General features: G+C 52.8%; 102 protein-coding genes (2 of these 102 cut by a window edge). 51 read left to right on the top strand and 51 right to left on the bottom strand.

Features of this window, described 5'->3' with window-relative positions; translation table 11 throughout:
* The 5 genes from galK to modE all read right to left on the bottom strand — a co-directional run.
* Positions 1 to 84, bottom strand: partial view of a galactokinase gene (gene galK / locus I2123_RS17270; protein ID WP_213051109.1) — the 5' end (the start) only. Its footprint begins 1,065 nt before the window's first position; 84 of the gene's 1,149 nt are visible here — the first part of the coding sequence; its start codon is at positions 82 to 84; its stop codon lies beyond the left edge, outside the window.
* A complete protein-coding gene (gene galT, locus I2123_RS17265; protein ID WP_213051108.1) occupies positions 84 to 1,133 on the bottom strand; it encodes a galactose-1-phosphate uridylyltransferase in 1,050 nt (349 codons plus the stop codon). Before galT ends, galK begins: the two co-directional genes overlap by 1 nt.
* 18 nt (positions 1,134 to 1,151) lie before the next feature.
* Entirely contained in the window at positions 1,152 to 2,168 is a 1,017-nt protein-coding gene (gene galE, locus I2123_RS17260; protein WP_213051107.1) for a UDP-glucose 4-epimerase GalE, read from the bottom strand.
* A gap of 318 nt (positions 2,169 to 2,486) precedes the next feature.
* Positions 2,487 to 3,953, bottom strand: coding sequence for a molybdate ABC transporter ATP-binding protein ModF (modF, locus tag I2123_RS17255; RefSeq protein WP_213051106.1), 1,467 nt, complete (start codon positions 3,951 to 3,953; stop codon positions 2,487 to 2,489).
* Between the two features lie 122 nt (positions 3,954 to 4,075).
* Positions 4,076 to 4,858 carry a molybdenum-dependent transcriptional regulator gene (modE, locus tag I2123_RS17250; RefSeq protein WP_213051105.1) on the bottom strand — a complete coding sequence of 261 codons (783 nt, stop codon included), beginning with the start codon at positions 4,856 to 4,858 and terminating at the stop codon, positions 4,076 to 4,078.
* A 173-nt stretch (positions 4,859 to 5,031) separates the two neighbouring features.
* Between modE and I2123_RS17245 the strand changes: the two genes are divergently transcribed.
* From I2123_RS17245 to modC, 4 genes are all read left to right on the top strand, one after another.
* Positions 5,032 to 5,187 carry an AcrZ family multidrug efflux pump-associated protein gene (locus tag I2123_RS17245; RefSeq protein ID WP_112166616.1) on the top strand — a complete coding sequence of 52 codons (156 nt, stop codon included), beginning with the start codon at positions 5,032 to 5,034 and terminating at the stop codon, positions 5,185 to 5,187.
* 234 nt (positions 5,188 to 5,421) lie between these two features.
* A complete protein-coding gene (modA, locus tag I2123_RS17240) occupies positions 5,422 to 6,192 on the top strand; it encodes a molybdate ABC transporter substrate-binding protein (RefSeq protein ID WP_112166614.1) in 771 nt (256 codons plus the stop codon).
* Positions 6,192 to 6,881: a molybdate ABC transporter permease subunit gene (modB, locus tag I2123_RS17235; protein WP_213051104.1), complete on the top strand. Its 690-nt coding sequence runs from the start codon at positions 6,192 to 6,194 to the stop codon at positions 6,879 to 6,881. Before modA ends, modB begins: the two co-directional genes overlap by 1 nt.
* 1 nt (position 6,882) lies before the next feature.
* Positions 6,883 to 7,944 (top strand): molybdenum ABC transporter ATP-binding protein ModC, encoded by a 1,062-nt coding sequence (gene modC, locus I2123_RS17230; RefSeq protein WP_213051103.1) that lies wholly within the window; start codon positions 6,883 to 6,885, stop codon positions 7,942 to 7,944.
* On the opposite strand, the gene I2123_RS17225 is transcribed toward modC, so the two are convergent.
* A complete protein-coding gene (locus I2123_RS17225; protein WP_112166607.1) occupies positions 7,941 to 8,204 on the bottom strand; it encodes a helix-turn-helix transcriptional regulator in 264 nt (87 codons plus the stop codon). The two genes, modC and I2123_RS17225, sit on opposite strands and share 4 nt — an antisense overlap.
* A 142-nt stretch (positions 8,205 to 8,346) precedes the next feature.
* Between I2123_RS17225 and I2123_RS17220 the strand changes: the two genes are divergently transcribed.
* A complete protein-coding gene (locus tag I2123_RS17220; protein WP_112166679.1) occupies positions 8,347 to 8,607 on the top strand; it encodes a helix-turn-helix domain-containing protein in 261 nt (86 codons plus the stop codon).
* Between the two features lie 71 nt (positions 8,608 to 8,678).
* Here I2123_RS17220 and I2123_RS17215 read toward each other — a convergent pair whose 3' ends face one another.
* The gene (locus tag I2123_RS17215) at positions 8,679 to 9,500 is read right to left on the bottom strand and encodes a pyridoxal phosphatase (RefSeq protein WP_112166605.1); all 822 of its coding nucleotides are present in this window, start codon (positions 9,498 to 9,500) and stop codon (positions 8,679 to 8,681) included.
* A 207-nt stretch (positions 9,501 to 9,707) separates the two neighbouring features.
* On the opposite strand from I2123_RS17215, the gene pgl reads away from it, so the two are divergent.
* Both pgl and I2123_RS17205 read left to right on the top strand, forming a co-directional pair.
* A complete protein-coding gene (gene pgl / locus I2123_RS17210) occupies positions 9,708 to 10,709 on the top strand; it encodes a 6-phosphogluconolactonase (protein WP_112166603.1) in 1,002 nt (333 codons plus the stop codon).
* 250 nt (positions 10,710 to 10,959) lie between these two features.
* Positions 10,960 to 12,471: a methyl-accepting chemotaxis protein gene (locus tag I2123_RS17205; RefSeq protein ID WP_213051102.1), complete on the top strand. Its 1,512-nt coding sequence runs from the start codon at positions 10,960 to 10,962 to the stop codon at positions 12,469 to 12,471.
* A gap of 109 nt (positions 12,472 to 12,580) precedes the next feature.
* Here I2123_RS17205 and I2123_RS17200 read toward each other — a convergent pair whose 3' ends face one another.
* The 5 genes from I2123_RS17200 to I2123_RS17180 form a co-directional block, all read right to left on the bottom strand.
* Positions 12,581 to 13,129 (bottom strand): hypothetical protein, encoded by a 549-nt coding sequence (locus tag I2123_RS17200; protein ID WP_112166599.1) that lies wholly within the window; start codon positions 13,127 to 13,129, stop codon positions 12,581 to 12,583.
* Positions 13,130 to 13,331: 202 nt separating this feature from the next.
* On the bottom strand, positions 13,332 to 14,642 hold the full coding sequence (locus I2123_RS17195) for a putative acyl-CoA thioester hydrolase (protein ID WP_213051101.1): 1,311 nt from the start codon (positions 14,640 to 14,642) through the stop codon (positions 13,332 to 13,334).
* 122 nt (positions 14,643 to 14,764) lie between these two features.
* Positions 14,765 to 15,247, bottom strand: coding sequence for a kinase inhibitor (locus I2123_RS17190; RefSeq protein WP_213051100.1), 483 nt, complete (start codon positions 15,245 to 15,247; stop codon positions 14,765 to 14,767).
* A 37-nt stretch (positions 15,248 to 15,284) separates the two neighbouring features.
* Positions 15,285 to 15,980, bottom strand: coding sequence for a type 1 glutamine amidotransferase domain-containing protein (locus I2123_RS17185; protein WP_213051099.1), 696 nt, complete (start codon positions 15,978 to 15,980; stop codon positions 15,285 to 15,287).
* 41 nt (positions 15,981 to 16,021) lie between these two features.
* Positions 16,022 to 17,059 (bottom strand): NADP-dependent oxidoreductase, encoded by a 1,038-nt coding sequence (locus I2123_RS17180; protein ID WP_213051098.1) that lies wholly within the window; start codon positions 17,057 to 17,059, stop codon positions 16,022 to 16,024.
* A 271-nt stretch (positions 17,060 to 17,330) separates the two neighbouring features.
* Between I2123_RS17180 and aphA the strand changes: the two genes are divergently transcribed.
* A complete protein-coding gene (gene aphA / locus I2123_RS17175) occupies positions 17,331 to 18,044 on the top strand; it encodes an acid phosphatase AphA (protein WP_213052552.1) in 714 nt (237 codons plus the stop codon).
* Between the two features lie 117 nt (positions 18,045 to 18,161).
* Here the strand turns inward: aphA and I2123_RS17170 are convergent, their stop codons facing one another.
* Together I2123_RS17170 and I2123_RS17165 are read right to left on the bottom strand one after the other, a co-directional pair.
* The gene (locus I2123_RS17170; RefSeq protein ID WP_413535695.1) at positions 18,162 to 19,160 is read right to left on the bottom strand and encodes an ABC transporter permease; all 999 of its coding nucleotides are present in this window, start codon (positions 19,158 to 19,160) and stop codon (positions 18,162 to 18,164) included.
* Between the two features lie 8 nt (positions 19,161 to 19,168).
* Positions 19,169 to 20,650, bottom strand: a complete 1,482-nt coding sequence (locus I2123_RS17165) for a sugar ABC transporter ATP-binding protein (protein WP_213052551.1) — start codon at positions 20,648 to 20,650, stop codon at positions 19,169 to 19,171.
* 362 nt (positions 20,651 to 21,012) lie between these two features.
* Here I2123_RS17165 and I2123_RS17160 point away from each other — a divergent pair, with 362 nt between their 5' ends.
* Together I2123_RS17160 and I2123_RS17155 are read left to right on the top strand one after the other, a co-directional pair.
* A complete protein-coding gene (locus I2123_RS17160; RefSeq protein WP_112166586.1) occupies positions 21,013 to 21,354 on the top strand; it encodes a zinc ribbon domain-containing protein YjdM in 342 nt (113 codons plus the stop codon).
* Between the two features lie 112 nt (positions 21,355 to 21,466).
* Entirely contained in the window at positions 21,467 to 23,329 is a 1,863-nt protein-coding gene (locus tag I2123_RS17155) for a M3 family metallopeptidase (RefSeq protein WP_112166584.1), read from the top strand.
* Between the two features lie 74 nt (positions 23,330 to 23,403).
* On the opposite strand, the gene I2123_RS17150 is transcribed toward I2123_RS17155, so the two are convergent.
* On the bottom strand, positions 23,404 to 24,033 hold the full coding sequence (locus I2123_RS17150) for a flavin reductase family protein (protein WP_112166582.1): 630 nt from the start codon (positions 24,031 to 24,033) through the stop codon (positions 23,404 to 23,406).
* Positions 24,034 to 24,238: 205 nt separating this feature from the next.
* Between I2123_RS17150 and rlmF the strand changes: the two genes are divergently transcribed.
* Positions 24,239 to 25,204, top strand: a complete 966-nt coding sequence (gene rlmF / locus I2123_RS17145) for a 23S rRNA (adenine(1618)-N(6))-methyltransferase RlmF (RefSeq protein ID WP_112166580.1) — start codon at positions 24,239 to 24,241, stop codon at positions 25,202 to 25,204.
* A gap of 338 nt (positions 25,205 to 25,542) precedes the next feature.
* Positions 25,543 to 26,853 carry a methyl-accepting chemotaxis protein gene (locus I2123_RS17140; protein WP_213051097.1) on the top strand — a complete coding sequence of 437 codons (1,311 nt, stop codon included), beginning with the start codon at positions 25,543 to 25,545 and terminating at the stop codon, positions 26,851 to 26,853.
* A 58-nt stretch (positions 26,854 to 26,911) separates the two neighbouring features.
* Here I2123_RS17140 and ybiO read toward each other — a convergent pair whose 3' ends face one another.
* The 5 genes from ybiO to I2123_RS17115 form a co-directional block, all read right to left on the bottom strand.
* Positions 26,912 to 29,146: a mechanosensitive channel protein gene (ybiO, locus tag I2123_RS17135; RefSeq protein WP_213051096.1), complete on the bottom strand. Its 2,235-nt coding sequence runs from the start codon at positions 29,144 to 29,146 to the stop codon at positions 26,912 to 26,914.
* A 311-nt stretch (positions 29,147 to 29,457) separates the two neighbouring features.
* Positions 29,458 to 30,180 carry a glutamine ABC transporter ATP-binding protein GlnQ gene (gene glnQ / locus I2123_RS17130; RefSeq protein WP_056782351.1) on the bottom strand — a complete coding sequence of 241 codons (723 nt, stop codon included), beginning with the start codon at positions 30,178 to 30,180 and terminating at the stop codon, positions 29,458 to 29,460.
* Positions 30,177 to 30,836 (bottom strand): glutamine ABC transporter permease GlnP, encoded by a 660-nt coding sequence (gene glnP, locus I2123_RS17125; protein WP_112166574.1) that lies wholly within the window; start codon positions 30,834 to 30,836, stop codon positions 30,177 to 30,179. The genes glnQ and glnP overlap by 4 nt, the downstream gene beginning before the upstream one ends.
* 106 nt (positions 30,837 to 30,942) lie before the next feature.
* Positions 30,943 to 31,686 carry a glutamine ABC transporter substrate-binding protein GlnH gene (gene glnH, locus I2123_RS17120; protein ID WP_112166572.1) on the bottom strand — a complete coding sequence of 248 codons (744 nt, stop codon included), beginning with the start codon at positions 31,684 to 31,686 and terminating at the stop codon, positions 30,943 to 30,945.
* 408 nt (positions 31,687 to 32,094) lie between these two features.
* The gene (locus tag I2123_RS17115; RefSeq protein WP_112166570.1) at positions 32,095 to 32,361 is read right to left on the bottom strand and encodes a DksA/TraR family C4-type zinc finger protein; all 267 of its coding nucleotides are present in this window, start codon (positions 32,359 to 32,361) and stop codon (positions 32,095 to 32,097) included.
* 509 nt (positions 32,362 to 32,870) lie between these two features.
* On the opposite strand from I2123_RS17115, the gene I2123_RS17110 reads away from it, so the two are divergent.
* The 6 genes from I2123_RS17110 to I2123_RS17085 all read left to right on the top strand — a co-directional run bounded on the left by I2123_RS17110 (position 32,871) and on the right by I2123_RS17085 (position 41,222).
* Entirely contained in the window at positions 32,871 to 33,857 is a 987-nt protein-coding gene (locus I2123_RS17110) for a KpsF/GutQ family sugar-phosphate isomerase (RefSeq protein WP_244879848.1), read from the top strand.
* A gap of 107 nt (positions 33,858 to 33,964) precedes the next feature.
* On the top strand, positions 33,965 to 35,128 hold the full coding sequence (locus I2123_RS17105) for a capsule biosynthesis protein (protein ID WP_244207739.1): 1,164 nt from the start codon (positions 33,965 to 33,967) through the stop codon (positions 35,126 to 35,128).
* Between the two features lie 54 nt (positions 35,129 to 35,182).
* Positions 35,183 to 36,859 (top strand): polysaccharide biosynthesis/export family protein, encoded by a 1,677-nt coding sequence (locus tag I2123_RS17100; RefSeq protein WP_213051095.1) that lies wholly within the window; start codon positions 35,183 to 35,185, stop codon positions 36,857 to 36,859.
* On the top strand, positions 36,859 to 38,898 hold the full coding sequence (locus I2123_RS17095) for a capsular polysaccharide biosynthesis protein (RefSeq protein ID WP_213051094.1): 2,040 nt from the start codon (positions 36,859 to 36,861) through the stop codon (positions 38,896 to 38,898). The genes I2123_RS17100 and I2123_RS17095 overlap by 1 nt, the downstream gene beginning before the upstream one ends.
* A 37-nt stretch (positions 38,899 to 38,935) precedes the next feature.
* Positions 38,936 to 40,207, top strand: a complete 1,272-nt coding sequence (locus I2123_RS17090; RefSeq protein ID WP_213051093.1) for a capsule biosynthesis protein — start codon at positions 38,936 to 38,938, stop codon at positions 40,205 to 40,207.
* A gap of 199 nt (positions 40,208 to 40,406) precedes the next feature.
* Positions 40,407 to 41,222, top strand: coding sequence for a NosD domain-containing protein (locus tag I2123_RS17085; RefSeq protein ID WP_244879847.1), 816 nt, complete (start codon positions 40,407 to 40,409; stop codon positions 41,220 to 41,222).
* Positions 41,223 to 41,282: 60 nt separating this feature from the next.
* On the opposite strand, the gene I2123_RS17080 is transcribed toward I2123_RS17085, so the two are convergent.
* From I2123_RS17080 to rhtA, 11 genes are all read right to left on the bottom strand, one after another.
* Positions 41,283 to 43,031 carry a glycosyltransferase family 61 protein gene (locus I2123_RS17080; protein WP_213051091.1) on the bottom strand — a complete coding sequence of 583 codons (1,749 nt, stop codon included), beginning with the start codon at positions 43,029 to 43,031 and terminating at the stop codon, positions 41,283 to 41,285.
* A gap of 110 nt (positions 43,032 to 43,141) precedes the next feature.
* On the bottom strand, positions 43,142 to 46,894 hold the full coding sequence (locus tag I2123_RS17075; protein WP_213051090.1) for a CDP-glycerol glycerophosphotransferase family protein: 3,753 nt from the start codon (positions 46,892 to 46,894) through the stop codon (positions 43,142 to 43,144).
* Positions 46,895 to 46,919: 25 nt separating this feature from the next.
* Positions 46,920 to 48,161 (bottom strand): tetratricopeptide repeat protein, encoded by a 1,242-nt coding sequence (locus I2123_RS17070; protein WP_213051089.1) that lies wholly within the window; start codon positions 48,159 to 48,161, stop codon positions 46,920 to 46,922.
* A gap of 94 nt (positions 48,162 to 48,255) precedes the next feature.
* Positions 48,256 to 48,693 (bottom strand): FAD synthase family protein, encoded by a 438-nt coding sequence (locus I2123_RS17065; protein ID WP_213051088.1) that lies wholly within the window; start codon positions 48,691 to 48,693, stop codon positions 48,256 to 48,258.
* 11 nt (positions 48,694 to 48,704) lie between these two features.
* Positions 48,705 to 49,376, bottom strand: a complete 672-nt coding sequence (locus tag I2123_RS17060) for an ABC transporter ATP-binding protein (RefSeq protein WP_213051087.1) — start codon at positions 49,374 to 49,376, stop codon at positions 48,705 to 48,707.
* A complete protein-coding gene (locus I2123_RS17055) occupies positions 49,373 to 50,149 on the bottom strand; it encodes an ABC transporter permease (protein ID WP_213052548.1) in 777 nt (258 codons plus the stop codon). The genes I2123_RS17060 and I2123_RS17055 overlap by 4 nt, the downstream gene beginning before the upstream one ends.
* A gap of 640 nt (positions 50,150 to 50,789) precedes the next feature.
* Positions 50,790 to 51,293 (bottom strand): DNA starvation/stationary phase protection protein Dps, encoded by a 504-nt coding sequence (dps, locus tag I2123_RS17050; RefSeq protein WP_112166546.1) that lies wholly within the window; start codon positions 51,291 to 51,293, stop codon positions 50,790 to 50,792.
* A 407-nt stretch (positions 51,294 to 51,700) separates the two neighbouring features.
* Complete coding sequence (locus tag I2123_RS17045) at positions 51,701 to 52,378, bottom strand: anti-sigma factor (protein WP_112166544.1); 678 nt, start codon at positions 52,376 to 52,378, stop codon at positions 51,701 to 51,703.
* Positions 52,375 to 52,956 carry a sigma-70 family RNA polymerase sigma factor gene (locus I2123_RS17040; protein WP_213051086.1) on the bottom strand — a complete coding sequence of 194 codons (582 nt, stop codon included), beginning with the start codon at positions 52,954 to 52,956 and terminating at the stop codon, positions 52,375 to 52,377. The genes I2123_RS17045 and I2123_RS17040 overlap by 4 nt, the downstream gene beginning before the upstream one ends.
* Before the next feature lie 64 nt (positions 52,957 to 53,020).
* Positions 53,021 to 53,581 carry a fasciclin domain-containing protein gene (locus I2123_RS17035; protein ID WP_112166540.1) on the bottom strand — a complete coding sequence of 187 codons (561 nt, stop codon included), beginning with the start codon at positions 53,579 to 53,581 and terminating at the stop codon, positions 53,021 to 53,023.
* A gap of 191 nt (positions 53,582 to 53,772) precedes the next feature.
* Positions 53,773 to 54,747 (bottom strand): threonine/homoserine exporter RhtA, encoded by a 975-nt coding sequence (gene rhtA / locus I2123_RS17030; RefSeq protein ID WP_112166538.1) that lies wholly within the window; start codon positions 54,745 to 54,747, stop codon positions 53,773 to 53,775.
* A gap of 420 nt (positions 54,748 to 55,167) precedes the next feature.
* On the opposite strand from rhtA, the gene ompX reads away from it, so the two are divergent.
* Positions 55,168 to 55,701: an outer membrane protein OmpX gene (ompX, locus tag I2123_RS17025; protein WP_056769121.1), complete on the top strand. Its 534-nt coding sequence runs from the start codon at positions 55,168 to 55,170 to the stop codon at positions 55,699 to 55,701.
* Between the two features lie 385 nt (positions 55,702 to 56,086).
* Here the strand turns inward: ompX and I2123_RS17020 are convergent, their stop codons facing one another.
* The 3 genes from I2123_RS17020 to I2123_RS17010 all read right to left on the bottom strand — a co-directional run bounded on the left by I2123_RS17020 (position 56,087) and on the right by I2123_RS17010 (position 58,262).
* A complete protein-coding gene (locus I2123_RS17020; protein ID WP_112166536.1) occupies positions 56,087 to 56,851 on the bottom strand; it encodes a molybdopterin-dependent oxidoreductase in 765 nt (254 codons plus the stop codon).
* Entirely contained in the window at positions 56,844 to 57,473 is a 630-nt protein-coding gene (locus tag I2123_RS17015) for a cytochrome b/b6 domain-containing protein (protein ID WP_112166669.1), read from the bottom strand. Before I2123_RS17015 ends, I2123_RS17020 begins: the two co-directional genes overlap by 8 nt.
* A 165-nt stretch (positions 57,474 to 57,638) precedes the next feature.
* Entirely contained in the window at positions 57,639 to 58,262 is a 624-nt protein-coding gene (locus tag I2123_RS17010; RefSeq protein ID WP_112166534.1) for a hypothetical protein, read from the bottom strand.
* A gap of 212 nt (positions 58,263 to 58,474) precedes the next feature.
* Here I2123_RS17010 and I2123_RS17005 point away from each other — a divergent pair, with 212 nt between their 5' ends.
* The 5 genes from I2123_RS17005 to I2123_RS16985 all read left to right on the top strand — a co-directional run bounded on the left by I2123_RS17005 (position 58,475) and on the right by I2123_RS16985 (position 64,641).
* Positions 58,475 to 59,149: a heavy metal response regulator transcription factor gene (locus I2123_RS17005; protein WP_112166533.1), complete on the top strand. Its 675-nt coding sequence runs from the start codon at positions 58,475 to 58,477 to the stop codon at positions 59,147 to 59,149.
* Entirely contained in the window at positions 59,142 to 60,569 is a 1,428-nt protein-coding gene (locus I2123_RS17000; RefSeq protein WP_213051085.1) for a heavy metal sensor histidine kinase, read from the top strand. Before I2123_RS17005 ends, I2123_RS17000 begins: the two co-directional genes overlap by 8 nt.
* A gap of 233 nt (positions 60,570 to 60,802) precedes the next feature.
* Positions 60,803 to 62,479, top strand: coding sequence for a kdo(2)-lipid A phosphoethanolamine 7''-transferase (eptB, locus tag I2123_RS16995; RefSeq protein ID WP_213051084.1), 1,677 nt, complete (start codon positions 60,803 to 60,805; stop codon positions 62,477 to 62,479).
* A gap of 132 nt (positions 62,480 to 62,611) precedes the next feature.
* Complete coding sequence (locus I2123_RS16990) at positions 62,612 to 63,724, top strand: endonuclease/exonuclease/phosphatase family protein (RefSeq protein WP_112166526.1); 1,113 nt, start codon at positions 62,612 to 62,614, stop codon at positions 63,722 to 63,724.
* 2 nt (positions 63,725 to 63,726) lie between these two features.
* Positions 63,727 to 64,641, top strand: a complete 915-nt coding sequence (locus I2123_RS16985; RefSeq protein ID WP_213051083.1) for a LysR substrate-binding domain-containing protein — start codon at positions 63,727 to 63,729, stop codon at positions 64,639 to 64,641.
* Between the two features lie 13 nt (positions 64,642 to 64,654).
* Here the strand turns inward: I2123_RS16985 and leuD are convergent, their stop codons facing one another.
* Complete coding sequence (leuD, locus tag I2123_RS16980) at positions 64,655 to 65,263, bottom strand: 3-isopropylmalate dehydratase small subunit (RefSeq protein ID WP_213051082.1); 609 nt, start codon at positions 65,261 to 65,263, stop codon at positions 64,655 to 64,657.
* Positions 65,250 to 66,680, bottom strand: a complete 1,431-nt coding sequence (gene leuC / locus I2123_RS16975; protein WP_213051081.1) for a 3-isopropylmalate dehydratase large subunit — start codon at positions 66,678 to 66,680, stop codon at positions 65,250 to 65,252. The genes leuD and leuC overlap by 14 nt, the downstream gene beginning before the upstream one ends.
* Before the next feature lie 171 nt (positions 66,681 to 66,851).
* On the opposite strand from leuC, the gene I2123_RS16970 reads away from it, so the two are divergent.
* Complete coding sequence (locus I2123_RS16970; RefSeq protein ID WP_213051080.1) at positions 66,852 to 67,727, top strand: alpha/beta fold hydrolase; 876 nt, start codon at positions 66,852 to 66,854, stop codon at positions 67,725 to 67,727.
* A gap of 62 nt (positions 67,728 to 67,789) precedes the next feature.
* On the opposite strand, the gene I2123_RS16965 is transcribed toward I2123_RS16970, so the two are convergent.
* Complete coding sequence (locus I2123_RS16965) at positions 67,790 to 69,835, bottom strand: choline transporter (RefSeq protein ID WP_112166515.1); 2,046 nt, start codon at positions 69,833 to 69,835, stop codon at positions 67,790 to 67,792.
* A 236-nt stretch (positions 69,836 to 70,071) separates the two neighbouring features.
* Between I2123_RS16965 and betI the strand changes: the two genes are divergently transcribed.
* The 4 genes from betI (at position 70,072) to I2123_RS16945 (ending at position 74,449) form a co-directional block, all read left to right on the top strand.
* Positions 70,072 to 70,665: a transcriptional regulator BetI gene (betI, locus tag I2123_RS16960; RefSeq protein WP_213051079.1), complete on the top strand. Its 594-nt coding sequence runs from the start codon at positions 70,072 to 70,074 to the stop codon at positions 70,663 to 70,665.
* A gap of 43 nt (positions 70,666 to 70,708) precedes the next feature.
* Entirely contained in the window at positions 70,709 to 72,178 is a 1,470-nt protein-coding gene (betB, locus tag I2123_RS16955) for a betaine-aldehyde dehydrogenase (protein ID WP_112166511.1), read from the top strand.
* A gap of 24 nt (positions 72,179 to 72,202) precedes the next feature.
* The gene (gene betA, locus I2123_RS16950; protein ID WP_112166509.1) at positions 72,203 to 73,888 is read left to right on the top strand and encodes a choline dehydrogenase; all 1,686 of its coding nucleotides are present in this window, start codon (positions 72,203 to 72,205) and stop codon (positions 73,886 to 73,888) included.
* A 102-nt stretch (positions 73,889 to 73,990) separates the two neighbouring features.
* On the top strand, positions 73,991 to 74,449 hold the full coding sequence (locus tag I2123_RS16945; protein WP_213051078.1) for a GNAT family N-acetyltransferase: 459 nt from the start codon (positions 73,991 to 73,993) through the stop codon (positions 74,447 to 74,449).
* A 258-nt stretch (positions 74,450 to 74,707) separates the two neighbouring features.
* On the opposite strand, the gene I2123_RS16940 is transcribed toward I2123_RS16945, so the two are convergent.
* Complete coding sequence (locus I2123_RS16940; protein ID WP_112166505.1) at positions 74,708 to 75,514, bottom strand: 5'-nucleotidase, lipoprotein e(P4) family; 807 nt, start codon at positions 75,512 to 75,514, stop codon at positions 74,708 to 74,710.
* Between the two features lie 212 nt (positions 75,515 to 75,726).
* Positions 75,727 to 76,836: a porin OmpC gene (ompC, locus tag I2123_RS16935; RefSeq protein ID WP_112166503.1), complete on the bottom strand. Its 1,110-nt coding sequence runs from the start codon at positions 76,834 to 76,836 to the stop codon at positions 75,727 to 75,729.
* 323 nt (positions 76,837 to 77,159) lie between these two features.
* Here ompC and dinG point away from each other — a divergent pair, with 323 nt between their 5' ends.
* Both dinG and ybiB read left to right on the top strand, forming a co-directional pair.
* The gene (dinG, locus tag I2123_RS16930; protein WP_213051077.1) at positions 77,160 to 79,334 is read left to right on the top strand and encodes an ATP-dependent DNA helicase DinG; all 2,175 of its coding nucleotides are present in this window, start codon (positions 77,160 to 77,162) and stop codon (positions 79,332 to 79,334) included.
* Positions 79,335 to 79,362: 28 nt separating this feature from the next.
* Positions 79,363 to 80,325 carry a DNA-binding protein YbiB gene (ybiB, locus tag I2123_RS16925; protein WP_112166499.1) on the top strand — a complete coding sequence of 321 codons (963 nt, stop codon included), beginning with the start codon at positions 79,363 to 79,365 and terminating at the stop codon, positions 80,323 to 80,325.
* 140 nt (positions 80,326 to 80,465) lie between these two features.
* Here the strand turns inward: ybiB and nfo are convergent, their stop codons facing one another.
* Positions 80,466 to 81,332 carry a deoxyribonuclease IV gene (nfo, locus tag I2123_RS16920; RefSeq protein ID WP_112166498.1) on the bottom strand — a complete coding sequence of 289 codons (867 nt, stop codon included), beginning with the start codon at positions 81,330 to 81,332 and terminating at the stop codon, positions 80,466 to 80,468.
* An 89-nt stretch (positions 81,333 to 81,421) separates the two neighbouring features.
* Positions 81,422 to 82,522, bottom strand: coding sequence for a YeiH family protein (locus tag I2123_RS16915; RefSeq protein ID WP_213051076.1), 1,101 nt, complete (start codon positions 82,520 to 82,522; stop codon positions 81,422 to 81,424).
* A gap of 203 nt (positions 82,523 to 82,725) precedes the next feature.
* On the opposite strand from I2123_RS16915, the gene yieE reads away from it, so the two are divergent.
* From yieE to cirA, 6 genes are all read left to right on the top strand, one after another.
* Positions 82,726 to 83,598: a DNA-binding transcriptional regulator YeiE gene (gene yieE, locus I2123_RS16910; RefSeq protein ID WP_112166493.1), complete on the top strand. Its 873-nt coding sequence runs from the start codon at positions 82,726 to 82,728 to the stop codon at positions 83,596 to 83,598.
* Between the two features lie 131 nt (positions 83,599 to 83,729).
* The gene (locus tag I2123_RS16905; protein ID WP_112166491.1) at positions 83,730 to 85,220 is read left to right on the top strand and encodes an amino acid permease; all 1,491 of its coding nucleotides are present in this window, start codon (positions 83,730 to 83,732) and stop codon (positions 85,218 to 85,220) included.
* 232 nt (positions 85,221 to 85,452) lie between these two features.
* Positions 85,453 to 86,616, top strand: coding sequence for an ABC transporter substrate-binding protein (locus I2123_RS16900; RefSeq protein ID WP_213051075.1), 1,164 nt, complete (start codon positions 85,453 to 85,455; stop codon positions 86,614 to 86,616).
* A 45-nt stretch (positions 86,617 to 86,661) separates the two neighbouring features.
* Entirely contained in the window at positions 86,662 to 87,744 is a 1,083-nt protein-coding gene (locus I2123_RS16895) for a FecCD family ABC transporter permease (RefSeq protein ID WP_112166487.1), read from the top strand.
* Positions 87,744 to 88,580 carry an ABC transporter ATP-binding protein gene (locus I2123_RS16890; RefSeq protein WP_213051074.1) on the top strand — a complete coding sequence of 279 codons (837 nt, stop codon included), beginning with the start codon at positions 87,744 to 87,746 and terminating at the stop codon, positions 88,578 to 88,580. Before I2123_RS16895 ends, I2123_RS16890 begins: the two co-directional genes overlap by 1 nt.
* Before the next feature lie 195 nt (positions 88,581 to 88,775).
* On the top strand, positions 88,776 to 90,749 hold the full coding sequence (gene cirA, locus I2123_RS16885; RefSeq protein WP_112166483.1) for a catecholate siderophore receptor CirA: 1,974 nt from the start codon (positions 88,776 to 88,778) through the stop codon (positions 90,747 to 90,749).
* 85 nt (positions 90,750 to 90,834) lie between these two features.
* Here cirA and I2123_RS16880 read toward each other — a convergent pair whose 3' ends face one another.
* Positions 90,835 to 91,767 (bottom strand): LysR family transcriptional regulator, encoded by a 933-nt coding sequence (locus I2123_RS16880; RefSeq protein ID WP_213051073.1) that lies wholly within the window; start codon positions 91,765 to 91,767, stop codon positions 90,835 to 90,837.
* A 102-nt stretch (positions 91,768 to 91,869) separates the two neighbouring features.
* Between I2123_RS16880 and I2123_RS16875 the strand changes: the two genes are divergently transcribed.
* Both I2123_RS16875 and I2123_RS16870 read left to right on the top strand, forming a co-directional pair.
* On the top strand, positions 91,870 to 92,304 hold the full coding sequence (locus I2123_RS16875; RefSeq protein ID WP_120078214.1) for a DMT family transporter: 435 nt from the start codon (positions 91,870 to 91,872) through the stop codon (positions 92,302 to 92,304).
* A gap of 3 nt (positions 92,305 to 92,307) precedes the next feature.
* On the top strand, positions 92,308 to 92,760 hold the full coding sequence (locus I2123_RS16870) for a DMT family transporter (protein ID WP_112166481.1): 453 nt from the start codon (positions 92,308 to 92,310) through the stop codon (positions 92,758 to 92,760).
* Positions 92,761 to 92,777: 17 nt separating this feature from the next.
* Here the strand turns inward: I2123_RS16870 and I2123_RS16865 are convergent, their stop codons facing one another.
* The gene (locus tag I2123_RS16865; protein WP_112166479.1) at positions 92,778 to 93,236 is read right to left on the bottom strand and encodes an RES family NAD+ phosphorylase; all 459 of its coding nucleotides are present in this window, start codon (positions 93,234 to 93,236) and stop codon (positions 92,778 to 92,780) included.
* A complete protein-coding gene (gene parS, locus I2123_RS16860) occupies positions 93,233 to 93,697 on the bottom strand; it encodes a type II RES/Xre toxin-antitoxin system antitoxin (RefSeq protein WP_244207738.1) in 465 nt (154 codons plus the stop codon). Before parS ends, I2123_RS16865 begins: the two co-directional genes overlap by 4 nt.
* Before the next feature lie 347 nt (positions 93,698 to 94,044).
* On the opposite strand from parS, the gene I2123_RS16855 reads away from it, so the two are divergent.
* Both I2123_RS16855 and I2123_RS16850 read left to right on the top strand, forming a co-directional pair.
* A complete protein-coding gene (locus tag I2123_RS16855) occupies positions 94,045 to 94,932 on the top strand; it encodes a nucleoside-specific channel-forming protein Tsx (protein WP_112166477.1) in 888 nt (295 codons plus the stop codon).
* Between the two features lie 187 nt (positions 94,933 to 95,119).
* Positions 95,120 to 96,715: an ABC-F family ATPase gene (locus I2123_RS16850; protein ID WP_072158016.1), complete on the top strand. Its 1,596-nt coding sequence runs from the start codon at positions 95,120 to 95,122 to the stop codon at positions 96,713 to 96,715.
* A 66-nt stretch (positions 96,716 to 96,781) separates the two neighbouring features.
* Here the strand turns inward: I2123_RS16850 and moeB are convergent, their stop codons facing one another.
* Together moeB and moeA are read right to left on the bottom strand one after the other, a co-directional pair.
* Positions 96,782 to 97,543, bottom strand: a complete 762-nt coding sequence (gene moeB, locus I2123_RS16845) for a molybdopterin-synthase adenylyltransferase MoeB (protein ID WP_213051072.1) — start codon at positions 97,541 to 97,543, stop codon at positions 96,782 to 96,784.
* Between the two features lie 2 nt (positions 97,544 to 97,545).
* On the bottom strand, positions 97,546 to 98,787 hold the full coding sequence (moeA, locus tag I2123_RS16840) for a molybdopterin molybdotransferase MoeA (RefSeq protein ID WP_213051071.1): 1,242 nt from the start codon (positions 98,785 to 98,787) through the stop codon (positions 97,546 to 97,548).
* 247 nt (positions 98,788 to 99,034) lie between these two features.
* On the opposite strand from moeA, the gene I2123_RS16835 reads away from it, so the two are divergent.
* The gene (locus tag I2123_RS16835) at positions 99,035 to 99,268 is read left to right on the top strand and encodes a DeoR family transcriptional regulator (RefSeq protein ID WP_056769160.1); all 234 of its coding nucleotides are present in this window, start codon (positions 99,035 to 99,037) and stop codon (positions 99,266 to 99,268) included.
* 70 nt (positions 99,269 to 99,338) lie between these two features.
* Here I2123_RS16835 and tsgA (I2123_RS16830) read toward each other — a convergent pair whose 3' ends face one another.
* Positions 99,339 to 100,535, bottom strand: a complete 1,197-nt coding sequence (gene tsgA / locus I2123_RS16830) for an MFS transporter TsgA (RefSeq protein ID WP_213051070.1) — start codon at positions 100,533 to 100,535, stop codon at positions 99,339 to 99,341.
* A 9-nt stretch (positions 100,536 to 100,544) separates the two neighbouring features.
* On the bottom strand, positions 100,545 to 101,378 hold the full coding sequence (xapA, locus tag I2123_RS16825) for a xanthosine phosphorylase (protein ID WP_213051069.1): 834 nt from the start codon (positions 101,376 to 101,378) through the stop codon (positions 100,545 to 100,547).
* Positions 101,379 to 101,537: 159 nt separating this feature from the next.
* Here xapA and I2123_RS16820 point away from each other — a divergent pair, with 159 nt between their 5' ends.
* The gene (locus I2123_RS16820; protein ID WP_112166466.1) at positions 101,538 to 102,458 is read left to right on the top strand and encodes a LysR family transcriptional regulator; all 921 of its coding nucleotides are present in this window, start codon (positions 101,538 to 101,540) and stop codon (positions 102,456 to 102,458) included.
* 36 nt (positions 102,459 to 102,494) lie between these two features.
* Here the strand turns inward: I2123_RS16820 and tsgA (I2123_RS16815) are convergent, their stop codons facing one another.
* Positions 102,495 to 103,694, bottom strand: a complete 1,200-nt coding sequence (gene tsgA, locus I2123_RS16815; protein ID WP_213051068.1) for an MFS transporter TsgA — start codon at positions 103,692 to 103,694, stop codon at positions 102,495 to 102,497.
* Between the two features lie 279 nt (positions 103,695 to 103,973).
* Between tsgA (I2123_RS16815) and I2123_RS16810 the strand changes: the two genes are divergently transcribed.
* The 5 genes from I2123_RS16810 (at position 103,974) to gsiD (ending at position 110,426) form a co-directional block, all read left to right on the top strand.
* On the top strand, positions 103,974 to 104,975 hold the full coding sequence (locus I2123_RS16810) for an isoaspartyl peptidase/L-asparaginase family protein (RefSeq protein ID WP_213051067.1): 1,002 nt from the start codon (positions 103,974 to 103,976) through the stop codon (positions 104,973 to 104,975).
* An 8-nt stretch (positions 104,976 to 104,983) separates the two neighbouring features.
* Positions 104,984 to 106,840, top strand: a complete 1,857-nt coding sequence (gene gsiA / locus I2123_RS16805; protein WP_414059548.1) for a glutathione ABC transporter ATP-binding protein GsiA — start codon at positions 104,984 to 104,986, stop codon at positions 106,838 to 106,840.
* 70 nt (positions 106,841 to 106,910) lie between these two features.
* Complete coding sequence (gsiB, locus tag I2123_RS16800) at positions 106,911 to 108,467, top strand: glutathione ABC transporter substrate-binding protein GsiB (RefSeq protein ID WP_213051065.1); 1,557 nt, start codon at positions 106,911 to 106,913, stop codon at positions 108,465 to 108,467.
* Between the two features lie 109 nt (positions 108,468 to 108,576).
* The gene (gene gsiC, locus I2123_RS16795; RefSeq protein ID WP_112166456.1) at positions 108,577 to 109,497 is read left to right on the top strand and encodes a glutathione ABC transporter permease GsiC; all 921 of its coding nucleotides are present in this window, start codon (positions 108,577 to 108,579) and stop codon (positions 109,495 to 109,497) included.
* Between the two features lie 8 nt (positions 109,498 to 109,505).
* Positions 109,506 to 110,426 (top strand): glutathione ABC transporter permease GsiD, encoded by a 921-nt coding sequence (gene gsiD, locus I2123_RS16790; protein ID WP_112166454.1) that lies wholly within the window; start codon positions 109,506 to 109,508, stop codon positions 110,424 to 110,426.
* 161 nt (positions 110,427 to 110,587) lie between these two features.
* Here the strand turns inward: gsiD and fghA are convergent, their stop codons facing one another.
* The gene (gene fghA / locus I2123_RS16785; protein ID WP_112166452.1) at positions 110,588 to 111,445 is read right to left on the bottom strand and encodes an S-formylglutathione hydrolase; all 858 of its coding nucleotides are present in this window, start codon (positions 111,443 to 111,445) and stop codon (positions 110,588 to 110,590) included.
* An 11-nt stretch (positions 111,446 to 111,456) separates the two neighbouring features.
* Entirely contained in the window at positions 111,457 to 112,416 is a 960-nt protein-coding gene (ptrR, locus tag I2123_RS16780) for a putrescine utilization regulator PtrR (protein ID WP_244879846.1), read from the bottom strand.
* Between the two features lie 189 nt (positions 112,417 to 112,605).
* Here ptrR and I2123_RS16775 point away from each other — a divergent pair, with 189 nt between their 5' ends.
* The 3 genes from I2123_RS16775 to yeiB all read left to right on the top strand — a co-directional run.
* Complete coding sequence (locus tag I2123_RS16775) at positions 112,606 to 113,733, top strand: YbfB/YjiJ family MFS transporter (RefSeq protein ID WP_112166450.1); 1,128 nt, start codon at positions 112,606 to 112,608, stop codon at positions 113,731 to 113,733.
* Between the two features lie 125 nt (positions 113,734 to 113,858).
* Positions 113,859 to 114,524 (top strand): GTP cyclohydrolase I FolE, encoded by a 666-nt coding sequence (gene folE / locus I2123_RS16770; RefSeq protein WP_112166448.1) that lies wholly within the window; start codon positions 113,859 to 113,861, stop codon positions 114,522 to 114,524.
* A 113-nt stretch (positions 114,525 to 114,637) separates the two neighbouring features.
* Positions 114,638 to 115,343, top strand: the 5' portion of a protein-coding gene (gene yeiB / locus I2123_RS16765; RefSeq protein WP_213051064.1) for a DUF418 domain-containing protein YeiB. The gene runs 449 nt beyond the window's last position; only the first 706 of its 1,155 coding nucleotides appear in the window; the start codon lies at positions 114,638 to 114,640; its stop codon lies off the right edge, out of view.

Genomic DNA, 115,343 nt, shown 5'->3' with positions numbered 1-115,343 from the left:
ACGGCCCGGCGCTTTGATGGTGATGGTCGCAGGGTAGCCGAATTTATCAGCAAAGATTTCAAGGACTTTAGTTTTCAGATTCATTATTTTTCTCCGGCCTCACGATAATGGACATCACTCACCGCGCGCAGACGCTCAGCGGCTTGTTCAGCCGTCAGGTCGCGTTGGGTTTCGGCCAGCAATTCATAGCCGACCATGAATTTACGCACCGTGGCTGAACGCAGCAACGGCGGATAGAAATGGGCATGCAGCTGCCAGTGTTCGTGGTCGCCCTCGGTAAATGGCGCGCCGTGCCAGCCCATCGAATATGGGAAAGAGCACTGGAACAGATTGTCGTAGCGGCTGGTCAGCTGTTTAAGCGCCAGCGCTAAATCAGTGCGCTGTGCTTCGGACAAATCGGTGATGCGTTTGACGTGTGCTTTCGGCAGCAGCAACGTTTCGAACGGCCATGCCGCCCAGTAAGGCACCACCGCCAGCCAGTGTTCGGTTTCCACCACGGTACGGCTGCCGTCGGCCAGCTCGCGTTGCACGTAGTCCACCAGCATCGGCGAACCCTGCTGTTCAAGATATGTGCGTTGCAGACGGTCTTCGCGTTCCGCTTCATTCGGCAGGAAGCTGTTGGCCCAAATCTGGCCGTGCGGATGCGGATTGGAGCACCCCATCGCCGCGCCTTTGTTCTCGAAAACCTGCACCCACGTATAGGTTTTACCTAAATCCGCAGTCTGTTCCTGCCAGGTTTTGACGATTTCGGTCAGTGCTTCTACCGACAGTTGCGGCAACGTTTTGCTGTGATCGGGCGAGAAACAAATGACACGACTGGTGCCGCGCGCGCTTTCCAGACGCATCAGCGGATCGGTACTTTTCTGGGCAAACGGTGTATCAGGCATCAGCGCGGCAAAGTCATTGGTGAAGACGTGCGTGCCGCTATATTGCGGATTCACATCGCCGGTGACGCGGGTATTTCCCGGGCACAGGAAGCAGTCCGGATCGTGCGCGGGCAGCACTTCATCGGAAACGGCTTCCTGCTGTCCCTGCCACGGGCGCTTGGCGCGGTGCGGGCTGACTAAAATCCACTGATCGGTCAGCGGATTGTAGCGGCGATGCGGATGTTCAATCGGGTCAAACGTGGTCATAAAGATTCCTTATCCGCCTTAGTTTGGGTAACCCTGCGGGTTTTTCGACTGCCAGAGCCAGGTGTCATTGGCCATATCTTCCAGCGTGCGGGTCACTTTCCAGTTCAGCTCTTTTTCCGCTTTGGTCGGATCCGCCCAGTAAGCCGGCAGGTCACCGTCACGGCGTGGCGCAAAGGTGTATTTCACCGGCTTGCCACAGGCTTTGCTGAAGGCATTGATGACTTCCAGTACGCTCTGGCCAAAGCCTGCGCCGAGGTTGTAAATGTGGACGCCTGGTTTGTTGTGCAGGGTTTTCATGGCGGCCAGATGGCCGTCGGCCAGATCGACAACGTGGATATAATCGCGCACGCCGGTGCCGTCTTTGGTTGGATAATCATTGCCAAACACCGCGACGGATTCACGACGGCCAACGGCAACCTGTGCGATGAACGGCATCAGGTTGTTAGGTACGCCCTGCGGATCTTCGCCCATCAGGCCCGACGGATGTGCGCCGACCGGGTTGAAGTAGCGCAACAGCGTAATGCTCCAGTCTGGTTCCGCACGCTGTACATCCTCCAGGATCTGCTCGACCATCAGTTTGCTGCGGCCATACGGGCTGGAAGGGTTGCCGGTCGGGAAGTCTTCGACATAAGGCGTTTTAGGCTGATCGCCATACACGGTGGCCGATGAGCTGAAAATCAGGTTTTTGACGCCTGCTTCGCGCATCGCTTCTACCAGTACCAGCGTGCCGGTGACGTTGTTGTCGTAATACGCCAGCGGTTTCGCGACGGATTCACCCACGGCTTTCCAGCCTGCAAAGTGGATCACTGAGTGAATTTTGTGTTCGCTGAAAATTTTATCGAGGATCGCACGGTCACGAATATCGCCTTCGTAGAACAGCGGCGTTTTGCCAGTTAGCGTATTAATACGCTCCAGCACGCTGACTTTACTGTTGTGAAGGTTATCCAGAATAATTGGCGTATAACCCGCATCAATCAATTGCACGCAAGTATGACTGCCGATGTAACCGCTACCACCTGTGACTAAGACGTACATAATCGCTCCCCGATGATTATCAATGCTGCAACGATATCACGCTGCAGGGCTGAAAAAGGTGATCCATCCCCAATAAAATGGAATCGCTTACACAAACAGTTTAGCACCTTTCTACCATGCTAAACAGCTGATACCAGCGGTAAAGAAAGCCTGAAGAATAACGCTACAGACCAGAAATGGCGCTTGGTGTAATCGCTTACACTTAAAGTTTCGCATTATCTGAAAACGGTTTTTCGGTGGTAAAGCGTCTGGCAGGGGAGGAAAGTGCGGGGAAAATGAGGAAAACAGGCCTTCCGCACCGGGAAGGCCGCTGTGCTTTTAACGTTGCTCGATCTGATACCGGTAGATATCGCCGTCCGGAATAAAGCTCAGACGATGCGTTATGCACTCCGGCGCATCTTCTGCATGGTGAGATACGAACAACAGCTGGGTTTCCCCTTCGCCGATCAGGATATCGACAAAGCGGCGCACCAGCTGGCGGTTAATCGGATCCAGCCCCTGCAAAGGTTCGTCGAGAATCAGCAGCGCAGGGTGTTTGACCAGCGCGCGGGCGATCAGCGCCAGACGCTGTTGCCCCCATGACAGGCTGTGGAACGGCATCTCACCGGCTGCGCCACCGAGGCCGAGCAGGGCCAGCCACTGGCTGGTGAGTAAACGTTGCCGGTCAGAAACCGCCTGATAAATGCCGATGGAATCGAAGAAGCCGGAGGTAATCACGTTACGCACGCTGGTGCTGACGCGGTAATCGAGATGCAGGCTGCTGCTGACGTAACCGATGTGGCGCTTGATATCCCAAATAGTTTCGCCGCTGCCGCGACGGCGGCCAAACAGTGTCAGATCGTTGCTGTAACCCTGCGCGTGATCGCCGGTGATCAAACTCAGCAGGGTCGATTTCCCTGCACCGTTTTGCCCGGTGATCTGCCAGTGTTGTCCGTGATCGACCTGCCAGCTCAGATTGTGCAGGATCGGTTTATCGTCGTACTGCACCACGCCGTTGCGCAGCACAATCAGCGGGCTGTCTGCCGGCGGACTGACGCGGGCAGTCGGATCCTCCGCTTCGGGCACCGCCATGCCGATCAGGCTTTCGCTGTGGGCCAGCTGCGCCACCAGCGCATCGGCCATCACCTGTTCGCGCGGGCCGACGGAGGCCAGCGTGCAATCCGCGAGCACGCCGACGTTCTGCACAAATTCAGGAATATCATCAAAGCGGTTTAGGACCAGCACCATGGTCTGGCCCTGTCCGGCCAGCGTGGCCAGCAACGCTGCCAGCTGGGCGCGCGCATTGACGTCGAGGCCGTCGAAAGGCTCGTCAAGCACCAGCAAGTCAGGCTGTTGCATCAGCACCTGGCACAGCAGCGTTTTGCGCGTTTCACCGGTGGAAAGATATTTGAAACGGCGGTCGAGCAATTTCTCAATGCCAAACTGCGCGGCGAGGGCGGCACAGCGCGCCGGATCCTGCACCTCTTCCTGAATGATTTCGGCGGTTGTGCGGCCGGTGTCATCTTCACCTTCACTCAGCAAATCAGTATTGTTACGCTGCCATTCATCGGCCACCAGTTTTTGCAGTTGCTCGAAGGAAAGCCGGACGATGTGGCCAAAGCCGTTTTCGCGGGTGCCTTTGAGCAATGTGAGGTCGCCTGCCAGGGCGCGGGCCAGTGCGGATTTTCCGCTGCCGTTGGAGCCAACGAACGCCCAGGTATCGGCCTGCTGAACAGTGAGATCGGAAAGTGCGAGGGTTCGGGTATCGCTCAGGCGGAAAATGCCTTGCGAAATATGTAACGACATTGTTATCCCTTAATTCGAAATAATGATGAATTAAGGGATAAGCGCTCAGGTTCTCTGAGTCAATTGACAATTCTGCAAAGTGTCAGCGCTGATTCTGCAAGATACTGATTATCAGTGTTTTTTCAGCACAGCGTGGCGATAATCACTTTGTCATCATCAAACTGAGCAAATGCCCTCTGACCGGTTTCGAGCTTCAGCGTATCCATTTCCTCGTTCGGCACCGTGGCGCACAGCGTCTCGCCGCCGGGAAGTTTCAGCAGCACTTCGCTGTTCATGTCGCCGCGCTGAATATGGGTGATGTCGCCCGGCAACGCGTTGTGTGGATTTTCGGCATTGAAACCCAGAGTAATCCACGGCGCTTTGATGAGCACCAGCACTTCCTTGCCGGGCGTCAGCGCCAGGCGATCGGCGCTTTGCTCGGTAATGGCGGCGCGTATTTGTGTTTTCCCGTCGGCCAGCATCACATTGATATGTTGCTGGACGCTCTCATGGCTGCGTTCCACTACGTTGCCGAAGAACTGATTGCGCGCACTGGTCTGTAACGAGAAACGGGAAATGGCGGCCAGCAAACTGTCGAGGGGAAGGGAATCTTCTTTGAGTACATCAAACGCTTTTTGCTGGATCTGCGCCAGCAGCTCGTACAGCTGAATCAGACGTTCGCCGTAAGGCGTGAGGATTGCGCCGCCGCCGCCTTTGCCGCCGGTGCTGCGCTCTACCAGCGTTTCATCCGCCAGCTGATTCATCTCGTTGATGGCGTCCCACGCGCTTTTATAGCTGATCCCTGCCAGCTTTGCGCCCTGGCTGATCGAGCCGGTATGGCGCACCTGTCGCAGTAATTCGATACGGCGCGGGTCGGCGAATAGCCGCTCTTGTAGCCTGAGGGTTAACAGAATTTCAGCTTGCATGTCAGCTTCCTTAATAGACGAAGATGTATTGTCGCCGTTTAACCCGTCCGCAGGCAAGTTGGCGAAATGCTAAAGTAATTCCAGCCCCGTACTGCTATTATCTGTGACAGTCTGTCATACAGTTTATGAACATCGCCGTCGTTGTGCGATCCAGCCAGTCAAGTGAGGCTATCATGTTAGAATTAATCGAAAGTTTGGTATTTGCTGCCATCATGGTGCCGGTCTTCATCGCGGTGATCCTGGGTCTGATCTGGGGACTGGGTACCGTCTTCAACGTTATTTCCGTTATCGGCCACTCTAAAGAGTCCCGCAGTAAGCCTCATTACTAAGTTGTCGTGATGCAGTCTGAATCCGAAGAACCCGGCCATTGTGCCGGGTTTTCTTTTTTCTGCGAGCAGCACAAAGCCCCTGAAAAAAATATTCACCGCAGCCAGATCAACAAACTTCAAGTTCTGCCAGTTTCCGCCGATAAATCAGATGACAACCCATTTTCCTGCGCTATATTGTTGCCTACATAACGCATCACCTGATGTATGAATAACGGATAACAGGCGAGGAAAACGATGAAAGCTTCCTGGACAACATTATTTACGGCGACTGTGCTGGTGGCAGGGCTGAACGTGCAGGCGCAGGCCGCAGACAAAATTACGGTCTTTGCCGCGGCGTCGCTGACCAACGCGTTGCAGGACATCGCGACGCAGTATCAGAAAGAGAAAGGCGTGCAGGTGGTATCTTCCTTCGCCTCGTCTTCTACGCTGGCGCGCCAGATTGAGCAAGGCGCACCGGCGGATCTGTTTATTTCTGCCGATCAGCAGTGGATGGATTACGCCATCGGCAAACAGCAAATTGTCGATAACACCCGTTATACTCTGCTCGGCAATGAGCTGGTGCTGGTTTCTGCAAAAACCAGCAAAATCGACAAAGTCGATATCTCTGAAAAAACGCAGTGGCTTAAACTGATTGGTGACAGCCGCTTAGCCGTCGGAGATCCAGACCACGTCCCGGCGGGCATTTATGCCAAAGAAGCGCTGCAAAAACTGGGCGCCTGGACCACGCTGGAACCTAAACTGGCGCGTGCCAGCGACGTTCGTGGCGCTCTGGCGCTGGTCGAGCGTGAAGAAGCTCCGCTGGGTATCGTCTACGGTTCTGATGCCATTGCCAGCAAAAAAGTGAAGGTTGTCGGCATCTTCCCGGCTGCAAGCCATAAGCCGGTGGAATACCCGATGGCTATTGTTAAAGGCCACGAAAATCCGACGGTCAGCGCGTTTTATGATTATCTGAAAACACCCGCTGCCGCAGAGATCTTCAAACATTATGGATTTACGCCACGCTAATGATGTTGAGTGAATATGAGTGGCAGGCGGTATTTCTCAGTCTGAAAGTATCGAGCCTGTCCGTAGTTTGCAGTCTGCCACTTGGTATTCTGATGGCGTGGATCCTGGTCCGCTGCCGCTTTCCCGGCAAATCCCTGCTCGACAGTATTATCCATTTACCGCTGGTGTTACCGCCAGTGGTGATTGGCTATTTGCTGCTGGTGGTGATGGGGCGGCGGGGCGTTGTGGGCCAGTGGTTATATGACTGGTTTGGGTTTAGCTTCAGTTTCAGCTGGCACGGCGCGGTACTGGCTTCTGCCGTCGTGGCGTTTCCGCTGATGGTGCGCGCTATCCGCCAGTCCCTGGAAGCCGTGGATCCGAAACTGGAGCTCGCCGCCCGCACGCTCGGAGCGTCGCCGTGGCGGGTGTTTTTCACCATCACCTTGCCGCTTTCAGTTCCCGGTGTGATAGTCGGCGTGGTGCTGGCGTTCGCGCGTTCGCTGGGCGAATTTGGCGCGACCATTACCTTCGTCTCGAACATTCCCGGCGAAACCCGCACCATTCCGCTGGCCATGTACACTCTGATTGAAACTCCCGGCGCAGAAAGCGCAGCCGCACGTCTGTGCGTGCTGGCGATCCTGTTGTCTCTGGCGGCCTTACTGATTTCTGACTGGCTGGCGAAACGCAGCCGAACGCGGCTGGGAGGCTGATATGCTGGAACTGGATTTCAGTCAGCAACTGGGTGAGCTGAATTTGCAGGTCACACAAACCTTACCGGCACAGGGCATCACCGCGATTTTCGGTTTGTCCGGCGCGGGGAAAACGTCACTGATCAACGCCATTGGCGGTCTGACGAAACCCGACAGCGGACATATTTCGCTCAATGGCCGGGTGTTATCTGATGCCGATAACAAAATTTTCCTGCCGCCTGAAAAGCGCCGTGTGGGATATGTATTTCAGGACGCCCGTCTGTTCCCGCATTATCGCGTGAAAGGCAACTTGCAATATGGCATGGCGGCGTCGATGCGCGGCCAGTTCGACAGCATAGTGCGGCTGCTCGGCATTGAATCTTTGCTCGATCGCTTTCCGTTGACGCTCTCCGGCGGTGAAAAACAGCGCGTGGCGATCGGACGTGCGCTACTGACGGCACCGGAAATTCTGCTGATGGATGAGCCGCTGGCAGCGCTGGATCTCCCGCGTAAACGCGAGCTGATGCCTTATCTCGAGCGGCTGGCGCTGGAAGTCAATATTCCGATTCTGTACGTCACGCACAGTCTGGATGAAATTTTGCGCCTGGCGGAAAAAGTGCTGGTGCTTGACGGTGGAAAAGTGCTGGCGATGGGCAATCTGGAGGACGTCTGGGCGAGCAACGTGATGCGCCCGTGGCTGCCAAAAGAAGAACAGAGCAGTGTGCTGAACGTCAGCGTACTGGAACATCATCCGCGTTACGAAATGACCGCGCTGGCCATTGGCGATCAGCGGCTGTGGATCAGTAAAGTTGACGAAGAACCGGGGACGCCTATGCGGGTGCGGGTTAATGCCACCGACGTTTCACTGGTGTTGCAGCCGACGGCCAATAACAGCAGCATCCGAAACGTCCTGCCTGCGCAGGTGCTGGAATGTCTTGACGTGGGCCACCAGATTGAAGTGAAACTCGCGATGGCCGGCCATATTATCTGGGCACGCATTACACCCTGGGCGCGCGATGAGCTGATGATCCGCGCAGGCCAGTGGCTGTATGCGCAGATCAAAAGCGTGTCGTTAAACCGTTAAGCTTTTGGCGCGTTAAAGGTTTCATACAACGCCAACACCTGTTCGGCAAAGTCGTCGTCCAGAATATAGAAATAGCATTCCGGTACGTTCAGCACGCGGGCAAAATGACACATCGTGTCGAAGTTCGGGCTGTACGTGCCGCTCTCATATTGCGAAACCCTTGAGCGCGCCGTGCTCTCATCAATGCCACCCAACACACCGAGTTTTTCCTGCGTGAGGTCGGCTTTTTTTCGTGCTGATTTCAGTCTGTGCGGGATCATCTTCAATAACCATATAAACTGTATTGACGTCATGTTAAGCATCACTTAACATATTGTTGTTTAGAGTTACTGAACGATGTTACTGGAAAGAGTAGACCTCATTTCAAAGGCAGTACCGACAACAAAAGGAAGAACGATGAAAATGGAAAATGACTGGCATCCGGCGGACATCATTGCCGGGTTGCGCAAAAGGAAAACCACGCTGGCTGCAGTCTCACGTGAAGCCGGTTTAGGATCGTCAACGCTATCCAACGCACTGGCCCGCCCGTGGGCAAAGGGTGAGAAGATTATCGCCCAGGCGTTGGGTATGCCGCCTTCAGCGATCTGGCCAAGCCGTTATTTCGACGAAAATCACCGTTCAATTCCGCGATGCGTCAGGGCGGAAAAGAAAAAGGCGGAATGACGATACCTCTGGATTGTCCTACAAAACGCCTTCCTCAATGACAGAAGAGGGCGTTTTCTTTTATGACCTCATCAGCTCAGCACTTTACTGCGGATAACGTCCGCGATGCCCGGCGTTTCATGATCGCCAATCACCAGCGCGGCGCGCTCTTTAATGGCATCTACCGCATTGCCCATTGCCACGCCTAACCCGACGTTTTCCAGCATGCTCAGATCGTTGAAATTATCCCCAAAGGCGATCACGTCCTGCATACTCATACCCTGAGATTCGACCCACTCCTGTAAACGACGGCCTTTGCTGTTGCCACCCTTGGCGACGTCAACCTGATCGTGCCATGACCATTCGCAGGCCAGACCCAGTTCGTTTTCCACCTGCGCGGCAAAAGTATGCAGCGCATTGAGATCCTGATGCGACGTGGCAAATTTCCACACGGAGTGCGCATCGTCGGCCGCGTCACGCAGGCTGTTGACCTGCACGATGTTCGGGCGCTGGCCTTCCGGCAACGTTTCGCCCCAGGCGATTGAACGGCTGACATGGCCGCTCGGTTGCTGATAAAGCATCGCGTCATCGACATACAGCAGGCCATGAATGCCGTGATACTCGAGCAAATCGACCACTTTTTTGGCCTTCACTTTATCCATGGGATCGGACGTCAGCACTTTACGTGCCTGATAATCATAAAGATACGTTCCGTTACAACAGATAGCCGGTGTATCGAGCTGTAAGGCCTGATAAAACGGATGGATCGCCACGTGATGACGCCCGGTGACGATGACCACTTTGATACCCTGAGCACGGGCATCGGCCAGCGCGGACAGGGATTCAGGCAGGATACGTTTTTGACGGTCGAGCAGCGTACCGTCGAGATCGAGTGCGATAATGCGATAAGTCATGGTCAGTCCATCATAAAGTGAGAGGATCGAAGAAATTATCACCATGTTACCGTGTTAAGCCTGCTAATTAAACCTTCAAACCCGCCAGACGTGGTGCAGTGAATGCCTTGTCGGCTCCCCGGTTTATTTAGGGCGTGGAGGGTTTGGGGTTGTTGGGTTATCCTGAACTACGCTTTCAAATCTAATGAGATTTAATAAGGAGTTGTGATGAAGCAAGTTGTCTACGTTGCCAGCCCTGATAGCCAGCAAATCCACGCATTTCGTCTGGCGGACAATGGTGAACTGAGCCTGCTGCAAACCGTGGAAGTGCCGGGACAAGTTCAGCCGATGGTTATCCATCCTGACGGCCACCGTCTGTATGTGGGTGTGCGTCCTGCGTTCGGTGTTCTCACTTACCGTATCGATAACGAAGGTAAACTCGAAGAAGCGTCGATGGCTCCGCTGCCGGGCAGTCCGACGCATCTGGGGATCGATCTTCAGGGGCGCTTTGTTTTCTCGGCTTCCTACAGCTTCAATAACGTCAGCATTCATCCGCTGGACGAGCAGGGCCACGCACTTGCTCATACCCAGGTTCTGGAAAATATACAGGCACCGCACTCTGCCAATATCGATCCGACCAACCAGTTGCTGATGATCCCCGCGCTGAAAGAAGACCGTATTCGTCAGTTCGATTTCAGCGTCAACGGTGAAGCCACGCCGCATGATTCTGCCGAACTGCGCACTGTCGAAGGTGCCGGTCCGCGCCACATGGCCTTCCACCCAAATCATCATTTCGCTTACTGCGTAAATGAGCTGAACAGCAGCGTGGACGTGTATCAGAAAGACGTTACCAGCGGCGAATACCGTCAGGTGCAAACGCTGGGCATTATGCCTGCCGATTTTACTGGCACCTGTTGGGCAGCCGATCTGCACATCACGCCTGACGGCAAATTCCTGTATGCGTCTGATCGTACCGCCAGCCTGATCTCCGTGCTGACCGTGTCCGAAGATGGCAGTGTGCTTGAACTGGTGGGACATCACGCCACACAAACGCAGCCGCGCGGGTTCAATATCGATCACACCGGCAAGTTTGTTATTACCGCCGGTCAGAAGTCTGACGCTATTGAAGTCGCGAAAATTAATCCTGAAAACGGTCAGCTGACGACGCTTAACACCTACAACGTAGGTAAAGGTCCGATGTGGGTGAGCATTCTGGAAATTCGTGGATAACAGAATCATTAATTAACGAACTTAATGATTGGTTTGATATTAATGAATAATCCCACCCCGTAATAATGATCAAGCCCCTGTATTAGGGGCTTTTTTGTTTCCTGAGCATCCCGTGCCATTGTTAAGACTTATTTTCATTCCCCTCTAAATATTGTGCCTATCCGGTCGATAACTCTCCCGTTATTCACTCATTCTTAAGTGGCTTCGCCACTGTCAGAGTCAGTCCATTTTGGAAATCAGGGAGAAGAAAATGAACGTACTTTCAGGGATCGCTGGCCAGGTTCGCCACGCCACTATCGCTAATAAACTCGGTGCCGGTTTTGCGCTGGTTCTGCTGCTGGGTTCACTCGTTGCCGTATCCGGCATTTACCATCTGACCAACATCAATGAGCGGGCAGAAAAAGTGACGCTGCTTAAAACCGTTAACGATCTGCTGAGCAGCGCGAAATTTTCCCGCCTGTCCTATATGGCGACCAAAGACCCTAAATTTGTGGAAGAGAACGCACAGGCGCTGGATAAGCTGGAAGCGAGGCTGACGGATGTCGCCGCCTATTCGTGGGATGCCCGTGATCTTCCACTGGAAGAAGCGATGCCGGAAAACATCCGCCGTTATCGCGAGAGCTGGCAGCAAACCTTGAATCCTCCGGCCGGAAGCGACCAGAAAGAGATTGCTGCCCAACTCGCCGCTGCCGGGCTGGCGCTGACCTCCGCCTCCAACACCATGCTTGATCACGAAATCGCCAACACTCATCGTGAAGTCAGTCAGACCATCAGGGAAATGGTGGGCATCGTTATCGCGACCATTATTGCCGGTGCTTTGATTTCATGGCGCATGACTCGTCAGCTGACCCTGCCGCTGCGCCGGACGTTAGCGACGGCAGAACGCATTGCCGCTGGTGATTTATCGATGCACGTCACCAGCCACAGTTTTGATGAGGTTGGCCAGTTAAGCCGTGCCATTGAAGGCATGAATAAAAATCTGCACGGCATCATTGGTAATATTCGCGAAGGGGTGACGCAGGTGACGCGTGCCTCCAGCGAGATTGCGGCGGGGAATATTGATCTCTCTGCGCGTACCGAAGAACAAGCGGCTGCGCTAGGCCAGACCGCTGCCAGCATGGAACAGCTGACTTCTACGGTTAAACAAAATGCGGACAATGCCACGCAGGCCAGCCAGCTGGCATCCGACGCCGCAAACACCGCCGCACGCGGAGGCAAACTGGTCAGCGATGTGGTGGGTGTGATGAAAGAAATCGCGGTGAGTTCGAAGCAGATTTCTGAAATCACAACCGTGATCAACGGTATCGCGTTTCAGACCAACATTCTGGCGCTGAATGCGGCCGTCGAAGCCGCCAGAGCGGGTGAGCAGGGGCGCGGATTTGCGGTCGTCGCCAGCGAAGTGCGCAGCCTGGCACAGCGCAGCGGGCAGGCGGCGAAAGAGATTGAAGGGCTGATCCAGAAATCAGTGGTCAATGTGAACAACGGCTCACAGCTGGTGGCCAAAGCCGGAGACACCATGGAAGACATCGTTGGTTCCGTGCGCCATGTCACCCAGATCATTCATGAAATCGCATCGGCATCGGACGAACAAAGCCGCGGGATTAGCCAGATTGCGCAAGCCGTAGCGGAAATGGATACCGTCACCCAGCAAAACTCGGCACTGGTGCAGCAATCGGCCAGTGCAGCGGCATCGCTTGACGAACAAGCGGTGAATCTGGAACGCACGGTATCGGTGTTCAGATTGGGGAATGAGGCAAGGTAATTAACCCGATATGTGACACGTATCAGGGTCTATATTATGCGTTGCAGTGTCGCTATAAATATCAGGGTTTCTGTTTGTTGAAAGAAACCCTTTATTAAGGAGGATAAAATTACAGTGTTTTAAATGACGCGAACATTTGGTTGAAGCGCGTCACCGAATTGCCGGTAAATTGCCCGGGGAAATATAAGACACCAAAACCGTACAGTCTCCCTTTTGAATAGGTTAACCATATATGAGATGTATAAGCTCTGTTGCCTTTTGTTTTTCGGGTCACCACCGTTTTAATCGCATTATGTCCCGCGATAGAACCTTTTCGTACGGTATGAATAACAAAGTCAGTGTTTTTATCCGCCTGTAAAAATCCCTTCAAAAATTTATGAAATTCATTTTTCCAGGCCGGGCTCGTTATGTATGCAATGACTTCTTCATCCTTGTAATGAGACAGTTGCGGTTGTGGATCAGTACCCATAATTCTGACACGCATGAATTTCCCACAGTCCTGGCACTCGAACTCATCCATTTTAGAAGATCCACTATTAGCCGATAACAGAGACAGCCCCGTATTATTGACAGAATAAACCCCAGGTTTGGTATAAGCCAACGATTCATAAGATAAGCAAATGGAAAACAGCAATAACATATTTAATAGTAATTTCATGTTTAACAATCCTTGGTCAAAAACCTTCCTTTAATTATTCATTCAACAATAACATGATCAATGCTATTCCTGATATTCAAAATAGAAATAATGAGTTGATTTAGCGATTGCGCTCTTATGACTTCAGATAAGGGTTTATATTCACACAAATAAAAAACCGCCGTTTAACGGCGGTTTAACATTATTATTTATCTTTTCGTCATTACTTCGCTGGCTGAGTTAGCATGTTGTTGTACTGCCACAGGCGGTTGAAGTTAGGATCGTTCAGGTCGCGCTGCTGTTTTTCATCTTTCGGTACGTTGCCGGCGAACGGACGGCCTGAGAACGCCGCTGCGCCCCACGGGTTCATCTGGTCGTAGCTGTTATCGAAGTTGCTGTCGCGGATCACCAGTTGGCTGTTCGGCGTGGTGCCCGGAACATAACCGCCTTGTGCAACGCCTTCATCCCATGCGCGGCCCATTTTGGCTTTCGCGGCTTGCTCGAAACCACGGTCGCCGGTCAGATTGCTGTCGGTGACCAGGAAACCGTATGGTGCGTTCGCCGGAGTGTTCGGCGCAAAGATGGACGCTTCTTTCACGCCACGGCTGCTGACAGTGTGGAATTCAACATGGTCGAAGACCGCCACTGCACGGCCAAACACGTAATCCACATCGCCGACGATCAGGCTGTTGTGCACATAAGCGCGGCTATAGCGTTTGTTATCGGTTTCGTTATGGATGTTGGCCGTGTTGACCATAAAGGTATTCTGACGGCCAATCAGACGCACGTTGTCGATAACCACGTTATCGCCATCAGTACGCAGTGCCACGGCGGAGTGATCGCCCGCGTCAACGGTATCGAGCAGGGCGTTACCGATGGTCAGGTTTTGCAGTTGCAGGCCGTTGCTCTGTGACCAGACGGTAGCAGAACAACCGGTACCGATGGTTTCAGTGGTCTGCGTCGCACAGTTCTGGAACATATAGTTCGCGCGGTCGCCTGGCAGGAACTGGCCATTAGGGCTGACGGTAGAACGGTAGGTGGCTGGTGTGCTGGCCGCTTCCAGACCCTGAGACAGCGTCACGTCAGCGGAGCTGTTGCCCGCGCCAAATAAGGTCACTGGCGGAGAACCTGCAGGAATGTAAACCGCACCGGTGTAAGTCCCTGGCAGGATTTTGATGAAGATGCGTTCACCGTGGTTACGCACGGCCAGCGCCGCGTTGACCGCCAGTTGCACGCTGGAATAGGCTGCGCCGTCGGTGCCTAACTGCGGGCCGACCACGAAGTCAGTTTTCACACCGTCAGTGCTGACCAGTTTCGGGAACCAGCTCTGTTGCTGAACCTGCAAAGAAGGGCCGCCAAAGGCCAGATATTTTTTCGCTGTAAAGTTGGCCGCTTCGTCCGCAGATAACACGGGGAGGGACGCGGTGCCGGGAGCAACCTGGCTGGATTTGCCTTCATGGCTGCTGCTACATGCCGCCAGAAACAGGCCGGCAGACAACACGGCGCACGCGCGCGACAGGGTGGAAATTTTCACTGTGACTGACTCCTAGATGAAGAACATTTATTCTTTTTTTCAATGTCGCGACGAAGGCCGCAATAAAAAAACGGTGGTCAGCAAAACTGACCACCTTTTCTGGTTCTTTTATACCACAGGAATCAGCTATATATCACTGTCAGTGATGCTTTGCCGAGCGTATGGAAATGCACATTGAAGCCGAGATAGGCACCGCTGGCTTCTTCATTGACTTCAAGCTGCTCAACATCGAGGGCATATATGGTGAAATGATAGTGGTGATGTTCGCCCTGCGGAGGTGCGGCACCGCCATATCCGGCTTTGCCGAAGTCAGTGCGGGTCTGCACTGCACCGGCAGGTAAACCGCCTTTACCCGAGCCCGCACCCTGCGGCAGTTCGGTCACATCAGCAGGAATATTGGCGACACCCCAGTGCCACCAGCCGGAGCCGGTAGGCGCATCCGGGTCATAGACGGTTATCACAAAACTTTTGGTGCCTTCCGGTGCACCGGACCAGGCCAGATGTGGCGACAGATTCTCGCCGGTGTAGCCCATTCCGTTGAAGACCTGCGTTTCCGGCATTTTCTCGCCGTCGCGCAGATCGTTGCTGGTCAGTGTAAATGCCATAAAACCCTCATCTGATGGTGTGTTGTGATCAGCCAGATTACTTGGCGACTTCGCCTCCGCCCAGCATTTTCAGCAACGCTTTCGCGACGGCGGTGGAAGAGGCCGGATTCTGACCTGTGATAAGTTTGCCGTCGGTCACCGCATACGGATGCCAGTCGGCCGCTTTACTGTAATCGCCGCCATGTTTTTTCAGCTCATCTTCAACCAGGAACGGCACGATGTCGGTCAGACCTACGCCGTCTTCCTCGCTGTTGCTAAACCCGGTGACGCGTTTATCTTTCACCAGCGGCGTACTGTCTTCCAGCAGCACATTGCGCAAAACGCCCGGCGCATGGCAGACCGTTGATACCGGTTTGCCCGCTTTCCAGAAAGCCTGAATTAATGCGATAGAATGTGCATCTTCTGCCAGATCCCACAATGGACCGTGACCGCCCGGATAAAACACCGCATCGAAATCATCGGCTTTCACCTCTGCCAGTTTCAAGGTGTTTGCCAGCGCGTGCTGCGCGTCCTTGTCTTTACGGAAACGGTCGGTGGTTTCGGTCTGTGCATCCGGTTCATCGCTTTTCGGATCCAGCGGCGGCTGACCGCCTTTCGGCGAAGCCAGCGTCAGGGTCGCGCCCGCATCCAGAAATTCGTAATAGGGTGCAGTGAATTCTTCCAGCCAGAAGCCGGTTTTCTTACCGGTTTCGCCGAGTTTATCGTGCGATGTCAATACAATCAGTAATTTCATGTTACCTCCTGTGGACGTGAACAAAGCGTCGTTATCAGCTGTCAATCCTGCCCGACACGGACAACCAGTTTGCCGAAGTTTTTCCCCTCAAGCAGTCCGAAGAATGCCTGCGGCGCGTTTTCCAGACCTTCAACCACATGTTCGCGGAACTTCACTTTTCCGTCTTCAAACCATTCACTCATCTGTTTGGCGAATTCAGGATAACGGTGACCATAGTCATCAAAAATGATGAAGCCTTGCATGCGCATTCGTTTCTTAAGGATAGTCCCGGTCAGCAGAGAAAGGCGATCCGGGCCGTCGTTCAGGCCGGTAGCGTTGTACTGCGAGACCAAACCGCACACCGGAATACGGGCTTTGGTATTGAGCAACGGCAGCACGGCGTCGAAGACCGCACCGCCGACGTTTTCAAAATACACGTCGATACCGTCCGGACAGGCGGCTTTCAGGCGCTTATCCAGATCGGGGGCGCGGTGATCCAGACATTCGTCAAAACCAAAATGTTCGACTGCGTAACGGCATTTTTCTTCGCCCCCTGCGATGCCGACCACGCGACAGCCTTTGATCTTACCTATCTGTCCGACCAGTGAACCGACCGGGCCGGTTGCGGCGGCCACGACCAGCGTTTCACCGGGTTTAGGTTCACCAATATCCAGCAGCCCCATAAAGGCGGTGAAGCCCGGCATTCCAAGCACGCCCAGCGCCAGTGAAGGTTGTTTGAGCGCTGCGCCTTCCAGCTTTTTCACCGTATTGGCATCGGCCACCGAGTAATCCTGCCAGCCGGTACTGCCGACCACCAGATCGCCGGTTTTAAAATCCGGGCTGTGAGATTCCACCACGCGGGACACCGCGCCGCCGGTCATCACATCATCAATTTGAACGGGCGCGGCGTAAGAGGGCGCATCGCTCATGCGACCGCGCATGTACGGGTCGAGTGAAAGCCATACGGTGCGCAGTAAAAGCTGGCCGTCTTTGGCCTGCGGTAAAGGGGCTTTTTCGAGACGGAAGTTATCGTCAACGGGCTTACCGTGAGGGCGTGACGCCAGTACGATGCGGCGGTTTTCGGATTGTAATTGAGGCATACCTGTTCCTTTCCGTTTGTATATAAGAGAGTTAAAACTCGAAACAATAGGGAATAAGTATAGGCCGCATAATCTTGTTTGAATGAAGCGTCTGATGCTCTGCGGCAATAAGTCAGACGATTCTCCCCTAAAGTGTGATCATCATCTTTTCCTATGACACCCGCCGAGAAAACCCTTTCACTCTGAAATATACGCAGGTATGTTCGGTAAGATTTTTGACCAGTTGCTCCACTTTATCTTCAAGATTAATAAGCATAAAAAAGGGATCATGATGCGTAAAACCACACTGGCACTGAGTGCCATTTGCCTGCTGCTCAGCCTCAATCACTCCGCTATTGCCAAAGAGTCCGCCCCTGCGCCGCTCTATCCTGGCGTCAACGTGGCGCAACTCGCGCAGCAGTCACCGGTTCACTGGGTGTCCGTCGCGCAGATCGAAAACAGCCTTAACGGGCGCGCGCCTGTTGCGGTAGGTTTTGATATCGATGACACCGTGCTGTTCTCCTCGCCGGGTTTCTACCGCGGCCAGCTGGAATTTTCGCCGGGCAAACAGGATTACCTGAAAAATCCGCAGTTCTGGGAAAAGATGAACAATGGCTGGGATGAGTTCAGCATGCCGAAAGAAGTGGCCAAAAGTCTGATTGCGATGCATCTCAAACGTGGTGACAGCATCTACTTCGTGACCGGACGCAGCGAAACGAAAACCGAAACGGTCACGAAAACCTTGCAGGAGGATTTCCAGATCCCACAAGACAAAGTGAATCCGGTGATTTTCGCGGGTGACAAAGCCGGGCAGAACACTAAAACGCAGTGGCTGAAAGACAAGCAAATCAAGATTTTCTACGGTGACTCCGACAATGACATCACCGCCGCGCAGGCTGCCGGCGCCAGAGGTATCCGCGTGCTGCGCGCCTCTAACTCCAGCTATAAACCTCTGCCGCAGGCAGGCGCCTATGGCGAAGAAGTCGTGGTAAATTCAGAGTATTGATAGTTTCTGATTCTGCGGTTTCGCCCTGTAAAATCCTGTGAGGGTATGCAGTTCGGGCCACTCAGGGAGAAGGGACCGGCCAGCGAGGAAAGGCGTTTCCTCGCTGGCCGGAATGGCTTATCGTTTCTGAATGTAGGTCAGCGCCAGCGCCACCGCCAGCACCAATCCCTTAATGATATCCATCGCATAATACGGCACAGATAACATCACCAGCCCGTTAGACAGAACCCCCAAAATCACCGCGCCCAGCAACGTCCCCAGCGCATTAGGCTTGCCGGATCCTGCCAGCGAGAACCCGATATACGCGGCAGCCACCGCATCCATCAGATAACCGCCACCGGCGTTCACCTGGGATGAGCCAATGCGTGATGCCAGCAAAATGCCGCCAGCGCCCGCGAGGACCGAGGAAATCACGTAAGCGATGACGCGATAACGCGCCGTGCGGATCCCTGCCAGACGTGCCGCCAGCGGATTTCCGCCTATGGCGTACATGCGGCGCCCATGCTTGGTCAGCGACATAAACAGCTGGACGGCGACCGTCACGACGGCCATGACAATCACGATCACCGGCACCTGACCGAGCAGGCTGAACACCGCCGGCACTGTGCCTTCGGCCATGTCGCCACTAGGCAGCACCATGTTTTCGGTGATCGAACCGCCGTAGCTGTAGGTCATCGCCGCGCCCTGAATCACAAACAGGCTGGCGAGTGTGGCCAGCATGTCGGGAATTTTCAGAATAACGATCAGAAAAGCGTTGAACAGACCGACCAGCGTGCAGAGCGCCAGCGTGATCAGAATGGCTTCTGTGGTGCCAAAGCCGTGCCAGACGAACATCGAAATCACCAGCGCATTAGCCAGCGAGGCGGTCGAACCGACCGATAAATCAAAGCCCCCGACCGAAAGCGAAATCGAGACGCCGATGGCAATCACCGTCACGATGGCGATAGAGCGCAGAATATTGATGATATTCGACGGTTCGAGGAAGTTGTCCGATGCCACGCCAAAACCGGCGATCAGCAATACCACGGTCAGCAACATGCCCCATTTATACAAAAACTCGAACAGCTGATGACGCCAGGGCTGACTGGCTTCGGGTACGCTTTCTTTACTCACCACGGCTTTGTTCACGCGGGTGTTCCTCCGGTTGAATAGACTAATAAGGTTTCTTCGTCGACGTCTGCGGCGTCCAGTTCGGCCACGATACGGCCATCCCATAAGACCAGAATGCGGTCGCATAAACCGACCAGTTCGGCGAACTCACCGGAAGCATAAATAATGCCTTTTCCCTGTTGCGCCAGGCCGTCAATCAGCCTGAACACGTCCGTTTTGGCTTTGATGTCCACGCCTTTGGTCGGTTCGTCGAAGATCAACACCTGACTCTCACTGCGCAGCCATTTTCCGATGGCCACTTTTTGCTGATTACCGCCGGAAAGCCGCGCCAGCTTCTGCATCGGCCCGGAAGCGCGAATGCCTAAGCGGCTGATAATATCCTTCGCCCACGACAGCGACTGGCGGCGGTTAAAAATACTCCAGCGCGAGAAGGTGTCGTCGGCGGTGACGCTCAGGTTCATCGGGATATCCTCATCGATAAAAATCCCTTCCTTACGTCGTTCTTCCGGCACTAACGCCAGACCCTGTTCCACCGAAAGGTGCGGTTCTTTCGGCTTCCACGGTTTGCCATTCAGTTCACCGCTTTCCACCTGACTCGGCGTCGCGCCAAACAGCGCTTTGCACAGTTCGGTTTTCCCCGCTCCGGCAAGCCCGGCGATCCCAAGGATTTCGCCCCGATGCAGCCGCAGGGATATATCGCGCAGTTTGTCTTTGTCGTGCATCCCTTGGATTTGCAGCAGCGTCTCACCGCTGTGCGCAGGGCGGCGCGGTGGATAAATATCATCGAGCTGATGGCCGATCATTTTCTCAATGATGTGTTCGTTGCTCAGGCCGTCCATGCTGTCATCGCTGACCAGACGCCCGTCGCGCAGCACGGTCATGCGGTCACAGATATCACGCAGTTCGTGGATTCGGTGGGAGATAAATACGACGGCCATACCTGCGGCTTTCAGCTTGCGCACCAGCGCGAAAAGCCTCGCGCTTTCCGCCTGATCGAGCGGGGCGGTCGGTTCATCGAGGATCAGAAACCGGCACTTATGCGATAACGCCCGTGCCAGCAAAATCAGCTGTTTCTCCGCCAGCGTGCAGCTTTCAATCCGCGCGCGGATATCGATATTCAGCCCGAGTTCTGCGGTCAGTCGCTGTGCCTGAAGATAAAGCTGCGACCAGTTATGCCAATGACCCGGCTCAGAAAGCCTGTCGAGCATAATGTTTTCAGCGACGTTCAGCGTCGGCACCAGTGCAACGTCCACTTCCTGCTGCACCAGGTGAATTCCGTGGTCACGGGCCTGATGCGGCAGCCTGATATTCACCGGGTGGCCGTCAATGGTGACCTGCCCGGTGTAATGGTCGTGGGTGCCAGACAGCACCGCCATTAACGTGGATTTACCCGCACCGTTCGCGCCGACTAACGCGTGGACAGAGCCGCCTTCCAGCGTGAAATCAACCTGGCGCAGGGCGGGAAAACCCGCAAATGAAATCGAGATATTGCGCATCTCAAGAAGGGAGGAACTCACGCTTGGATTAACCTTTTATATAGACGGATGGGGGGTTAGACGTTTAGCCGTCTGTAATCTGTTAATTCCAAATTTTTAACATATTCGCGGGATTAAGCAAGGGATTAAATGGGATAAGTAAGTTCAAAAAGATCTAAACTCAACATCAAGGGTCAGGACCTCGGGCAGTTCCTTCTTTCCAAAGGGTGAGGAGCAAAATGCGCGGTCAGTTTTCAGGTGGATATTGCCGTAAATCCTCTTCCCGCTATCAAAATTTGCGATTAAAGATTAAAATACCCCTATTAAAGGGTTTTAATCATGATTTAAATGGCTTTTTTAAAAGCATAATAGGAGCTTTTATTATGGAAACGTTACCAAATTGTCCAACTTGTAAGTCCGAATTCACATGGCAGGATGGCGATATGCTCAATTGTCCTGAATGTGGGCATGTCTGGCCTTTGGCGGGTGACGCAGCCGCAGAAGACGACGTGCTGAAAGTTATCGATGCTAACGGGAATCTCCTGGCTGATGGCGATTCCGTTACGGTCATCAAAGATCTGAAAGTGAAAGGCAGTTCCTCAATGCTGAAGATCGGCACCAAAGTTAAAGGCATTCGCCTTTGCGAAGGCGATCACAACATCGACTGCAAAATTGATGGTTTTGGCCAGATGAAACTCAAATCCGAGTTCGTTAAAAAGAACTGATCGGTTGCCACTGAAGCCTGATGGTTAAACGCGGTTTTGCCGTATCGACAGAACCGCCGCTTAAACATACACTCAATGCATAATCTCGTTAACTTTCAGCAGAGAAGATTGCATGAAACAGGCTCAGGACTACCTTAACGCCCTCAACCACGATTACCTTAAAGTTCATCAGGACAAAGAAAATTTGTTCTGGCAAAACTATATGGGCATCGGTGATGACAACGTCAGTGAAGCATTCTCCGCCGCCGAAACCGCCTACAAACGCTTTATCGCCGAACCTTCCCGCCCGGCGGAATTACGCACAGTCATCGCACAACTCGAAAGCCAACCGTCCGACAAAGAGGTTGAGGCGCTGCTTCATGGCCTGCGCGGCTGGCTGAGTTTCTTCGACTGCAATGTGATTGAAGACCCCAAAGCGCAGGCGTTGCTGGATGAAATTATTCAGGCCGAATCCGCGTTGTTTGCTAAGCGTAAGCAGTACCGCATGACGCATATCAACAGCAAAGGCGAGCGTGTTAGCGCTTCGCTTGGCGAGCTGCTGACCAATCAGGCCAACAACGAAAACGAAACTTACCGTCGCAGTTCGCAAAATGCGTTGCGTGAGCTGGAAGAGTGGCTGCTGCACAATGGCTTACCGCAGCTGATTGGTTTACGTAACCGTTTTGCGCGCCAGCTCGGTTACCGCAACTATTTCGACTATAAAGTGAATAAAACCGAGCGCATGACGCCGGAACAGTTATTCGCCATCCTCGACCGTTTTGAAGAGCAAACCCGCGAAAGTAATACGCGCAGCCTGAATGAGCTGGTCGCGCGCGAAGGCGATGCTGCGCTGCTGCCGTGGAACATCCGCTTTGCCAGCGCCGGTGATGTCACCCGTCAGCTCGATCCTTACTTCCCGTTTGCCGATTCCCTGCGTCGCTGGATTGACAGCTTCAAGCGCCTGAATATTGGTTTTAACGGGGCGGATATGCAGCTGGATCTGCTGGTGCGCGAAGGCAAATACGAAAATGGCTTCATGCATGGTCCGGTTCCACCGTTCTTTGATAACGGTAAGTGGGTGCCTGCGGTGATCAACTTCACCAGTCTGGCGAAACCTGACCAGATCGGCAGCGGTGCCAGTGGCCTGAATACGCTGTTCCATGAAGGCGGCCACGCGGCGCACTTCGCCAATATCCGCCAGAATGCGCCGTGCTTCTCGCAGGAATTCCCACCGACGTCGATGGCCTATGCCGAAACGCAGTCTATGTTTTGCGACAGTCTGCTTGATGATGCCGACTGGCTGAAGCGTTATGCGAAGAATGCCGCCGGTGAATCCGTGCCGGACGAACTGATCCGCGCCAGTATCGAAGCCCGCCAGCCGATGCGTTCGTTCAACGAACGTCACATTTTGCTGGTGCCGTATTTCGAATGGCAGCTGTATCAGTGGCCTGATGAAAAACGTACGCCGGAAGCGATGATCGCGCTGGCGCGTGACATTGAAACCCATATTCTCGGCGTGACCGGCAGCCCGCGTCCAACGCTGGCTATCCCGCATCTGCTGTCGATGGAATCGGCCTGCTCTTATCAGGGGTATCTGCTGGCGATGATGGCCGTCGAGCAAACTCGCGCGTTCTTCCTCAAACGCGACGGCTATCTCACCGATAATCCGGCGATCGGCCCCGATCTGGCGAAACATTACTGGACGCCGGGTAACAGCGTAAGTCACGACGATACGCTGCGCAGCCTGACCGGTGAAGGGTTCAATCCGGCGTATCTGGCGCAGGCGTGCAATCAGACTGTCGATGCGGCGTGGCAGGACGCGCAGCTGACCATCGGGGAAGCATCCAAACGCGAACAGCCGGAAGCGGATTTTGACCTCAACGTGCATATCCGGGTGATCGACGGCAAACGCATTCTGGCCGACAGCGCCGATGGCGACGAGGCGATGTGTCAGGATTTTGCGGACTTCGTTGAACAGAACTATCCGGCGAAGTAACCGCCTGAAAACCTAAAATAAACACCGCCGCCGGACTGAAATCCGGCGGCGGTTTTTTTATTGTCCCGGTGCGGTCAGCGTGCGTCGGGGCGGGTTAAATCAAAGCGTAGCTCTTCCGAAATCCCGTAATAGGCGGAAGGGCCACCGGCGCGTAAGACCGGTTCGGCGAGGGCGGTCTGATAGATGCCATCCACCAGTAAGTGCGGGGCGATATGCACGGCGACAACTTCACCGAGTACCAGCCAGGTATCAATATCGCCACCGGCCGCAGTTTTCAGCTGAATGCACTGCGTCAGCTTACATTCGAAATTCACCGGGCTTTCCAGAACGCGATCGGCAGCGACGATTTTGCCCGGCTGCGGCGTCAGACCGGCGAAGTCGAATTCGTCGTTACCGCGTTCCAGCGAAGCCGAGCTTTCATTCATTTTCACCGCCAATGCCCGCGTCGTCAGGTTCCAGACGAATTCACCGGTTTCGACGATATTCGCCACGCTGTCTTTCCAGCCGCTGCTGGCGAAACCAATGATCGGTGGACGATAATTGAAACAGTTGAAGAAGCTGTAGGGCGCGAGATTACGCTGGCCTGCGGCATTGCGTGAGGAAATCCAGCCGATCGGGCGCGGACCCACTATGGCATTGAGCGGGTCGTGCGGCAGACCGTGACCGGCTGCGGGTTCGTAATAATAGCGATCATCAGTGTTCATGATTTTCCTCTGGCAATGTATTGATTTAGTTTCTGAAGAGCAGATTACCCATTTTGAACGTGGATTGGCGGTTTTTATGTGCCCCCGCCGGTGAGCATCCGGCAGGCGGCGACGGTTTGTGGTATCTTGTGCGGCAATAAATGAATATCCCACGCCCCATCGCATGTTTTATGCGTCGCGCACACCTTTTCGGAGAGTCACTCAGGTGGAAAAAAAGAAAGTCTTCCCTCAGGAAAAAAGCGGTCTTCACCCGCGAAATCGTCATCGCAGCCGCTATGATTTCCCGGCCCTGATTGCCAACAATCCCGACCTGGCGCCGTTCGTCACTGAAAACAAATGGGGTGATTTGTCGGTTGATTTCGCCAATGCGCAGGCAGTCAAAGCGCTGAACCGCGCATTGCTGCATGATTGCTATCAGATTGAAAACTGGGATATTCCGGCGGATTATTTGTGCCCGCCAATTCCGGGGCGTGCGGATTACGTACACCATCTGGCCGATTTGCTGGCGAGCAGCAACAACGGCAATATTCCGCAGGGTAAAGATATTTCCGTGCTGGATATCGGCGTTGGCGCGAACTGTATTTACCCGATTATCGGCCTGCGCGAATATGGCTGGCGCTTTACCGCCAGTGAGATCGACCCGGTTTCTATGGCTGCTGCCAAGAAAATCGTGGCGACCAACCCGCAGCTGACCAATCAGGTACGTTTCCGTTTGCAGGCTAAACCGCAGCGTATTCTCGATACCATTATCCGCCACGACGAGCGCTACGACGCCGTGTTGTGTAACCCGCCATTCCACTCTTCGGCAGCGGATGCGGCATCAGGCAGCCAGCGTAAGCGTCAGAATCTCGGTCTGGATCGCCGCGCCACGTCTGAGCTGAACTTCGGTGGCCAGCACAATGAACTGTGGTGTGAAGGCGGCGAAGAAGCCTTTGTGGCGCGCATGGCGGAAGAGAGCGCGGGTAAAGCGCAGAACTGTTTCTGGTACACCGTGCTGGTTTCTAAAAAAACCACGCTGCCGTTGCTGTATGACGCGCTGAATGAAGAAGGCGTAACGGATATTCGGACCATCGAAATGGTCCACGGTAACAAAATCAGCCGCTTTGTCGCATGGACCTTCCTGACGCCATCGCAGCAAAAAAGCTGGGCAATTAAACGCTGGTCAGTCTGATCACGACGTGAAATGAAACATTCCAGCGTGTTCATCTGTTCATGAGCGCGCTGGAAAAATAGTCCGGTCGCCCCCTTTCTTTTTGAGTGGATTAAATTATGCTTAATTCACTATAAAAAAGCTTATTAGTTATCAAAGTAATGATTCTTTGCGTTATTTTATTATCACAGCATTGTTGATTGTGTTGGTACCTGCCTGAAACCCACCCAGGGGTCAGACTAATGTTTCGCTGCTTATTAGCAATATCACTAATAATCTGCGGACTTAGCGCGTGTTTATATTTCAATTAATGGCGTTTACGCATTAATTCACGTTATCAGCCACAGGGTGTCTGTCCTATGCAATTATTCTCTCATCAATTTAGTACGGCATGGCGTGAAAAATTCTCTGCAATTGAGCAGGCAGTACCTATGATCGCTTTCACGACAGATGGCGTAGTCCTTGAAGTCAACGATTTGTTCCTCAACGGCATGGGTTACAGCCGGGAGGAAGTCATCGGGCAGCCACACCGGATATTTTGCACCCCGGAGTTTGTCGCCAGTGATGCATACCGGCTGCACTGGGAAGGGCTGCGGCAGGGAAAGTCGGTCAGCGGGAATATTAAACGGGTGCATAAAAACGGCAACATCCTCTGGCTGGAAGCGACCTATATTCCGGTAAAAAATAAGCATGGCAAAGTCACTGAAATAATTAAAATTGCCAGCGATGTTTCTGAAAGGGTTAATGAATCACACGAGCACAATGGAATTTATCAGGCACTTGAACGTTCCATGGCGCTCATTACCTTTACTCCAGATGGTCACATCATTTCCGCCAATAATAACTTCCTCAAAGTCATGGGTTATTCTCTGCAACAGATTAAAGGTCATTCCCATTCGATGTTTTGCATGCCGACATATCGTGATTCCCATGATTATCGTAATCACTGGCAACGTCTGAAGAACGGTGAGTTTATTCTGGGACGTTTCGAACGCATCAATGGCCGCGGGCAAAGCATCTGGCTGGAAGCAAGTTATAACCCGGTGATAGACGACGATGGCAAAGTACTGAAAGTGGTCAAAATCGCGCAGGACATCACCAGCCAGATGACTCAGCAGCGTCAGCAGGAAAGCATGATGACTCACGTTCATGAGCTTTCTCTCACCACAGATAAAACCGCTGCCGAAGGTGTCACCATCGTGCAAAAAGCGGTGGAAGATATGCAGGAAGTTGAGGCGTTAGCACGCCGCACGTCCGACATCATCGGCCAGCTCGGCCAGACATCCGAACGCATCGGCGAGATGGTGGATACCATCCGGCGCATTTCCTCACAAACCAATCTGCTGGCTATCAACGCCACCATTGAAGCTGCCCACGCCGGGGAGCAGGGCAGAGGTTTCGCCGTCGTCGCCGGGGAAGTCCGGTCACTGGCCGATCAGTCCCGAAAAGCCGCCGTTGAAATTGACCAGCTTACGCAGAACATCCGCGAGGGCGTAATGGCCGCGATTGACGGCATGGGCAACTGCGTTAACCGCGCTGGCGGCGGTGTTACGCTTAGCCGCAATGCAGGTGATGTCATTAATCAGGTGAATCTGGGGATGCAGGATCTGGTGCGGATGATGGCGGAGTTTTCGGTGATCGCGAGGGAGCAGGGGCAGACAAGGCACTAATTACGTTCTGCTCCTCCCCCTTCGCACGGGGAGGAGCAGAACGACATATCCTCATGCCTTACCGTTCAGGCCCAACAACCGGAAAGGCTTCGCTGGCACCAGCACCTGCTTCATCTTTATAAATCTGAACTGCTTGCCTCGGCATTTCAATTCCCGCCTTCGCGAAGTGATTCTTCACCAACCGGTCAAGTGCATACTGCACCGTCCATTGCTCCAGCGCTTTGGTCCGCACCAGCACGCGCAGGGTGAAGAACTGATCGCCTAATCCCACGACGCCCTGATAGGTCGGTTCGCCGAGCAGCAGCGGTTTGATGTTTTCGTCCTGCTTCAGCGCTTCGACGGCCTCGCGCAGAACGGCGTTGGCGGCATCGACGTCTTCGTCGCGGCTGACGTTATAACTGGCGCGGTAAACGCCAAACTCACGTTCGTAATTGGAGAGCGTGGTGATCGAAGAGTAAGGAACAATGTGATAGACGCCGTAAATATCGCGCAGGCCAATTGAGCGGATGGTCATACGCTCGACGGTGCCGCTGATGCCCATCACCGTGACGTATTCGCCGGTATTCATGCCGTTTTCGAACTGGATGAAAATCCCGGTGATCACATCTTTTACCAGCGTTTGCGCGCCGAAGCTGACTGCCAGACCGAGCGCACCGGCACCGGCCAGGAGCGGGGCGATATTGAGCCCGACCTGCGACAGCATGATCATAATGGTGATGGTACAAATCACGATCGCCAGCACGTTGCGAAACAGCGTCAGCAACGTGCGCTCACGGGCGCTCGGGCGCGCACCGTTACTAAGCTCCTGCGCCAGTCGGTGTTCGATGACGCTGGCCAGCAGAGTCCAGGCAACAATCGCGAAGCACAGAATAAACAGCATATGCCCCAGACCGCTAATCACCTTCTCACCGGTTTCGGTCATGAACCACTTGTTGAGATTAAAGATCTGCCATGCATCGAGCAGAGAAAGCGTCACGCTCAGCACTACCAGCACGCGGATGATTTTCAGACCCGCCGGAATGTAGGAGTTAATGCGTTTTTGCAGCAACGGATAACGGCGGTTGACGTCGTCAGGCAGTGTGATACGGCGGCTGATCCAGCGCGAAAGCAGGCCGGATATCAGCGCGCCGAGGCCGATAATCACCAGACTTTTAATGGTCGCAGCCATCATAAAGCGCAGGCTGCCGGCGAAATCAAACTGCGAAAGGAAGAACAGCACCACGAAATAACTGACTGCCAGCAGGTGCCAGACGTGGCCGAGGGCGCGCAGGATCACGCTGAAAAACGCCATCGAGCGTTCGGCCAGCTGGTTAAATTCATGATGGATGGTGCGGCGGTTATGCAGGATCAGCCAGCTGGCGTAAATCGTCAGTGCCAGCATGACCACAAAATTCACCACGGCGGCGGTGGTGTAGTTGATTTGTGTGGCGACCACCGGCACGCCGACCATCAGCGCATAGCCGATCAGGCCGCTCACCCACGCCAGACGGGTATTCCAGTAGCGGGCGGTGACGTCAGCCAGCGGGAAAGGGCGTAGATAACCGAAGCTCGGTGAAAAGATCAGTCGCAGGACGGCTTTGAAGAATTCGATCACCGCGAAGGCACTCAGGAATAAGGCCTGCAACCGCGCAATCAGCGGGCTGCCGCCGTTGACGTATTGGGCAAATAAATTACCGGCGGCGACGGTCAGCAGCAAAATACCAAGATCGACTGCGAACGCACCGATGATGCTGGCGGGCAGTTTGTACCAGTGCGTCTCTTTCATCCGGGCATGATTTCCCCAGCGGCCAAGGCGCAGGTACAGCGGGCCGATTAACCGGCGGATCAGATGGAAAAATGCAAAGGTCACGGCGACGGTCAGCAGAAAATAGCCCAGCGCGGGGAAGAATCGCGCAGCATTAAAATGATGCTGAGGCCCGGAATTGATGGTGTTCTTCAATTCCTGCACGCGCTTCATGATCCCGGAGGCCGTCTGCTGAGTGGTATCCACCAGCTGGTCAATCAGCGATAGCTGTTCGGCCTGCGGTTCATTCATTTTGGTTTCTGCGTTTGCTGCTGCCGGTTCAGCGCGTGCGGCTTCACGCAGGTGCGTAATCAGTTCAGCGCGGGCTTTGTCATCCTGAAGAATATCGGCCAGCGCGGCGTAAGAGGCTTTTTGCTGATCGCCCGCAGCGGGTTTCTCCTCAGCCGCGTGGCTGAAGGCACTGAACATGGCGAGGGTGATAAACAGCAGAGCCGAAAATAGATGTGTATGGATGCGGTGAGCCAACGGAGTCCTGTCGTTATGCGGCATTGTTCCTCTCTCAAAATGACGGTTAATCGAAATCATGCAGCCCTAAGGGTAAAGCAAGAGTGACCGTATTGTAGATAATTTGTGGCAAAACGTTGTGGGGGGACGTGCCATAGGCGGGGGAGTGGGGATTAACAGTACAAATATAAAGGTCTCTGCAACAGCTCCCTCCCCTGCGAAGGGGAGGGTTGGGGTGGGGTTTTAAAGTCAAATCAAGAAGTTGATGTGTGCTTTGAACAAAGGTATCACTTGCTATACCCCCACCCAGCCTCCCCCTTCGCAGGGGGAGGAGCTAAGATCCAGCGGCTTCTGCCTTAAGAAACGTGCTGCAAGAACTCGCGTAAACGCTCACTCGGTGGGTTATTCACCAGATCCGCCGGTTTGCCGTCTTCCGCAATGCGACCTTTGTCGATGAAGATCAACCGTGAGGCGACTTTCTCTGCGAAACCGACTTCGTGGGTCACGATAACCATCGTCATGCCTTCGTCAGCCAGTTGTTTCATTACGGTCAGCACTTCGTGACGCAGTTCCGGATCGAGCGCCGACGTGGGCTCATCAAACAGCATCAGTTTAGGTTTCACCGCCAGCGCGCGGGCAATGGCTACACGCTGTTGCTGACCACCGGAAAGCTCTGAAGGATAGTGATGCGCGCGTTCAGACAGACCGACTTTCGCCAGCAGTTCTTTTGCCAGTTTATTGGCTTCTTCTTTTGATGCACCACGGACGCGGATCGGGCCGAAGGCCACGTTTTCCAGTGCCGTCATGTGCGGGAAAAGGTAGAACTGTTGGAAAACCATACCGGCTTCCTGGCGGATCAGACGTTCGTCTACTTTCGGATCATTCACTTTCAGACCATCAACGATCAGATCGCCTGAGGTGATTTCTTCCAGCTTATTAATGCAACGCAGCAGTGTGGATTTACCGGAACCTGATGGACCGATAATAACCACGACTTCACCCTGAGAAATGTTCAGATCGATGTCGTGGAGCACCTGGGTTTTGCCGAAGTGTTTTGAGACGTTCTTGAATTCAATCATATAATTTTCAGTTTGCGTTCTAAGCGGCGCAGAACAAAGCTCAGAGCCAGCGTGATGATCAGATAGATAACGGCAACCGCACTCCAGATTTCCATGGCGCGGAAGTTACCGGCGATGATTTCCTGGCCCTGACGGGTCAGCTCGGCGACACCGATGACGATAAACAGCGAGGTATCTTTGATACTCACAATCCACTGGTTACCCAGCGGTGGCAGCATGCGGCGCAGCGCCAGCGGCATGATGATGTAACGCAGGGTCGCGCGGCGGGACAGACCCAGCGCCAGCCCGGCCTCACGGAAGCCATTGTGAATTGACAACACCGCGCCACGCGTAATTTCAGCGATGTACGCACCGGAGTTGATCATGATGGTAACCACTGCCGCGCTGAAGGGATCGATACGCAGATCGGGAACCATCATCGGCAGGGCGAAATAGATGAACATTACTTGTACGACAATTGGCGTACCGCGAATGAGCTCGATAAAGACCAGTGCGATATGGCTGCTAAACCAGCCACCAAACGCGCGGGCAAAACCCGCAATCACACCGATAATCAGACCGCCAACCAGACCGAGGACCGAGATCCACAATGTCATCTTGGCGCCTTCGAGCAGGATAGGCAGAGCGGGCCAAATTACGCTCCAGTCAAACTGCATGGATATTCTCCTGGTAAAACAAAACTGCGCCTGAACTGACGATGTCGTACAGGCGCTTTATCTCAAGTCATATATCTATAAAAGGAACGACTTAAATGAACGACGCTTATTTAGGTTCGGTATCAAACCATTTTTTATAGATTGCAGCGTAGGTACCATTCTCTTTGATGGTTTTCAGCGCGGCGTTGGCTTTCTCACGCAGTTCGCTGCCCTGCGGGAATGCGATACCGTATTGCTGGCCAGCCAGTGAATCGCCAACCGCTTTGAACTGACCTTTACCGGCAGTTTTGATGAAGTAAAGGATGTTCGGGGTGTCATGCATCACCGCATCCGCACGGCCTGTGCCCAGCTCCATGTAGGCGCTGTCGATGTTCGGGAACTGACGCAGATCTTTGGTCTGCACGTTGGCTTTCATGTAGTCAACGGAGCTGGTGCCGCTTTTCACTGCAACCACTTTGCCTTTCAGATCATTCACGCTTTTGATGGCGTCGTTGTTGCTCTTAACCATTACCATCAGGCCGCTGTTGTAATAGCCGTCAGAGAAGTCGATCGCTTTTTTACGTTCAGGCGTAATGGTGATACCTGCCAGCGCCAGATCGATGTTGTGAGTTTGCAGGGCAGGGATGATGCCGCCGAAGTCCATTGGTTTCAGTTCATAAGAGACTTTCATCTCTTTAGCGACCGCGTCCCACAGGTCGATATCGAAGCCGACATACTTGTCGCCTTGTTTGAATTCAAACGGTACAAACGCAGTGTCGGTAGCTACGATCAGTTTTTTGTCTGCTGCGTGTGAGCTAACGGCAAAGGCCAGAGTTAACGCGGCCAGGGAAACTTTTAAGAGTGACTTCATCAGTGAATTTCCTTTGTACATATTATGGGAACGATCTTATGTTACGACGCTTTAATGCAAAATTTATGCCAAAATTGATGAATATTAAAATTCAATGGGTTAACGGCAAGCTGAACCGATAAAGCAGTAAATTGAGAGGGTAATGCACTGATGTGGTGCATTGTTACACTTTGCAATGTTCTCTTGTGGTGCAGCGCTTTATCATTAACCAGATGTTGTGTTTTAAACAATCATTAATTAACAACTACGCTGCGCAAATGATAACTCGCTCTAACTTTTTAAGAACGGGAGCAAAACCTGTGCTCAATTTTGAAGCAGATGTTAAGGCGGGGAACCGGATATTCACGGGGGAAATCACTTTGGTTGAACCATAATGGTGCAACCCTTTTTAAAGAACACAGGGAGAGATTAACGCAGCTGGCTGTCTTTGCTGCCGCGACGATTGTAACCCGCGTGATCTTGCTGTTTTTTGTCCAGCGCAGCCTGACAGGTCACACAATACTGCACGCCCCTGAGCGCCTTTCTGCGTGCTTCGGGAATAGGTTCACCACACTCGTGACAAAATTCCGCACTTTCGCCATGGCCTAATGCCTGACGTGCGCGATCGACTGCATCGTTTACCGTGGAATCAATCTGATCTTGAACTGCGCCATCTTGCGCCCATCCGCTTGCCATAATGACCTCACTTTTTATACGACTGATTTATTGAGAAAAATCCAATTCGTTTACAATTCGACCAGTGAAAAACTTTGTCATATACAAATAACTATTTGTTATATAACAAACTATTGAAATCTTCTGGCCACAGAATAATCCTTAATTATAGTCGGTTTTCTCCTAAGAATACTCCGATAGAGTTTGTGTTATATCGTGCTCTATGTTAAAAAATGCATCGATTGAGTGAATGTGTTTCTATTGTTTATCACACGCGTGAATTTGTGTGTTTTTTCGCTAATCTGTAACTTTTTTAGTCAGCAGAAATTTTTTAGTCAGCAGAAAACACACAGCTTTGCGGATGTGCATCCTTCGACCCTCATTCAATTTCTCATACTGCATCGCAGTAGCGACCGGCCAGACCATGAAATGGACTTCTTCAGGGCACATTTTACTTGATCGGCTAACCATAATGAGTAACCACTCGGGCAGTAGCTTTTGAGTGTGTTTTACCCAATCAGGGCATTAACGTGGCAGATAATCAGGTAGTTGGCGGCATAACGGGCGCTTCTATACAACCCGGTCTGATTGAATCAGTACGCAGTACGCTTTCTGAACAGGCCGGAGCACTGCATCGCCTTTCTACGCAGCTCGACAGCCAGCAATATCAGCGAGCGCTTAAGCTGATCATCGAATGCAAAGGTCATGTCATTCTTTCGGGTATGGGTAAATCCGGCCACGTGGGACGAAAAATTTCCGCGACGCTGGCGTCTACCGGTACTCCAAGTTTCTTTATTCATCCCGCTGAAGCCTTCCACGGCGATTTGGGCATGATCACCCCGTACGATTTGCTGATTCTCATTTCAGCCAGCGGGGAAACCGATGAAATTCTTAAATTAATCCCGTCACTGCGCCAGTTTGGTAACCGCATTATTGCGATTACCAATCACAGCGACTCGACGCTGGCGAAGCACGCCGACGCCACGCTTGAGCTGATGATGGAAAGTGAAAGCTGCCCGAATAATCTGGCACCGACGACGTCGACCACGCTGACCATGGCAATTGGCGATGCGCTGGCCGTCGCGTTGATCCGTCAGCGTAAATTCCTGCCCACTGATTTTGCCCGTTATCATCCTGGTGGTTCTCTCGGACGCCGTTTGCTAACCCGTGTTTCGGACGTGATGCAAACTCATGTTCCCACGATTGGGGAGGAAACCGGTTTTCGTCAGGTGATTTCAGCCATTACCTGCGGCTGTCAGGGAATGGTGGCGGTCAACAATGCACAGCAGCAGCTGGTCGGGATTATTACCGACGGCGACTTACGCCGCTATATGGAAAAAAGTGCACAGCTCGACAATGCCTGTGCTGCAGACATGATGACCCGCTCGCCGCTGACTTTGCCGGTGGACATGATGATCACCGACGCAGAAACACTGATGCAAAAGCACCGCGTCTCGGTGCTGCTGGTGACCGATAACGAGAATAACGTCGCCGGGCTGGTTCGAATCTTCGACTAAAAAACATTGCGCACCGTGATCCATTTGCAAGGGATATATGAGCAGGTTCACGGTACTTTTAATAAAGCACGATGTTAAAAACGTGCTATTTGTCATGATGATAAGAAATGTTTATTGAAAAATTGAAGTCCGCATGGCCCGGTGAACACATTGCCAGGGTTCGTCGATCTCCTCTCCTGAGTTTGGCTACGCTCAACCAGAATTTGGGTAAAATCATCATCGGCTTGCCGATGGCGTTGCTGATCGTCTATTTGCTGATTTTCAGTCATCCGCGTTATCTCAGTGAATCCACCGTTGCTATCAAAAGTTCTAATGACATCAGCGGCAGCAGCCTGAATGTCGGTTTGCTGCTCGGTGCCGCGAACCCGAGTACGGCTGAAGACGCAATGTATTTAAAAGAGTATATCAACTCTCCGGATATGCTCGCGGTGCTGGATAAACAACTTAATTTCCATGAAGTCTTTGGTCAGAGCGGCCTGGATTTCTTCTATCACCTGCCAAAAGATTCCACCCGTGAACAGTTCCTCAATTATTACCGCGACCGTATCTCTGTCACTTACGATGACAAAACCGGCCTGCTGACGATTGGTACGCAGGGTTTTACCCCTGAATTTGCCGAGCAGTTCAACAAAGCGGTGTTGAAAGAGTCAGAACGTTTCATCAACGAAATCTCGCATAAAATCGCCCGCGACCAGCAGGCGTTTGCTGAAAATGAAATGCTGCAAGCGCGTGCGCGTCTGAATACCAGCAAAACGCAGTTACTCGCCTACCAGAACCAGAACAACATTCTCGATCCTGAAGCGCAGGCTATCGCGGCCACCACGCTGGTGAATACGCTGGTTGGCCAGAAAATTCAGATGGAGGCGGAGTTACGTAATCTGCTGACATATCTGCGTGAAGATGCACCGCAGGTCATCAGCGCCCAGAATGCGATTACGTCACTGGGCAAACAGATCGATCAGGAAAAAAGCAAAATCACCGCGCCGGACGGCCACAAGCTCAACAGCATGGCGGTGGATTTTGAAGAGATTAAAGCCAAAGTTCAATTCGATACCGATCTCTACAAACTCACGCTGACCTCAATTGAAAAGACCCGCGTTGAAGCGGCGCGCAAACTGAAAGTGCTGTCGGTGATCAGTTCACCGCAACTGCCGCAGGAATCCAAATTCCCGAATACGCCTTACATGATCGCCAGCTGGCTGCTGATCTGCTGCCTGCTGTTCGGAACGATCAAATTATTGCTGGCGGTCATCGATGACCACAAAGATTAACGCGGTTTGTTCCGCTATCCCTTTTAGCCTGAAGAATCGCACACAGAGCTTGTTATGAAATTATTGAAGTCCATTTTGATTTTACTTGCCTGCCAGTTAACACAGGCCCATGCCGTCGGGATTAATGCCGATCCGAATATGACCGGCGCTGCGCCGTTGCCGGGATTCCTGTCGGGACAGTCTCAGCAGACCACGTCTGACAGCGGTTTTGATGACTCGCCGCGTCCGGTGGCCTCGGCGGTGATGAGCCGCATGTTTGGCGCACAGCTGTTTAACGGCAGCGCCGCGTCAGACAACGGCGCAAGCATCGGCTTTAACCCGAACTACATCATCGGGCTGGGCGATCAGGTGCAGATCCGCCTGTGGGGCGCGTTCAACTTCGACGGTGCGCTGACCGTTGACCCGAAAGGCAACATCTTCCTGCCAAACGTTGGCCCGCTGAAAGTGGCCGGGATTTCCAACAGCCAGCTGAACAGCGTGATCACCACTAAGGTGAAACAGGTGTATCAGGCGAACGTGAATGTGTACGCCTCACTGCTTCAGGCGCAGCCGGTAAAAGTGTTTGTGACCGGTTATGTCACTAATCCTGGCTTGTACGGCGGCGTGGCCTCTGACTCCTTGCTTTCGTATCTGAGCAAAGCGGGCGGGGTGGATACCGAGCGCGGCAGCTACGTGGATATTGTGGTCAAGCACAACGATCGCGTCCGTTCCCGTATCAATCTTTATGATTTCCTGCTTAACGGCGATCTGCGTCTTTCGCAGTTCTCCGACGGCGACACCATTGTGGTCGGCCCGCGTCAGCATACGTTCAGCGTAGAGGGCGACGTGTTCAACAGCTACGACTTTGAATTTCGCGACAGCACCATTCCGGTCAGCGAAGCGCTGAGCTGGGCACGTCCGAAGCCGGGCGCAACCCACATGACCATCATTCGCCAGCAGGGCAGCATGAAGCGCAGCGAGTATTACCCGCTGAGTTCTGCGCCTGGCCGCTCATTACAAGATGGCGACAAACTGATCGTCAGCTCTGACCGCTATGCGGGAACCATTCAGGTGCGTATCGAAGGCGCTCATTCCGGCGAACACGCCGTGGTACTGCCGTACGGCGCGACCATGAGCCAGCTGTTACCAAAAATTCGCACTAACAGCATGTCGCAGATTAACTCTATCCAGCTTTATCGCCGCTCGGTTGCCCTGCGCCAGAAAGAGATGCTGGATGTGACGCTGCAAAAACTCGAAGAAGCCTCGCTGTCTGCCCAGTCTTCCACTCAGGAAGAAGGCCGTCTGCGTATGCAGGAAGCCCAGCTGGTCAGCCGCTTTGTTAACAAAGCGCGTCAGGTGGTACCGAAAGGTGAGGTGGTGCTGAGCGAAGACAACCTGAATCAGGTGATTCTGGAAGATGGCGACGTCATCAACATTCCTGAGAAAACCTCGCTGGTTATGATCCACGGCGAAGTGCTGTTCCCGAACGCGGTGAGCTGGCAGAAAGGTCTCAGCCCGGAAGATTACATCGAGAAAGTCGGTGGATTCACCCAGAAAGCGGGTAACTCCAAAGTCATCCTGATCAAGCAGAACGGCGAAGCGCTGAATGCGGAAGATGTGAAAACGCTGCAACCGGGCGACGAGCTGATGGTTCTGCCGAAGTACGAATCGAAGAACATCGAAGTCACGCGTGGCATCTCGACCATTCTTTACCAGCTGGCCGTGGCCGCGAAAGTGGTTCTGACCCTGTAATGATTGGGATTTTTTCTGGCGGGATCGCACGTATCCCGCATCTTGAGCAGTTCCTCGGTGAGCCTTTCTGCAAGGTGTCGCTGGTGCGGCCGCTGCCGGAAGATATCACGCAGGTTGCCGTGTGGGGCTATCGCCCGACCGGCGCCAAAGCGGTTGTGCTGGCGGAGAAAAAGCGACTGCCGGTGCTGCGCCTCGAAGACGGGTTTATCCGTTCTCTCGGGCTGGGAGTGACCGGTTCGCCGCCACTCTCGATGGTGCTGGATACGCAGGGGATGTATTACGACGCCTCGCGCCCAAGCTCGCTGGAGACGTTGATTCACCAGCGGGAACAGAACCAGTTATTGCATGAAGATGCACGTCAGGCGATGCAGATGATCGTCGGCGGGGATTTATCCAAATACAACCAGGCACCGGCGTGCACATTCACGCAGCCGCCGCAGGGCGCGGTGCTGGTGGTCGATCAGACCTTTGGTGATATGGCCGTGGTTTACGGCAACGCCGGAGCAGAACAGTTCGACAGCATGTTGCAGGCCGCAATAGCGGAGAACCCCGGAGCCGAGATTTGGGTGAAGATTCACCCGGACGTACTTCAGGGTAAAAAAGCGGGATATTTCAGTCAGATTGCGCAACTTGCGAAACAGCAACCGCGCATCAGATTGCTGGCGACGGATGTCAGCCCGCAGTCGCTGCTGCGTCTGGTCAGCCGCGTGTACGTGGTGACCTCTAATTACGGCTTTGAGGCGCTGATCGCCGGCAAACCGGTCAGCGTATTTGGCCAGCCGTGGTATGCCGGCTGGGGATTGACGGACGATCGCCACACGCAATCGGCAACGCTGAATGCGCGACGCGGCGCAGCCACTCTCGAAGAGTTGTTCAGTGCGGCGTGTTTGCGTTACTCGCGTTATATCAACCCGGTCAACGGTCAGCGTGGCACGATTTTTGATGTCCTGAACTGGCTGCTGATGCAACGCCAGCATCACCAGCAGCGGGCCGGGCGCCTGTGGTCACCCGGCCTGACGCTGTGGAAGCGCAGTATTCTGGCACCGTTTCTGCGCACCCAAAGCAACAAAGTGAATTTCAGTAAACGCTTTGCCGGTGAGTCCGCCTGCGTCGTGTGGGGCATAAAAGGTGAGGCGAAGTGGTCTGCCAACGCAGAGCAACACCAGTTACCGCAATGGCGTATGGAAGACGGTTTTCTGCGCTCGGCCGGTCTGGGCTCTGACCTGCATCCGCCGCTTTCGCTGGTGCTGGATAAAACCGGTATTTATTACGATGCCACACGCCCAAGCGATCTCGAGCTGCTGCTCGGTAACAGCGACCTGACGGCGTATCAGCAGCAACGCGCTGCCGCGCTGCGCGAGACGCTGGTTGCCAGCAAAGTCAGTAAATATAACCTCGGTGCGGCGTTCACGTTACCCGCCGGGGCTTCTGGCAAGACCGTGATTCTGGTACCAGGGCAGGTCGAGGACGATGCGTCGATCCTGACCGGTACGATATCTGTGAATACCAATGGCGGGCTTTTGCGCACCGTGCGCGAGCGTAATCCGGATGCCTACATCATTTATAAACCGCACCCGGACGTTCTGGTGGGGAACCGGCAGGGGCAGATTCCAGAGGAAGATGTCCGCCGCTGGGCAGACAGTCAGGCGTTAGATGCAGACATTATTCAGTGTATTCAGGCCGCCGACGAGCTGCACACGCTGACCTCACTGTCAGGATTTGAAGCCTTATTACACGGTAAAAAAGTGGTGTGTTACGGCATGCCATTTTATGCCGGATGGGGGCTGACGCAGGATGAACATTCATGTTCACGCCGTACGCGCCGCCTCCGGTTAGACGATGTGGTTTATCAGGCGCTGATTGCCTACCCGTCGTATATCAACCCGCAAAGTCGGGAGCCCATTTTAGCGGAGCAGGCGGTTGAATTACTTGCCGCAACGCCACGGGCAGACATGCAGTTCACAAGAATTAAAGCGGGCAGGATAGTCCGCTATTACAGAAAATTGCTCATGCTGATTCGGGTTACATTTATTAAGTGAATCAGTTCATTACTCTGTATTTATGGTGTGGATGAAAATGGACAGTAAGGCGCTGACGACATTACTTTCTGGAAAAAAATATCTGCTGTTGCAGGGCCCGATGGGACCCTTTTTCAGCGATTTAGCACAGTGGCTTGAGTCTCTGGGGCGGGAAGCGGTGAACGTCGTCTTTAACGGCGGCGACAGGCGGTATTCGCGCAATCGTGAATACCGCTTGTACCAACAGACCCCGAATGAGTTTCCGACCTGGCTGAAAGAGACCTGGCAGGAATACGACTTCGATACCATCGTGTGTTTCGGGGATTGTCGTCCTCTACATCAGGCCGCTAAACGCTGGGCGCAAGCCAAAGGCATCCGGTTCCTGGCGTTCGAAGAAGGCTACCTGCGTCCGCACTACATCACGCTGGAACAGAACGGTGTGAATGCTTACTCCGGCCTGCCACGCGATGCCGAGTTTTATCGTCGTCTGCCAGAGATGACCATGCCGGAGATCGAACATCTCAAGCCAAGCGCTGCTTCACGCTACTGGCATGCAACCGCTTACTATCTGGCAGGCTGGCGTCACCGAAACGAGTTCCCAAAATACCGCCACCATAAATCCTTTTCGCCGTGGTACGAGGCACGCTGCTGGATCCGCGCAGCCTGGCGTAAAAAGCTTTATGCGTTTGACCAGCGCAATGTCCTCAAACAGTTACAGACCGGGCTGGATCAGCGTTACTTCCTGGCAATTTTGCAGGTGTACAACGACAGCCAGATCCGCAACCACAGCCCGTATAAAGATGTGCGCGATTACATTAATGAAGTGATGCATTCCTTCGCCAAAAAAGCGCCCTCAACGGAGTTTCTGGTGATTAAGCATCACCCGATGGATCGCGGACATCGGTTATACGCGCCGCTGATCCGCCAGCTGGGCAAAAAATACGGCATCGCTAACCGGGTGATCTACGTGCATGACCTGCCGATGCCGGAGCTGCTCACGCATGCCAAAGCGGTGGTTACCATCAACAGCACGGCGGGGATCTCAGCACTGATCCACAACAAGCCGCTGAAGGTGATGGGCAACGCACTGTATGACATCAAAGGCATTACCTATCAGGGACATCTGAACCAGTTCTGGTGCTCAGGATTCGCGCCCGATATGAAATTGTTCAAACAATTCCGGCTATACTTGCTGAAGAATACGCAGATTAATGCGGTGTTTTATGGCGGGTATAAGAAGGACAAAGCGGCCATTGCCGACTCCCAATACAAGCCGGTATTTATCAGTGAGAAACTGGTAATTAACTACATTAAGCGACAGCTTTCCTGACAGACAAGAGGACTATGCACAGATGCGAGAAACCCTGAAGTTTACACCCTGTGCATTTTTCTCTTTGATGGTTGTTCTGCCTTTATCCCTCTCAGCCTGCGCCGACGGCGCTTCTGCCTCTGATTCACGTGAATGCAAAGTGCCGGTGATTAACGGCCACGTCTCGTTACAGCCATCCTGCGTTTATCATCAGGAGATAATGATAACGCGTAGCCATACGACCCTGGATTGCCGTGGCGCAATCCTTGATGGCCGTAACGAGAAGTCATTTGGTATTGTCGTTAACAGCAAAGGCAAACCGCTGTCTGATGTCACCATCAAAAACTGCAAAATTCAAAACTATACGCATAGCGGTATCCGCATCACCTCCGACATCGCCGCCAACAAACTGAGCCCCGACCACGCTGAGAACTACCGGCGCACGCCGACCCGTGTGGACCTTGAGAACGTTGAAGTCACCGGCAGTGGCCGCGTAGGGATTTATTTTGATGATTACGTCACCCATTCCACGCTAAAGAACTCAGTCGTTCGCGACTCCTATATGTCCGGCATCTATCTGGAACATTCATCGCGCAACAACGCCATTGTCGGTAACCAAATCATCAATAACGGACACGAGAGTTTCGGCAAGGGTAAACGCGAAGGGCTGGCCGTGGATTCATCGGCCTATAACCTTATCGAAGGCAACCGTTTTGAATCCAACGGGGCAGGGGGCGTGTTTTTGTATAAGAACTGCGGCGAGCATTTCAGCATCGGCAAATCGGTGATCCGCTGGCAGCATAGCGACCATAACGTCATCCGCAATAATACGTTTGTGAATGAGCCCGTAGGCATCTGGCTGGCATCCCGGCAGAACCGGGACTTATCAGGATTTGATTGTGGAGATAAGCCGAGAGATGGAAGCGGGAAGTATTTTAAAGATTATGCGGATGATAATTTGGTGGAGGGGAATAGGTTTGTGGGGGACGGAGTAAAATTTAGGGATGAAGGTCGAGAGAATATTAGGATGAATTAATTTACCTAGCATCTGGATAGTTAATTAGCCCCGCTAAATTTATATTAGCGGGGTGCTTAATTAAGTCAAGTTTTTTAATGCATTATCTAAATACTGTTCATCTCTTTCATAATTGAAATTATAATCTGACATAAATGCTTTAAGGGACCAAGCTTTTCCATGCTTAATTAAAGAGTCAGACCAGATATAATCCAGTTCAATATTTTTTGCTGAGCAAATTAAATGATCGTTTATCGAATTATACGAATCTGCACCCATTGAAATTAAACTTTTAGTATTATCGCAAAACATTATATTGAATAATCCGCTTCCTGAATATCCTGCTATGTGTTTGGCTTGGCAGAAGGTTTTAATTTGATCTTCCCATGAGTGATTTTCTGGACTAAAAAATTCGAAACCAGCATTCAGGAATTTTTCTTCGAGGCGTTCAGGATTTAGGCATTTTCTCACTCCGGAAACCGGTCTTGCAATGAAAAGCCTATCCCCTTTTATTCTTGATTCGCCACCTATGACGCCTTCCCTTATAGCAGACCAAATTTTGTCAATTTCAGGATGAACGTGACCACCTATTACATAATAAGGGCTAGCAGTATATAGCGTTCTGACACGTACAACATCATCGAATACTTTTATATCTTCATCTACGATACCAAAGCTATTTAATATTTTTCTGGCGTAAGAGGGAAGTTGGGCACCTTTTTTTACACTCAGTAATACCTTAAGGTTACCGATATCACTTTTAAGTTGTTTCCATGCCCACAAGCGTGAAACAACTTCCGAGGTGAAATGTCCAAAATGTGATGGATATTCTGAATCTAAATAAAAAAAATCACCATCTAAATCTAAAGTAGCTGAAGGGTTAGCTAAACTATAGAAGTGATTTTCTAATGAACGAACATGACGATTTGATAAGTTTTTTTGATATTGCATCCTAAATGAATCCGGAAGTAAATAGTTGCCTACATAAACTATTTGACCCGGTGTGCAGCATGCATGCTCATATTTGTTAATGTAAGATGGAGGGACAGTGAATACAGGACTATGTTGAGATAATAGTAGTTTTTTTATATTTCCATCAGATCTGCACTTTGACGTGAAACTATTTATTTTGTTCGAGTAGAATACGTTAGTACCTGGAAGTGAACCAGCCTTGATTAGATCGCATGCGCTCTGAGATCTTAGTCCTTTGAAGGTATGACCTTGCTTTTCTACTATCGCTAGCTTCCTAATAATGGCGATTTTTCTAACGTGCTCAGATATACCTAAAATAGTCTTGTCTGAAAGATCTTTTAGCTCTTTTGGCGATATTAATAAATTAGATATTTTATTTAAAAAATCTAGTATGTCATCACCCTCGCAGTCAATCAGTGGTGTAATGAATTTGGCATGTAACTCTTCAATAAAATAAAGACCATTTTCTTTTAAATGCAGGAAAAGTTTTTTAAATAGATTTAATTTATGAGACTTACGATTTGTACTATGTTCGATGATGACGTCAACACTGCCTAGATTAATGGACCATTCAAGCAGTTCATTAATTGATGAGAATTGAATTATTTTTGCATTGTTTATACTATCGTTTAATATATTAATGTTTTTTTTATATGTAATTACCAACACTTTAGAAAGAGGAAATCTTTCAGAAAAAATAGATAGCATTTCTAAAGGAACATCATCTGATATTACTATAATGTTACATTTCCCAGACCACCTTGAGACTATTTCATTTTCATATGTCATTAAATAATTATTATTCAATGAAGATTGCTGTAGTTTGAGTTTTTTTCCTAATTCATCAAGTGTTGTCATATTTTAAAACCATCTATTTTAAAAATCTTCATTAGCAAGTGATATCGCATGTTAGAATTTGAGGATTCCTCTGAAAAGTACTATTAAGTAAGCCTACTTTCAGTGTCTTGTTAGTTAATAATATCGTAGAACATATTTATAGCATTTTTTTGATACTTATCAATGTCGAAGTTATCCTTCTGGATTTTATTTTCTAAATTGCAAATCATACCATTAACTAGTCCGTCTACACTGTTATGAACGAGTAATCCGTAATCATTACCGAGAACTCCTCGGTTGCCAACAATATCGGTTGCCACTATTGGTTTTTTTAGAATTAATGCTTCAAAAAGGACCATAGGTTGACCCTCATGATTAGAGGATAAAACAAAGCAATCAGACCGTTTAAGGTATGGGAAAGGATTATCTTTCCTTCCAAGTAATATAACTGAATCATCCAGTTTCAATTGACCAATAAGAACTGTTAAATGAGACTTTAATGGCCCATCACCTAATATTATCAACTGTGAACTAGGGTTGAATTCATGAACTTTCTTAAATGCTCTGATCAATTTCTCATGATCTTTTTCTGGGGATAAACGTCCTAAGGTAATGAAGGAATATTTTCCATTATCGAAAATAGCATCATCAATAACTTCAGATGATAAAATAGTAACACTATTAGGATTTTGTAAGTTGTCTGAAAATGAAAACTTTTCCAAAGGAATATTATATACATCAGTCATATTGTTGCAGTTTAAGTCTTTAGTAGCAGATGAAACTGAAATAATAGAATGATAATCATTATATAAATTGAAATTACACTCAAGGTACGGAAAGCGCAGTTTGAACTCTGCGCACATATCATTGTGCTGATAAATAATACTTTTTCTTGTTTTAGAAGTAATGGACGCAAATAAAGATACCCATTTTGTATTGTATCCTTCGAAGTTGATTACGGCGTCAATTTTTTTTCTACCAAATGTACGATAAAAATCACGTTGGTAGGAAGTTAAATAAGTTTTTTTCATTTCATCAGAAGAGAATTTTTTAGAATTAACAAATTTTCCAGATACCCATTTTTCCTCAGGTGTGAAATAAATATTACCGCTATGACCAATTACCCGGACTTGTTCTGGTAATTTTTTAATCATATTTAAACGTTCATCATGCCCATTTAAAGCAGAAACATCCACAGCTAAAAATACATTGTATTCATCATAATTAATTGCATGCAAAAGATTTATGGCTGATGTTGCAATACCGTTTGGCATGAATGGACCAGCATAAATCAGTATGTTTTTTTTCGTGAGATTACTGAAAACACTGATATTATGCATTTTTTCGAAAAAGAACATATCAATTACCCTCGAAGAAGAGTTACCATCTTCATAGGGAACAAAATAATCAAATTTCTCAATGTTTTTTTGATCAAATCCAAGTTCAATTGCCAAAATTATAGCTTCAGAGAGCTCGGACTGCTCATGACAAATTGTGCCAGGCAAATTTTCAGGAGGAATATATAAACCTCGCTCCAATTGATAATCTTCGATGTCGTATGTATAAAATAATATTGGTCTTTTAAGTGCGAGATAATCGAATGCGATACTTGAGTAATCAGTTATTAGTAAATCAGCAATAGATATTAATAAATTTGTATCGATATCTCCAGGAGCTACAATAGCGGGTATCTTTGTATTGGCAATCAGGCTTTCCATCATGTGATGACCGCGGAAAATAATTTTATATCCGCTCTGGGACATAGCTTTGAGATCATCTAATAAACGAGTGGTATCGAAATTGGCTTTACCATGTACACCTCTCCATGTTGGAGCGTAGAGAACAACTTTATCTTCAGATGATATATTAAGTCGTTTCTTAATTGCTAATAACTCTTCCTTTGTTGCATTTAATGTTATGTCTGTTCGAGGGTAGCCTGTTTCAGCAATAATTGCATCTGATAAACCCAGGACGTCGTATCTCTCAAGCAAAATATTATTTGTATATCTATTTTGGCTTATTACGTGCGTTGCCTGAACGAGATTTCTCGCTACATTTGCATGGGAGAGATAACTATCTTTGATATCTTTTCCTAAATACTTCATCGGTGTACCATGCCAAGTATTCAGATATTTTTGACCTTCTTTGCGAAGAAAATAGTTTGGGAATGATACGTTGTTAATTAAGTATTTTGCACTGGCCAAATATCTTAAGTAAGCATCTGAGTTTCTAATAACAACAATTACATTTTTCTTTCTTAATATATTGGCTGGGGTTTTAATACCATTTTTAATCACCCATACAAATTTGAAATCTTTGAATTCAGGTCGTTTGCTTAAATTTGAATATATAGCATATGGATTGCAGCTTACAGATGCGCCGTGAAAACTTTCCAGTAGAATATAATCATTCTTAATTTCTAAACGTTCATAATATTCTAAGTAACTGGCTATAAAATTGAGATGTTCTTTAGATTCATATTCTTCAAGAGAAACGCCATATGCTTTAGAGTAAATTCTTGTATCAAGAAATACTTTACATGCTTCACTAAATTTTTTATTTTTAAAATATGAGTAACCGAGTTTAAAATACCACTCTGAATTATAGGTGTTTTTTCGTTCTAATGACTTATTAAATAATTCATTAGATTTTATCAAATCACCGGCTTGTTCTAATTCTGTAGCCCTCTGATGATACTCGTCAGCAGTCCACGGGTTAGTTGAAAATAGCTTGTGTGAGAAAGTCTTGTTAATAAATGTACGATCTGTCCTCATCATTAAGAATGACAAACAAGCGTTTTCAAACTGACCGTTTTTATATAAAACAAAACCTAAACGATAAAAGATATGTGAGTTGTGTTTTATGTTTCCTCGTGAAGCCATTTCATAATGTCTGGCTGCATCTTTGAACTTTTCTTGCCTTTCCAATACAAAGCCAAGTCTAAAATTCCAATTAGGATTTCCAGGTTTAATTTTAAGTGCGATTTTGTAGTTGGACTCTGCTTTTTCCCATTGATAACTTCGGTCATAAGCCATGCCCAGGTTATATATTAAATCTGCATTTTTTTTATTTTTTTTAACAAATTTCTCTAGTTCGTAAGCTGTCTCTGGCCATAAACCTTTATTTTTATGAAAAGCAGCAACACCATATTTTTTCACATCAGTGCTTTTGGAGAGCGCTACTGCTTTTTTGTAGGCTTCATCAGCTTCATTGGAATTGCCATTTTTCTCTAAGCAATAACCCAAATTATAAAACGATTCAGCATTACTTAAACCCAATTTAATAGATTTTTCGAATGCTCTCTCAGCTTCTGTAAAATTATTCATTTTAAGACAAGCTGCACCTAATCTGAAAAACAGTTCTGATTTTTTATCATTCATTTTGGTGGCTTGTATTAATGCCTCAACCTCCTGCCACCACTTTCTTTGTTTATTTAAAGATTCGGCAAGTTTATCATAATATTCATATTTATTGCCATCGAGTTCGGCTGCTTTTCTAAACGCCTTTTCTGCGGCTACTGCTCTTGAAAAACCTAATAACAAAACACCAGACTTAAAATGTTTCTGGGAGTTACTACCATTAGTAATGAATACCGAATCAATGACATCTACAGCTTCAGACTGTCTTTGGATATTATCTAATGCAATTGCACGTCGATAGTTCCAACGTTGATTGTTCATCTTTTTCGATGTTGCAATTTTTAATTGTTTTTCAGCAAGTTCCCATTTTCTAAGTTTGCTGTAGAGAAAACCTAACTGATAATGCCATTTAGGAAAACAATTATCATTACCTGCAATAGCTTTTTCTAATTGTAAGGTTGCTTTAGCCCAGTTTCTTTTTTTCAAAAAATACTGTGATTTTCCGTAATATAAATATTTTAACATTTGTTAATCCAATGGTTTAATTTTTCTAAAGTTGTATTTTTTCTTCGCCAAGTTTTTTTAGAATGTTCATGTGCAAATGGATTTTTTGGCTTTCGTTTAAATATATAGCATTGGCTAATTGTTTGTAGCTATGTATAATTAATTCTGGACTGCTCAATACACTTGCATTTGGTGTATCAATGGCTGAGTCAAACTTTGATTTTTCTGTTCTCCAATCACCATAATTCTCTGTGAGATATAAATCATACTCGGCAGGAATCAAATATTCATCTTTCAAAAACCTATGTTTTACTAGTGAAAATGGTGTGTTGTTCCACTTAAGTTTAGAACCACCATGCCAGTAGTTATTCTCTTCTTTAAAATGGAGGAATATATCTACAGCAGTTCCATTAACGTGTTTAATTCTGATTGCTAATGATGAACGAGATGCTTGGATGTAAAACAGTCCAGAGCTTTTAATGTGATCTATAACTTTTTCCGTACGAACGTCACTCCAAACGCCAACATCAATATCTTTGTCATGGCTCAGCATTTTCCCTTCCCGTATACAACCTAGTAATGTTCCACTGACGAGAAAAAATTCTATTCCTGCACTTTCAAATACTTTTTTCAAATCTATTAAGGCTTTAGACGCTTTAGCAGAGGAAAACTTTCTTCTGCAACTATTAGTAGGGAAGATGGCTTCATTATTTATAGTTTTTTTGATAAAATCCTTCCACAACTCTGCTGCTTCATCATAGTTTTGTGAACGCATGGCTGAAGTTGAAATATAAATCCCAAGTTCGTAATGATAGGCAGGGATTTTCTCTTTCTGTTTGTAAAGTTGCCATAGTGATTTTAATCTTTGATGATCTTCATTATTGGCTGTTAAGTTTGCTAACAATAACCATGTTTTTAACCTATGCGAGTTTTTAAGAGTCAACTCTAAAATATCCCTCGCTAATTCTTTTTTATCATCTAATCTGTAAGTTTCACTAAGAAGAAAGGCCATGTCAGCATGTTGAGGGTATAGGCTAGTAAGATTATTTAAAATTAATATTGTTTTTTTGTAGTCTCCGAATAAAAAACTTAGATGCGCAGAATAATATTTCAATAGAGGGCTTTTGTTTATGTTTTTCCAACTCAGAAAATTTTGCATTATATTAGTCTTGCCTCTTGACATACAAAAATCAAAAGTTAAGGCGTAAAGAATATTTAATGGCGTTATTTTTCCAAAGAACCTACATTCCCGATAGGCTTTTTTGAACGCTAAATTTATTTCTGGCAAAAAAACCTCGTACTTAGAATATAAGATAGATATAACGTTGAAAGTCTTATTTACTAGCCAGGTGTACTCTGTTAATCCTGGCCAATAACTCGTTTTAGACTGGATTAGCGTTAATTACTGAACTATTTATGATGTTTTCTCCATAAGCTTTAATTTCTTTTATTAATTGTGTGGTTGAAATACCTTCCGTTCGTGGAAGGTAGAGCACTTCACACAGTTCTTTAAATATATCAAAGCGTCCAGCCCAATCATCACCCATTATTAAAATGTCAGCTTTGTGTTTTTGGATGTATTCACCTTTGAGCTCAAGAGATTCTTCAATGAAAACTTCATCGACACAACTAAGCGCCGCGATAATACTAGTTCTTTCCAGTTCAGAATATACGGGATTTCTGCTTTTTTTAGAAAAGTTGAGTGCATCTGAAGAAACACCAACGACTAAGCGGTCTCCGTGTTGTTTAGCTCGTTGCAATATATTTATATGTCCAATATGTAAAACATCAAAAGTACCAAAAGTAATTACTGTACGCATTTATTCTTCCTCTATATTAATATATCTTCATCAATTTTATAAGTGGCAATGGCTTCATCCACAGATTCGAAGTATTTCACTTTATTATCTCTGCCAATAAACAACGCCACATCACAAAACTCCTTCAGTGATCCCAGACTATGAGAAACCATCAAAAAGCTGGCTTCCTTATGGCGGGCTTTAAAGAGGTCAGCGCATTTCTTCTTAAACCGTGCATCGCCGACCGCTGTGACTTCGTCTACAAGATAATAATCAAATTTAAACGCCATGCTCAGGCCGAAACCAAGTCGTGATTTCATGCCGGAAGAATAGGTTTTAATAGGCATATCAAAGTATTTACCCAGTTCTGCAAACTCTTCGACAAAGGCGACTTTGTCCTTGAGTTCTTCAGGTCTGGCATAGAGACGTGCGACAAATTTGACGTTCTCCCGCCCGGTCAGGCTGCCCTGAAACCCACCGGCAAGTCCGACAGGCCATGAAATGGTTTTATCGGTATGAATGCGGCCTGAATCAGCGCGGTCGATACCGCCAATAACACGTAGCAGAGTCGATTTACCTGCCCCGTTACGGCCAATTAAGGCGACGCTTTTACCCGAGGGGAGTTCGACATTAAGATCCTTAAAGACGTAATGTCTGCCTTTAGGCGTACGGTAAGATTTAGTCAGATTCTCAATTTTTATCATGATGTCAGCATCGCCTCTTCACGATTGCGATAAAGGGCCAGGCCGATAAATAAGACCACCAGCGTACAGCCAGCCAGATAATTTAAGCTGACGCCTTCGCTGATATAACCGGGAACGACTGCCTCACGGCTGAGTTCCACGACGTGAACAATCGGATTCCACAATAAATAAGGCCAGTATTCTTTCGGGATATTGTGGAGCGAAAACATGATGCAGGAGATGAAATAGAGTGGCTTGATAAGAATGGGCAGGAATTTCTCAGTTTCAGGATAGGTTTTACCGACAACCATAAAAATAAGGCCAATGCCGCAGGAGAATAAAACCAACAGCCCCCATACCATAACAAGTGTAATGACTTTAGTGACTTCAAATTCTTCACCGAGCAACCCGACAATGGCCATCAGCAATACATAGACAACGGCATAAATCACGGTCTCTAATATCGCTCTGGCGAGAATAGTATCAATGGGTTTAACAGGGCGATAATTGAATAATCCCTGATTGGCTTCTATTGCCCCAATCGAACGGTTGGTGATATTGCTAAATACAAAGAAAGGAATAATGCCGTTGATCAGAAACACCGGGAACGAAATATCCGGCATGGTGCGGTGCATAATGTAACCAAAAATAGCCAACATAATCAGCATATGCGCCATAGGCTCCAGCGCCGCCCACAGATAACCAAGACGATACTTCCCAAAACGGGTTTTGATTTCCCTTAAAAAGAGCGCTTTAATCGCCGCTTTTTGTACTTCCAAGCCACTACGTGCCATCGATTTATTCCAGTTTTTTTTACGATTTTCCACGCTACCGCCCCTGGCTTACTGCTACCAATGTGCTGAGATCGGGGTCAGATTGTGGGAAGCGGCTTAGCATTTCACTGTTGTCATGCCGCCGGGGAGGGGAGTCACTTATCCATAAGTCGCTTTCTGAGGATTAATGCCGGTGTGAACGTCCCTTGTCCGAATTTCTTTTACTTTCATTGAGTTAGTGAAATGTTTAAATTCACAAAAAAGTAAAGGTTACGACCAAATATTTCAGCAAGTTACAGGTCATCTCACAAACTTGTAAAATTGCTTTGGTCTATTAATTTGCCTTAAACCATTCATCTGGCCTATGGGTCTAAGATGTTTCTTAGGACGATAATAAAAGTCCTAATAATCAGTCGCATAGTGGTACCGGTTTCACGACTCAATAGTCATCAATTAGTTTATGGTGAAACTATTCATAATGGTTATTATTCAGATTGGTATGCAAATGTACGTTGAAGGGTAAATTCAGAGGCAAAAAGAGGATTGCAGAGAGGGATGAGGCATGGAAACAAAAAAGGCCAGTCGCTTTCGCCACTGACCTTCTTTTTAGCATTGATCCGTTATTATGCCGCAGCTTTCAACTGCGGTAATCGAGTCCTGATTACTCGATGTTGGATTCGATGAACCACAGGAATTTATCCAGGTCGCGGGACGCGGCGGTGAATATATCTGCGGTGTCTTCATCTTCCACTTCACCGATCGCTTTACGCGTATCATTTGCGACCACGGCGTAACGTTCTGCCAGTGCTTTCAGGTGTTCCTGCACGGTATGAATGTTGGTCGGGTAGCTTTTCAGTGGCGTTTTATCGTTAACCACTTGTACGGTACCCAGCGCCACGCCACCTAACTGCACGACACGTTCTGCGATGGTGTCCTGATGCTCGGTGATTGCAGTACGGAATCCATCCAGCATTTCATGTACGCCGATGAAGTTAGCGCCACGCATATTCCAGTGCGCCTGCTTGGTGATCAGCGACAGATCGATAAACTCAGTTACCAGACGGTTCAACACTTTGATCGTATCCAGTTTTACACTTTCATCTACATCGTTGCGTGTATAAATGAGTTCAGAAGATTTCGTTTTGACCAGTTTGGCTGTACTCATAATAGATATCCTCTTCATTGAGTTGTTATAAATGACTTTGTTTCGTAACTGGATTCAGTATAGCAATAAATCTCAGTTTTGCTGGAAAGTCGTTCCTATCGTTCTGATAGCGTGTGCCAAATAATGCATCACGAACAGTTGTAATTAACTTATCATGCTGATTTTAAAGGTGGATAGGAATGTTCCTGAACGGAGGAAAATAATCGCGTACGGTAAGTGTGAAATATTTAAGAATGTTACATGACGTGTGGGGATATATATTCCCAATGCGCTGGCACGAGAATGAGAAATATTAACGCTTGCGAATGATTATTTACTCCATAATATCCAGCCTTATCAATAATCAACGGCGTAAATATTTCCCGCCGTTGATTATTGATGAAAATGACTGTCGGAAATTTGTACTCTCAGAGTGCCAGAGCCCCGCTGTAGAGTACCGCGCCGGTCGGCTGGCCGGTCGGAGAGCCACCGTGCGGTTCAATACTGATCGCCAGCGTAAAGCCCGGATCCGGCATTTTGGCGGCCAGTGTAAGCTGTGTCGGTTGTTGGGTATTGAGTAACCCAAGCGATTGCGGTTTGCCCCCCGGCGCAATAGCCCAGAGTTCGAGGCTGCGGTCTGCCGCCACGCGTTGGGCATTCAGCGGCGTCAGCATCAGGCTGCGCGTGCTCATGTCAGCGCTTACCACCCATTGCCCGCCCTGAGCACCGGTGCTGCTGGCAAGTATGGCTACCGGCAGTGGCGCGGCAGGTTGCACCAGCAGACGCGGGATCAGCAGCAATGCTGCAAGACCCGCGGCCAGCGCCCAGCCGAGATAACCGCGAACGGGCGTTTTCGGCGTTACCGTGCGTTTAACCGGTTGTAGATCCAGATTATGCCGGATGCGTTTCCACACCGAGGCAGGCGGGATCACCGGCATAATGTGGTTATCCAGCTGCGTGAAGGCTTCCTGCCAGCGGGCCACTTCGGCCACCAGTTCAGGGTCGTCACGCATTTTTTGCTCGAACTGAATTTTTGCTGCGCCGCGCAAGGTGCCGAGCGCATATTCAGCCGCGAGTGCAGCATGATAATGGCTTCTGCTTTTCATAGTCCGACGCAGCTCTTTAAGTGTTCCAGGGCGCGACGGATCCAGCTTTTAATCGTCCCCAGCGGTTGTTGTAAATGAGATGAAACCTCGCCATGAGACAGACCCTGATAATAGGCCAGGATCAGACTTTGTCTTTGCTCTGCGGGAAGGTGCGCCAGACAGTTGGCCAGAATTTTGGCATCGCTGTCCTGCTGCAAACGTTGCAGGGGCTCATCACTTTGTTCGACGTAACGGTCCGCCACGCTGTCGTCCAGTTCGTCTGTCTGGTTGTCGCGCCCGCGCATCCAGTCGATGGCACGGTTGCGGACAATGTGGGTAAGCCAGGTCATCGGGGAACTGAGGGCGGGGTTGTAAGACGCCGCCCGGTTCCACGCGGTGATGTAGCTGTCGTGCAAGACTTCTTCCGCCCAGGCGTGCCGCCGCAGCATACGTAATGCGACGGCGAAAAGCCTCGGGGAGGTCAGACGGTAAAGCTGTTCAAATGCCTGACGGTCGCCAACGGCCATGGCGCTCATCAGCTCACGCTGTACTTCCAGCGCTTTCTCTGGTGTTGGCGTATTTAACAAAGGGTCATGCATTCGCCCGTCCTGACTGTCTGAGATGCTGTTTTATAAGGGGATCCAGCTCTCAGTATAGTCGGTATTATTTAGGCATCAGGACGGTATCGATAACATCAATCACACCGTTCTTCTGCTGGACGTCATAAGTACTGATGTTGGCAATATTACCTTTGCCATCTTTAAGCTGAATATTGTGCGGGCCGTTGTTTAAGATCCACAGTGGCTGGCCGTTCACGGTTTTGAGTTCCGCGGTGCCGTTGCCTTTTTTCAGCAGTTTTTCCAGATCTTTCATTTCATATTTACCCGCCACCACGTGGTAGGTCAGGATGCTGGTCAGCGTGGCTTTGTTTTCTGGTTTCACCAGATTATCGACGGTGCCGGCTGGCAGTTTGGCAAATGCGGCGTTGGTCGGCGCAAACACGGTGAACGGGCCTTTGCCCTGCAACGTATCCACCAGACCGGCGGCTTTCACGGCGGCGACCAGCGTGGTGTGGTCTTTAGAATTCAGGGCATTTTCTACGATATTTTTGGACGGATACATTTCAGCGCCACCGACCATGGTGGTGTTTTGAGACATTGCAGCCATTGACGCGGTGCTCAGCAGAAGAGATGCACAGATAGCGGTACGGAGTAATGTTTTCATGATGATGTCCTTCGTATGTTGAGTAGGTAAGGTCTTGCCTCACATCACTACATACGAATGAGCCCCTGCTTTTGGATGCAGGAAATGATGAAAATAAGTGAAATAACCGAAAGTAATTTTTAGTGTATTGATTAAAAAGAAAAAAACCACGCGATGAGACGTGGTTTTTTTTTCGTGCAGGGTGATGAATGTTATTTACCCGAGGGAGTATTTCCCGGCACGTCCACCGTTTCGATTTTGGTTTTACGCTGGATGGTCAGCGTGGAACCTGCCGACGCCGCAATAATTGCCGCCAGACCGAGCCACTGAGAAGCCGTCAGAAACTCCCCTAAAAAGATAATCCCTGAGAGCGCGGCCATTGCCGGTTCCATGCTCATCAGCGTACCGAAGGTTTTGGCGGGCAGTTTGGTCAGCGCCATCATTTCCAGTGAATAAGGAATGGCGGAAGTGAGCAGGGCGATCAGCAATCCCAGCGGCAGGATTTCCCAGGTAAAGATAGAGGTATGCGCCTGCGCGACGCCAATCGGGAAGAAGATAATCGCAGCGATAACCGAGCCCATCGCCGCCGTGCCAGGTCCGTAGCTGCTGCCTGCACGCTGTCCGGCAAGAATATAGACGGCCCAGCAGGCACCGGCGATCAGCGCAAAGCAGGCACCTTTCAGATCCACACCGCCTGCGCTTTGGCCAAGCGGCAGCAGGAACAGTAAACCAGCCACGGCCAGCGCCACCCAGACGAAATCCACAGGACGGCGGGATGAGAACATCGCGACCGCCAGCGGCCCGGTAAACTCCAGCGCAACGGCAATGCCCAGCGGCACGGTGCGCAGTGCCAGATAGAAGCTATAGTTCATACAACCGAGCGCCAGCCCGTACATCAGCAGGGCGCGAAAATTGCCGCCGCGCATTTTAAAGCGCCACGGACGGAAATAAAGCAGCAACAAAATGGAGCCAAGGCCCAGACGCAGCGCCGTAACGCCCTGAGGCCCGACGACCGGAAACAAGGTTTTCGCAAGGGAAGCACCGCCCTGTAGTGAGAGCATGGCGATGAGGAGCAACAGAATCGCAACCAGAGGAGAGGCTTTTTTAGGTAAAGCCGGTAACGGCGGGCTGTTGTTGTGTTCATCAGCGGGCAGAGTAGTCTGCGATTTTTTTTCTGACTGTGTCATCCATTGCGCCTTTTGAGGTGATCCGATTCATCCAGAATGTTCAGATTTATAGTTTTGAAAAGAAAGGTAAAGCGCAGTCAGTGTAGAGGGAAATGAGGGAAGAAAAAATCAGTGAAAAAAGTTTTTTTCGGAGTGAGATTTTCCGAAAAAAATCCTAAATTTTTGGAAATGTTGCAAAAAGATGTCGATTTTTTGCCCAAAACTTTAGGAATTATCTGCTAATCTCAAAAAGTTCAATAAGTTTTTCTTATAGTTTTGGTGACGAAAATCACAATAAAATTAATAAGATATACCCTGTTGGAAACTTTATGTTACACGATAGAGTGCTTTGGACATCTATATTCAGGCAGAGTTTCACGCTGGTTTTTGTTATATTTTCAAACGTGAAGGTTACTTTGGTTTCCCATTTTGAGGTGGTTTATGAAAAAAATTGCATGTCTTTCCGCATTAGCTTGCGTAGTAGCACTGGGCGTTTCAACAAGCGCATTCGCTGACACCAGCACCGTAACCGCTGGTTACGCTCAGGGTGATATGCAAGGCGTTGCTAACAAAGCAAACGGCTTCAACTTGAAATACCGTTGGGAACAAGATAACAACCCACTGGGTGTTATCGGTTCATTCACCTACATCGAAGACGACAGCACTCCGTCTTCTGGTGACTACCGTAAAGCACAATACTACGGTCTGACTGCAGGTCCTGCTTACCGTCTGGCTGACTGGGTTTCCATCTACGGTGTTGTAGGTGTGGGCTACGGTAAATTCCAGCAGAACGATAATGCTGCATCTACTGCAAACCGTCAGAAATTTGACAACAGCGACTACGGCGTATCTTACGGCGCTGGTCTGCAGTTCAACCCAATCCAGAACGTTGCTCTGGACGTTTCCTACGAACAGTCCCGTATCCGCAGTGTTGATGTTGGCACCTGGATCGCTGGCGTTGGTTACAGCTTCTAATTCTTCGAGATTGAGTAACGTTTAACGTTACGCCAATTCGAAAATGAAAAACCGCTCACTTGAGCGGTTTTTTTATGTCTGGGATTTGGCGAGTGTTTAGCGCTACCCCCCTGTAAATGGGGAGGCCGGGAGGAGTGGAAGTTCGCAATAGACTTGTTAAAGCACACTTTTACGTTTCGATTTTACTTTAATACCCCACCCCAACCCTCCCCTTCGCAGGGGAGGGAGCAGACCGAGTATTGTTTCGCTCCTCCCCCTTCGCAGGGGAAGGGGCCGTTCTGAGCATATCGGTGGATAGGGGGGAATAAAATCGGAAAGGGATTTATGCGGCAAAGCTTCAGGCTTTGTTATTCACTGCGAAATGATGCACTTACCGCGGTAGCTATCAAATCCCGCTAAACCAGTTATACCCCTGATCTTCCCAGTAACCGCCAGGGTTCTCATTGGTGACGAAAATTGCGCCGATATGTTTGGCGTTTTTGAAGCCGAGTTTGGTCGGCATACGCAAACGTAGCGGATAGCCAAAATCCGGTGGCAGCGGTTTGCCACCAAAATCCAGGGCCAGTATGGTTTGCGGATGCAAGGCCGTGGCCATATCGATGCTGGAATAGTAGCGGTCGTCGCATTTGAACCCGACGTATTTTGCCGTGAGGTCTGCGCCGACGTGTTGCAAGAAGGTTTTCAGCGGGACGCCCTTCCACTGGCCGATGGCGCTCCAGCCTTCGATGCAAATCAGGCGGGTGATTTGGCTCTCCTGCGGCAGGCGCTGCAACTGTTCCAGTGTCCACGAGGCTTTTTTCTGCACCAGACCGGAAACTTCCAGCCGGTAATTGGGAATGTCGATCTCCGGCACATTGTATTCCGGGTAGAACGCATTGAAGCGGAACGGCGTGGTTATCTGATCTTCACGATAGGTTTGTGCCAGCTTCTGGCCGCTGAACAGCCAGCCCTGCACGCGGTCATTCCAGCGGGACATCGCCCACAAAACTTTGTCGACCTGATCGCCATCCTGCAAATTACAGCCAGTCAGCATCGATACTGCACCCAGCGTCAGACCTGAGCGCAGCAGCAAACGGCGCTGTATATTCACCAGTTGTTTGCGCTGATCGGGTTCGATAATGATTTTGGGCCGGTCTGATTTATCACTCATCAGCGCTTTCCTCCGTACTGATTTTTTTACCGCCGGTAATCATGGCGACAAAGGTTTTCGGCACCAGCAACACCATGAGAACGTGAACCACCACGAACAACATCACGCCGCTCATGGCAAAGAAATGGACATAGCGGGCGATATCAAAACCGCCAAACAGCCACACCAGGCCGCTGAACTGCACCGGTTTCCAGATGGATAACCCCGAGAGCACCAGCAATACGCCCAGCAGCAGCACGCCGACGTACATCAGTTTCTGCACCGCGTTGTACTGGCCGAGTTTATGCGGAAGATGGAACGTCAGGGCGCGGACGGTATCCCGCCAGACGGTACGCGGCGTAAACGGAAAAAAGTCACGCCTGAAGTGGCCGGTAAAAATCCCCCACACCACATAAAACAGGCCGTTAGCGGCCATCAGCCACATCACGGCCAGATGCCAGGCAATGTTGCCGCCCAGCCAGCCGCCGAGCGTGGTGCTTTGCGGAAAGGTGAACGGGAAAATCGGATCGGCGTTATAAATTCCCCAGCCGCTCATCACCATGCCAATCATCGCCAGCAGGTTGATCCAATGGCAAATGCGAACCGGCCAGGAATGGATGCGCTTTTTTTTCGACAGAGGAATATTTGAATTTGACGTACGCAGCGGGGAGGGTTGAGATTTCACGGATAAGCTCCTGCGTAATGAGAAACTGCGCAAAGTGAAAGAGGGAGGTTTCACCCTGCGCAGTTCTTCAAAAACAACTTACTCCGGCTGACAGACACGGCCCGCCGGCGTAAGCGCTAAGGGTTACATCGGTGGCGCGACGCCATCTTTACCGGCGGCGATACCACGGGCAACCAGTGCACCTTTGTCGTCTTTCATCGCGAACAGCACGATTTTAGTGCCCGGTTTCAGCAGGCTGCGATCGCCCGGCGCCAGCAGAACCACCGGCACATCGTCAGGAACGACAACTGTTTTTTCTGCGTCGTGATATTTCACGGTCAGCGTACGGCCATTGGCGTTAACCAGTTTGCCGACGGTGCCGTTGGTCATGGTGTTGATTTTGCCATCGGCGGATTCAAACGGGTTGAAACCTTCACCGCTGCCGCGCAGGCTTGGCGCAAATACATGAACTTCCAGTGCTTTCAGCGTGCCGTTGGCCTGTGGCACCGCCGCAGTACCGATGAAGCTGTCGGCCTTGATATCGCTGATCTGGCCTTTGGTCACGGCGTTGATTTTGGTCTGATCAGTCAGCTTAACGTCCAGCTTCTCGCCCTGGCGGGTAGTGACTTGCATCGAAGAATCATTTACGGATTCAATGGTTCCGCGCGTTGGCTTGATGACGTTGTCAGCCGCAAAAGCGGATGTCATCCCACTGCACATCAGCAGTGAACCGAGTAAAAGACCTGCAAGGCGTGTTGGTGTATTCATGTTTATCTCTCCAGTTTCTTACGTATTTTCATTCGGGTAGAGGAATCACTGAGGGTGCCAGTGATGAATGACTTCATTAAGAGTGGACGATAAACCGGGATTGGCAGATGACAAGTTGATGACAAAATTGTCATCAAAGGTGTCTGACGAAACTGATAAACTTCTCTGGAATCATTCTTTGGGTGAATGGTCGTGCGGCGCTGAGGGCCTGAATGCGGATACTGGTGATAGAAGATGATGTCAGCACGGGCGATTATCTGAAAAAAGGGCTGACCGAAGCGGGTTACAGCGTAGATCTGGCGCGTAACGGTGCCGACGGTCTGTTTCTGGCGCTCGAAGACGGGTATGACGCGGTGATCCTCGACGTCATGCTGCCGGGGCTCGACGGCTGGCAGGTGATGGAAGTGCTGCGCAAGAAAAGCGACGTGCCGGTGCTGTTCCTGACCGCACGCGACGAAGTACAGGATCGCATTCACGGCCTGGAGCTGGGCGCGGACGATTACCTCATCAAACCTTTTTCCTTCACCGAACTGGTGCTGCGCATTCGCACGCTGCTGCGCCGTCCCGCCGCCCGTGAGCCGGATATCTATAGCGTCGCCGATCTCAATCTCGATCTGCTGCGCCGCCGCGTAACCCGTCAGGATCAGACCATTGCGCTGACCAATAAGGAATTTATGCTTTTGCATTTACTGATGCGCCGGGAGGGCGAAGTGCTTTCGCGCACCATGATTGCCTCGCAGGTGTGGGACATGAATTTTGACAGCGATACCAACGTGGTGGATGTGGCAATCAAACGCCTGCGCGCCAAAATCGACCGCGCTTTTGACGTCAAACTGATTCATACCGTGCGTGGGATCGGCTACGTATGCGAAGTGCGTCATGACTGAGCAGAAAAAACCGCAACGCGCGATGTCTCTGACGCTGCGCGCCACGCTGCTATTTGCGCTGCTGGCCTCACTGGTGGTGAGCGCCGTGGGCGTTTATCTCTATTACTCGCTGGAAAAAGAACTGGTCCGCCGCGCCGATTATCAGGTGAGCGGGCGCGTTCAGTATTTTCGTCATCTGCTGGCCAGTGAGTTTCCGCTTTCTCAGCTCAGCCATAATCCGGGTCTGTTCGAAAACATGCTCGGCAACGAGCGGGATATCCTGACTTTCCGTCTGAGCGATGAACCGCCGATTATCAACGTCAATCCGTCGCGCCTTGCGCTGCCTCCGGTCGCGCCGGTACCCGACGGTCAGCCGTTAACGCTGAGCACCGTTCACACGCTTTCCGCCCCCGACGACACGCCGGTTCGCTTCGCCCGCGCCGCCGTAAAAATTCAGGATGGCCGCACGGTGGAGATTACCGCCGCGCACTTCATGACCGGCGAAGCGCGGATGTTGCAGACGTTCCGCTGGGAAATCACCGGCGCGGTGCTGTTCGCCTATCTGCTGATTGCCGCGCTCGGTTATGTGGTGATCCGCCGTGGATTGCGGCCACTGCGGCACATGGCGCTGGAGGCGACGAAAATCCATCCCGCCAGCCTGTCCACGCGTCTTAGCAGTGATAATGCGCCGCAGGAATTGCAGCAGTTAATCTATTCATTTAACGACATGCTCGAACGACTGGCGGAAGGATATCAGCGCCTGACGCAGTTCTCCGCCGATTTGGCGCACGAGATCCGCACGCCGGTGGGGGCGCTGATGGGGCATTGTCAGGTGGCGCTTTATCAGCCTCGCAGCACCGAGGAATACGAAACGCTGCTGGCCAATAATATGGAGGAACTGGAGCGTATTTCACGCATGGTCGAAAACATTCTGTTCCTGGCGCGGGCGACCGATGCGCGTTCGGTTCTGACCATCACCAGTATTGATGTTTCGGCGGAAATGACGCGGATTCAGGAATACTTTGAAGGTCTGGCGGAAGAGCGGGAAATGACGCTGCACAGCGCGGGGGAGGGGATTTTGTACGCCGATGCCATTTTGTTCCAGCGCGCGCTGAGCAATCTGGTCGCCAACGCCGTGCGATATGCGCATGAAGGCACACCCATCGTCGTTCGTGCCGAAGCGCACGCCAGTGGAATGGATATCCATGTGATTAGCCAGGGCGACCCGATCCCGCCGGAAAAGCTCGGCAAACTGTTCGATCGCTTCTATCGCGCCGATGCTTCACGCAGCGAAGGTGGCAGCTCCAGCGGCCTGGGATTGTCCATCGTTCAGGCCATTATGGCGCTGCATCAGGGCAGCGTTCGGGTGGTGAGTTCGGCGGAGGGCGAAACACGATTTACGCTGACTTTCCCACGTGAGGATCACAAGTTTTCTCAATAGTTTCTCAATAAACCTAAAAAAGGGGCATGACGCGTAAGAAAATTATCTGGTTTATATAACTGAAAGATAAAGGTTTCGTTAATTCTGTTACATTATCACATTGGAAGATACCAATCACTTTGAACGAAAATACGCGGCCCGGAGTCTGAATAGTCCTAAGGAGTAAGTTCAATCCTCCGGCACGAGCGGTCAATACGACGTAAACAGACTCACCAAAGAGCCATTTATTACCAATGCAAAAATTACGATTACTTTCGCAACAGAGCATTTTTCTGTTCATTGCGCTTTATCTTGGGATCCTGCTTAACCTTCCGATTTTCTTCCGACGTTACTCTCAGTTGCACTATGACAACGCGTTGTCGATTGCCGTTGAAATGCTGGCGGCCTTCGCGCTGGTGTATTTCCTCTGTGTGCTGCTGTCATTTACCGGGAAAACGGTGTTCCGCGTGCTGATGAGCGTGGTGGTGATTTCCTCCGCCGCGGCCAGCTACTACATGATCCTGTTCAACGTCGATATCGGTTACGGTATTTTGGCGGCCGCGCTGGCCTCCGACTCCATCGATTTATCGAAAGAATCCATCGGTACCCATTTTATCGCCTGGACTGTCCTGGTCAGCCTGATCCCCGTCCTGTTGCTATGGCTGAGTAAAATGCCCGGTGCGGCTCTCAAACAAACCACCCCGAAAACGCTGGCGGTGAAAGTTGTTCTGCTGATCGTCTCCGGACTGTTGTGCTATTTGCCGTTGCAGATGATGGGTAAAGTGCAGGACCGTCATGACGTGGTAAATAATCGCATGATGGCCAGCTACGGCGGCGTGGTGGCCGGGACTTACTCTCCGTCTAACTGGCTCTCGGCGCTCGGGCTGTACGTTTACAGCAGCTACAGTCAGGCCGAAGACACCAAAAACCTGTTCGATCCGGCCAAACATTTCACCTATACCGAACCGGCGGATGCCAAAGATATGTACGTGGTCTTTGTGATTGGCGAAAGTGCGCGTCGCGACCATATGGGTCTGTACGGCTACGAGCGCGATAACACGCCGCACCTCGATAAAGAGAAAAACCTCGCCGCGCTTGAGGGTTATTCCTGCGATACCGCCACCAAGCTTTCACTACGCTGCATGTTTGTGCGTGAAGGCGGGGCATCCGAAGCGCCACAGCGTACGCTGAAAGAAGCCAATGTGTTCTCAGTGCTCAAAAGCAAAGGCTGGAGCTCGGAGCTCTATTCGATGCAGAGCGAAGCCTGGTTCTATAACAAAACCCGCGCTGATGATTATTCCCTGCGTGAAAACATAGCGTCCGAGAAGCGTAACGCCGGTAAACCGGTGGATGACATGCTGCTGGTGGATGAGATGAAAGATTCGATGGCCAACCATCCAAATGGTAAACATCTGATCATCCTGCACACCAAAGGCTCACACTATCTTTACTCCGACCGGTATCCGCGTTCATTCGCCAAGTATCAGCCGGAATGTATGGGGATTGATGATTCCTGTTCCACTGCGGAAATGATCAACGCTTACGATAACTCGTTGCTGTACACCGACTATTTCCTGTCAAAGGTCTTTGATCAGCTGCGCAACAAGAATGCCATCGTGTTTTATGCGTCCGATCACGGCGAATCCATTTCTAAAAGCATGCATTTCCACGGTACACCGCGCGATCACGCACCGATTGAGCAGCGCACTGTGCCGATCATGGTCTGGGCGTCGGATAAATTCCTCGCTAACGATCAGAACAAGGCGAGCTTCGAACAGCTGCAAAAAATGGCCGCTGAGAAGAAACCCGCTTTCCATGAAAAACTGTACGACACCATCCTTGGCTGCATAGGCTATACCTCGCCGGACGGCGGGATTGTCCAGCAGCATAACTGGTGCCATGTATCCGATCCGGCTGCACCGGCGAAATAAAACCGCGTCACCTCGCCACCTCTTTCTAATCTCAGGAAAAGGTGGCGATATCCTTCTGGTTGTTCCCTATCTTTTAAGTCACAATCTGCCAACAACTAAAATTGATGATTCTTTTATCAGGGCCGATTACCCATGGAAGCACTTCGCATTACAGTCTGCGCACTGACGGTCATTATGACCTTTTTGACGCTGCTGCCTCTTTCCAAAAATCAACGCTGGTGGGTGCGGGTGTGGGATTTCCCCCGTCTGCAAATGGCGTCCTTATGTTTACTTTTTCTGCTGACTGAGCTCTTTATTCTGCCCTTTGGTGGCCCGATTGCGACCATCACCGTCGTGCTGACGGTAGCCTGCATGCTCTATCAGAGCTGGTGGATTTTGCCGTACACGCGCTTGTATCCGTTTCAGGTCAAAAAGACACCGCCGAACGGACATTCCCGTATCAAAATCATCAACAGCAACGTGCTGACCACCAACCGCAAGGCCGATAAATTACTCAGCCTGATCCAGAAAAATAAGCCTGATATTGTCGTGCTGCTGGAAACCGATCAGTGGTGGGAAGACCAGATGTCGCCGCTGGAGCCGGATTACCCACACAGCCTGCGCTGCCCGCTGGATAATCTTTACGGAATGCACGTTTACTCGCGCCTGCCGCTGCACGATGCGCAGATCCAGTTTCTGGTAGCGGATGATATTCCTTCGATGCATTTTCGTGCTGAACTGGCGTCCGGTGAACAGGTGGTGATGCACTGTCTGCACCCGATGCCACCCAGCCCGACGGAAGCGGATGAATCCACTGACCGCGATGGCGAACTGATTGCCGTCGGGCATACCGCAGCGAAAGCCACTTATCCGACGATTGTGACCGGCGACCTCAATGACGTCGCATGGTCGCGCACCACACGTCTGTTTATGAAAGTCAGCGGCCTGCTGGATCCGCGTCGTGGCCGTGGCATGTACAACACATTCCACGCCAGCTATCCATTCTTGCGCTGGCCGCTGGATCACGTTTTCCACAGTAAACATTTCACTCTCATTGACCTGCACCGTCTGGAATTTATGGGCTCGGATCACTTCCCGATTATGGTCGAACTGGCGCTGACGCCTCAGGAAGGCAACGATCAGGAGTCGCTGGAAATTGATGAAGAGGACATCGAGGAAGCGCAGGAAAAAATGGATACTGCGGGCGTGAAAAGCACCGATGTTCACCGGGCGGAAAGATTTAACGAAAGTGCCTTCGGATTCTGACCATGAACAGTGAACGGGATCGTTTACCGCTGGCGGAGGACTTACGGGTCTTTCTGGCGGTAGTGAACAAGCAAAGTTTTGCCGCAGCGGCGACTGAGCTGGGGCAATCTCCGGCCTATGTCAGCAAGCGGATTCAGATCCTGGAAGAAACGCTGAACGCCCGGCTGCTGCACCGTTCCACCCGTGGTGTCCGTCTGACGGAAGACGGCGAACGCGCCCGTCACTGGGCGCTGCAAATTCTCGATACGTTCGACCAGTTTATCGGCGATCTGTCCGACTCCCGTAGCGAACCGCGCGGCAACGTGCACATTTGCAGCTCTTTCGGGTTTGGCCGCTGCCATGTTGCACCGGCTATCGCGGAGCTGGCGCGGCGTTATCCGCAACTTAACCTGCGTCTGGATTTATTTGACCGGGTGGTGGATCTGGTCGCTGAAGGCATCGATCTGGAAATTCTGGTGGGCGATGACATTCCCGAACAGCACATCGGTAAAAAACTGGCGCAACATCAACGGGTCTTGTGTGCATCACCGGCCTATCTGGCGGCGCATGGCGAGCCTGAATCGCTCAACGCGCTGGCGCAGCATCAGTGTCTGGTGCTCAAAGAGCGGGATAATCCCTTTGGCATCTGGCTGCTGACCGAAGGCCATGAAGCGCAGCGCGTCAGAGTGAAAGGGGCGCTTTCCTCCAACAGCGGCGAAGTGGTGTTGCAGTGGGCGCTGGAGCATCAGGGCATCATTTTGCGCTCGGAGTGGGATGTCCGGCCTTACATCGAAAAGGGCGAACTGGTGCAGATATTGCCGCAGTTTTCCCAGCCCGCCAGCGTCTGGGCGGTATATCCCACACGGCTGGCGGAATCGGCAAAACTGCGGGTCTGCGTCGAATTTCTGCATCAGCGTTTCAGCCGTTTACTCGGCTAAAACCTATGTTACCTCACGCCAGCCACGGATTACGTTGCAGGTGTGACCGCTGAAACTCACGAATTTCCTCGCTGTAACGCAGCGTGTTCCCCACCGAATCCAGACCGTTAAGCAGCGATGTTTTGCTCAGCTCATCAATGCTAAACGCGATTTCTTTACCATCATGCAGGCTGATGGTCTGCGCCGGTAAATCCACGGTAATGTCGTTTTTGTCCGCCTGAGCCACCTCTTTTGCAATCTGCGCCCATTGATCCGGGCTCAGTTGCACCGTCAGCACGCCGTTGCGCTGGCAGTTATCAAAGAAAATTCCGGCAAAGGTGGTGCCAATCAGCGCCCGAATGCCCAGCTGTTTCAGCCCCCAGACGGCGTGTTCGCGGCTGGAGCCGCAGCCAAAGTTCGGCCCGACCAGCAAGAATTTTGCCTGCTGCCAGTCAGGCTGATTGAGGATAAACGCCGGATCCGGCGAGCCATCGGCCAGAAAGCGCAGATCGAAAAATACGCCGCGATCCAGCCCGTTGCGGTCGATGCCTTTCAGAAACTGTTTCGGCATGATCACATCGGTATCAACGTTGGCCGCAGGGAAGGGCGCAGCCACACCGGTCAGTATATTAAACGCTTGCATGGTGCTCTCCTTTTACGTCACGTATATCGGTCAGGTGACCACAAATGGCGGCCGCCGCCACCATTGCCGGGCTCATCAGATGGGTGCGTGCTCCCGCGCCCTGACGTCCTTCAAAATTACGGTTGGTGCTGGATGCGCAGCGATCGCCGGGCGCGAGTACGTCATCATTCATTGCCAGACACATCGAGCAGCCCGACTGCCGCCACTCAAAACCGGCCTCAATGAAGACCTCTGCCAGACCTTCCTCTTCCGCCTGTGCGCGTACCTGACTTGAGCCCGGAACGATCATCGCCCGTACGGTAGGGGCGACTTTTTTACCGCGCACCACAACAGCGGCGGCGCGTAAATCTTCGATGCGCGCATTTGTGCAGGAGCCGATAAATGCATGGCTGATTTCGATGCTGTCAAGCGCCTGACCAGCGCGCAGCCCCATATAGTTGAGCGCGCGTTGCAAATCTTTGCGGCGCGAGGCGTCGGGCTCGGTTAACGGGTCGGGAACCTGACCGCTTATCGCCAGCGCCTGATCCGGGCTGGTACCCCAGCTGACCATAGGCGCGATGTCCTGTGCGTCGAGGCTGACCTCGCAGTCAAACACCGCATCTGCGTCGCTGTGTAAATGACGCCATGCGTCTGCCGCTTTTTGCCACTGCTGGCCTTTTGGCGCGCGGGGTTTGTCTTTCAGGTAAGCAAACACTTTGTCATCAGGAGCCATAAAGGCACCGCGCGCCCCGGCTTCAACCGCCATGTTGCAGATAGTCATGCGGCCTTCAACGCTGAGCATATCGATGCCCGGACCGCAGAATTCGATGGCGTAACCTGTCGCGCCCGCCGCACCGATTTTCGCCACCATAGCCATCACCACGTCTTTGGCGGTAATGCCCTGATTAAGTTCGCCATTCACGGTCACCCGCATTGTTTTCAGACGTTTATACACCAGCGTCTGCGTCGCCAGCAGATGTTCAATTTCGGATGTGCCAATACCAAATCCGAACGCGCCTAACGCGCCGTAAGTGGTGGTGTGGCTGTCACCCGCGGCAATCACCATGCCGGGCAGAATAAAACCCTGCTCAGGCGCGACGACGTGTTCGATCCCCTGGCGTTTATCCAAAATATCGAACAGCTCAATGCCAAACTCTGCGCAGTTTTCGGCCAGATAGGAAACCTGACGAGCGCCACCGGCATCCGGCATCTGACGCGTGCGCAGCGGCGCCGTAGGGTTAACGTGATCGACCACCGCCAGCGACGTTTCTGGCCGCCACACGCGACGACCTGCATCGCGCAGTCCGCTGAATGCCTGCGGGCTGGTGTATTCGTTAATGACCTGCCGGTCGATGTACAGCAGCACGTGGCCTTTGTCATCCAGCGTGCGGACGGTATGGCTGTCGATGTGTTTTTCATACAGCGTTTTTGGCTTCATTTCATTGCCCTGATGAACCGAATGGATAATGCCAGCGTCGCAAACTTAGTGGTTATCAGGCAATGGGCTGAGTGTGGTGACTCAAAACACGGATCGTGAACCGGCGATCTTCATTTGTAGCCTTGTTGCCGGACCGTCATCCACTAAGATGGATGAAAAAGGAGAAAACCCATGTTTGAACATTTTACCCAAGGCCGGATGACGGTCAGCGGCACCGAAATTGCCTACCGTATCGCCGGGCAGGGCGAGCCTCTTTTATTGCTGCACGGACACCCGCAAACTCAGGCGATCTGGCATAAGGTCGCGCCTTACCTCACGTCACAATTCACCGTGGTGCTTGCCGATTTGCGCGGCTATGGCGACAGCGGCAAGCCTGAGCCAGACGCAGACCATCTTCGCTACAGCAAACGCGAAATGGCGCAAGACCAGCTGGAACTCATGGCGGCGCTGGGTTTCAGTCAGTTCAGCGTTATCGCCCATGACCGCGGTGCCCGCGTGGCGCACCGTCTGGCGCTGGATCATCCGCAGGCGGTGAAACAACTGGTGCTGATGGATATTGCCCCGACGCTTTCCATGTACCGGCAAACCAATGAAGCCTTCGCCCGCGCCTACTGGCACTGGTTCTTCCTCATCCGTCCGGCACCTTTCCCGGAGACGCTGATCACCGCCGATCCGGCGCAATACTTGCGCAGCGTGATGGGCAGTCGCAGTGCCGGAATGCAGCCTTTCACTGACGAAGCTTACGCAGATTATCTGCGTTGTCTGCAACTTGATGGAACGGCGCGTGGAATTTGCGAGGACTACCGCTCCTCGGCAAGTATCGACCTGCAACACGACGAGGAAGACCTGAATGCGGGCCGCAAAATCAGTTGCCCGCTGCTGGTGCTGTGGGGCGAAAAGGGCACCGTCGGCCAGTGTTTTAAGCCGCTGGAGGAGTGGCGAAAAGTGGCGAAAAACGTGCAGGGCGAAGCATTACCCTGTGGCCATTATATTGCCGAAGAGCAACCGGAACTCTTGCTGGAGAAGGTGCTGACGTTTTTGAGATAGTCTGTATAAAAATACAAAAACCCGCATTTCGCGGGTTTTGTATTTTACCTAACTTATCAAACTTACTCCGGGAACGTCAGCGTGTTCCCTGGCGCTTCGCGGTTGATGTGCAGGAAGTTCAGGTGACGTTCGTACTGATCGAGAATGTCGTTGATCACCTGATGTTTGGTGAAGTCCATCAGGTCATTGCCCTGCGTCCCTTCCAGCAGGAACGTCTCCAGACGGTAATAATTGGATTTACCCGCCCGTGCACGATAGGTAAACGCAGGGACGGCGTAACGCACCGGCCAGATTTGATAGATAAAGTTCTGCTCTTCGCCGAGTGCCACCTGTAATTCCAGATGATTGATCTTCTCGTCTTCTTCCGGTTCGTGCTCGGTAAAGGTCACCTTCGCGCCGCGCAGTTCCAGTTCCTGCGCCACTTCCTGCATCGCAGGGCGGCACACGGTATCCATCATTTTCTGCGTATGCGTGGTGCCCGGATAATTCATCACCCGCGTCAGGCGCTGCTTCCAGTTCAGCGCCGCATCGCTGGTCGCCGGCAGCGGTGCGAGCGACTGCTGATTGCTGGCGCGACGATAATCTTCCAGCCGCAGCGATTTATACAATCCGGCCATGATGAAGAAAATCACAAAGCTGAACGGCAGCCCCATAATCACCGTGGTGTTTTGCAGCGCCGATACCCCGTCGGTCATCAGCATCCCCAGCGTCAGCACACCGATGGTGACCGACCAGAAGATCCGCAGCCAGTTTGGCGCATCGTTATTAATGTCCGCCAGCTTCGACGTGAAGTTACCCAGTACCAGCGAACCGGAATCTGCCGAGGTGACGTAAAACAGCAGGCCGGTGATAGTTGCCACTGAAGCACTCAGCGTAAAGCCCGGATACTGTGCCAGCAGGCTGTACACGCCACGTTCCGGGTGGGAAATCACTTCGTTAGCGAAATCCAGATTGCCGTGCAGAATCTGATACAACGCGCTGTTTCCGAAGATAGACAACCACAGCAGGGTGAACACGAACGGAATGATAAGCGTACCCAGCACGAACTGACGGATGGTACGTCCACGGGAAATACGTGCCAGGAACAGGCCGACAAACGGCGACCATGCGACCCACCATGCCCAGAAGAACAGAGTCCAGCTATTCATCCACTCGGTCGGGCGGTCAAACGCAAAGGTGTTGAGCGTCATCCCCATAAACCGGTTGATGTAATCGCCGATGTTCAGCACCAGCGCATTGAGCAGGAATTCGGTATTACCGAAGAACAGCAGGAACAGGATCAGCCCCAGCGCCAGAAGCACGTTGAGCTCCGACAAAATACGGATACCTTTATTCACACCGGAAGTCACCGAGACCGTCGCCATAACGACCGACAGCAGGATCAGCGCCGCCTGCACCGTCAGGTTTTCCGGAATGTGGAACAGCACTTTCAGTCCGTAATTGAGCTGCACGACGCCAATCCCAAGCGTGGTCGCGATCCCAAAAATCGTACCGACCACCGCCGCAATATCCACGCTGTGACCTATGGGGCCGTTAATGCGTTTGCCGAAAATCGGGTACAGCGCCGAGCGGATTGTCAGCGGCAGGTTGTAGCGGTAGCTGAAATAGCCGAGCGCAATCCCCATCAGCGCGTACATCGCCCAGCCGGTCAGGCCGTAGTGGAACAGCGTCCAGGTCATCGCCTGTCGCGCCGCTTCCAGCGTCTGGCCGTTGCCTTCCGGCGGCAACATGTATTGCGTCACCGGTTCGGCGACCGAGAAGAACATCAGATCGATACCGATCCCGGCGGCAAACAGCATTGCCGCCCAGCTCATCATGCTGAATTCGGGTTTGGATTGTTCAGGACCGAGTTTGATCGAGCCGAAGCGCGAGCAGGCAATGAACACTACAAACACGATGTACAGCGTCGCCGCCAGCATGTAATACCAGCCGAACGTGGCGGACACCCAGTTAAGGGTCAGACTTATCCATTTTCCCGATAAATCGGTGAAGAAAATGGTCATCAATGTGAAGGCTAAAATCAGACCCGCTGAGGTGAAGAAAACCACCTTGTTCAGCTGATCGCGAGGTTTCTCAGAATGTTTTTCTGTCGTATCGGCAGTCGCCATCTTTTCCCCTGATTTGTTAATTACTCTCTAATTTTCAATAAAATGGGTTCTAATTCATCTCAAAATTCATACAAATTACTAACGTATTGGTAATAAAATATATGCATTTTTAATTGAACGTTCAATCAAAAAAAAGTTAAATAGGTGACGTCAGAGCGTTAACAAGGTTGAACGAAAGCGTAAAAAAGTGGTTTTTTTCGTACGTTTCAGCCCGCTCATTTTCAGGAGTCGGACCCATGCCCAAAGTAGGAATGCAGCCCATCAGACGGCAGCAATTGATTGAGGCAACACTGGCCGCGGTGAACGAAGTCGGGATGCATGATGCGTCGATTTCGCAGATCGCACGCCGTGCCGGCGTTTCCAACGGCATCATCAGTCACTACTTTCGTGACAAGAATGGGCTGCTGGAAGCGACCATGCGTTATTTGCTCAGTCATTTGGGAGAAGGGGTGCAGCTGCGCTTATCGCAGCTGACGGATACCGCACCGACGGCGCGGCTGCATGCGATTGCAGAAGCCAATTTTGACGACAGTCAGACCAACAGCGCGGCGATGAAAACCTGGCTGGCCTTTTGGGCGAGCAGTATGCATCACCCGCAGCTGTACCGTTTGCAACAGGTCAACAGCCGCCGGCTCTATTCAAATTTATGTTCTGAATTCAAACGTTTTCTGCCTAAGGCTGAGGCCCGTCTGGCGGCGCAAAGTACCGCTGCTCTGATTGACGGCCTGTGGCTGCGCGGGGCGCTCAGCGGGAAAGAGTTTAACCGCGCTGAGGCGATGAAAATCACCCGCCGCCACATCGAAGCACAACTCATTCAGGTTCAGCAGTAATACCGCAGAAAACCTTCAGACCGCACAGACCGAGGAGAGAATTATGTCCCGCTACGGCAAACAAAAACTTTATATCAACGGACGTTTTCAGGACAGCACCGGTGATGACACCTTTGACGCGATTAACCCGGCCAATGGCGAAGTGATTGCACAGCTGTCCGCCGCGACGCAGGCGGATGTCAGTCTGGCGGTGAAAGCCGCGCACAAAGGCCAGAAAGTCTGGGCTGCGATGACCGCCATGAGCCGCTCGCGTATTCTGCGCCGCGCGGTGGATATTCTGCGCGAACGCAACGATGAACTGGCCGCGATCGAAACCGCTGATACCGGCAAAGCTCTGTCTGAAACGCTGGCGGTGGATATCGTCACCGGCGCTGACGTGCTGGAGTACTACGCAGGACTGATCCCGGCGATTGAAGGCCAGCAAATCCCGCTGCGCGATTCTTCTTTCGTCTACACCCGTCGTGAACCGCTGGGCGTGGTAGCCGGTATCGGCGCGTGGAACTACCCGATTCAGATTGCCCTGTGGAAATCTGCCCCGGCGCTGGCCGCGGGTAATGCGATGGTCTTCAAGCCGAGTGAAAACACCTCGCTGACCGCGCTGAAACTGGCCGAAATCTACACCGAAGCCGGCGTGCCGGACGGCGTGTTCAGCGTCGTCACCGGTGGGGCGAGTGTCGGTCAGGCGTTAACCGATCACCCGGATATCGCCAAAGTCTCTTTCACCGGCGGCGTCAAAACCGGCAAGAAAGTGATGGCCAGCGCATCTGCCTCCACCCTGAAAGAAGTCACCATGGAGCTGGGCGGCAAGTCTCCGCTGATCGTCTTTGAGGATGCCGATCTGGATAAAGCGGCGGATATCGCGATGATGGCCAACTTCTACAGCTCCGGTCAGGTCTGCACCAACGGTACCCGCGTGTTCATCCCGAAAGCATTGCAAAAAGCGTTCGAAGCCAAAGTGGTGGAGCGCGTGAAGCGTATTCGCATGGGCGATCCGACAGATGAAAACGTCAACTTTGGCCCGCTGGTCAGCTTCGCGCACATGGAATCCGTGCTGCGGTATATCGAAAGCGGCAAGCGCGAGGGCGCGACCCTGCTGACCGGCGGTGAACGCGTGACCACGGGTGAATTCGCCAAAGGCGCTTACGTTGCGCCGACGGTCTTCTCCGATTGTCGCGATGACATGCTGATCGTCCGCGAAGAAATCTTCGGGCCGGTAATGAGCATTCTGACCTACGAAAGTGAAGAGGAAGTGATCCGCCGCGCCAACGATACCGAATATGGTCTGGCAGCCGGTCTGGTGACGCAGGATCTCAACCGTGCGCACCGCGTGATCCACAAGCTCGAAGCCGGGATTTGCTGGGTCAACACCTGGGGCGAATCTGCCGCCGAAATGCCGGTCGGTGGTTATAAACATTCCGGCGTGGGGCGCGAAAACGGCGTCACGACGCTTGAGCATTACACCCAAATCAAATCCGTGCAGGTCGAACTGGGCGAATTCAGCTCAGTCTTTTAATCCGCCGCAACAGAGGAGATTTCAATGGATTACGATTACATCATCATCGGTGCTGGTTCTGCCGGCAACGTACTCGCCACCCGCCTGACCGAAGACAGCAGCGTCAGCGTGCTGTTACTCGAAGCCGGTGGCCCGGATTACCGTCTGGATTTCCGCACGCAGATGCCTGCGGCGCTGGCGTTCCCGTTGCAGGGGCGTCGTTATAACTGGGCGTATGAAACCGATCCGGAACCGCACATGAATAACCGCCGCATGGAGTGCGGGCGCGGTAAAGGTCTGGGCGGATCGTCACTTATCAACGGGATGTGTTACATCCGGGGTAACGCGATGGATTTCGACAACTGGGCGACAGCGCCGGGTCTGGAAGACTGGAGTTATCTCGACTGTCTGCCGTATTTCCGAAAAGCGGAAACCCGCGATATCGGCCCGAACGACTTCCACGGCGGCGACGGTCCGGTCAGCGTCGCCACACCGAAAAACGGCAATAACCCGTTGTTTGAAGCCATGATTGAAGCGGGCGCGCAGGCTGGATATTCCCGGACTGACGATCTCAACGGTTACAAACAGGAAGGTTTTGGGCCGATGGACAGAACCGTGACGCCCAAAGGCCGTCGCGCCAGTACCGCCCGAGGCTATCTGGATCAGGCCAAACCGCGCGCCAACCTGACTATTGTCACGCACGCACTGACTGACCGGATCCTGTTTGAAGGCAAGCGCGCCGTGGGCGTCAGCTATTTCAAAGGCGACGACTACAATGCCAAAACGGCTAATGCCAAACGCGAAGTTCTGCTGTGCAGCGGGGCGATTGCCTCTCCGCAGATCCTGCAACGCTCTGGCGTCGGTGCGGCAGAGTTGCTTAAGCGTCTGGAGATCCCGGTAGTGCATGACCTGCCGGGGGTGGGCGAGAACTTGCAGGATCATCTGGAAATGTACCTGCAATACAGCTGCACGCAGCCGGTGTCGCTTTATCCTGCGCTGCAGATGCACAACCAGCCCGCGATTGGCGCCGAGTGGCTGTTCAAAGGCACCGGCGTGGGCGCAAGCAACCAGTTTGAAGCGGGCGGGTTTATCCGCAGCCGTGAAGAGTTTGCCTGGCCGAACATTCAGTATCACTTCCTGCCGGTGGCGATTAACTACAACGGCAGTAATGCGGTGAAAGAGCACGGTTTCCAGGCACATGTCGGTTCGATGCGCTCACCAAGCCGCGGTCGGGTGCAGGTGAAATCGAAAGATCCGCGTCAGCATCCAAGTATTTTGTTCAACTATATGGCGACCGAGCAGGACTGGCATGAGTTCCGTGATGCAATCCGTATCACCCGTGAAATCATGGCACAACCGGCGCTGGACCCTTACCGTGGCCGCGAAATCAGCCCTGGTGAACACGTCCAGACCGATGAAGAGCTGGATGCGTTTATTCGCGAACATGCGGAAACCGCGTTCCATCCGTCGTGCACCTGTAAAATGGGCACGGATGACATGGCGGTGGTCGACGGCGAGGGGCGCGTTCATGGTATTGACGCCCTGCGTGTGGTGGATGCTTCGATCATGCCGCAAATCATCACTGGTAATCTGAACGCCACGACGATCATGATCGCCGAAAAAATTGCCGATAAAATCCGTGGTCGCCAGCCGCTACCGCGCAGCACGACGGAATACTTCACCGCAGGCGATTTGCCCGTGCGCACTGAGCCGATGAAGAAAACCGCCTGAAGCCTTTCATAAGGCATGATAAAAAGAGATATCCTTCGGGGTATCTCTTTTTTTTTTGCAGCCAGCAAGCTGCGTTTTCAGGCAAAGGCGGGGCAGGCATTCATGACCGAATCTTCATCTATCGACTGGCAGGACTATCACCATAGCGAACTGACCGTGCAGCAGCTTTACGCCATTCTGGCATTGCGCAGTGAAGTGTTTGTCGTGGAACAGACCTGTGCGTATCAGGACATCGACGGTCAGGATCTGACCGGTGAAAACCGCCATATCGTCGCGTGGCTCGACGGTAAACCGGCGGCCTATGCGCGAATTTTGCGCCATGAAGAAGGCGTGGCTATCGGGCGGGTGATTGTGGCACCTTCGGCACGGGGTCTGAAACTCGGCTATCAGCTGATGGAGCGGGCACTGGTTTCGTGCCAGAAAAACTGGCCAGATATTCGCGTGGCGATTTCTGCGCAGGCACATTTAGAAGGGTTTTACGGGAAGCTGGGGTTTGCAGTGTACACCGGAGTGTATGAGGAGGATGGGATACCGCATGTGGGGATGGAGTTGATTGTTTAATATCAACGTTAACGTCAAGACCCTGGGCTCGCCGCCCCCTTAAGAATCCCGGGACAGCTCCCTCCTCTGCGAAGGGGAGGGTTGGGGTGGGGTATTAAGGTCAAATCCAAAAGTTGAAATGTTTCAACAAAGGTATCGCTTGCAATACCCCCTCCCGTCCTCCCCCTTCGCAGGGGGAGGAGCAAACCAGCTCGGTTTCGGCGCAGAAAGTGATGTGTTCACGGCAACCGGATAAATCTGCCAGCTTTCTAAAAGCGATTATTTCCCGCTCCACGCCTTCAAATTCTGATCCCTGACCGATAATTTCTGCTCCGGTGTCAACTTATTGTAGTCCTTCGCCAGTCCGCTCTCCCAGTCACCGTACAGCGGGTTAGGCAGAACGATGTATTGTGTGCCGAACTGCTGGTGATTCTGGTTCACGAAGGCGCGACGCTGGGCGTTATCTTTGTGATAAGTCGCAGCGCCGAAGTCGTTCAGGTTATCACCAACGAATAAGACGATGTGATAACCGGCGGCTTTGATGGAGTCAAAACGCACCTGCTTGTTTGAAGTATCAGAGCTCAGCAACATGGTTTGGTCATTCGCGCCGGTGAAGCCCAGACGGTTCATGTTGTCCAGCGTGGCGGCGTATTCGCTGGTTTTACGGTTGGACACGTAGAACATCGTGCCGCCGTGAGAGTTCACGTAATTAGCAAATTCCACTGCGCCAGGAATTGCGGTCGCCTGACGTGCTGCGGTCCACTCTGACCAGGTTTTGCTGTCGAATGGCTTGTTCGCTTTGACTTGCCACGCACTGTACGCGCTGTTATCAAGCATGGTTTCATCCAGATCCACCACCACGGCTTTCTTCTGGCCTGCCAGCGGCTGTGCCTGATCAAACGCCATTTTCGCGGTGTTGAATGCCTGATAGGTCAGCGCCTGATATTCACCTGACTGCTGGAACCAGTTCAGTGCCATCACCGACTGATCGTTCAGTTTTTGCTGAGCATCCGTTTTCTGCTGCGCACAGCCGCTCAGAGCCAGCATGATTAAGGCACTGGTGGTACAAAGCGAAACTTTATTCATTGGTTATCCCTGTTTTTGTTAAGAGAAGTTCTCATTCGTAAAATTCTCTGAAACTTTAGCAGATTCAGCGTGATGCGAAAGCGAAAAAGGCGAATTACGCGAGATGTGCCGTAAAACAACAAAAACAAAAAAGGCCGGAGGGTGAGTCCGGCCAAAAAAATCAAGACAGAGAATAAAACATCGAATAATAATGAGGTGTAATTTGACTTAAATCAGAACTGATAAACCAGGCCAACAGCGGTGACGTCGTCGTTATTCAGACCCAGTTTATTATCGTCATCCAGTTGGTTGATTTTATAATCAACATAGGCTGACATATTTTTGTTGAAATAATAGGTTGCGCCCACGTCGAAATATTTAACCAGGTCAACGTCGCCGATGCCTTCAATATCTTTCCCTTTAGTCTGAACATAACCCAGAGAAGGGCGCAGGCCGAAGTCGAACTGATATTGTGCTACTGCTTCAACGGTCTGGGTTTTATTAGCAAAACCGCTGCCTGCCGGTGCGCCTGCAATACCAGCCGGAACGGTAATAGCAATCATATTACGGGTTTCAGCATACATAGCGGCTAAATAAACACCGTTTGCATCGTATTTCATACCGCCAGTCCATGCGTCGGCTTTATCGCCTTTGCCATAGGCTGAGTTGCTCTGGCCGGTAGTGCGGTCAGAAGAAGCGTATGCGCCACCGAAGCTCACGCCGGTATCGCCCAGTGCGTAGGTGGTGGAAAGTGCATAACCGTCGCCGTTCGCCGTGCTGCTGCTGCGACCGTCGTTTTCGTTTTTACCCTGATACTGAAGCGCTACGTTCAGGCCATCAACCATGCCGAAGAAGCCACGGTTACGGTAAGTGGCCACGCCGTTGGTACGGCCGGTCATGAAGCGGTCAGCCTTGGTGTAACCGTCGCCGCCGAATTCAGGGAACATATCGGTCCATGCTTCGACGTCGTACAGTGCGCCGTAGTTACGGCCATAGTCGAAGGAACCGTACTGGCCGAATTTCAGACCCGCAAAGCCCAGACGGGTTTTGGTGCCGGTAGTGCTTGGGGATTTGCTGTCGGATTCGGCATGGTTGGCCATGACGTTATATTCCCACTGGCCGTAACCGGTGATCAGGTCGTTAATTTGCGTCTGACCTTTAAAACCGAAACGGACATAACTCTGGTCGCCATCGTTGCCCGGCGCATCAGAGAAATAATGCAGACCTTTTACTTTCCCGTACAGGTCGAGTTTATTGCCGTCTTTATTATAAATTTCTGCTGCGTGTGCGCCTGATGCAATCAATAAACCAGGAATTAAAAGTGCCAGAATATTACGTTTCATGAATTTTTACCCTGCATTCTTATTTAAAAGCTTTTGGTGGAAAGCTTTATATGAAGTCTTGTGGAAAGACGCTAATCATCATTTTTGCTATGCATTCCGTGTGAGCTCGGAATTTTCTCAGCGAAGGTTTTTTACCGTAGATTTGTGATCAATTTATGACAAACAGAAATGAACTTTTCTTTTTTTTACAAGTCCTCCATTTTTTAAACGGAAAGTGACAGGGGGAAAATAGTGCTGCCGGGCGATTTCGGGCTGCGTCTACAGCCGGTCTGTGGGACAATAGCCGCCACACTTCGGTCACGACCCCCAACAAAAAGAGATGCATGGCGCTTTCCCCCGCAGTAAAAAATCAGATCAGCCAGTGGTACAAAGCCCTGCAAGAACAAATCCCGGATTTCATTCCCCGTGCTCCGCAACGACAAATGATTGCAGAGGTGGCGAAGGCGTTCTCGGGGGATTCTGCAAGGCATCTGGCCATTGAGGCGCCGACCGGCGTCGGGAAAACGCTGTCCTATCTCATCCCCGGCATCGCCGTCAGCCGCGAAGAAGAAAAGCCGCTGATTGTCAGCACCGCCAACGTTGCGTTGCAGGATCAGATTTACAGCAAAGATTTACCGCTGCTGAAAAAAATCATTCCGGATCTGAAATTTACCGGCGCGTTTGGCCGTGGTCGCTATGTCTGCCCGCGTAATCTGGCGGCGATGAGCAATGAAAATGCGCAGGGCGATCTGGGCCTGTTTCTCGGCGACGAGCTGGCGCCTTCCAGTGGTGAAGAACAGAAGCTGTGCAAAACGCTGGAAACCGCGCTCTCGCGCTACGAGTGGGACGGGCTGCGCGATCATTACAAAAAAACCATCGACGATCCGCTGTGGATTAAAATCAGCACGGACAAAGCCAACTGCCTCAGCCGCAACTGCCATTATTTCCGTGAGTGCCCGTATTTCGTGGCACGCAAAGAGATAGAAAGTGCTGACGTGGTGGTCACCAACCACGCGTTAGTGATGGCCGCGCTGGAGTCCGAATCGGTGCTGCCACCGGCGAAAGATCTGCTTCTGGTGCTCGATGAAGGGCATCACCTGCCGGAAGTCGCGCGCGACGCGCTGGAAGTCGATGCCGAAATCACAGCGGTGTGGAACAACCTGCAACTGGATAATTTTGTGCGTCAGATTGAGCAATGTCTGGCGCTGTTCACCCCAAAAAATCCGCCGCCGCTGACCAACGCCGAGCGTCTGCACAATCACTGCGCAGAGATGCGCGAACTGCTGCTGCTTATTGAGCAATCGGTCAGTCAGTATCTGCCAGCGGATGAACCGGAAGCGGAATACCGCTTTGAGCTGGGCGCACTGCCGCCGGAGCTGACCGAACAGTGCAGCCGCCTGTTCAAACTCACCGACGGCCTGCGCAGTCTGGCGGAATACATGGTGAACGATCTCAGCGAGAAGACCGGTAAGCACGATATTATGCGTCTGCACCGCGCGATCCTGCACATGAGCCGTATGCAAAGCTATCTCGAAACCATGAGCAAACTGTGGCGGCTGGCGGCGCTGGATAAAGCCTCCAATGCGCCGATTGGTAAATGGGTCACACGGGCATATTTCGATAACCAGACGCATCTGGTGTTCCACTGTGCGGGCATCCGCGTAAGCGATCAGCTGGAAAAAATGCTGTGGCGCAAGGTGCCGCACGTGGTCATCACCTCCGCCACTTTGCGCTCTCTGAACAGCTTCTCCCGCCTGCAGGAAATGAGCGGCCTGAGTGAAAAAGCCGGTGATCGATTTGTCAGCCTGGATTCGCCATTCAATCACGTCGTGCAGGGAAAAATTGTCATCCCGCAGATGACGCTTGAACCAGTGATGGCCAACGAAGCGGCGCATTTGCAGGAGATGGCTGATTTCTTTCGCACTGAGCTGGCGAAAGGGCTGCATACCGGCCAGCTGGTATTATTCGCCAGTAACCGCGCCCTGCAACAGTTTGTCTCCCTGCTGCCGGATTTGCGCCTGATGCTGCTGGTGCAGGGCGATCAGCCGCGCTACCGGCTGGTGGAAGAGCACCGCAAACGCGTTGGCGAAGGCACCACCAGCATACTGATTGGCCTGCAATCTTTCGCCGAAGGGTTGGATCTGAAAGGCGAATTGCTGACGCAGGTGCATATCCATAAAATCGCCTTTCCTCCGGTCGACAGTCCGGTGATCCTGACCGAAGGCGAATGGCTGAAAACGCTGAAACGCTATCCGTTTGAAGTGCAAAGCCTGCCGAGCGCATCGTTTAATCTGATCCAACAGGTTGGCCGATTAATTCGCAGCCACGAATGCACCGGTGAAATCGTGATTTACGATAAACGTTTACTGACCAAAAGTTACGGTTCGCGCCTGCTGGCTGCGTTGCCGGTGTTCCCCATTGAGCACCGCGAAATGCCTGAGCCGGGGTCAGTTAAGCGGCCAGATAGGCTCAAAACGGTAAAGAAAGATCCGGTTCGCCGCCGTGCGCGCCGCCGCTAATGATTTGGACAGATAAGGTAACGGTACGATGGATTACACCAAACTCATCAAAGAAGTCGGGCGCGGAAAAAATCACGCCCGTGATTTAGACCGGGATCAGTCGCTTGCGCTGTATCGCGAGATCCTCGCTGGTGACGTGCCGGATTTACAGCTCGGGGCTTTGCTGATCGCGTTTCGTATTAAAGGCGAAGCGGAAGAGGAAATGCTCGGTTTTTATCAGGCGATGGAAGAGCGCGTCATGCGCCTTCAGGCACCGGCGGATCGCCCGCTGCCGGTGGTGATCCCGACCTACAACGGTGCGCGCAAGCAGGCGAATCTCACCCCGCTGCTGGCCATTTTACTCAGCCGACTCGGCCTGCCGGTCGTGGTTCACGGCGTCGATGAAGATCCGACCCGCATTACCAGCGCCGAGATTTTCCGCGCGCTGGGTATCGAAGCCGCACACACCCAGGAACAGGCACAGCAGCAACTCGACGCAGGCACCGCGCCGGTATTTATCCCGGTTTCTGTGCTGTGCCCGCCGATCGATAAACAACTTTCGCTGCGCTGGCAGATGGGTGTGCGAAACAGCAGCCACACGCTGGCGAAACTTATCACCCCGTTCATCGGGCAGGATTCCCTGCGATTATCGAGCGTTTCGCACCCGGAATATATTCAGCGTGTTTCTTCCTTCTTCCGCCAGATCGATGGCCGGGCCTTGCTGACGCAGGGCACCGAAGGGGAAGTGTATGCCAATCCACAGCGGTTCCCGCAGACTCATCTGATTGTTGCAGGCGAGCAGCAGGTGCTGGCTGAAAAGGAAGAAATATTCGGCTCCGATACGCCGGGAACGAAAGATGTCGCGGCGACGGCTGCGTTTATTCAGGCATGTCTGAATGGCGAGCGGGATATCCCGACGGCGATTCTGACACAGGCAGCCTGCGTGCTGGTCGGTTGCGGTGTTTCAGGGGATATGATGGAAGCACGGCTGCTGGTTGATCAATTGTTTTAATCCCAGACCGGGGATTGGGGCGGGGTATTAAGGTCAAATGAATATGTTGAAGCGTGCTTTAACAAAGGTATTGCCAGCTATACCAACTCCCGACCTCCCCCTTTGCAGGGGGAGGCGCGAAGGTGCATTCTTTATTGCGATCACGCCGCGGCGTCATCCGCCTCAGCAGTCTGCTGCGCCTTTAACCACGCGATTTCATCCGCCCAAATTTCCGGGTTCACCGTCTCCAGAATCATTGGGATCCCATCAAATCTCGCATCCCTCATGATCCAGCCAAACACGGTATTCCCAATGTTGCCTTCGCCCAGACTGTGATGGCGGTCGACGCGGCTGTTAAATTCGCTTTTCGCATCGTTGAGATGCATCCCGCGCAGATACTCGAAACCGACCACGTCGCTGAAATGACGGAACGTGTTTTCACACTCTTCGACGGTGCGCAGGTCGTAGCCGGCGGCGAAAGCGTGACAGGTATCGATACAAACGCCGACGCGGCTTTTGTCTTCCACGCCGTCAATGATTTTTGCCAGATGCTCAAAGCGGAAGCCCAGGTTGCTGCCCTGACCGGCGGTGTTTTCGATGACCGCCGTGACGCCTTTGGTTTGTGACAGTGCGATATTCAGCGATTCGGAAATACGCTCGAGGCATTTATCTTCGTCGATCTGCATCAGATGGCTGCCCGGATGGAAGTTCAGCAACGAGAGCCCAAGCTGTTCGCAGCGTTGCAGTTCGTCGAGGAACGCCTCGCGGGATTTCTCCAGCGCTTCTGTGACCGGATGGCCGAGATTAATCAGATAGCTGTCGTGCGGCAAAATCTGGTTGCTCTGGTAACCGTATTTTTCACAGGCGGCTTTGAATTTTTCGATGACGTCTTCCGGCAACGGTGCGGCTTTCCACTGACGCTGGTTCTTGGTGAAAAGCGCAAAAGCCGTGGCTTCCAGCTCGTGCGCCCTCAGTACGGCCTGATCCACGCCGCCTGCCGCACTGACATGTGCTCCGACAAACTTCATTTTTGCTCCTCAGTTATTCATCGCGTTAATAGGTGGATGATAGCGCCTCCGCGAAGGAGGCGCAGCACTGAAGTGTAAAACCCGCAACATCAGCCAAAAAGATGTTGCACCAGTTGGTTGATCCCCGCGCCGCCGGCAATCAGCCAGACGAACAGAATCGCGGCCAGCAGCATCGGTTTCAGGCCTGCCTGACGCAGCGCGCTGATGTGTGTGGTCAGGCCAAGCGCCGCCATTGCCATGGCCAGCAAAACGGTATCAAGCGTGATAAGCGCCGGGATCCAGCTGTGCGGCAGAATATCCAGCGAGTTAAACGCCGCCACCAGAATAAACAACAGGGCAAACCATGGGATGGTGATGTTGCGCATCCCGGATGCCTGACCGTCTTCCTGTACACCTTTGCGACGGGCGATCCAGCCGGACAACAGCAGCAGGAACGGCGCCAGCATCATCACGCGGATCATCTTGGCGATCACCGCCGCGTTTTCCGCCTCGGGGCTGACACCCTGACCGGCGGCCACCACCTGCGCGACCTCATGCACCGTCGAACCGGTGTAAATCCCGAACTGTGACGCCGTGAAGTTCAGCCAGTGATAATGCGCGTTTAGCTGCCACAGCCACGGATAGAGGAAGATGGCCGCGGTGCCGAAAATGACCACCGTCGCGACGGCGACCGTCACTTTCTCAGCTTTCGCATTGAGCACCGGCTCGGTAGCCATCACCGCCGCAGCGCCACAAATACTGCTGCCCGCGCCGATTAACATCGACGTGTCGCGGTCTAACTTAAATACCCGCTGTCCTAGCCAGCAGGCGAGGGCGAAAGTGGAGCACAGCATGGTGGCGTCAATCAGGATACCGGTCGCACCGACATCGGCGATCTGCGCGAAAGTAAGGCGCAGGCCGTAAAGGATAATGCCCAGACGCAGCAGGCGTTGTTTCGCCAGCGTCACGCCTTCGTCACACCAGGGTTTCGCCGTCGGGTAGACCGTGTTACCAACCACCATGCCGATGACAATGGCCAGCGTCAGCGCGCTCAGACCCAGATGGTTCAGTGAGGGAAAATCGCTCAGCCAGACCGCCAGGGCGGTGATCGCGCCGGTCAGCACCAGGCCGGGCAGCAGGCGGCTGAGCCACGTTGTTTGCGGGCGGTCGTGTTTCGCCTCGCCAGGGTGATTGAGCTGAAATGTCTTCATCGTCCGTTTCCTTGTGAGTGAGAGACAACAGGAGTGATGAGACAAGGCTACGCCGCCCTTATATAAAAATGAAATTGATTATAACTTTATAACCTATCACTAAAACTGGTATAAGAAGGAAGGTTGAAAAGGGCGGGCTGACCAAAGGTCTATACTGATAATAGAAAGCGCGTCGTCAGGCGTGTGAAGATAGCGGGACATTTATGCACATTACATTGCGACAACTTGAAGTCTTCGCCGAGGTGCTGAAAAGCGGTTCGACCACGCAGGCATCGGTTGTGCTTTCATTATCACAATCTGCCGTCAGCGCGTCGCTGGCCGACATCGAAAGCCAGCTCGGCGTACAGCTGTTTGACCGCGTCGGAAAGCGGCTGGTGATCAACGAACATGGTCGCCTGCTGTATCCAAAAGCGCTGGCGCTGCTGGAGCAGGCGGGTGAAATCGAGCGTCTGTTCAATCACGATAACGGCTCGCTGCGCATCGGCGCGAGCAGCACCATCGGTAACTACATGCTGCCGGCGATGCTGGCGGAATATCGTCTGGATTTCCCCGACACGCCGCTCGAACTCAACGTCGGTAATACTAACGACGTGATTAACGCCGTCGCGGATTTCCGCGTCGATCTGGGTCTGATTGAAGGGCCGTGTCAGATGCCGGAGCTGATTACTCAACCCTGGCTGGATGATGAGCTGGTGGTATTTGTCGCACCGGAGAATCCGCTGGCCAGTCAGCCGGTAACGCTCGAAGCGCTGGCTCGCGAACCGTGGATTTTACGCGAGCGCGGATCCGGGACGCGCGAAGTGTTGGATCACCTATTGCTGCCGCAACTGCCGGATTTCAATCTGGTGATGGAGCTTGGGAATTCTGAAGCGATCAAACACGCAGTGCGCCACGGGATAGGCATCAGCTGCCTGTCGCGGCGCGTCATTGCCGAGCAGCTGAGCAGCGGATCCTTGGTGGAAATCCGCCTGCCGGTCCCGCCGCTGGTGCGCAAACTGTACCTGATCCATCACCGCCAGAAACACATCTCCAGCGCGTTATCGCGGTTTTTAACCTACTGTCGGGAATCGCAATAACAGTCTTTCGCTAATGATCGGCGGCCAGTTATGAAGGTGTCTTATAACAGGTCGTTCCTGCTATTCAGAGCGGCAGGTTTTGCTACAATCCGCGCTTAAATTTTAGAATGACGAGCGGATATAGGGAAAACATGGCTCAACAACCTACAAAAACTACGCAGGTGGCACCCACACTGCGTCGCGAGCTGAAGGCACGTCACTTAACGATGATCGCCATTGGCGGCTCAATTGGTACAGGGTTATTCGTCGCCTCGGGCGCGACGGTGTCACAAGCAGGACCGGGCGGCGCGCTGCTGTCTTACGCACTGATCGGCATCATGGTGTACTTCCTGATGACCAGCCTCGGCGAACTGGCCGCATTCATGCCGGTCTCCGGTTCCTTCTCCACCTATGGCTCCCGCTATGTAGAAGAAGGCTTTGGTTTCGCGCTGGGCTGGAACTACTGGTATAACTGGGCGGTGACCATTGCGGTGGATCTCGTGGCCTCGCAGCTGGTGATGAACTACTGGTTCCCGGACACGCCGGGCTGGATCTGGAGCGCCTTGTTCCTCAGTTTGATCTTCCTGCTGAACTACATTTCCGTTCGCGGTTTCGGTGAAGCCGAATACTGGTTCTCACTGATCAAAGTGGTCACTGTCATCATCTTTATCGCCGTCGGCGTGCTGATGATCACCGGTATTATGCGCGGTGGTGAAACGGCGGGCTGGCACAACTGGGCTATCGGCGATGCGCCGTTTGCAGGCGGGTTTGCCTCGATGATAGGCGTGGCGATGATCGTCGGATTCTCCTTCCAGGGGACTGAGCTTATCGGCGTCGCGGCGGGCGAATCTGAGAATCCGGCCAAGAATATTCCCCGCGCGGTGCGCCAGGTGTTCTGGCGTATCCTGCTGTTCTATATTCTGGCAATTCTGGTCATCAGCCTGATCATTCCTTACACCGACCCGAATTTGCTGCGTAACGAAGTCGGCGATATCTCCGTCAGCCCGTTCACGCTGGTCTTCCGCAACGCCGGTCTGCTGTCCGCCGCCGCGGTGATGAACGCCGTGATCCTGACCGCCGTGCTGTCCGCCGGTAACTCAGGCATGTACGCGTCCACCCGTATGCTGTTCACGCTGGCCAGCGAAGGCAAAGCGCCGCGTATGTTCGCCAAACTGTCGAAAGGCGGTGTGCCGCGTAACGCGCTTTATGCGACGACCGTCGTTGCCGCGCTGTGCTTCCTGAGCTCAACCTTCGGGAATCAGACCGTCTACCTGTGGCTGCTTAACACGTCAGGCATGACCGGCTTTATCGCCTGGCTCGGGATTGCTATCAGCCATTATCGTTTCCGTCGCGGCTACGTGTCTCAGGGACGTGATCTGAAAGACCTGCCGTATCTGTCTGGTTTCTTCCCGTTCGGTCCGGTATTCGCCTTTGTGTTGTGTCTGATTATTACACTCGGCCAGAACTATCAGGCCTTCCTGAAAGACACCATCGACTGGTACGGCGTCGCCGCGACCTATATCGGCCTGCCGCTGTTCCTGATCATCTGGTTCGGTTACAAGCTGACGAAAGGCACGAAAGTGGTGAAATACAGCGAAATGGAATTCCCAAAATACGTCGAAACCAAAAGTAACGACAAATAACGGGATTTGCGTTTTTCACGCGGTCATCAAGGCGGAGCTTCGGGTCCGCTTTTTTTATGCCTATACTTCCTTTTCCTTCGCCCGGCAGCGTAATGCTTTGTTACCTCAGTCTTGTTTCACTGCGCGCCATCCATCTGTACCCTTTATGGGTTATGTAAACTGCATTGATAATCGTTATCATTTCTTTTATTGTTAGCGCCTCTTCAGGGAAACGTAAAGGAATCGGAAGAAGATGAATTATCAGCAGAATTTGGTAAGCACTCGCGTTGCAGGAGGCATTTTTGCACTGGCAATGGGCGTCATGAGTTTTGGTGCGCAGGCCGTCACGGTGACCGATATCACCGGGCGAACCGTCACGGTGCCGGATGATGTTCAGCGTGTGGTGCTGGGAGAAGGGCGTTTGTTCTTCGCTGTTTCCCTGCTGGAAGGGCAGAAACCGTTCGACCGCATTGTTGGCTGGCAGGGCGATTTCCGCAAATTAGATCCGCAAACCTATGCCACCTATCAGGTTAAATTCCCGCAGATCGACAAAATCCCGCTGATTGGTAACACCAGCGCCGACAGCATCAGCCCTGAAAAAGTGCTGACGCTCAATCCGCAGCTGGCGATTTTTGGTTTGTCGGGGCACGGTCCGGGCAAAGAAAGCGCGCTGGTCACGCAGTTGCAAAAAGCCGGTGTGCCGGTCGTCTTTGTTGATTTCCGCACCTCACCGCTGAAAAATACCCTGCCGAGCATGGAATTGCTGGGCAAAGTCCTGAACCGCGAAAAGCAGGCGCAGGATTACATCGCGTTTTATAAAGACAACATCAAACGCGTTACCGATGTGACCCAAAACATACCCGAGCAGGATAAGCCAAAAGTGTTCATCGAACTGCGTGCGTCTACCGCTGATGAATGCTGCCGTTCTGCCGGAAAGGGCAACATGGGTGATTTTATCGATCAGGCGGGCGGTGTGAACATCGCCAAACCGCTGTTGCCGGGGCCGCTGGGACTGGTCAATCTTGAAAAAGTGATCGCCGCGCAGCCGGACGTTTATCTGGTCAGCGGTGGCGGCAAACCGGCCAACGCGGGCGATTCGGCACCGACCGGTCTGGTGCTTGGCGCACAGACCACGCCGGAGCAGGCCCGCGCCAGTCTGACACCGCTGTTGCAGCGTAAAGGCATCAGCACGCTGAAAGCGGTGGAAGAAGGCCGCAGTTTTGGCATCTGGCACAATTATTACAACTCGCCGTATAACGTGCTGGCGGTTCAGGTCTTTGCCAAAGCGTTTTATCCGCAGAAGTTTGCGGATCTCGATCCGCAGCAAACCCAGAACCAACTCTATAAGCAGTTCCTCGCCGTGGAGCCGACGGGCACCTACTGGACGGACGCAGTTAAACCGGAAAGCGGGAAGTAAGTTATCCTGCTGTAAGTTTTTACGTTGATGAGATTGAAGCAAAACATGAGTGCAACCACCGAACCTGCGCTGACGGCGAAAGCCAATGCCGACAACAGCGTTATGGGGCAATACCAGAATATCGTACGCCGCCGTTTGTTCATCATGCTTGTCCTGGTGCTGGCGATTGTCGTCTCACTGGTGATTGATTTCGTGATGGGGCCTTCGGGGTTGTCACTCAGTACGCTGTGGAAAACCTTGTTTGATGCGGCCGCCGCCGATCCGGGCACGCGGGTAATCGTCTGGGATATTCGCCTGCCGTATGCGCTGATGGCGATTGCGGTGGGAATGTCTCTTGGCCTCGCCGGTGCCGAAATGCAGACCATCCTCAATAACCCGCTGGCCAGCCCGTTTACGCTCGGCGTGTCGTCCGCAGCCGCCTTTGGCGCCGCGCTGGCGATAGTCCTTGGCATCGGTATTCCGGGCGTGCCCGATCAGTGGTTTATCTCCGCTAACGCCTTTATCTTTGCACTCCTCGCCGCGCTGATGCTCGATGGCATCACCCGCTGGACACGCGTCGCCAGCTCAGGCGTGGTGTTGTTCGGTATCGCGCTGGTCTTTACCTTTAACGCACTGGTTTCGCTGATGCAGTTCATCGCCACCGAAGACACCCTGCAGGGTTTAGTCTTCTGGACGATGGGCAGTCTGGCGCGTGCATCATGGGTGAAACTCGGGGTGATGATGTTCGCTTTCCTCATTTTGCTGCCGTGGTCGATGATGAGCGCGTGGAAGCTGACGGCGCTGCGTCTGGGTGAAGACCGCGCAGTCAGTTTTGGTATTGACGTGCGCCGTCTGCGCCTCGGCACGCTGTTGCGCATCAGTATTCTTTCCGCACTGGCGGTGGCGTTCGTAGGGCCGATTGGCTTTATCGGTCTGGTCGCGCCGCACATAGCTCGCCTGATGTTTGGTGAGGATCACCGCTTCTACCTGCCGGCCAGTGCGCTGATCGGCGCGCTGGTGCTGTCGATGGCTTCTGTTGCGTCGAAAAATCTGGTGCCCGGCGTCATCATTCCGGTCGGTATTGTCACCTCGCTGGTCGGCGTGCCGTTCTTCCTGAGCATTATTCTTCGTCATCGGGGGAACGTCTGATGTCTGCCATGCTGGAAACCCCTTCTCAGGAACTCCTGAATGCCGCCACGCAAGGGCTGCAAATTCGCGATTTCAACGCCGGTTATCCGAAGCGCCGGGTTATTCGTGACCTCAATGTGCCGATGCTGCCGCGTGGCAAAATCACGGTACTGCTGGGACCGAATGGCAGCGGTAAATCGACGCTCCTGCGTTCGCTGGCGGGGCTAAACCGGGCGGAAGGGCAACTGATGCTCGATGGCCACGATTTGATGCCGATGCCGTTCGCCCGCCGTGCCGAGCAGGTGGTCTATCTGCCGCAAACTCTGCCTGCCGGTGTGCATCTTCACGTACTGGAATCGATTATCGTTGCCCAGCGTGCGTCTGGTGGAAAAGGCAAAGCGGCGGAAGGTACCGATAAAGTGATGACGCTGCTGCGACAGCTCGGCATCGAACATCTGGCGCTGAGCTACCTCGACCAGCTCTCCGGCGGGCAGAAACAGCTGGTCGGTCTGGCGCAGTCTTTAATCCGCCAGCCCTCGTTGTTACTGCTCGACGAACCGCTCAGCGCGCTGGATCTGAATTATCAATTCCACGTGATGGATCTGGTGCGGCAGGAAACACAAAAACGCAATATCGTGACCGTGGTGGTGGTGCATGACATCAACATCGCGCTGCGCCACGGTGATCGTGTTTTGATGCTCAAAGACGGGCATCTGATCGCCGATGGCGAACCCGAGGCGGTGATCACCGCCGACAGTCTGGCGCGCGTTTACGGCGTGCGCGGACGTATTGAACGCTGCTCGCAGGGAACGCCGCAAATCCTCATCGACGGACTGGTAGGCGACCCTTCGATCTAAATCGTAGTCAGATGAAGTACTAAAAAACGGACGCAGCCAAAGTAGCAGCGTCCGCCTTTCACATTGTGAGCCTGAAACTAAAAACAAAATCCTGATCATCCGGGCGATTTCGTTCGCACTTTTTTTACCGGATTGACGGAAATGCATTGCAACGTCCCGCACTGACGGGGTTGTTTTATCTCATGGAGAGAAGAAATGGTTAAGGTTAAATTCACACCGGCGATCAAAGCCGGGTTAGTCGCACAGCTGTTTGCCGCCGCGTTTCCTGTGATGGCAGAAGACACAACCGAAGTAAAAGAAAAAGAAGATCAGATGGTGGTAACTGCCTCCGCCGTCGAACAAAACCTTAAAGACGCGCCGGCGAGTATCAGCGTGATCACCCGCGAAGATCTGCAAAAGAAGCCGGTGCAAAATCTCAAAGACGTCCTCAAAGATGTGCCGGGGGTGCAGATCACCAACGAAAGTGACAACCGACAGGGCGTCAGTATCCGTGGTCTGGGCAGCGGTTATACTCTGATTCTGGTGGATGGTAAGCGCGTGAACTCCCGCAACGCCGTCTTCCGTCATAACGATTTTGATTTAAGCTGGATCCCCGCCGAATCCATCGAGCGCATTGAAGTGGTGCGCGGGCCGATGTCCTCGCTGTATGGCTCCGACGCGCTGGGCGGCGTCGTCAACATCATTACCCGTAAAGTCGGCAAAGCCTGGCACGGAACGGTGAGCGCCGATACAACCGTGCAGGAACATCGCGATCGCGGCGATACGGGCAATGGCAACGTGTTCGCCAGTGGCCCGCTGATTGACGACCTGTTAGGCGTGAAGGTCTACGGCGCGCTGGGCAAACGTGAAAAAGATCAGGCCAGTTCCGCAAGCGGCAGCACCGGCCAGCCGCGCATCGAGGGTTACACCTCGCGCAACGCTAACGTCGAATTTTCACTGACGCCGGATAAAGATCAGGACATCACCTTTGGCTACGGCATGGACCGTCAGGACAGGGATTCCGATACGCTGGATAAAAACCGTATTGAGCGCGAAAACTACTCGCTCGGGCATAACGGGCGCTGGGGATTAGCCAATACCGAACTGCGTTTCTACGGTGAAAACATCGAGAACAAAAACGCCGAAACGATCACGTCGAAAAACAACTCTCTTGACGGCAAAGTGGTTATTCCGTTGGGCGAATACAATCAGCTGATGACGTTCGGCGGAGAATACCGCAACGATAAGCTGGAAGACGGCGTGAACATGAAAAACGGTGGCAGCACGCAGGCCAATCAGTACGCGCTGTTCCTTGAAGATGAATGGCGGATTTTCGAAAGTCTGGCGCTGACCGGCGGCGTGCGTATGGATGACCACGAAAATTACGGCGTTAACTGGAGCCCGCGTGCCTATCTGGTTTACAACGCCACTGACACCGTGACGCTCAAAGGCGGCTGGGCATCGGCTTTCAAAGCGCCATCGCTGTTACAGCTTAGCCCTGACTGGCAAAGTGCATCCTGCCGCGGCGGTTGTAACGTAGTCGGCAGTAAAGATCTGAAAGCGGAAACCAGCGAAAGCATCGAGTTCGGCCTTTACTACGCCGGGGAAGAAGGACTGCTGGAAGACGTTAACGCCAGCGCGACGGTGTTCCAGAACGACATTGATGACATGATCACCGTTATTCGCACCGCCAATAAAAACCTGGCACCGACTTACCAGAATTTCGTCGGCTTCGACGCCAGCGGCAATCCGATCTTCAAATATTACAACGTGAACAAAGCGCGAATTCGCGGTCTGGAAACGGAAGTCAGCCTGCCGGTCGCCGAGGCATGGAACCTGAAGCTGAACTACACCTACAACGACGCCCGCGATCTGAGCAACGGCGGCAACAAACCGTTATCCGATCTGCCGTTCCACACCACCAACGCCACGCTCGACTGGAAACCGTGGGACGCCTGGAGCTTCTACCTTTCTGCCAACTACAAAGGCAAAAGCCGCACCGTCACCGACGGCAACCCGACGCCGGGTGGCTACACTGTCTGGAACACCGGCGGGTCGTATCAGGTGAATAAGGCCGTGAAAATCCGGGCCGGGGTGTTGAACCTCGGCGATAAAGATCTGAATCGGGACGATTATAGTTATAACGAAGATGGACGGAGATATTTCGCCGCTGTCGATTATAGTTTCTGATTTGCAGGAGGCCGCTGTAAGGGCGGCTTAGTAAAACAGTGCTAGGACAGCTCCCTCTCCTGCGAAGGGGAGGGAGCTGTCACCTTCAATGTTCCCAATACGCCGGTGCGCCAAATTTCTCCACCAGAAAATCAATCACTGCCCGCACCTTAATCGATGTTCTCCGGCCATTCGGATACAACGCCGCGATCGTCTGTGGCTCCGGTGATGTCGACACCTGATACGATTTCATCACACTCACCAGCCTTCCCTCCCGCAGGGCATCGCCAATAAGCCATGTGGGAAATACCACCAGCCCCATGCCGTCGATGGCCGCCTGCGTCAGCGTTTCTGCGTTATTACTGGTAAGCACGCCACGCAAGCTGTAAGAGCGCCATTCCTGATCTGATTCGCGGAAGTACCAGCGCTGCGAACCGGCGAATCCTTTGAAGACCAGACAGCTGTGCGAAGCAAGGTCAGCAGGTGTGGCGGGTGTGCCCGCCCGTGCCAGATAGGCCGGGCTGGCGGCGAGGCGGAAATTCTGTTGCCCGAGCGTGCGTGCCTGCATCGTGGAATCGGCCATGACCCCGATGCGGATCAGCAAATCCACGCTGTCCTGCAAGGGATCAATAAAATCATCAGTTTGCATCAGTTCGATATTCAGTCGCGGATAGTGGGCACTCAGTTCATGCAGCCAGGGCGCAATGTGCCGCTGGCCGAAAACGACGGGGGCATTGATACGCACCAGACCGCCCGGTTCGCTGTCCTGCTCCTGCAAATCCAGCGCCGCCAGTTCCAGCTGTGCCAGCACCTGACGGGCATGATCGGCCAGCAATTTGCCCGATTCGGTGGGGCTGACAGCCCGCGTATTGCGATAAAGCAGTTGCGTTTGCAGTGCCTGTTCCAGCTGTGAAATGACGCGGGATACCGTTGAAGGGGACATCGCTTCGCGACGCGCGACTTCTGAGAAATTCCCCTGATCCAGTACTGCGACAAACAGGCGCAGGGACTGGATGTTGATCTGGTTGAAGGTCTTCATCTGTGCAATATCCGCAAAGGTATTTTCCTTATTGTGCTGTTTTTCGCAAAGAAGTGCCACGCTATAGTCGCCGCTTCTTAGAATAGAGTGAGCAAGCTAATAATGAATCTGATGTTAATTCCGCTGGTCATTCTGGCGGGCATGGGGCTTTCGCTGGAGGCTGGTCTGCTCGGGCCGCTCGGGACAGAAGTGGGGCACCTGTGGGCCACGCTGAGCATATTTGGCGTCGGGGCGGTGCTGACCGGTCTGCTTGTGCTGTTTTTCAGCCCGCGTAATGCGCCGTCGTTTACGCAACAGCCCGGCTGGCAGCTGCTCGGCGGGGTGCTCGGGCCGGTGTATGTGGTCGTACTGACGCTGGCGACGCCGGTGATTGGCATCGGTATGACGATGATCGCAATTTTGTCAGGGCAGGTGGCGAAAAGCGTGCTGATTGACCATTACGGCTGGTTTGGCACACCTCATAAGAAAGTCGGCGGCGAGCGTTTACTGGCTTTGCTGTTTATCGTTGCAGCCCTTGTTTTGATTGCCTGGAGTTAACCGATGTCTGAACTGATTATGATTATTCTGGCGATCGTCGCGGGCGCGGCGCTGAGTATGCAGGCGGCGGTGAACGGTCAGCTTGGCGAGAAAGTGGGCGTGCTGAAAAGCGCCTTCCTGACCTTCAGCGTGGGCGCGGCGATTACCGCAGTGCTGATCCTGTTTCTGCAAACGCCGCAACAGGCGACCTTGCTGACCGTGCCAAAATGGCAGCTGGCCGGGGCATTATTCGGTGTGCCTTACATCATCATTATGGTGACCGCTGTTCCGCGTGTAGGAACGGCTGTGGCGACGGTGGCCGTGATTCTGGGACAGCTGGCGATGGGGATGCTCATCGATAATTTCGGCTGGCTGGATAATCCGCAGATCCCGCTATCGTGGCATCGTCTGGCGGCGATCCCTTGTCTTATCATTGCGCTGGCGCTTATCTACCGCAGCAACAGGAAAACAGAGTAATCCTTCATGACCCGCGTTTATTGCAGACGCGGGTCAAATATCATCGGCTCGCGTTCTACCGAGGCCAGTAAATCCCCAAACGCCGGATGCTGCGGATTGAGCAAAACGTTGTACTCCGATGGCACGATAACAGACGGCACTTTCAGCCCGACATAGTCACCCTCCACCAGCCAGACCTCTCCCTGACGCTGCGTACTGTCTGGTGGAGAAGGGCTGCGCCAGTCTGCCGCCAGTTCTGAGACCTCCAGCGTATCGAGCAAATCGTCCGGCACTTCGATGCTGAGCAGCGTGTAGGATTGCATCAGCATACTGGAGTGGATGTGCACCAGCATTTCCAGAATCGCCAGTGACTGGCTACCGGCCAGATAAACCACCGGTCTGCCGGGCGGATTCCATCGGCCACCATAAATCTGAGCGCCGGTGCCCGACCACGCGGTGCCCAGATGTTTTGTCTTGGTGATACGGAACAGCTTCAACTAAATACCCCGTATTCAAGACGTCCGATCAGCCGGTTGACCTCCACGGCTCCCGCTTCTGACGAAAGCAGTTCCAGCGGACGTGAACCTGCCAGCGCCGGAGCAGGGCGGGTTATCCATTCCAGCGCCGCCATACGGTCGCCTTCAAATAAATCTGTGGCTGCATCAATGGTGCGAACCAGACGCGCGACGCGTTCACTCTCATCGCTTTTCAGTAACCCGTTCCCTGCTTTTCGCCGCGCAAAATTGCGCTCGTTAATGCCCATGACTTCCAGTAATACCATCTTCGGCCATCCCAGCTCATCGTTAAGACGACTGATACTATCAACCGGAAATCCCTTTTGTATGGCATTTATCAAACTGATGCCGCTGCTTGCGGGAAGCCCCGCAGACTGCCAAAGCGGCGTTGCAGGTTGTTGCAAAGGGCTGGAAGACAGCCCGGAAAATTTCGTGTTCATCATGTGTGCCTCCGCATCGTTAATTGTCATGATTATAGCATGACAAATAACGATTGATGAATAATCGCACAGGTGTTTTTTTCACTCTCTGTCGGGTGAATGAAATCGTTCTGAAACATATATGTGATCGGTGTCACATTGAGGATGTATCAGAATGAAACACAAATTGACAAACCTTGACCAAATCTATTTATTAGCTAAGAAAAGTTAACTCTTGTAGGAAGTCGCTGGTAATTGCATGTTCTTTGAACTATATGCAGCAATCGGTTGCGGATCACAGTTTTAGGGTTTGATATATGCAACGTCTGAAAGTGGCAAGGCGTTGTTCCTCCCCCGCTTCTGGTAAAAATATGAAAAATAAAATTATTGCAGCAGGCGCTTTGATGGCTTTGTCCTACAGCGCGACCGTGCTCGCTGATGATAGCAAGGGCGAATTTGTTTCCGACTGGTGGCACCAGAGTGTAAACGTTGTAGGTAGCGCCGATACCCGTTTCGGACCGACAATTCGTAACGACGTTTATCTCGAATATGAAGCGTTTGCGCACAAAGACTGGTTTGATTTCTACGGCTACATCGATATCCCTAAAACCTTCGGTGCGGGTAACGGCAACGATACCGGTATCTGGGATAAAAACGGTTCACCGTTGTTTATGGAGATCGAACCTCGCTTCTCTATTGATAAGCTGACCGGCACTGATCTGAGCTTTGGTCCGTTCAAAGAATGGTACTTCGCCAACAACTATATCTACGATATGGGCCCGGACAGCGATAACCGTCAGAACACCTGGTACATGGGTCTGGGCACCGATATCGACACCGGTTTGCCGATGAGCCTGTCTCTGAACGTGTATGCGAAATACCAGTGGGAAAACTACAGCGCGGCCAACGAAAACAGCTGGGACGGATACCGTTTCAAAGTGAAATATTTCGTTCCGTTGACTGAAATGTGGGGCGGCAACCTGAGCTACATCGGGTTCACCAACTTTGACTGGGGCTCTTCACTGGGCGACGACGATTTCCGTGACCTGAACGGCAAAAAAGCCCGTTCTAACAACTCTATCGCCTCCAGCCATATCCTCTCGCTGAATTACACACACTGGCATTACTCGTTCGTGGCGCGTTACTTCCACAACGGCGGCCAGTGGGCTGACGGCGCTGAGCTGAACTTTGGTAACGGTAATTTCGATGTGAAATCTACCGGCTGGGGTTACTACGGCGTGATCGGTTACAGCTTCTGATATCCGAAGTTGTATTGGAAAACCCGGCTGAGGCCGGGTTTTTTTATGTTTATATTTCTGACATTTTCCCGCGCATGACGAATTTTTTTACTATCGAGTGAAATTTGTACACAACGAGAGGCGATCCCGTCGCGCCGTTGTGGCATAATGCGCGCCAAATCACATTTCCCAATTAAGAGCGAGCGTTGTGCTAAGTACTTACAACATCACCATGCAATTCGGCAGCAAGCCGTTATTTGAAAACATTAACGTGAAATTTGGCGGCGGTAACCGTTATGGCCTGATTGGCGCGAACGGTTGTGGCAAATCCACTTTCATGAAGATCCTCGGTGGCGACTTAGTGCCTTCAGCGGGTAACGTCGTACTCGACCCGAACGAGCGTCTGGGTAAATTACGTCAGGATCAGTTCGCCTTCGAAGAGTTCACCGTGCTGGACACCGTGATCATGGGCCACAACGAACTGTGGGCCGTGAAAGAAGAGCGCGACCGCATTTACGCGATGGCGGAAATGAGCGAAGCCGACGGCTATAAAGTGGCCGATCTGGAAGTCGAATACGGTGAGATGGACGGCTACAGCGCTGAATCCCGCGCGGGCGAGCTGCTGCTCGGCGTCGGCATTCCGGTAGAACAACATTACGGCCTGATGAGCGAAATCGCGCCGGGCTTTAAACTGCGTGTATTGCTGGCGCAGGCGTTGTTCTCTGACCCGGAAATTCTGCTGCTCGACGAACCAACGAACAACCTGGACATCGATACCATTCGCTGGCTGGAGCAGGTGCTGAACGAACGTAACAGCACCATGATCATCATTTCGCATGACCGTCACTTCCTGAACATGGTTTGTACGCACATGGCGGATCTGGACTACGGCGAACTGCGCGTGTATCCAGGTAACTACGATGAATACATGACCGCGGCAACGCAGGCCCGTGAACTTCTGAGCGCCAACAACGCCAAGAAGAAAGCGCAGATTGCTGAACTGCAATCCTTCGTTAGCCGCTTCAGCGCCAACGCCTCCAAATCTAAACAGGCGACGTCACGTGCCCGTCAGATTGATAAAATTCAGCTCGACGAAATCAAAGCGTCAAGCCGTCAGAACCCTTACATGCGTTTCGAGCAGGACAAGAAATTGTTCCGTAATGCACTGGAAGTGGAAAAAATCACCAAAGGTTTCGATAACGGTCCGCTGTTTAAAAACCTTGGCCTGATGCTGGAAGTTGGCGAGAAAGTCGCGATTCTGGGCGCGAACGGTATCGGTAAATCGACCCTGCTGAAAACGCTGGTCGGTGAGCATGAGCCGGAAACCGGTTCAGTGAAATGGTCCGAAAACTCTAAAATCGGTTATTACGCGCAGGATCACGAATATGAATTCGATGACTCCATGAACGTATTCGACTGGATGAGCCAGTGGAAATCCGAGAAAGATGATGAACAGGCCGTACGCGGTGTTCTGGGTCGTCTGCTGTTCGGTCAGGACGATATCAAGAAGAAAGTGAAAGTGCTTTCCGGTGGTGAGAAAGGTCGTATGTTATTCGGGAAACTGATGATGCAGCGTCCAAACATCCTGATTATGGATGAACCAACTAACCACCTTGATATGGAATCCATCGAGTCACTGAACATGGCACTGGAAATGTACGAAGGCACGCTGATCTTCGTTTCCCACGACCGTGAATTCGTGAGCTCACTGGCGACCCGTATCCTGGAAATGACGCCGACCCGCGTTATCGACTTCTCCGGCAACTACGAAGATTATTTACGTAGTCAGGGCATTAATAGTTAATCAGTGCTGATGCCAATAAAAAGTCCGCGAAATTAGCGGACTTTTTTTATACCTAAAATCAGCGGATTAATGACTACCGCACACCTCGCAATGCGGATCTTTCATCAGTTTCATCTCGCGAAATTGCATCGTCATGCCATCGAACATCAGCAGTTTTCCGCGAGGAGTGTCTCCGAATTTTGTCAGCAGCTTGATGGTTTCCATCGCCTGCAAGCTGCCGATGGTGCCAACCAAAGGTGCCATGACGCCAGCCTCGACACAGGTCAGCGCATTTTCCCCGAACAACCGGCTGAGGCAGCGATAGCAGGGCTCCTGCGGCTGGTAGGTGAAGACGCTGAGCTGCCCCTCCATGCGGATAGCCGCGCCGGAAACCAGCGGTTTTTTTTGCGCAAAACATTCACTGTTTAGCTGATTTCGCGTCGTGACGTTGTCGGTACAATCGACCACCACATCACAGGCGGCGATCAGGTCGCTGAGCAATGCGTCATCCGCCTGCGCGTTCACCTGATTCAGCCGGATATGCGGATTGATTGCCGCCAGCGCTATCGCAGCAGATTCCACTTTCGACATGCCGATCCGCGCATCAGTGTGCAGCGTCTGGCGTTGCAGATTGGAAAGCGAGACGGTGTCGAAATCCAGCAGCGTCAGCGTGCCGGTACCGGCGGCGGCCAGATATTGCGCCGCCGCGCAGCCTAATCCGCCCAGCCCGACAATCAGCGCATGGCTGGCTTTCAGCTGTTCCTGGCCATCAAAATCAAACCCTTTCAGGACGATCTGGCGGTTGTAACGCAGGGTTTCGGCGTCCGTCAGTTCCGGCAGCGTCGTCATATTTAGCTCCGCAGCAGGGCGTTGAAGGGTTCGATTTCGACGATTTCACCGGCGGCGACATTATCGCGATCACGCTCAAGCACGATAAAGCAATTGGCCTGACTGAAGGAGCTGAAGACATGCGAACCCTGATGCCCAGTGGTGCGAACTTCCAGCTGGCCTTGTGCGTTGGTGCTGTAAATGCCGCGCTGGAAATCGAGACGTCCCGCCGATTTTTTCAGTGGCGTGACAGCGACAGCCTGCAAACGCGGCGGGAACTGCCACGCGGTGTGGCCAGCCAGTTGGGCGATAAACGGCTGCACCAGCTGATAGAACGTCAGCGCCGCAGAGACCGGATTGCCCGGCAGGCCGCAGAACCAGCTGTTTTTCAGCTTACCAAAGGCGAACGGTTTGCCCGGTTTCATTGCCAGTTTCCAGAATCCGATCTCGCCCAGCTCATCGAGCATTTGTTTGGTGTAATCGGCTTCGCCGACGGAGACGCCGCCGCTGGAAATCACCAGATCGGCAAACGCGTTGGCTTCTTCAAAGGCTTTGCGCAGCGCCTGCGGATCGTCGCGAATGATGCCCAGATCAAGCACTGTGCAGCCCAGCTGTTCCAGCATCAGGCGCACTGCAAAACGGTTGGTGTCGTAAATCTGACCTTCCTGCAACGGCGTTCCTACCGGTTGCAGTTCGTCGCCAGTTGAGAACACGGCGACTTTCAACGTTTTCCACACCTGAACCTCGGTCACACCCAGCGAAGCCAGCAGCGGCAGCTCTGCCGCGCCCAGACGCACGCCCTGCGGCAATACGCTGTCGCCTTGTTTGATGTCGTCACCGGTCAGGCGGATGTTCTGGCCTGACGTGACCGCATGCGTGAAACGCACGCCTGCGTCCGAGACTTCCGCCTGTTCCTGCATGACAACCGCGTCCGCGCCTTCTGGCACCGGTGCGCCGGTCATGATGCGGATGCAGGTCCCGGCAGGCCATTCGCCGTGGAAAGGCACACCGGCAAAGGCCTTGCCTGAAACCGGCAGTACCGCGCCGTCGTGCAGATCGGCACAACGCACGGCGTAACCGTCCATCGCAGAATTATCAAAAGGCGGAACGAATACCGGCGAAAGCACCGGTGCGGCGGTAACGCGTCCAGCGGCGGTATCGAGCGCCACGGATTCGGCATCCTGAGCGGTTTTTGGCGGAACGTGGCCGCGCATTTTATCCAGCGCTTCCTGAAGTGAGATTAAACCGGCTGTATTGAATTCCATGAAAATTCCTTAGTGATTACGTCCCGGCGGCGCGGGTGATTTCACCGGAGGCCGGGCGGAAAAATAGAGCATGCGCACAGTATGACAGAGAAACGGGACGAACCAAAAATCGCTGTAGGCGTAAAAACTTCGCGGGGATTGTCGAAAAATTGAGATCGATCCCAAAATTAACAATGTAACGCAGGTATCATGTTTACCGTTATTTGTGACATCCGTCACACAACTGTCATACAAACAGGAATAACCGGTGCTTAAAAAAAATCGCCATCAGGCCATCCTTCAGCTGGTTGAACAGCATGAAGTGTTACAGGTTAGCGAACTGGCACAATCGCTGGATGTGAGTCTCGAAACCATTCGCCGCGATCTCAGTGAAATGCAGGATAAAGGTTTGATCCTGCGTCGCCACGGACGCGCCCGCCGTCTGGTTGCTCAGCCTCAGACATCCTGGCTCAACAGTTTGCAGCGCTGCCCTCAGATGTAACCGGGCAGTAAGAATAAGAAAAGGGAAGGCTCCGTGGAGTCTTCCCTTTTTTATGCGCCAATGTCCGTGCTTAGTGCGCCGGTTGTTGCTCAAGCGCTTCGGCTTTACTGTTGACGGAGGCGAAAATCAGCGCCACCAGCAGGAAGACGTAGGAAATAGTCGCAGTATTCAGCGCCCAGAACAAACCGTACTGGCTGTACACCAGCGACGACAGGGTAGAGAAAATCAGCGTACCGATCGTGCCGATGGTCAGCAGCGCGGAGGTGAGCGTAGGCGGCGAGTTTTTCACCTGCAGGCTGCCGTAGCTCATGATGCCGGAGAACAGGCCAGAGTTGCAGAAGCCGAACAGGCCAGCGCAAATCAGGATAAGTGTCGTATTCCCGCTGTTGGCGGCAGTCGCCAGACAGGCCAGCCCGACAAACGTGGAGATCAGCAGGTAAGTCCGCAGTTTTACGAAGCGTACCGTAAACTGATTTACAAACAGGCCGATGGATTTCACCGTCCAGTAGGTGGTGATGTAAAACGCGGCACTGTCAGCGGCCATGCCGAAATGTTCTTTCATCCAGCTTGGCAGCCACATGGTGAAAATTGGCTCAGCCAGCAGGAAGGCAAACAGCGCGAAGCACAGCACCCAGACGGACATACCCCAGCGCTGCTGCTCATCTTTCTTCATCGAAGTGGCGTTTTCCGATTGCGGTATCGACGGGAATTTCTGCCCGACGCACAACACAATCATCATCAGACTCAGCACCGCCATCACACCGTACATCGCCAGCCAGCTCGCGCCGTGCTGGAACAGATAGCCGAGCAACAGGGATAACACCACGCCTGCCAGCGCAAAGAAGAAATCGGTGAGGATTAAGTTCGCCGAGCGTTTTTTCGGATCTTCATTTATGCGCACCACCAGATAGCTGCCGATGGACATCATGATCCCAGAGGCTGCACCAATCAGGAAAACGCCGATGCCGAACATGGTGATGGTCGGCACCAGAAACAGCGTGATACAGGTCAGCACGGAAACCGCCGAGCCGGTAATAAGCTGTTTGCCCAGATTGAATTTTCGCATCAGTACGCCGCTGACCATGATCGGCAGGAACAGACCAATATTCATCAGTGTGAACATCTGACCGATAAAGCCCGGATCTTTACCAAACGCCTGTGACACAGGGCCGATGACAATCCCGAGCGTGGAAACCAGCGCGCCTGTAAAGAAGTAACTGAGCCAGGAGATCATATTGATCCGCTGGCGGTTGAATGTCTGTTCCATCACGGTTCCTTATTTTGCAGCCGCTGACAGGTCGGCGAAGAACGCACGGATCAGTCGGGTGAAATCGCCCACGGCCAGTTTGGCGCAGCTCAGGGTTTGTTCATGGGAAAGCGGAGTATCGGAAAGGCCCTCGGCGAAGTTAGTCATCGCAGAAACCGCCAGCACTTTCAGGCCACAATGGCGGGCAGAAATCACTTCCGGCACGATGGACATCCCGACCACGTCGCAACCTAAAGTCTGCATCATGCGGATTTCAGCCGGTGTTTCGAAGTTCGGGCCGGTGTAGGCAGCGAATACGCCTTCCGCAACGTCGATGTCCAGTTTGCTGGCTACCGCGTGGAGTTTAGCGCGCAGGTCTTTGTCATAGGCGTTGGCCAGGCTGAAGAAGCGCGGCCCGAAACGGTCATCGTTCGGGCCCGCCAGCGGGGATTCCGGCATAAAGCTGACGTGGTCGGTCAGGGCAACCAGGCGGCCCGGCGCCACTTCTTTACGCATCGAACCGGCTGCGTTGGTCGCCAGCAGGAATTCACAACCAAGCAGTTTAAAGGTGCGCACGGCGCTGGTCATTACGGACATGCCGTGGCCTTCGTACATGTGGCCGCGGCCTTTCATACACATCACCGGAATGCCTTCCAGCGTGCCCAGCACCAGCTCACCGGCGTGGCCAACGACGCTGCTTTGCGGGAAACCCGGCAGCTCGCTGTAAGGAATGGCGATGGCGTCGGCCATGTCGTCACACAGCGTACCGAGGCCGGAACCTAAAATCAGCGCGGCCCGAGGAATAAAGCCCGGTGCGCGCTGGCGGATAATTGCTGCACAGTCAAAAGCGTTGTTATTGAGCATGATCACTTCTCTCATTGTTCACAGTAGGTAGGGGGTGCTGGCAATGCTAGGGTGAGCGGCTGTTCAGGTCTAATACCGATGTTCTGGTGGATTTATAGCGAAAACCTATAAATCCAACAGATTCATATTTATGGATAAATCGATGTTTCGGAGACAAACATGACGCGACCCTTTACCGACTCGGTATTCGATCTCGGCCAGATAAATCTGCGACTTTTGCACTATTTTCGCGTGGTGGCGGAAGAGCTGAGTTTCAGCAAAGCGGCGGTGCGTTTGAATATGTCACAGCCGCCGCTCAGCCTGCACATTAAAGAACTGGAAGTGATGCTTGGCACGCCGCTGTTTCTGCGCACCACGCGTTCCGTCTCGCTGACCCCTGCCGGTGCGGCGCTTATGCGCGAAGCCGGGCTGATGCTCGACAGCATCAACCGTTCCCTGCATCAGGTGAGAAAAATCGGGCGCGGCGAGGTCGGGCACATTCAGTTCGGCACGGTCGGCACTGCCGCGTGGGGGCCGCTGATGCCTGCGCTTAACCGCTTCGGTCAAAGTGCGCCGGAAATCAGCTGGTCGATTACCGAACTGACGCCGGTGCAGCAAATCGACGCGCTGCAACTGCAAAGGATTGATATCGGTATCTGGCGCGAGGCCAGGGTGTCACTGCCGCAGGGGCTATCCAGCAAGCTGATGGGACGGGAGAACGTCGCGTTGGCGATTTCAGAACAGCATCCGCTGGCGGCTAAAAACAGCGTCGTACTGGGCGAACTGGCGCATGAGGATTTTATTCTGATGCCGATGAACAGCTCCAGCCTCGGCGGTTATCTCTATTCGATGTGCCGCCAGCACGGCTTTCTGCCGCAGGTGAAACATCAGGTGAACGAGCCGCAAACTGCGCTGGCGCTGGTGGCGAACGGCTATGGCATCACGCTGTTGCCGGAAAGCTACGCGCGGATCCACTGGCCGGGCGTGCGGTTCTGCGCGCTGAGCGAAAGGTTACCCGTCGATTTATATGCGATTTATCAGACGGATTCGGTGACACCGGCGGCGGCACGTTTTCTGGATTCACTGGGCGGGGAAGGCTGAAGCAGCAGGGCCGAAGCCCTGCTGTAAGCATTGAATTTAGTGAGCGGAAATTTCGTGGTTAATCTTCTCGGCCTTACTTTTCAGGCTGGCAAAAATCACCATCAGCACCAGCAACGCGTAGGAAATGGTGGCGATGTTCAGCGCCCAGAACAGACCGTACTGGTTGTAGATGAAAGAAGAGAACGACGCGAAAATCAGCGTGCCGACGGAGCTAGTGGTCAGCAGCGCGGAGGTCAGCGTTGGCGGGGAGTTCTTGACCTGCAGGCTGCCGTAGCTCATCAGGCCGGAGAACAGGCCGGAGTTACAGAAACCAAACAGACCGACCGCAATCAGCACCATCAGCTCGGAGTTGCTGGTGGTCAGCACGCTCAGGCTGGCCATACCCACTACGACAGACACCAGCAGGAAGGTGCGCAGTTTCACGAAGCGGACGGTGAACTGGTTGAGGAACAGGCCAATCGCTTTCACCATCCAGTAGGTGGTGATGTAAATTGCGGCGCGGTCGGTTTCCATGCCGAAATGTTCATGCAGCCAGCTTGGCATCCACAGCGTGAAGACCAGTTCGGTAAATACGAATGCAAACAATGCGATACACAGGAAGAATACCGCGATGCCCCATGGCTCCTGTGCGACGCTGCTGTTTTTCTCGGTTTTTACCGGTTGTGCCACGGTCGGGAATTTCTGGCCTGCGCAGAGCAGGATCATCAGCAGGCTAAGCACGCCCATGATGCCGTACATCGCCAGCCAGCTTGCGCCATGTTTGAACAGGAAGCCCAGCACCAGTGAGAGCGTCATACCGGAAAGCGCGAAGAAGAAGTCGGTGAAAATCAGGTTCGCCGAACGCTTTTTCGGATCATCATTGATGCGCACCACCAGATAGCTGCCGATGGACATCATCAGGCCCGCCGTTGCGCCAATCAGGAACACACCCACGCCAAACAGCGTGATAGACGGCACGATAAACAGCGCGATACACACCAGTACGGAAACGAAGGAGCCGGTCATCAGCTGTTTGCCCAGATCAAACTTACGCATCAGGATGCCGCTGACCATAATTGGCAGGAATAAACCGATGTTCATTAAGGAGAACATTTGCCCGATGAAACCCGGATCTTTGTTGAAGGCGGTTGCCACTGGCCCGATAACGATACCGAGAGTGGAAACCAGTCCACCGGTAAAGAAGTAACTGAGCCAGGAGATCACATTGATCCGACGGCGGTTATAAACAGTTTCCATCACTGAATCCCTAAAAAGAAAAAATATAAAAAAGGCCGCAGGAAGCTTAGCCAGAGGTGCTTTTATCCACGGTTAGGACGTTTATTATTCCCGTTATTTAGTCATTTGTCTTGGATGTTTATTCGATCCCCTTATTTAATTTTCTCAAACAATCTAAGCAATTAGCGCTGTATCAGTGGTTTTACATTTCTGCTTTACATACTGTAGCGGGCTAAATATAGTCAAAAACAGGTCCGCATTTCTCTTTACATAAATACAACAACACAGGGTGCAGTGCTAATGAGTTCTTCTACTGATAATTCAGCGGCTTCCGTTTCGAACAAGAAGCGCCCGGTCATTGCGATTCATGGTGGCGCCGGGGCGATTACCCGTGCGTCGATGAGTGCCGAAAAAGAACAACATTATTTAGCCGAGCTGGAACGCATTGTTTCCAGCGGGCAGGCCATTCTTGCCGCAGGGGGCAGCGCGCTGGATGCGGTGACGGAAGCGGTGCGATTACTGGAAGAATGCCCGCTGTTTAACGCCGGAAAGGGCGCCGTTTTTACCCATCAGGGCACCCACGAATTAGACGCCTGTATTATGGATGGCCGCACGCTGGACGCCGGTGCCATCAGCTGCGTCAACCATATCCGCAACCCGATCCTCACCGCCCGCAAGGTGCTTGAAGTCAGCCCGCACGTGATGTTTACCGGCGCAGGCGCAGAAACCTTCGCCCGCGAGCAGGGACAGGAAATGGTCGGGGCGGAATACTTCTTTACGCAGGAACGTTACGACCAGTTGCAGCGGGCCATTGCCGCCGACAGTGGCGTGCTGCTCGACCACGACGGCGCATCGCAAAGCAACGACCCGCTTGATCCTGAACGCAAATTTGGCACCGTCGGTGCCGTGGCGATGGACGCGCTGGGCAATCTGGCAGCGGCGACCTCCACTGGCGGTATGACCAACAAACAGGCCGGACGCGTAGGTGATTCCCCTATCATCGGCGCAGGCTGCTACGCCAGCAACCATACGGTGGCGATTTCCAGCACCGGCACCGGCGAAGTGTTTATGCGCACGGTGGCGGCCTATGACGTGGCGGCCCTGATCGAATACGCCGGATTATCGCTGGAAGAAGCAACCCACAAGGTCGTGCAGGAAAAGCTGCTACCCCTCGGTGGGATCGGCGGAATGATTGCTGTCGACCGCTTTGGCAACGTGGCGCTGCCGTTTAACAGCGAAGGCATGTACCGCGGATTTGCCCGCGTCGGCGATGCCCCCAGCGTCAGCATCTACCGTTCATGAAGAATGTCATGAATCCCTCTCTTATCCTTCCGCCCGAGAGCGTTCTGGCGGTAAGCAACCTCAGCGTGCAGTTCACGCATGAGGGGCAGGTGATCCCGGCAGTCAATAATCTCAGTTTTCAGGTGCGACGCGGCGAAACGCTAGCGATCGTAGGCGAATCGGGTTCGGGTAAATCGGTGACTTCGCTGGCGCTGATGCGTCTGGTAGAGCAGGGCGGCGGGCAGATTTCGCAGGGCGAAATGCAGTTTCGTCGACGTAACGGCGAAATTGTTGAACTGATGGCCGCCTCGCAGTCGCAAATGCGCAGCCTGCGCGGTGCCGATATGGCGATGATTTTTCAGGAGCCGATGACCTCGCTCAATCCGGTGTTTCCGGTGGGCGAGCAAATCGCCGAATCCATCCGTCTGCATCAGGATAAAGATCACCGCGCCGCCCGTGCGGAAGCGCTGCGGATGCTGGATTTAGTGCGCATTCCCGAAGCCAAAAATATCCTCGACAGTTTTCCCCACCAGCTTTCCGGTGGAATGCGCCAGCGCGTGATGATTGCGATGGCGCTGTCTTGTAAACCTGCGCTGCTGATTGCCGATGAGCCTACCACCGCGCTGGATGTGACCATTCAGGCGCAAATCCTGCAGCTTATCCGCGTGCTACAAAAAGAGATGCAGATGGGGGTGATTTTTATCACCCACGACATGGGCGTGGTGGCCGAAATCGCCGACCGCGTGCTGGTGATGCACAAGGGTAACAGCGTGGAAACGGGTGACGTGGCGTCGATTTTCCATTCGCCGCAACAGCCTTACACGCAGGCGCTGCTGGCCGCCGTGCCGAAACTCGGTTCGATGAAAGGCAAACCGCTGCCTGCGCGTTTTCCTCTGCCCGAACAATCTGAAAGCGATCCGCAACTGGTGCAAAACACCCTGACGCCGGGCGCGCCGCCGATTTTGCAGGTAAAAGATCTGGTCACGCGGTTTGATCTGCGCAGTGGCATTTTCAACCGCGTCACCCGACGCATTCACGCGGTGGAAAAAGTCAGTTTTGATTTACATCCTGGCGAAACGCTGGCGCTGGTCGGTGAATCCGGCTGCGGAAAATCCACCACCGGCCGCTCGTTGCTCAAGCTGGTGAAGAGTCAGGGCGGGACGATCACCTTTAACGGCCAGCCGCTGACCGACGTGAGCGGCAGCGCGCTGCAACATCTGCGACGCGACATTCAGTTCATTTTTCAGGATCCGTACGCTTCGCTCGATCCGCGCCTGACGGTGGGGTATTCGATCATGGAGCCACTATTGGTGCATAAAATCGCCAAAGGCAAAGAGGCGGAAGACCGCGTAGCGTGGCTGCTGGAAAAGGTCGGATTGCTGCCGGAACACGCGCAGCGATATCCGCACGAATTTTCCGGCGGGCAGCGGCAGCGGATTTGTATCGCGCGTGCGCTGGCGCTCAATCCTAAAGTGGTGATTGCCGATGAGTCTGTCTCGGCGCTCGACGTGTCGATTCAGGCACAAATCATTAATTTACTCATGGATTTGCAGAAAGAATTTGGACTGGCCTTTCTGTTTATTTCGCACGACATGGCCGTGGTGGAGCGTATCAGCCATCGCGTGGCGGTGATGTATCTCGGACAGATTGTGGAAATCGGCCCGCGTCGCGCAGTGTTTGAAAATCCTCAGCACGCCTATACCCGCAAACTGATGGCGGCGGTGCCGGTGGCCGATCCGGCGCACAAGCGAAAAGAACAGGCGCTGCTGGTCGATGAAATCCCAAGCCCGATCCACGATTTAAACGATGAACCGCGCGTGGCCCCGCTGGTACAAGTGGCGGAAGGACATTTTGTGGCACGGCACGCGATTGCCGGTGTGTACTGATTTTTGTGGCCGCTCATTTTGAACGGTCAATCTTGTAAGACAAACGGGTAAGACAGGAAAAGGAACTGACATGAATCAGCAGAAACGTAAAGGTAAGAACGTTGTCCGTCAGGCCGTGCTCGCTGCCGCTGTTTTCGGTTCGCTGGCGTCCGCCTCGGCGTGGGCAGCCAAAGACGTCGTGGTCGCGGTAGGCTCTAACTTCACCTCGCTCGATCCTTATGACGCCAACGACACGCTGTCGCAGGCGGTGGCCAAATCCTTCTATCAGGGACTGTTCGGCTTCGATAAAAATATGAAGCTGGAGAACGTGCTGGCGGATAGCTACACGGTAAGCAAAGACGGTCTGGTGTACACCATCAAACTGCATCCGGGCATTAAGTTCCAGGACGGCACCGATTTCAACGCCGCGGCGGTGAAGGTTAACTTTGACCGCGCCAGCAACCCGGACAGCCATCTGAAGCGGTATAACCTGTTCAAAAATATCGCCAGCACCGAAGCGGTGGATGACACCACGGTGAAAATTACCCTGAAAGAACCGTTCTCGGCGTTCATCAACATTCTGGCGCACCCGTCTGCGGTGATTATCTCTCCGGCGGCGCTGACCAAATACGGCAAAGAGATTGGTTTCCATCCGGTCGGCACCGGCCCGTATACGCTGGAACAGTGGAACCAGACTGACTTCGTGAAAGTGAAGAAATTCGACGGCTACTGGAAGAAAGACGAAACCAAACTCGACACCATTACCTGGCGTCCGGTGGTAGACAACAATACCCGCGCGGCAATGCTGCAAACCGGCGAAGCGGATTTCGCCTTCCCGGTGCCTTACGAGCAGGCCGCCTTGCTGGAGAAAAATCCGAAGCTGGATCTGGTTACCGCACCCTCGATCCTGCATCGCTACATCAGCCTGAACGTCACGCAAAAGCCGTTTGATAACGTCAAGGTGCGTGAGGCAATCAACTACGCCATCAACAAAGATGCGTTGATCAAAGTGGCGTTTGCCGGTTATGCCGTACCGTCCGAAGGGCCATTGCCACAGGGTATTGAGTACGCTGCGAAATTCAAACCCTGGCCTTACGATCCGGCCAAAGCCAAAGCGTTGCTGAAAGAAGCGGGCTATCCGGATGGTTTCACCACCACACTGTGGTCGTCGCATAACAACAGCACCGCGCAGAAAGTTTTGCAGTTTACCCAGCAGCAACTGGCGCAGGTGGGTATCAAAGTGAACGTGACTGCCATGGATGCTGCGCAGCGTGCGGCGCAGGTTGAGAACGTCGGGCAGAAAGAGGCGGGTGTGCGCATGTTCTACACCGGCTGGTCTGCCTCAACGGGCGAAGCTGACTGGGCGCTGTCACCGCTGTTCTCCACCCAGGCGGCTCCGCCTAAACAATTCGGCACGGCGTTTTACAGCAATGCGCAGGTGGATAAAGACCTGACCGATGCGCTGAAAACCACCGACAAAGCCGAGAAAGCCAAACTATACGCCGATGCCCAGAAACAAATCTGGACCGACGCGCCGTGGGCCTTCTTAGTGACCGAACGTCTGGTGTCAGCGAAAAACAAACGTCTGAGCGGTTTCTATGTGATGCCGGATACCGCGTTCAGTTTTGATGAAGCGGATGTGAAATAATACGCGATGAAGTTTTCAGGGCGTGAAGCAGGTTAGCTGCGCGCCCTGAACTTGTGTGTTCCTGCGACGGAACATGGATATCGTATCGTGCAATCACAGACAGCGAATCATGCTTAATTATTTTCTAAAACGACTGCTTGGATTGATCCCGACACTGCTGATTGTGGCCGTGCTGGTCTTTTTGTTTGTGCATCTTTTACCGGGCGACCCGGCGCGGCTGATGGCCGGTCAGGACGCCGATGCCAGCGTTGTGGCGCTGGTGCGTCAGGACCTGGGGCTGGATAAGCCGCTGTATCAGCAGTTTCTCACCTTCTTTGGCAATGCGCTGACCGGCGATTTCGGTCATTCGATGGTGTCGAAACGTCCGGTCATCGATGAAATCAGTTCCCGCTTTATGCCGACTTTCTGGCTGACGCTGACCAGCATGGTGTGGTCGGTGATTTTCGGGCTGGTGATCGGCGTAGTGTCTGCCGTCTGGCGCAACCGCTGGCCGGATCGTCTCGGCATGGCGCTCGCCGTTTCCGGTATCTCCTTTCCCGCTTTTGCTCTCGGCATGTTGCTTATGCAGGTGTTCTCCGTCCAGCTTGGCTGGTTGCCGACCGTGGGTGCCGACAGCTGGCAGCATTACATTCTGCCATCTGTCACGCTGGGTGCGGCCGTGGCGGCGATCATGGCACGCTTTACCCGCGCCTCTTTTGTTGAGGTCATGCAGGAGGATTACATGCGCACCGCGCGGGCGAAGGGCGTTCACGAAGGCATGGTGGTGATAAAACATGGCCTGCGTAACGCGATGATCCCGGTGGTGACCATGATGGGCTTACAGTTTGGGTTCCTGCTCGGCGGCTCAATTGTGGTCGAAAAAGTCTTTAACTGGCCGGGGTTAGGGCGGTTGTTGGTGGATTCGGTCGAGATGCGCGATTACCCGGTGATTCAGGCCGAAGTGCTGCTGTTTTCGCTGGAGTTCATCCTGATCAACCTGCTGGTGGACATGCTGTACGCCGTGATTAACCCTTCCATCCGATACAAGTGAGCAAACGCATGAAAAACTGGCGGCGAAATGCCGTACTCGCAGGTCTGCCGATGGTGACGGCAGAAACTGCTACATCACAGGCGGTAAGGACACCGTGGAAGGCGTTCTGGCGTCGTTTTCGCAGGCAGCATATTGCGATGATTGCGGGCGCTTTTATCCTGCTGCTGATAGCCGCCGCGATTTTCGCGCCGTGGCTGGTGCCGTTTGATCCGGAAAACTATTTCGATTACGACCGTCTCAACGAAGGCCCGTCGATGATGCACTGGCTCGGGGTGGATTCTCTCGGGCGTGATATTTTCAGCCGTATCCTGATGGGCACCCGTATCTCACTGACCGCCGGGGTGCTCTCGGTCGTCCTTGGCGCAGCCATCGGCACGGTCTTCGGGTTGCTGGCGGGATATTACGAAGGCTGGTGGGATCGCATCACCATGCGCATCTGCGACGTCCTGTTTGCCTTCCCTGGCATCCTGCTGGCAATCGCCGTCGTCGCCGTGATGGGCAACGGCATGTCGAACGTTATCATCGCCGTCGCCATCTTCAGCATTCCGGCGTTCGCGCGGCTGGTACGCGGCAACACGCTGGTGCTTAAGCAACAAACCTACATCGAATCCGCCCGAAGCATCGGTGCGTCCGACACCACAATTTTGTTCCGGCATATCCTGCCGGGTACGTTGTCGTCGATCGTGGTGTATTTCACCATGCGTATCGGGACGTCAATCATCACCGCTGCGAGCCTGTCGTTCCTCGGCATGGGCGCCCAGCCGCCGACACCGGAGTGGGGGGCGATGCTCAATGAGGCGCGTGCCGATATGGTGATGGCTCCGCATGTGGCGATCTTCCCAAGTCTGGCGATTTTCCTGACTGTACTGGCGTTTAATTTGCTGGGGGATGGATTGCGGGATGCGCTGGATCCGAAATTGAAAAGTTAGCGTTTGGGGAGAATTCCCCATATTCCGTCGGTTGTTTGGAACGAGGAATATGGATGATTATTTTATATTGAGTGAGCGTTAGTTCACTCCTAATGCAGAAGCCCGATTATAACTTATCGGGCTTCGCGATCCCTCAAGGGGAAAGGGTGGAGCTTAAAGGCTCATGCCTTCGGGTGCAAATACCCCGAGTGGAACCGTAAATGTTCTTCCACAAACGACGCAATCGTAAAGTAACTGTGATCGTATCCCGGCTGCGCGCGAAGCGTCACCGGCCAGCCGCGCTGGCGGGCGATTTCTGCCAGTTTTGACGGCTGAAGCTGATCCGCCAGGAACTGATCGCCATCACCCTGATCGATTAAAATCGGGAACGGAGTCTGATCCGCAGGCAGCGAACTCAGCAGGTGACAGCTGTCGTATTGCAGCCACTGACTCTCGTCATCACCCAGATACGCACTGAACGCTTTACGCCCCCAGGGAACCTGTGCCGGATTGACTATCGGCGCGAAGGCAGACACCGAACGAAAACGCTGGGGATTACGTAACGCCAGCATCAGCGCGCCGTGGCCGCCCATCGAGTGGCCGGAGATCGACTGACGATCGCTGACCTTGAAATGACCGTTGATAAGCGCTGGCAGTTCATCCACCAGATAATCGTACATCCGGTAATGTGCCGCCCATGGAGCCTGGGTGGCGTTGAGGTAAAAACCTGCGCCCTGACCGAGATCGTAACCGTCATCGTTAGCGACGCCTTCACCGCGCGGACTGGTATCCGGCATCACCAGCACCAAACCGAGTTCGGCGGCGACGCGCTGCGCACCGGCTTTGGTCGTGAAGTTTTCATCATTACAGGTGAGACCTGACAGCCAGTACAGCACCGGCGGTGGGGTGTCATCTTTTGCCGGTGGCAGATAAATACTGAACGTCATGCTGCAGTTCAGGCTTGCCGAGGTATGACGGTAGCGCTGCTGCCAGCCGCCAAACATCCGGTGCTCTTCGAGTAGTTCAATCGAGCTGCTCATCAACACTTTCCTTACGGGTTAAAATGAATATCGGTACGGATGGATTTAGTGTCGTGCATCAAATCCACTTCTTCGGGGGACAGAGGGTGTTTGAGTAACGGGATCACTCCGTCATTTTGGACAATGATCTGTTCTTTCAGCGCCCGGACGTTGGGGCTGAATGCATCCCGACGCCAGATTAGCCAGGTGGCGGTATCGGCAAATTCGTCCGGGATTTCGTGGATTTGGACCCGTTCGTGACCGGGCAGTTGCTCAAGCACCGAGCGCGGAACCATAGCGATCCCCGCGCCGCTGGCGACGCACGCCATCATGGAGTGGTAGGACTGAATCTCCATGGTGTTGGCCACCGGTACGTTCATCTGTTTGATCCACGCCTGTAAACGCTGGCGATAGGAACAGCTCGGGCGGAAGGCAAAAACGGTGTGGCCGCTGCGCCCGGCGGGCGGTTCAAGCGGTGATTGATTGAGCGGGCTGATCACCACCATGCGCTCGCGGTAGGAGATGCAACCATTGAGATCGTCAAAATCGATCGGAGCATCCACCAGCGCCGCTGCGAGACGACCGGCCCGCACGCTGTCGATGATTTCGCCGGAGGTACCGGTGACCAGTGAGAGCGCCACTTGCGGAAACGCCTGATGATAGGCGGCGAGCAGCGAAGGAAGACGTGTCGCGGCTGTGCTTTCCATCGATCCCAGCGCGAAATTCCCGGCCGGTTCGCCCGCGTGGGTGATGCTCATTGCTTCATCGCTCAGCGCCAGAATGCGCTCGGCGTAATTAAGGAAGTTATGGCCCATCGCAGAAAGGCGGATGCGTTGTTTCTCGCGGATGAACAAATCCGTGCCCAGTTCGAGTTCGAGCTGACGCAGGCGGGTCGTCAGGTTCGACGGCACGCGGTGTAACTGCTCCGCCGCGCGCGCAAGCGATCCGGTTTCTGCCACGCAGCAAAACATTCGCAACTGGGTGAGATCCATGATGAGTTCCTGCGTTCTCTTATCGTAAACAACTTGGTTTGTATTATTCAGTTTTCGTGATTGTAACTTTCCTGCATCCTGTGTGACAACTTTCTTTTTGGAAAGACACTATTATCAGCGATCGGCTTTGAGTATGTTTACTCATTGTTTCTATTATGTTGCGTCGCGGTTTCTCTCATCGGAGCGGTTATGGCTTTTCGTATTGCGCTAAGTGGTTTTCTGGCCTTTGTGGTCGCAATGGGTATCGGGCGCTTTGCCTTTACGCCGCAGGTTCCTTTAATGATAGCTGAACATCAGTTCACGCTGACCGGTGCGGGTCTGGTGGCGGCCTTCAACTATCTCGGCTATCTGTGCGGTGCGTACGATGCAATGCGCGCGACGAAGCACCTCGAGCGACGCCTGTGGCTGGGCGTGTGGGGCGGCGTGGTACTGACCTTGCTGTCGGCGGTGATTTCCGGCGAAGTGCTGCACAGCGTAGTGCGTTTTCTGATCGGCTGGACCAGCGGCTGGGCGATGGTGATGGTCGCGGCATGGTGTAACGAGCGGCTGGCGCATTACGGTCGTCCGGCGATGAGCGCGGCGGTATTTGCCGGACCGGGCGCGGGGATTTTCCTCAGCGGTATGCTGGCAGTCGGTATCCACAGTTTGCAGCTCAGTTCTGCGCAGGCGTGGTGTGTGTACGGCGTACTGGCGCTGATTTTTGTGGCGATTATCACGCCGAATCTGCCGCGCAAAGGGGATTTGCACCGGTCGCACGTCGCGGCCGAACCGCTGGTGATGACGCCTGCACTCAAACGCTTAGTGTGGAGCTACAGTCTGGCGGGCTTCGGGTATATCCTGCCCGCAACGTTTCTTTCGCAGATGGCTAACGCACGTTTTCCAGACAGCCTGTTTGCGCAGTTTGTCTGGCCGGTGTTCGGCGGCGCGGCGGTGATTGGCATTGTGATCGGTATTCTGACCCGTCACTGCCTGACCACGCACCGGCGTCTGGCGCTGACGTTGTGGATCCAGGCGCTCGGTATATTGTGTGCCGAAGTGGTACCGGGGGTGAGCGGACTGGTGCTGGGCGCATTGCTCACGGGCGGTGGGTTCCTCAGCGTGGTCCAGCTGGCGTTACAGTGCAGCCGCGAGCTGGCTCCTCATCACAGCCGGTATATGGCAGGGCTGCTGACCACCGGCTATGCGGTTGGCCAGTTGTGCGGACCGGTCCTGTCGGCCATTTCCACTGCGCTGACTCACCGTCTGGAGCCTGCACTGTACGTCGCTTTTGTCGGATTTATTATCGCGGGGACTTTGGTGTTCAGGCATAAACGATAACTTGCAGCTATTTCATCCATCATGAAACACAATCACTGGATTCTGTTTCCGCTCTCCACTACAGTAAGCCACCTCACTTTGGCGTGATCTGCGTCAAAGTGATTACATCTGCCGGAGAAGAATGAATGCCTACCCTGAGTAAAGAAGCCATTTTGGTTCACGAGGCCCTGTTAGCCCGTGGTCTGGAAACCCCCTTGCGTGAAGCTCTGCCTATCGACAATGAAACGCGCAAGCAGCGGATCCAGGAACACATGACCGGTATCATGCAGCTTCTGAATCTGGATCTCTCCGACGACAGTCTGGCGGAAACGCCAAACCGCATCGCCAAAATGTATGTCGATGAAATCTTCTCCGGGCTCGATTACGCCAACTTCCCAAAAATCACCGTCATCGAAAATAAGATGAAGGTCGATGAAATGGTCACCGTGCGCGATATCACCCTGACCAGCACCTGCGAACACCATTTCGTGACCATCGACGGCAAAGCGACCGTGGCGTATATCCCGAAAGATACCGTGATCGGTCTGTCGAAAATCAACCGCATCGTGCAGTTCTTCTCGCAGCGTCCGCAGGTTCAGGAGCGTCTGACCCAGCAAATTCTGGTGGCCTTGCAGACCCTGCTCGGCACCACCAACGTGGCGGTGTCGATTGATGCCGTGCATTACTGCGTGAAAGCGCGTGGTGTGCGTGACGCGACCAGCGCCACCACCACGACGTCTCTGGGCGGATTGTTCAAATCGAGCCAAAATACCCGTCAGGAATTTTTAAGAACGGTCAGACACGCCAGTTAAGCGATGACGTTTTAACCGGGCAGAAAGTTTGATATTGCGGCACCTTCAGGGTGCCGTTAGTCTGTCTGGAGCCCGCAACTTTTTGCACCTTACCGTTAACAGGAACGTCTGGTATGCGCTCACGTATTGCCACGCTCGACTTTGCCCGTGGCCTCGCCATTTTTGGCATTCTTCTGCTCAATATCAGCGCCTTTGGGTTACCCAAGGCGGCTTATCTGAATCCGGGGTATGCCGGCGTGCCATCGACGTCTGATACCTGGACATGGGCGGTGCTCGATGCGGTTGCGCAGGGCAAATTCCTGATGATGTTTGCGATGCTGTTTGGCGGCGGCCTGTATTTACTGCTGCCGCGCGGCAAGCACTGGATCCAGGCAAGACTGTCATTACTGTTGTTTTGCGGGTTTCTGCACGCCATTTTCCTGTGGGATGGCGATATTTTACTGTCTTATGGGCTGATTGGTCTGGTGTGCTGGCGCATGTTGCGGGAAGGGCGAAGCAGCCAGTCGCTGATTTCGACCGGTATTATCCTGTATATGATTGGCGTCGCCGTGCTGGCGATGCTTGGCCTGATTTCATCCCCGTCGCCGGGTACGTTCTGGGTGCCTGGCCCGGCGGAAATACAATATGAACAATTCTGGAAGCTGAAAGGCGGTTGGGAAGCGATTCAAAACCGGCTGGATTTATTGTCCTCGAGCCTGCTGGCGGTCGGTGCGCAATACGGCTGGGAACTGGCGGGCGCGATGTTGATAGGTTCCGGGCTGATGCGCAGTGGCTGGCTGAAAGGCGAATTCCGCGAGTCACATTATCGCAAAGTGGCGG

Source organism: Rahnella inusitata (assembly GCF_018288855.1).
GTDB classification, from domain to species: Bacteria; Pseudomonadota; Gammaproteobacteria; order Enterobacterales; family Enterobacteriaceae; genus Rahnella; species Rahnella inusitata.
The sequence above is the reverse complement of the archived record's forward strand: the minus strand, read 5'-3'. Positions and strand labels throughout refer to the sequence as shown.

Excerpts from the sequence above, each read along its gene's own strand:
- leuD (WP_213051082.1), bottom strand. The coding sequence starts at position 65,263 with ATGCAAGCGTTTAATATACTGACCGGTGTGGCTGCGCCCTTCCCTGCG.
- I2123_RS17220 (WP_112166679.1), top strand. The coding sequence starts at position 8,347 with ATGGAAAATGACTGGCATCCGGCGGACATCATTGCCGGGTTGCGCAAA.
- tsgA (WP_213051068.1), bottom strand. The coding sequence starts at position 103,694 with ATGGAAACTGTTTATAACCGCCGTCGGATCAATGTGATCTCCTGGCTC.
- I2123_RS16810 (WP_213051067.1), top strand. The coding sequence starts at position 103,974 with ATGAGTTCTTCTACTGATAATTCAGCGGCTTCCGTTTCGAACAAGAAG.
- I2123_RS17075 (WP_213051090.1), bottom strand. The coding sequence starts at position 46,894 with ATGTTAAAATATTTATATTACGGAAAATCACAGTATTTTTTGAAAAAA.
- I2123_RS17155 (WP_112166584.1), top strand. The coding sequence starts at position 21,467 with ATGAAACAGGCTCAGGACTACCTTAACGCCCTCAACCACGATTACCTT.
- modF (WP_213051106.1), bottom strand. The coding sequence starts at position 3,953 with ATGTCGTTACATATTTCGCAAGGCATTTTCCGCCTGAGCGATACCCGA.
- aphA (WP_213052552.1), top strand. The coding sequence starts at position 17,331 with ATGCGTAAAACCACACTGGCACTGAGTGCCATTTGCCTGCTGCTCAGC.
- ompC (WP_112166503.1), bottom strand. The coding sequence starts at position 76,836 with ATGAAACGTAATATTCTGGCACTTTTAATTCCTGGTTTATTGATTGCA.
- betA (WP_112166509.1), top strand. The coding sequence starts at position 72,203 with ATGGATTACGATTACATCATCATCGGTGCTGGTTCTGCCGGCAACGTA.
- I2123_RS16915 (WP_213051076.1), bottom strand. The coding sequence starts at position 82,522 with ATGAAGACATTTCAGCTCAATCACCCTGGCGAGGCGAAACACGACCGC.
- pgl (WP_112166603.1), top strand. The coding sequence starts at position 9,708 with ATGAAGCAAGTTGTCTACGTTGCCAGCCCTGATAGCCAGCAAATCCAC.
- I2123_RS17190 (WP_213051100.1), bottom strand. The coding sequence starts at position 15,247 with ATGGCATTTACACTGACCAGCAACGATCTGCGCGACGGCGAGAAAATG.
- I2123_RS16965 (WP_112166515.1), bottom strand. The coding sequence starts at position 69,835 with ATGGCGACTGCCGATACGACAGAAAAACATTCTGAGAAACCTCGCGAT.
- I2123_RS17065 (WP_213051088.1), bottom strand. The coding sequence starts at position 48,693 with ATGCGTACAGTAATTACTTTTGGTACTTTTGATGTTTTACATATTGGA.
- I2123_RS17055 (WP_213052548.1), bottom strand. The coding sequence starts at position 50,149 with ATGGCACGTAGTGGCTTGGAAGTACAAAAAGCGGCGATTAAAGCGCTC.
- I2123_RS16895 (WP_112166487.1), top strand. The coding sequence starts at position 86,662 with ATGAGTGCAACCACCGAACCTGCGCTGACGGCGAAAGCCAATGCCGAC.
- I2123_RS16945 (WP_213051078.1), top strand. The coding sequence starts at position 73,991 with ATGACCGAATCTTCATCTATCGACTGGCAGGACTATCACCATAGCGAA.
- I2123_RS17010 (WP_112166534.1), bottom strand. The coding sequence starts at position 58,262 with ATGAATACACCAACACGCCTTGCAGGTCTTTTACTCGGTTCACTGCTG.
- I2123_RS17200 (WP_112166599.1), bottom strand. The coding sequence starts at position 13,129 with ATGAAATTACTATTAAATATGTTATTGCTGTTTTCCATTTGCTTATCT.
- galT (WP_213051108.1), bottom strand. The coding sequence starts at position 1,133 with ATGACCACGTTTGACCCGATTGAACATCCGCATCGCCGCTACAATCCG.
- leuC (WP_213051081.1), bottom strand. The coding sequence starts at position 66,680 with ATGAAGCCAAAAACGCTGTATGAAAAACACATCGACAGCCATACCGTC.
- gsiB (WP_213051065.1), top strand. The coding sequence starts at position 106,911 with ATGAATCAGCAGAAACGTAAAGGTAAGAACGTTGTCCGTCAGGCCGTG.
- I2123_RS17115 (WP_112166570.1), bottom strand. The coding sequence starts at position 32,361 with ATGGCAAGCGGATGGGCGCAAGATGGCGCAGTTCAAGATCAGATTGAT.
- I2123_RS17040 (WP_213051086.1), bottom strand. The coding sequence starts at position 52,956 with ATGCATGACCCTTTGTTAAATACGCCAACACCAGAGAAAGCGCTGGAA.
- rhtA (WP_112166538.1), bottom strand. The coding sequence starts at position 54,747 with ATGACACAGTCAGAAAAAAAATCGCAGACTACTCTGCCCGCTGATGAA.
- folE (WP_112166448.1), top strand. The coding sequence starts at position 113,859 with ATGCCTACCCTGAGTAAAGAAGCCATTTTGGTTCACGAGGCCCTGTTA.
- I2123_RS17100 (WP_213051095.1), top strand. The coding sequence starts at position 35,183 with ATGAAATTATTGAAGTCCATTTTGATTTTACTTGCCTGCCAGTTAACA.
- I2123_RS17165 (WP_213052551.1), bottom strand. The coding sequence starts at position 20,650 with ATGCGCAATATCTCGATTTCATTTGCGGGTTTTCCCGCCCTGCGCCAG.
- modC (WP_213051103.1), top strand. The coding sequence starts at position 6,883 with ATGCTGGAACTGGATTTCAGTCAGCAACTGGGTGAGCTGAATTTGCAG.
- I2123_RS16870 (WP_112166481.1), top strand. The coding sequence starts at position 92,308 with ATGTCTGAACTGATTATGATTATTCTGGCGATCGTCGCGGGCGCGGCG.
- I2123_RS16890 (WP_213051074.1), top strand. The coding sequence starts at position 87,744 with ATGTCTGCCATGCTGGAAACCCCTTCTCAGGAACTCCTGAATGCCGCC.
- betI (WP_213051079.1), top strand. The coding sequence starts at position 70,072 with ATGCCCAAAGTAGGAATGCAGCCCATCAGACGGCAGCAATTGATTGAG.
- I2123_RS16905 (WP_112166491.1), top strand. The coding sequence starts at position 83,730 with ATGGCTCAACAACCTACAAAAACTACGCAGGTGGCACCCACACTGCGT.
- I2123_RS17005 (WP_112166533.1), top strand. The coding sequence starts at position 58,475 with ATGCGGATACTGGTGATAGAAGATGATGTCAGCACGGGCGATTATCTG.
- gsiA (WP_414059548.1), top strand. The coding sequence starts at position 104,984 with ATGAATCCCTCTCTTATCCTTCCGCCCGAGAGCGTTCTGGCGGTAAGC.
- I2123_RS16875 (WP_120078214.1), top strand. The coding sequence starts at position 91,870 with ATGAATCTGATGTTAATTCCGCTGGTCATTCTGGCGGGCATGGGGCTT.
- gsiD (WP_112166454.1), top strand. The coding sequence starts at position 109,506 with ATGAAAAACTGGCGGCGAAATGCCGTACTCGCAGGTCTGCCGATGGTG.
- modB (WP_213051104.1), top strand. The coding sequence starts at position 6,192 with ATGATGTTGAGTGAATATGAGTGGCAGGCGGTATTTCTCAGTCTGAAA.
- moeA (WP_213051071.1), bottom strand. The coding sequence starts at position 98,787 with ATGGAATTCAATACAGCCGGTTTAATCTCACTTCAGGAAGCGCTGGAT.
- I2123_RS17095 (WP_213051094.1), top strand. The coding sequence starts at position 36,859 with ATGATTGGGATTTTTTCTGGCGGGATCGCACGTATCCCGCATCTTGAG.
- glnQ (WP_056782351.1), bottom strand. The coding sequence starts at position 30,180 with ATGATTGAATTCAAGAACGTCTCAAAACACTTCGGCAAAACCCAGGTG.
- I2123_RS17000 (WP_213051085.1), top strand. The coding sequence starts at position 59,142 with ATGACTGAGCAGAAAAAACCGCAACGCGCGATGTCTCTGACGCTGCGC.
- I2123_RS17160 (WP_112166586.1), top strand. The coding sequence starts at position 21,013 with ATGGAAACGTTACCAAATTGTCCAACTTGTAAGTCCGAATTCACATGG.
- I2123_RS16985 (WP_213051083.1), top strand. The coding sequence starts at position 63,727 with ATGAACAGTGAACGGGATCGTTTACCGCTGGCGGAGGACTTACGGGTC.
- I2123_RS17020 (WP_112166536.1), bottom strand. The coding sequence starts at position 56,851 with ATGAGTGATAAATCAGACCGGCCCAAAATCATTATCGAACCCGATCAG.
- ompX (WP_056769121.1), top strand. The coding sequence starts at position 55,168 with ATGAAAAAAATTGCATGTCTTTCCGCATTAGCTTGCGTAGTAGCACTG.
- I2123_RS16820 (WP_112166466.1), top strand. The coding sequence starts at position 101,538 with ATGACGCGACCCTTTACCGACTCGGTATTCGATCTCGGCCAGATAAAT.
- eptB (WP_213051084.1), top strand. The coding sequence starts at position 60,803 with ATGCAAAAATTACGATTACTTTCGCAACAGAGCATTTTTCTGTTCATT.
- I2123_RS17090 (WP_213051093.1), top strand. The coding sequence starts at position 38,936 with ATGGACAGTAAGGCGCTGACGACATTACTTTCTGGAAAAAAATATCTG.
- I2123_RS16855 (WP_112166477.1), top strand. The coding sequence starts at position 94,045 with ATGAAAAATAAAATTATTGCAGCAGGCGCTTTGATGGCTTTGTCCTAC.
- fghA (WP_112166452.1), bottom strand. The coding sequence starts at position 111,445 with ATGAGCAGCTCGATTGAACTACTCGAAGAGCACCGGATGTTTGGCGGC.
- I2123_RS17140 (WP_213051097.1), top strand. The coding sequence starts at position 25,543 with ATGCAATTATTCTCTCATCAATTTAGTACGGCATGGCGTGAAAAATTC.
- I2123_RS17045 (WP_112166544.1), bottom strand. The coding sequence starts at position 52,378 with ATGAAAAGCAGAAGCCATTATCATGCTGCACTCGCGGCTGAATATGCG.
- cirA (WP_112166483.1), top strand. The coding sequence starts at position 88,776 with ATGGTTAAGGTTAAATTCACACCGGCGATCAAAGCCGGGTTAGTCGCA.
- glnH (WP_112166572.1), bottom strand. The coding sequence starts at position 31,686 with ATGAAGTCACTCTTAAAAGTTTCCCTGGCCGCGTTAACTCTGGCCTTT.
- nfo (WP_112166498.1), bottom strand. The coding sequence starts at position 81,332 with ATGAAGTTTGTCGGAGCACATGTCAGTGCGGCAGGCGGCGTGGATCAG.
- I2123_RS17215 (WP_112166605.1), bottom strand. The coding sequence starts at position 9,500 with ATGACTTATCGCATTATCGCACTCGATCTCGACGGTACGCTGCTCGAC.
- I2123_RS17060 (WP_213051087.1), bottom strand. The coding sequence starts at position 49,376 with ATGATAAAAATTGAGAATCTGACTAAATCTTACCGTACGCCTAAAGGC.
- I2123_RS16990 (WP_112166526.1), top strand. The coding sequence starts at position 62,612 with ATGGAAGCACTTCGCATTACAGTCTGCGCACTGACGGTCATTATGACC.
- I2123_RS16775 (WP_112166450.1), top strand. The coding sequence starts at position 112,606 with ATGGCTTTTCGTATTGCGCTAAGTGGTTTTCTGGCCTTTGTGGTCGCA.
- betB (WP_112166511.1), top strand. The coding sequence starts at position 70,709 with ATGTCCCGCTACGGCAAACAAAAACTTTATATCAACGGACGTTTTCAG.
- I2123_RS17150 (WP_112166582.1), bottom strand. The coding sequence starts at position 24,033 with ATGAACACTGATGATCGCTATTATTACGAACCCGCAGCCGGTCACGGT.
- moeB (WP_213051072.1), bottom strand. The coding sequence starts at position 97,543 with ATGACGACGCTGCCGGAACTGACGGACGCCGAAACCCTGCGTTACAAC.
- modA (WP_112166614.1), top strand. The coding sequence starts at position 5,422 with ATGAAAGCTTCCTGGACAACATTATTTACGGCGACTGTGCTGGTGGCA.
- I2123_RS16970 (WP_213051080.1), top strand. The coding sequence starts at position 66,852 with ATGTTTGAACATTTTACCCAAGGCCGGATGACGGTCAGCGGCACCGAA.
- I2123_RS16900 (WP_213051075.1), top strand. The coding sequence starts at position 85,453 with ATGAATTATCAGCAGAATTTGGTAAGCACTCGCGTTGCAGGAGGCATT.
- I2123_RS17180 (WP_213051098.1), bottom strand. The coding sequence starts at position 17,059 with ATGCCTCAATTACAATCCGAAAACCGCCGCATCGTACTGGCGTCACGC.
- xapA (WP_213051069.1), bottom strand. The coding sequence starts at position 101,378 with ATGCTCAATAACAACGCTTTTGACTGTGCAGCAATTATCCGCCAGCGC.
- modE (WP_213051105.1), bottom strand. The coding sequence starts at position 4,858 with ATGCAAGCTGAAATTCTGTTAACCCTCAGGCTACAAGAGCGGCTATTC.
- I2123_RS16940 (WP_112166505.1), bottom strand. The coding sequence starts at position 75,514 with ATGAATAAAGTTTCGCTTTGTACCACCAGTGCCTTAATCATGCTGGCT.
- dps (WP_112166546.1), bottom strand. The coding sequence starts at position 51,293 with ATGAGTACAGCCAAACTGGTCAAAACGAAATCTTCTGAACTCATTTAT.
- I2123_RS17080 (WP_213051091.1), bottom strand. The coding sequence starts at position 43,031 with ATGACAACACTTGATGAATTAGGAAAAAAACTCAAACTACAGCAATCT.
- tsgA (WP_213051070.1), bottom strand. The coding sequence starts at position 100,535 with ATGGAACAGACATTCAACCGCCAGCGGATCAATATGATCTCCTGGCTC.
- I2123_RS17245 (WP_112166616.1), top strand. The coding sequence starts at position 5,032 with ATGTTAGAATTAATCGAAAGTTTGGTATTTGCTGCCATCATGGTGCCG.
- gsiC (WP_112166456.1), top strand. The coding sequence starts at position 108,577 with ATGCTTAATTATTTTCTAAAACGACTGCTTGGATTGATCCCGACACTG.
- ptrR (WP_244879846.1), bottom strand. The coding sequence starts at position 112,416 with ATGGATCTCACCCAGTTGCGAATGTTTTGCTGCGTGGCAGAAACCGGA.
- I2123_RS17205 (WP_213051102.1), top strand. The coding sequence starts at position 10,960 with ATGAACGTACTTTCAGGGATCGCTGGCCAGGTTCGCCACGCCACTATC.
- glnP (WP_112166574.1), bottom strand. The coding sequence starts at position 30,836 with ATGCAGTTTGACTGGAGCGTAATTTGGCCCGCTCTGCCTATCCTGCTC.
- I2123_RS16880 (WP_213051073.1), bottom strand. The coding sequence starts at position 91,767 with ATGAAGACCTTCAACCAGATCAACATCCAGTCCCTGCGCCTGTTTGTC.
- I2123_RS17085 (WP_244879847.1), top strand. The coding sequence starts at position 40,407 with ATGATAACGCGTAGCCATACGACCCTGGATTGCCGTGGCGCAATCCTT.
- ybiB (WP_112166499.1), top strand. The coding sequence starts at position 79,363 with ATGGATTACACCAAACTCATCAAAGAAGTCGGGCGCGGAAAAAATCAC.
- parS (WP_244207738.1), bottom strand. The coding sequence starts at position 93,697 with ATGATGAACACGAAATTTTCCGGGCTGTCTTCCAGCCCTTTGCAACAA.
- I2123_RS17185 (WP_213051099.1), bottom strand. The coding sequence starts at position 15,980 with ATGAAATTACTGATTGTATTGACATCGCACGATAAACTCGGCGAAACC.
- I2123_RS17225 (WP_112166607.1), bottom strand. The coding sequence starts at position 8,204 with ATGATCCCGCACAGACTGAAATCAGCACGAAAAAAAGCCGACCTCACG.
- yieE (WP_112166493.1), top strand. The coding sequence starts at position 82,726 with ATGCACATTACATTGCGACAACTTGAAGTCTTCGCCGAGGTGCTGAAA.
- ybiO (WP_213051096.1), bottom strand. The coding sequence starts at position 29,146 with ATGCCGCATAACGACAGGACTCCGTTGGCTCACCGCATCCATACACAT.
- galE (WP_213051107.1), bottom strand. The coding sequence starts at position 2,168 with ATGTACGTCTTAGTCACAGGTGGTAGCGGTTACATCGGCAGTCATACT.
- I2123_RS17105 (WP_244207739.1), top strand. The coding sequence starts at position 33,965 with ATGTTTATTGAAAAATTGAAGTCCGCATGGCCCGGTGAACACATTGCC.
- dinG (WP_213051077.1), top strand. The coding sequence starts at position 77,160 with ATGGCGCTTTCCCCCGCAGTAAAAAATCAGATCAGCCAGTGGTACAAA.
- I2123_RS17035 (WP_112166540.1), bottom strand. The coding sequence starts at position 53,581 with ATGAAAACATTACTCCGTACCGCTATCTGTGCATCTCTTCTGCTGAGC.